Source organism: Bacillus sp. 204(2023) (assembly GCF_037027505.1).
GTDB lineage: Bacteria > Bacillota > Bacilli > Bacillales > Bacillaceae > Bacillus > Bacillus subtilis.
Genome location: NZ_JAXCHE010000001.1, coordinates 346030 through 460564, shown reverse-complemented (window position 1 = coordinate 460564; position 114535 = coordinate 346030). Strand labels below are relative to the sequence as shown.

Sequence of the window (114535 nt, the reverse complement as noted above, 5' to 3'; positions counted from 1 at the left end):
CCATTTATACCATGTACAATTTCACCATTTGCAATGATGCCGCCGCCAACTCCTGTGCCAAGCGTCACGAGAATGACGTCTTTTGCGCCATCACCCGCTCCCTTCCACATTTCCCCGAGCGCAGCAATATTCGCGTCATTTTCTATAACAGCTGGGATGCCGGTTTCTGTCTCCAGATGGTTTTTCAAAGCATAATTTTTCCACCCTAGATTTACTGTTTCATAAACCACTCCTGCCGCCATATCTACAGGGCCTGGTGCACCCATTCCGATGTATTTGATGATGTGCTTCGGTTTTTGCAGCTCATCCAGCTTGCTGTCGATTGTTTTTGCAATTGTGACAGTAATCGTGTCGCCGGTTTTATCAGTCGGAACTTCCCACTTATGCTGAATTTCGCCATATTGATTAATAAAAGCGAGTTTAATCGTCGTTCCTCCCAGGTCAATGCCCGCAAACCATATCTCGTCCATTTTTATCACCTTAGCCTTTATAAAAATCTCTTCCGTTTTTTGTTTGTTCCAATTCTTTTCGAAGGACAGCTGCCGCTCTGGCCCACTGCTCCTTTTCAATCATGTGGTTCATGTATAATTCCTTTAATTCATCCAGCATAAACTCAATTTCAAGCTCTCTGTCTCCAAAATAAACAATGTGGCCAAACGTTTTTAACAGCTGCTGCACATCATAAAATGTATTCATTTTCCTCACCATTTCTTGAACTTAACTATCATAAGCGTATTCATATGGAAGCGGTCAGTCAAGAAGAAAACGCTGACAAAAAAGCCAGCTTCCTTTCCATATTCCACCTTTATGATTCTTTATTGTTTTCAATTTGCCGCTGCAGCTCCTTATAGCGCTGCTCCTTCGGCTTCAGTTTCACAGCCGTCTGGATGGCCTTTTCTGCTTGTGCAAGCTCATTTTTTTCCGCATACAATAACGCTAAATTGTAATAGGAAGCATGGTCTTTAGGTTCTTTTTTCACTGCTCGTTCCAAAAGGGAAACCGCCTGATCATATTCGCCGATTTGAATATCAGAAACAGCAAGAATTTTCAAAAGATCGGCAGAGGCATCTTTTTGCGCTGCTTCTCCGTTCAGCAATTCTGTTATTTCTTCATACTTTCCTTCCTGATACAGCTCGCTTGCCTGCTGAATCAGCGCTGACTCCTGGTGTGAAGGCGAATGCAATCCGTAATATAAAAATCCAACAGCCAAAGCAATCAGCAAAACCGCTGACAACAATCTTTTTCCAAAGGCTCCGGCTTTAGGCAACCCCAGTGCTGCTGCAGCGAAAAAGCCGCCAATCAAGCCGCCGATATGTCCTGAATTATCAATATTCGAAACCGCAAAACCAAAGCCCAGATTGATGATAATAATGACAATAATATTGGTTCCTATAGTTCTTAAAAACATTTTTCGATTAGACAAAGCAACATACAGTAATGCACCTAAGCATCCGAATATGGCTCCTGATGCCCCTGCCGAAGGATACGGGCTGAACACAAAACTCGCAATCGAACCCGTAATGCCAGCAGCCAGATAAATCAGCAAAAATCTCCCCGATCCATACATCCGCTCAACCGCTGTACCAACCGACCATAAAGCCAGCGTATTAAAAGCTAAATGCGCTATGCCGATGTGAAGCACGATCGGTGTCAGAAGCCGCCACCATTCTCCTTGTGCAATCAGGCTGTTTTCTTTTGCTCCAAAAGCCACCAGTGTCTCCGTATTAGTGCTGCCTCCGTTTATTTCGAGCAAGAAAAACATCAGGATCTGAAGCGCAATAAATAAATATGTAAAAGTCGGTTTTCCGTTTTGAAAAACCGCCGCTTCAGTTTTTCTCTGTTCTTCTTGTTTCAGCACTAGCGAAAGGAAGCGTTCTCGCGCCATTTGCGCGTTTTCAAACGAAGCGTGTTCCTCTGAACAATCTTCTGTACGAAATGATGGAAAAACCGCTTGAAGATCATCTCGAAGCATCGTTCCTCTAACGATCGCCGGCTCAACTGACACAGTTCCCTTCTCAAAAGTTTTTTTTGCAATCTCTTCCCAGTCATCAACTGGGGCTTCCGTTGAAAAAAACACGTTCAGCAACTTCATCCTTCTGCCCAATTGATGTCTGACTCGTTCTACTCGTTCGGCCTGCTCTTCGATGTCTCTAACCATTTCTTGACGGAAATCAAGATCGTGCTTATAAAGACGAACTAGATCATGAGAGGACTTGTCCGGCGCTTCCAGCCATATTTCATCTGACTCACCGGCTTGTATGACGCCATACCCGCTATTCACCAGGTGCGCCGCAATTTTCCAATATGTATACTCCAGCAAAAACATGTTTACCGCTCCAATAGTTTTTTTTCATTATAACAGCTGGCGCTCCGAAACGCCTACTGAAAGCAAAAAATCCCGTTTTTCACGGGATTTTAGAAAGCTTGTTGTATAAACTTATTGCGGATAAATGGAATTCTTAAAAACAAATGGATAAAAGACCGCCTGATTCCTGGCTGGCTGAGTACAGTATTCATAAGACGGTAGCGATTTTGATAAAACATGACGGCAGAAACCGCGAAAATGGCATATATCAAAAGTTTTTTCATGATATCCCTCCTGCCAATAGGGTTTGTTATTCTGCCTTATTTATTCTCGAATAAGGGACAGGAAAGTTATGAAAAACAAGAAATAATCCGATCCTCTGTTATCAGCTTATGTACCGGGATGTCATGCGGCAGACGGGGTACGTGCCCAAACAACTGGCACTCCAAAAGCAAAGAGACTGTCTTCCCTTCATATTCACTTAAATAGCGATCATAATAGCCGCCTCCAAAGCCGATCCTAAACCCGTTAACATCAAAACAAACACCTGGAACGATCATCAAGTCAATTTGTGATGGGTTTACTTCTTTTGTTTTTTCAATTACCGGCTCGAGCAGTCCGGCGTACACGGTTTCGAGCTGATCATCAGTCTGATATGTGCAAAATTGCATTTTCTTCGTGTCCGGATAGCATTTGGGGATGCAAACTTGTTTCCCTTCTTCCCAAGCCTGCTCAATGACAGGACGCGTCGGTATCTCTAATCCTCTGGAGATGGTGACCGCAATGGTGCCGGCATTTTGCCACTCCGGCAGAGAAAACAAATACTTATACATACGTTCCGTTTTTTGAAGCAGATCATCACTTGATAAAGCAGACAGTGCCTGCATTGTCTTTTTTCTTAATTGTGATTTCATCTCTCATCCCCCTCGGAATAGAAAAAAAGCCAGAACCTTTTTCAAAGCTCTGGCTTTTTTCTTACACCTCAAACAGCAAAGCTGTTATTTTGTTTCACGGTGTAACGTAGATTTTTTATCACGTGGGCAATATTTTTTAAATTCAACGCGGTCTGGATTGTTGCGTTTGTTCTTTTTAGAAATATAGTTACGCTCACCACATTCAGTGCAAGCCAAAGTAATATTAACGCGCATTATTTTCCCTCCAAACTAAAATCATTTACTTATTCAGACTTATATATAATACCACTATAATGGACGGAATGCTAGGCTGTTTTTCAATGAATTGCTGAATTATTGAAGATACGCTCATAAAGCTGCAGATATGATGACATAATGAGTCGGGGGTGGTGGAGCTTGAACACTTGTTGTCTGCCAGCTTCTTTTATCCGGCGGGCTTTCTCCCGGTCTTTTAAAAAGCTGTCCAGCAGATCAGCCGCTTCCTGTACGAGCGTAAAATCAGCGATGATTGCCGTTTTGTCATGAACGGCATAATCACAAAAACCACCCGACTGAGAAACGACAGTCAGCACACCTTGTTCCATGCTTTCTTGCGCGGCAAGCCCAAACGGTTCATAAGTACTAGGGAAAACAGCCATTTCACATTGAGACAGTAACGTTCTGATGTCTTTCCTATTGAGAAACGGCAGGAACATGACGCGATCCTTCAGGTTATATGCCGCAGCCAATTTCTCATAGCAGGACAAAGACGGCCCCTCCCCAGCCAGCACTAGATAGAGGTCTGGCTGACGCTGCTTCAAGATGGCAAACACCTTTAACAGCTGCGAAAATCCTTTTTCCGGAACAAACCTTCCATATGAAAAGAGGAATCTTCTATTCATGCTTCTTGGGATTTTCCCCTTCTCTTCCTCCATAGATGCAGGGCTTGGGATAACGGTTAATTTTTTATATGCCGCCTTATCAAGAGACTGCTTCATAAATGTGCTTAATACGATCAATGCATCAGCGGATTCAATTAGGAGCCGTTCGGTCTTGAGCCTGTATGGGTGTGGGGCTTCTCGGCACACCTTCTTCCTTTCGCTTTCAAGACCGTGGATTGTCGCAGCAAGCGGAAGGCCAAGCCGTTGTTTCAAATACTGGGCGGCAGGGGCTGTTGTGTCATCATGAGCATGAATCAGATCAAAGCGTTCATTGTGTGATAACACATGGCGAACCATTGTAAAGTTAGCATCAGCTATGTAATCTTCAAACTTCGCATACGAAAACAGCTGCCCGCTCGGAGTACAAACCGTAATGTTAATATGAGGCTTTAAATAGGAAATGAGGCGGTTTAAATGGACACCGAGCCCGCTTTTCGGCTCATCGGGATGTTCGGGTGAAAGCATGAGAATGTTCACCGTTCTTTTTCCCCTCTCCCATAACAGGTGTATGCAGAAAATTGCGCTTCCCACCTGGTGTGCGCTTCTTCAATCTGAAAACTGTTTATATGACGAATCCCATTTTCATCAAGATAGATGTCGTCTGTACCGGCAAGCTTGAGAGAGACATTCATTGAATTCACAATTCTGTATTCAGCCCGATATACAGCATCACCAGCCGCCTGTCTAATCGTCCATTCGCCTTTATCATACGTTGTGCGTTTTGTCCTGACAGCTTCAATGTCTTTTCTTTTGATGACAATGCGCAATTCTTTTATCATATCCTGCGTTTTTTCGAAAAGGACCGCTTCAGCCAGCCGCATTGTTTCTTCTGAGATTTCCCAGCTAACGGTCAAGGTGTGGGCGTTTTGAATGATTATGTCGAATGTGTCCCTAAAAAAGGAAAGCTTATGTCGTATATTATAGGGAAATGGGTGTTTATCCATGGACTCCTAACATTCTCCTTTCCAATCGTTCACTTCGTGTTCCTATTAAACCATTACATAAAGAAGAAGCAAAGAAAGATTTCTCGACAAAATCTCGTTTTTTTCGCGAATTCCTTTAGAAACTATTGGTTTTATGGTATAAAAAAGAAGGATAAAAAAAGAATAGAAGGTGATGAAACGTGGAAATTGCTATTATTGCGTTGTTTATCGTCAGTATAGCGCTAATTGCATTCTCATATTCTCAAAGAGACCCGATGAAAGATGTAGAACAGGAGCTCGAAACACTGCAGCTTTCTGCGATGCAGGAAATTTACAAGCTCAAAAAGAAAATGACAGTGCTTGAGGAAGAATTACTGGAAACTAACCTTGTCATTCGCAAATCAAAGCAGAGCGACATCAATCAAAAAATCGCTAAACAAATACTTTCTAAATATAATAACGGTATGTCAGCTGAAGCGATTGCTAAAGCTGAGCATGTATCAGTGGAAGACGTGAATACGATTATCAAAGATAATGAGAAGGTGCTCGTATGACAAAACGGGGCATTCAGGCATTTGCTGGCGGCATCATTTTAGCGACAGCCGTTCTTGCAGCTGTTTTTTATCTGACTGACGAAGACCAAGCCGCTGCTGTAAAAGAAAATAAGACAGTAACCGAACAAGACGTGAACAATTATCTTGATTCTAAAAAATTGGTTTCTGTGAACCGTGATGAATATCAAAAACTTCTCGATTCAAAAGAGAAATCCTTAAACAATGACAGCGGCTCAGACACGAAATCAGACAAAGTCAAAACGTACAAGCTCACCATTAAAGACGGCATGAGCACTGCCGATGTATCTGCTATTCTTGAAAAAGAGGGCATTATCTCTTCGGCTCAAGACTTTAATGACTATGTCATTGATGCCGGCTATCACAAAGAAATTCGTGCCGGCGAGTTTAAAGTAAAATCAGACATGAGTTTCAAAAAGATCGTAAAAACGTTAACACGATAAAAAAACAGGCTGACTCAGCCTGTTTTTTTTCATCCAAACTTTCCTGAAATGTAATCGAGCGTTCTTTGGTCCTTCGGATTAGAGAATATTCTATTCGTATTGTCGCATTCAACAAGCTCGCCCATGTAGAAAAAGGCGGTTTGATCAGAAACCCTTGCTGCCTGCTGCATGTTATGCGTGACAATGACAATTGTATATTTATTTTTCAGCTCTAGAATGAGTTCTTCAATTTTTCTCGTTGAGATTGGATCTAGTGCAGATGTCGGTTCATCCATCAGCAAAATATCAGGATTGGTCGCAAGTGCTCTGGCGATGCAAAGACGCTGCTGCTGGCCCCCTGACAGCGAAAGAGCGGACGTATGCAATCGATCCTTCACCTCATCCCATAATGCCACGTCTTTTAATGACTTTTCCACAATTTCCTGAAGCTTCTTCTTATTTTTGGTGCCGTGGACTCTCGGTCCGTAAGCCACATTATCAAAAATAGATTGCGGAAACGGATTCCCTTTTTGGAATACCATGCCGATATTTTTTCGCAAATCCACGATGTCCACTTTATCCTTTAAAATGTTGCTGCCATTATAGTTCAGCTCACCTGCAAGCTTTACATTCGGCGTCATTTGAATCATTAAATTCAATGTCTTGATAAAGGTCGATTTCCCGCATCCGGATGGGCCGATAATCGCCGTAACCTCATTTTCATAAATGCTCAAATTGATATTTTTTAAAGCATGATGCTGTCCATACCATAAGTTCATTCCATTGACTTGATAGACTTCCTGTTTCATTACAGCTTCGGTAGCAATACTCATTGCCGCCCTCCTATCCGAATTTCCCGTTAATATAATCCTCTGTCTTTTGCTTTTTCGGACTCGTGAAAATCTGTTCGGTCTGTCCGTATTCTACAAGCTCGCCGTTTAAAAAGAATGCCGTCCGGTCAGAAACCCGCAGAGCCTGCTGCATATTGTGCGTGACAATAATAATTGAGTATTCTCTTTTCAATCCTGTAATTAATTCCTCTATTTTCGCATTTGAAATCGGATCAAGCGCTGAAGCTGGTTCATCAAGCAGAAGAACAGCCGGCTTCATCGCAAGCGTTCTCGCGATGCATAAACGCTGCTGCTGGCCGCCGGATAACGAGAGTGCGGATGAATGTAAACGATCCTTCACCTCATCCCAGAGGGCCGCTTTTGTTAAACTTTCTTCCACAATTTCATCTAAAACAGCTTTATTCCGCTCTCCGGCATATTTCAATGCATGTGTGATATTCGCATAGATCGATTTCGGAAATGGATTTGGTTTTTGAAAAACCATTCCGATTTCTCTTCTCAAGCTGACAACGTTAATATTGCCGCCCAATATATTTAATCCTTCATAAAGGATTTCACCTTCCGCTCTTGCAGATGGAATTAAATCGTTCATTCGGTTAATATTTCTCAAAAAAGTAGATTTTCCGCATCCCGACGGCCCAATTAAAGCAGTCACCGCATTTTTTTCAATATCCATGTTTACATGATGAACTGCTTGTTTATTTCCGTAAAAAATAGACAGATCTTTGACCTCAAGCACGTGGTTCTGCTTCGGAACAATAACAGCTCGCTCAGGTTTTTCTTTTACCATTTGTTCAGACATGTTTTTCGCCTCTTTCCGTTCTAATTTGCCGTAAGCTTTTTGTAGATCATCGTGCCAAGCCATCTCGCTGCGAGATTAAACACAAGAACAGAAATCACCAGCACGGCAGAACCACCGTTGGCAATCGCTTCAGCATCCGGAATCATTCCTTGTGTATTGACGTTCCAAATGTGGACCGCAAGTGTTTCAGCGGGCCTGAAAATATTAAGCGGTGATGTTTCAGAAAACGGGTTCCACTCCGTAAAATTAAGACGCGGTGTTGTCAGGCCTGCCGTAAATAATAATGCGGCCGCTTCCCCGAACACCCTTCCTGACGCTAAAATTGCTCCTGTGATGATAGAAGGAATCGCACTTGGAATTAAAACTGTTTTTACGGTATGCCAGCGTGATACACCTAAAGCGAGAGAGGCTTCCTTCAGATCTTTAGGGACTGAACGGATCGCGTCTTCTGTCACACGCACCATGACAGGAAGGTTAAAAACAGTTAACGCAAGCGCCCCGCCTATGATCGTATATCCCCAGCCTGTTAAGTTGACAAACATCAATAATCCAAACATCCCAATGACAATAGACGGAAGAGATGAAAGCACCTCTATACATGTTCTAATGAAGTCAGTCACTTTGTTATTAGGCGCGTATTCAGCCATGAAGACTCCGCCGCCCACACCGAGCGGGATTGTAATCAGCATTGTAATAAACAAAATATAAAAGGAGTTAAACAGCTGATCTCGTATGCCTCCTCCAGCTGCAATGGCGCTCGATTTTGTTGTAATAAATTGAAAACTGAGCTGAGAAACACCGTTTATAATAATATAGGAAAACAAACCTACTAAAATGGCAGCGATAATGGCTGCACACAAACCAAACATTCCGGTCGCCAGTTTATCTGTTATTTTGCGGTTCATTACACTTTCCTCCTAGATGACAAGTAGCGAATAAGCAGGATGAACAAGAATGACATCACCAGAAGCACAAGCCCCATTGACCACAGCGTATTGTTTTCAACACTTCCGTATGTGGTGTGGCCCATATTCAGCGTGATGATCGTTGTCAGCGTTCCCGCAGTGTCAAACAGGCTTTCCGGCAATACTCTTGTATTTCCAATGACCATCTGAACAGCCAAAGCTTCACCGAACGCCCGAGCCATGCCTAACACAACAGCTGTCATCAATGTTGGAAAAGCTGCAGGCACAAGTACTTTTCTGATCGTCTGCCATCTTGTCGCACCAAGCGCGTAAGAACCCTCTCGTAAACTCTTCGGAAGAGAAGCCATTGCATCAGCAGAAATCGATGTGATCGTCGGCAGAATCATGACGGAAAGGACAATCGTTCCCGCCAATAAACTGTGCCCTGTTCCGCTCGATTTGAACTGGGCGATAAACGGCACCAATACTGTAAGACCTATGAATCCATAAACAACAGATGGAATACCGACTAAAAGCTCAATCACCGGCTGCAGCACTTTCTTTCCCCAATTCGGGGCAATCTCTGTCATAAAAATCGCACCTGCAATGCCAAGCGGCGCAGCGATTAGAGCAGAAAGAATCGTTACTGCAAATGAGCCAAAAATAAATGGCAGCACTCCGTATTTCGGATCACTATCTGTAGGATTCCAATTTAAGCTCGTTAAGAATTCAATTGGGCTTACACCATTTACAAGAAAAGATTGCAGCCCCTTCACGCCGAGGAAAATGGTGATTGCAACAGATGCCGCAATCATAATCAGCGCACATGCTGTCACAATCATTCTTCCCCGAACTTCATCCAATTGCCGATTTTGCCTTGAGCTGATTAAACGCTCGCTCACAGACATATTTTCTCTATTGTTTATCATTGTTTTACACTCCTATGAATGTGTTAAGAGGAGAAACGGTTGTCCCCGCACTCCTCTTTTTATTAAGATCAGCTATGCTTCCCGTTGGCATCACGTGTCACTTTCATATCAGTAACTGGAATGTAGCCTTGGTCAGTAACAATGCTTTTTTGAATGTCTTCACTCTTTAGATAATCAAGAAATTCTTTAGCTAAACCTGTCGCTTCACCTTTTGTATAAGAATGCTGATAAGCCCAGATCGGATACTCGCCAGTTGTGACATTTTTCGCTTCAGGTTTTACACCATCAATTGATAGAGCAGTTACTTTGTCATCTGTTAAATATGAGAATGCAAGATATCCAATCGCTCCCGGAGTATCAGCAATGATTTTTTTCACCGTGTTGGAGGAATCTTCAGTAATGCCTTCTGCTGGTTCTTCTCCGTCAAGCGCATATTTTACAAATGTAGCACGTGTGCCGGAAGAATCAGGACGGTTTACAAGTGTAATCTTTTGGTCTTTGCCGCCGAGCTCTTTCCAGTTTTTAATTTTGCCAGTGAAGATTTTTTTCAATTCATCTTTTGAAATATCCTTCACACCAGCATCAGGGTTTACAGCTGCTGCCATACCAACTACAGCGACTTGATGATCGACAAGCGCTTTTGCATTGATGCCTTCTTTTTCTTCTGCAAAAACGTCTGAATTCCCGATCTGAACAGCTCCTTCAGAGACTTGAGAAAGCCCTGTTCCAGAACCGCCAGCTTGTACCTGTATGTCAGCATCAGGGTTTTCTTCCATAAATTTTTCCGCGGCTGCAAGTACTAGTGGCTGCATTGCCGATGAACCAGAAATGGTTAAAGAACCTGATGCCTTTTCTTCTCCTTTTGCAGAATCGCTATTCGATTTTTTACTTTCTCCTGCATTTCCGCATGCAGCTGCAATCATCATAAATGCAGCCATCAGAAGCATAAGCACCAATTTGTTTTTTTTCATTTCCTGAATTCCCCCTGCGTATATTGTGTAATTTGTCCTACACGTATAGAGTAAAGGTTCTATGTAAAAAGGGTTTGAACCGAATGTTAAGGTTTTGTAAATCAGTGCGTTTTTTTGTATAAAAAAAAACGCCCACATCATGTGAGCGTTTCTTTTTAGTTATCAGAAGACGTTGTGTTTTCTGCATTTTCTTCAATTTTGTCTTTATTCTTTTGCTGAGTATCTTCTTTGTCCTGCTTCGATTTCAGCTCAAAATATTTATCCATTACTTCCCTGCCGATTTCGTTTGTAATGGTATATTTAGCGCTGTAATCAATATAAGCCCAAGGGACTACTACAGAGATCGCAATCTCAGGATTATCAGCCGGTGCATAGGCAACAAGTGTCGTATTATAAGTCGCTGTTCCTGTTTTTGATTTATCAGGTCCATCATAGAACGATTGTGCTGTTCCTGTTTTACCGGCAGGCTGATATGACGCTGAAGCAAATTGGCTGGCAGCTGTCCCTTTTGTCATCACCCGTCTGAATCCGGCCTGAACCTCTTTAATATATTCACTCTTCATGTCGATTTTATTCAGCACTTCCGGCTGAACGGATTGTACGACAGCACCGATCCCTCTTTTAGCATCAGGTTCTCTGACTTCCTTTACAAGCTGAGGCTTTAAGCGATATCCGCCGTTTGCAATCGTTGATACGTATTGCGCAAGTTCCAGCGGTGTATATGTGTCGTATTGGCCAATCGCATAGTCAAGCAAGAATCCCGTCAATCTGTCTGTTCCTTTATAGCCTGTCATTTCATTCGGAAGATCAATTCCAGTTTTGACACCTAATCCAAATTGGCTGAAGTAATTACGGAACGTATCAAAGGCCGTCGTATCAATCGGTAAAGCTTGGTGCGGTTTATATTCACCTTTTCCGAGCGCGATCGCTGTTTTGAACATAAATACGTTGGAAGACTGCTCTAAGGCTCTTTGAATGTTAACAGGTCCTAAAGTAGTCCAAGATTTTTTACCATTTTTATCCTGACCGATATACAATGGTTCATCCTGAAAAACTGTATTCAGATTGATGGCTCCGGTTTGAAGGCCCGTCAAGACTGTTGCACCTTTGACTGCTGATCCCATGGCATAAGATGACGTCATTGTACCTAAAGCGTAATCATCAATTTTATATTTCCCATTTTCTTGTTTAATCTGCTTGCCCGCCATTGAAAGCACTTCACCGTTTCTTGGGTCCATCATGACAACGAATGCACGGTCTAACAATTGCGTGCTTGGTCTTGCTTTAGCAGATTTGAGGTTCTTCTCAATGATTTTTTCCACTTCTTTTTGCAAATCAATGTCAATCGTAAGCACGAGATCTTTACCGGCTTTGCCTTCAGATACCGTTTTTGTTCCCGTGACATTGCCGTTTGAATCTGTGATATTTTCGACTTTGGCTTTTTGGCCCTGCAGAAGGCTTTCATATTGGTATTCCAAATAGCTTTTTCCGACCCTGTCATTACGGCTGTAGCCAAGCGACAGATAATGGTCGAGCAAGTTGGACGGCAACCCTTCATTAGAGCTGGAAACACTTCCGAGCACTGAGCGAAGAAGGTTTTTATACGGATATTCACGTTCCCAATCGGACGTGACATCAACACCTGGCAGTTCGTCTAAATGTTCACTTACCACTGCCATTTCCTTCGCTGATACATCTTCGTTTTTGATATATTGAGGGGTCAATGCATAGCCCGAATCCATCTGTCTTTTGATAGCGAGGATCTGCATATCTTTATCCGTTAATTCATTCAGCTGCTTATCAGTAATCCGTTTTAGCTGAAGCTGGTATAAATCGTCATCGGATATTTTTTTGTCTTCAACCTGCTGTCTTTCTTTAGAGCTAATGAGCTTTTTCGCTTCTTTCGGTCTAGTCAAAATCCAATAATCTTTTTTATCCCGTTCTGTTACTTTTTTTGTATCGACTTTGATCATGTCAGACAGCTTTTTTGCGATCTTTAAGCGCTGTTCTTGCGTGGTCGATTTAGATCTCGTGTATGTGATTGCATTTAAAGCCTTATTTGTCACAATGGCATTAAAGTTTCGATCATAAATTTTCCCGCGTGGTACCGCTGAGCTGACTTCACTTTGTTCCTGCTTATTTGCTTGGTTTTTGTAATCATCGCCTTGCACGATCTGCTTGATGCCCAGTTCCACAATAATCCAGGTAAATATAACAAAGGCAGCTAAAAATAAAATATTCAGCCGGATCGGAAGCGACTTCTTTTTCTCTTTATGATTTTGCTTTTTTGGTTTATTTCTCCTCATAACATCACCTTTTCTATTTACAGAAAGAAAAGACACTCAAGTAAGAGTGCCAGTTTTCATTTTAAAGGTTTTTTCGACTTTTTTCTACAGATAACCCCTTTTTGGCAAAAAAATTATCTCTCGCCTTTTAAAAGGGTCGGTTCTGTTACCCGTTTTTGGCCGTCTTCTTCCATGGTTTCATTTTCCCCTTCTTTCTCCTTAAAACGGATATCCTTGACAAAGTAATAAATCAAAGGATGTCCTATACCCAATATCGCAAGTGACAAAGGAATTCCCACATCCTCTTTCAGAAGGGCCACAATCAGGAGAAAGCACAAAATGGAAACAATTCTGCCGGCGTTCAAGAACATTTCTCTAAGCACGATATATTCAATTCTTGCTTTTCTTGCATGCCTCGCGCGCCCTATCACATCATATGTAAGTGATACATATGGCACAAGCAACAGAGGATAGCCGATGGCAATGAAAACGCCGTACGTTAATAATGTCGAAAAGCTCATATGGAACAGAATCAAAAACAGCGCGCCATACAAAATAAGTCCGCCCAGCAAAATCGATTTTTTTCTCGCCTTTTTCTTAACCAGCCTGGATGCAAAGTAGTAGGCAAAGAAGGAAACAGCTGAATTGACAAGACCGAATGTACCGAGAGCAAGTTCGCTGTTTGTCTCAATAAATACAAACACACTGATTAAAAAGACAAAAATCCCTTCTCTCAAACCCTGAAAAAAATGCGCATTCGTGATTCTCCGCCAATTCATATTGCTATGGCGCTCTCCAAATACTTTGCTCAGCATAAAACGGCCCTTTGATTCTCTCCGTTTTAAGAAAAAGCTCATCACGACAGCCAGGGCAAATAAACTGAGAGAGAGACTGAAAATCACTGTATAACCCGTATTATTTTCAAGCCTTGAGATCACAAATCCGGCTACAATCGGGCCGATCATTCCTGCAGAGGAAGACAGAATGCCCATAAACCCGTTGAAAAAGTCTCGTGTATCCGGCTCTGTTATTTCAAAGGTCAGCACGTTAAACGCTAGCCAATAAAAGCCATAGCCCACTCCGAGCACCGCGCCGATTAGCACGAGGCGGCTGGCCGCCGTTTCTCCGGCTAAAAGCACACTTAAATAAAAGGCAGCTAAAAAAATGACGCCGAACCTTAAAATGAATACCCTGTCTATTTTTTTGGCTAACCGTCCAGCCAAATAAAAGGTTATCGGCTGCATTGTCACAATGGATAAATTATATATCGCCAAATCAATAAATTTCCCTGACTGCTTCCAAAGATACACATTAACAAATGTATTGGACAGTGCAATTCCCAGCGAGTAAAGCCCGCCAATGGTCAGCAGAAAGAGTAACCCTTTGTTTACGTCTACATCGCCTATCACTTTTTTTAGTTTGCTCATTACTGACTCCCCTTTACTATCCCTTAGTCTGTCTCACTCAAACCGAGATATGTAAAAAGAAGACATAAAAAAACAAGGTCCCATAATGAGGACCTTGTTTGTGCCATTATTTTGCTTCGCTGTATAGACGAGCCACTTCGTCCCAGTTTACAACATTCCAGAAAGCTGAAATGTAATCAGGACGGCGGTTTTGATAGTTAAGGTAATAAGCATGCTCCCAAACGTCAAGACCTAAGATAGGCGTTTTGCCTTCTGAAAGCGGAGAATCTTGGTTTGGCGTGCTTGTGATTTCAAGTTTACCGTTGTTCACAACAAGCCATGCCCAGCCAGAACCGAAGCGTCCAGCTGCTGCTGCTGCGAATTGCTCTTTGAATTTGTCAAAGCTTCCAAATACACTGTTGATCTCTTCAGCAAGCGCGCCAGTCGGTTCGCCTCCGCCGTTTGGAGATAAAAGTGTCCAGAATAATTTGTGGTTCGCGTGTCCGCCGCCGTTGTTGCGGACTGCAGTGCGGATGTTTTCAGGAACAGAATCAAGATCTGCAACAAGCTCTTCAACTGATTTGTTGGCAAGAGCAGTGTTTCCTTCAACCGCTTTGTTTAAATTTGTCACGTATGTGTTGTGGTGTTTCGTATGGTGAATAGTCATAGTTTCCTTGTCGATATGCGGTTCTAAAGCATCGTACGCATAAGGTAATTCTGGAAGTTCGTAAGCCATGATAATTCCTCCTTAGTATATATGTACTGAAATGCCGCTTCACAGCGAGCCTTTCTTCATTCAATGTAACAAAAGAATGCTTTGTAATCAATGAAAAAGCTCACGATTTGGCTCATTTCAGCGGACATATTTCACTTTAACCGATAATCTGCCCCATTAAACCTGCCGCCAGCATTTCTTATAGGACCGTCCATAAAAAGTATCCGATCATCAAAAGCTGTATGATGCCTTTTGCAATAACCCCTGTTAAAAAACCAATGAGTGAGCCGAGGCCAATTTTAAACGCTGACTTTAAGTCCTTCTGATGGACGATAAGTTCTGCGCAAACAGCCCCGATAAACGGCCCCAGTATGATCCCTGCAACCGGAATGACAAAAGGCCCGATTAATAAACCGATCGTGCTTCCCCATATGGCAGCTTTGCTTCCTCCGAACCTTTTTACTCCAAGCAGATTCGACACGTAATCTGCTGCGAATAATACTGCGGCAAAAACTGCCTCAACAAGCCAGAACATATAAGAATACGGACTGAAGGAAAATAAAAATCCGTACAATACAAATCCGGCAACAATAAATACTACGCTCGGAATAACAGGATACACCAGCCCGATAAAGGCAATGATAAAAACCGCTGCAATCAACAGCCAATACAACATATCCATAGCTTCCATCCTCCCATTTTACTCTGTCTTCTTCATGTCTTCCTTGTATTCACACGCATGCAACGATACAATAAGCAACATATATTAGTTTAGCTAGGAAGTGAAGATAGTGAATGTGTTTCAGCTTTTCATTAAAAGTACATACTCTCCCCGTGATATTGCAAAAACAAGATTTCAAGGAATCGGAAAAGCGATTCTTTATGTATTTTTGCTCTCTGTCCTGTTTGCAATCCCTACCGCTTATTATGTAAGTACAGGGACCGTAAAATCAATGAACGGCTTTAAAACTGTTTTAAACAAAGATTTCCCTGATTTCACAATTTCAAACGGCAAACTTCAAACGGATGAGAAAAAAGCCACGGAATCTCAAGCAAATGGTTTCGTTATCGTGTTCGATCCGACAGACTCCTATGGCACTGAACAAATTGAAGCAAAGCAAAACGCGATCGGCATCCTTCAGAACAAATTTGTTTTGGCCATTGACGGACAAGCCCAAGAAATGTCTTACTCAATGATGCCGTCAGAGTTACAGAAAAAAGATGTCATTGCAGGGTTAAACCAAAATAAAGCGATGATTGTAACTGTTCTCTCAGCTCTTATTTTTCTCGTAACAGCAGCGGGAAAATTTATTGAAGTATCGTTTTTAGCGCTTATCGGGTTAATCATTAAGAATTCGCAGAAAAAACATTTATCATATCATCAGCTCTGGAAGCTTTCTGCTTATTCCATCACCCTTTCAACTGTATTCTTTATAATCATGCGGGCATTAGAAGCAACCGTACCAAGTGAATTTTTGCTGAACTGGTTTGTCAATTTTGTCATCCTGTTTCTCGTTTTAAAAGAGATTCCGTCCAAAAAAGCTGCTGTATAAACCGAGGCTGCATTCGCAGTCTCTTTTCTTTTGTCATGAATCGAAATGGACAAGCATACTATGATATAAAATTTCGTATGCGGGAGGAAAAGCGATGAAGCGTCTCACCTTAGTATGCAGCATTGTTTTTATACTTTTTATTCTTTTTTATGACCTTAAAATTGGAACCATCCCCATTCAGGACCTCCCTGTCTATGAAGCATCAGCAAAAACGGCTGCACAAGAACCGGCATATAAAACGGTGAAGGTAAAGCCGGGTGATACGGTTATGTCGATAGTCGGATCAGCAGGTTCTCCGGATGACATTGTAAAAGATTTTGAAGCACTGAATCCAAATGTGAAAGCCAATGCCATTCAAGCGGGAACAGCGTATAAATTCCCGGTCTACCCTTAATTTAACGTTAATTTCTTGTCAGTTCGGCGAAGACACTGTTACAATGTAATTTGTAAAATAAATTCACATAAACCATACTAGAATTGTTATATCTAGAAGCGGCAACTACAATTAAGGAGCGATTGCAAGTGAGTGAAATCACACATCGTACAAAAACGCGTCCCGTCAAAGTGGGACCTTTAACAATAGGCGGCAACAATGAAGTTGTCATCCAAAGCATGACAACAACAAAAACACATGATGTAGAAGCAACGGTTGCGGAAATTAACCGTTTGGCTGAAGCCGGATGCCAAATCGTTCGGGTAGCATGTCCGGATGAACGGGCAGCAAACGCCATTGCGGATATTAAAAAGCGCATTTCCATTCCTCTCGTTGTTGACATACATTTCGATTATAAACTTGCGTTGAAAGCCATTGAAGGCGGCGCAGATAAAATCCGAATCAACCCCGGCAACATCGGCCGACGCGAAAAAGTTGAAGCGGTTGTTAAAGCGGCCAAAGACAAAGGCATTCCGATCAGAATCGGAGTAAACGCCGGTTCATTGGAAAAACGCATTTTAGAAAAATACGGTTATCCGACTGCCGATGGAATGGTAGAAAGCGCACTTCATCACATTAAAATTCTTGAGGATCTTGATTTTCACGATATTATTGTCAGCATGAAGGCCTCTGACGTGAACCTTGCAATCGAGGCTTATGAAAAAGCGGCGAAAGCGTTTGACTACCCGCTTCACCTCGGGATCACCGAGTCAGGAACGCTGTTTGCCGGCACAGTAAAGAGCGCAGCAGGACTCGGCGCCATTTTAAGCAAAGGCATCGGGAACACCATGCGCATTTCACTAAGCGCAGACCCTGTAGAAGAGGTAAAAGTAGCAAGGGAGCTTCTGAAATCTTTCGGCTTAGCCTCCAATGCTGCCACGCTCATCTCATGTCCGACTTGCGGCCGTATTGAGATTGATCTAATCAGCATTGCCAATGAAGTGGAAGAGTATATTTCTAAGATAAAAGCGCCGATTAAAGTTGCTGTTCTCGGCTGCGCTGTAAACGGACCTGGTGAAGCGAGAGAAGCTGATATCGGAATCGCCGGCGCACGCGGTGAAGGACTGCTGTTCCGGAAAGGGAAAATTGTCCGTAAGGTTCCAGAGGAAACGATGGTAGAAGAACTCAAAAAAGAAATTGACATTCTTGCTGAGGAACACTACGCAAAACTTGAAGCTGAAAAAGCAAAATTAAAAGAAGAAACACAAAAAGCTTGACGGGAACCCGTCAAGCTTTTTTGTGTTAGAAAAATGGAATAATAAATATTCCAAGCACTAATGAAACGACACCGATACCCATTGCCCAGGCTCCAATGCCTTGAGCACCTCTTCTTCTTGCGATATAGCCGACAATAATACCGGCAGCTCCCAATAAAACAGGCAGTACAAACAATGAAATGATGGACAAGGCTAAAGCGATGTACCCTATTCCCCGTCCTTCATTGACATTGCCGCCGCTGCGATCATTGTCTTGGTCATTGCTGCGGTCAGCAGCACGATAAGGCTCTGCAATTTCAGCAGCTGTTTCCTCAAAAAAACCGTCATTGTCGCGGGTAATATTTGTCCCTTCAGATCCATGATCAACATAGTAACTGTTGTTATCACGCTTTTCGTAATCGTTTGCCACCTTCAATTCCCCCTTCTGTTTTATTAAAGGAGCTTTTATAGTTTGATCCATTTTGTCTGATTCATGTTTGCTAAACTTTTCTGTTAATGTCAATTGTTTATGTTACACTTGAAGGGATGAAACTGAAGGAGTGTGGGCATGTTACGCTTAGGAATAGATATTGACGGCACAATCACGGCTCAGGATACATTCGTCCCTTATTTGAACCGTTCGTTTAATCTTTCCATTTCATTAAACGATATGACGGATTATGATTTAACAAAGCTGTTAAACATTACCCAGGAAGAATTTTGGGATTGGATGAATCAAAATGAAGCGATCATATATAAGGAAGCATTGCTTGCACAGCATGCGAAACAGTCACTTGATCTTCTCAAAGAGGAGCACAAGCTTATTTATATTACAGCGAGACGGACTCATTTAACTGATATTACCTATGAATGGTTTGACAGACAAAACATTCATTATGACCACATCGAACTCGTTGGCGGTCATCACAAAGTTGAAGCGGTCAAGAATCATAACATCGACCTGTTTTTTGAGGATCATCACGGCAACGCCATGATGATTGCGAAAGAAGCCGGGATACCGGTGATTTTGTTCAATTCCCCTTATAATCAGCTTCCGATTGATTCAAACATCATCAGAGTAAACAACTGGCTAGAAGCCGTTCAATGGATGAACAACAACAAGCATCACATAATACGCGTCAATAACTGAAAAAGGAGCCCAAACCGGGCCCCTTTTTCATATATACGCATTTTACGCAGTAGTGTTGTCTTGGTTTTCCGCTGTACAATCAGGGCATGTGCCGTAAATCTCAAATTTATGTCCGCTGACCTGATAGCCATCCAAATCATCACAAAGCTTGTCCATCGGACATGATTCAATTTCCTTTGTTTTGCCGCAGGCAAGACAAATAAAATGATGGTGGTGATGGGTGAATGAACACTTAAATCGGAAAAGCTTTTCACCGGACAGCTCAGTTGTTTCCAAAATCCCAAGTTCTTCATATAAAGAAAGATTTCTGTAGATTGTATCAAAGCTTAAGCCTGGATAATCATTATTCAGTGCAGACAGTACGTTTTTAGCGGTAAGATATCTGTCTGAATCAGCAAAAAGCTGCAGCATATCCTCCCGTTTGTTTGTATATTTATATCCGTTTTCTTTTAATAGGTTCAACGCTTCTTGTACGTTCATGAAGGGTCCCCCTTTTCGCTTTGCTTAAGAACGTATCACATGTATGAAAAAGAAAATGGCAGCTGTCTGTCCAGCAAGCCATTTTCTTTACTGCAGATAAAATTATACCCATAAAATGAATAAAAGTAAATGAAAGCCTAGTGGATTGCGTTTTTGAATTTTCCGCCTCTCGTTTCATGAGTATTCATAATTGTTATGAATGCATTTTGATCAACTTCAAACACGATCGATTTGAGCTTTGTCACTTCCAGCCTTGTGACAACCGCGTAAATTACGTCTTTTTCTTCGTCCGTATACCCGCCTTTCCCCTTCAGCTTCGTTGTGCCCCGACCGAGACGGTGCAAAATCGCGTCGGAAATCTCATCATACTGCTCAGACACAATAATGACAGCTTTTGTTTCATCAAGCCCTTGGATCACGGCATCAATCGTTTTCATCGCAATATAATAAGTCATGAAAGAGTACATCGCTTGCTCAGGACCGAACACAAAAACTGCCCAAATGAAAATGAACACATTGATGAACATAACGAACTCACCTACTGAAAACGGGAGTTTTTTGGTCAGCAAAATACCGAGAATTTCTGTACCATCCATTGAACCTCCGTTTCGAATAACAAGCCCGACGCCAAAGCCGAGTAAAAGACCTCCGAACACAGTAGCCAAAATAGGCTGGGTTGTAATGGCTTCTACATGGTGAAGTGAGGATTCAATAACGGCAAGCCCGACAATCCCTATAAATGTAGAGACTAGAAAGGTCTTACCGATATATTTATATCCGAAGATCATAAAAGGAATATTTAATATGACAACGAAAAAAGCGAAATTCAGAAAGGGGTTTGACATAAAGAGGTGGTCTAAAATAAGTGATACACCGATAATCCCGCCATCAATAAAATCATTGGGGATTAAAAATAATTCAATACTTACAGCCGCAGATGCAGCTCCTACCAGAATCATAAAGACCCTGAAAATAAAATGGGTAAATGTTTCTTTCTTATGTTGTTTTGTTGGGGTCATAAAATCTCCTTTCCTGCAATAACTATTTTAAATACATTATAAATCTATTTTACCATTAAACACTGACACATTTTACTGATTTGCCCATACATTAAGTCTGGAGGTGGAATGACCGATGATTTTATTTCAAAGAATTATTTTACAGCGGCTTAATCAGGCTACTGCTGATGATTTGATGAAGTACTCAAAACAATACGGAATCAGTTTAACAAGATCGCAGGCCGTTGAAGTAGCGAACCTGTTATACGGGAAAAATGTAAACATCTTTAATGAGAGTGAACGAATGCGGCTGCTGAAACAAGTAGAGACGATTACATCGAAAGAAACAGCTCAAACAGTTAATGAACTATTCAAACAATTTACAAGCTAAAAAATGGGGGTGTTATCCCCCATTTTTTATTGCTGTAAAATCTTTTCGAGCAATGTATCATCAAATTGTTTTTCTTTCAGCATTTCAATCTCAAAACGGTATGGCGGTTTTTTGTTCTTTTTATCTTCACCGACGTATGGTGTTTCAAGAATTTTTGGAATGTCTTTTAACTGCTCATGGTGAACAACATATTGCAGTGCGTCAAAACCTATTTCACCAAAGCCAATATTTTCATGGCGGTCTTTTCTCGCACCTTTGACATTTTTGCTGTCATTGATATGAAGCACTTTAATACGGTCAATGCCAATGATTTTATCGAACTCATTTAGCACTCCGTCAAAGTCTTCGACAATGTTATACCCGGCATCATGTGTATGGCACGTGTCAAAGCACACTGACAGCTGCTCATTGTGTGTAACGCCTTCGATAATCTGTGCAAGCTCCTCAAAGCTTCTGCCGCATTCTGATCCTTTTCCAGCCATTGTTTCTAATGCAATCTGGACATTTTGATTCGGATCAATCACTTCATTTAAGCCTTCAATAATTTTTTTGATGCCGGCTTCAGCTCCTGCCCCTACGTGAGCCCCAGGATGAAGGACAATTTGCTTCGCTCCGATGGCCGCTGTCCGTTCAATTTCTGAACGAAGAAAATCAACACCCAGCTCAAAAGTGGACGGATTTGTCGTGTTGCCAATATTAATAATATAAGGCGCGTGTACGATAATCTCGTCAATGCCGTTTTCTTGCATATGTGCCCGGCCTGCTTCTATATTTAAGTCTTCAATTTTCTTTCGGCGCGTATTTTGCGGTGCGCCTGTATAGATCATAAACGTATTCGCCCCATAAGAGACTGCTTCCTGGCTTGCAGCCAGAAGCATATGTTTTCCGCTCATAGAGACGTGTGAGCCTATTCTCAACAACAGGTTCCCCTACTTTCTTTTCTTAGATTGGTTTCTTCTCTGTTTTTTCTTGATTTTCTCCATCTCATAGCTCATTTTCTTTTTATACCCAGGCTTAACCTTCTTCGGCTTTTTCACGAGACGATGAGCAATTTCATCCGCTTCATTCGGCGTTTTTTTACGCTTTTTGCGGCGCTGACGGTCATCGCCTTTTTTCCATTCGCCCTTTTCAAGCTCTAAGTAATCAAATTCGATGCCCATTTTTTCAAGTCTTACTAATGCATCCTCATCAGTAAGCTCATAAATGGTCATCGCTTGTCCTGATGAGCCGGCACGAGCCGTTCTGCCCACACGGTGAACATAGAAATCGAGATCATCCGGCAGCTCATAGTTGATAACATGGCTGACACCTTTAATATCAATACCTCTTGCGGCAAGGTCAGTTGCAATGACATATGTGAATTCCAAATCATTGATCTGCTTCATGACTTTTTTCCGCTCACGTGGTGTTAATCCGCCGTGCAGCAAGCCGATTTTCATGCCTTTGCCAGTCAGATACTGGGCAATATGGTCAGCCGTATTTTTCGTGTTGGCAAACACAATCCCCAGGTATGGATTCAGATGCGACATGATGTCAAAAAGGAGCTTGTCCTTGTCACGATGTTTCGAAGGAATGAGGATATGCTCTATTTTCGCAGCAGTCACCTGTTTTGGCTCCACATGGGCGTATTTCGGATTTTCCATGTATTTCTTCAAAAATGGTTTCAGCTTTTCCGGTATGGTCGCTGAGAACACAAGCATTTGCAGATCCTCAGGCATGCGGGAACCGATGTAATCTACATCTGCAAGGAATCCCATGTCCAGCATTAAATCCGCTTCATCAATAACAAGAGATTCCGCTTTATGAACACTTAACGCCTGTTCTTTGATTAAGTCAGCAATCCGTCCGGGTGTACCCACAACAAGATGCGGCTGTATTTTCAATTTATCAATTGATTTTTGTTTATCAGTGCCTCCGATAAAACATTTCGAGCGAATCTGACTGCCTTCCTCACCCTGCGTGATTTTAAGCGCTTCCTGATAAATCTGGTTGGCTAGCTCTCTTGTCGGAGCCGTAATGACTACCTGAACGACATCCTTAGCAGGATCGATTTTGTTTAATAAAGGCAGTAAATAAGCGTGAGTCTTTCCAGTACCCGTCTGAGACTGGCCGATGACGCTTTCTTTTTTTAACACTGCAGGAATCAGCCTTTTCTGGATATCAGTCGGTTCGTAAAAACCAAGGCGATGTACTGCATCTATAATAAATGGTTTCAATTCATAAAGTTCAAATTTCGTTTCTTTCATTTTTCCCAGCTCCTTAAAGCGGCACATTATGTGTCCATCATCACATTATAACCGATTTTGCTTAAAAACACCACGTTTGCAAGGCGTTTGTTTTATTCAGTTATGTAAAGCAAATACCGCAGCCCATGCATATTCTAATAGCAGAGAGAGCTGAAAGGAGGTACAAGTATGTTTTCACCGCAGCAGCCAATGAGAAATTACCCACAGCCCGGACCGCTCCGCCCCATGCCAAATCAGCGAATGATGGGCAGAAGACCGCCTAATATGCGAGGACCTTCATTTGGAGCACAGCAGCAAGGTTTTCAGCAAGCCGGACAATTTCTTCCTCAGGCAAATGCCGGAGCAAGAAATGGTGCAGGTGCAGGCGGAGGCTTAAAAGGAATGCTGTCAAGGTTCCTAACCGGCGGAGGAGGCGCTGGCAGCGCCGGAGTTCCTGGAGTTCCAGGAGCAGGTGCAGCAGCGAGCGGAGGTGCTGGCCTGCAAGGCATTCAAAATATCGCCAATCCTGCATCATTATCCAGTATGCTTGGAAATGTGCAAAAGGTACTCGGCATGGCGCAGCAAGTCACCCCTATGATCCAGCAGTACGGCCCATTAGTCCGCAATCTGCCAGCAATGATGAAGCTGTACAGCCAATTAAGTAAAAGTGATGATACTGAGACAGAGGCCAATGAGGAAAGTGAAAAACAATCCGTTTCAGAAGAATCATCAGAAAAAGAGACTGAAACAAAAACCTCAGATGGGAACAAAAAATCAAAACCAAAAAGTTCTTCTCTCCCAAAAAAATCTAAAACAACTGACAATAAAGAACAAGAATCAAAAACATCTGCCCCGATGAAAAAGGAAGTTGCCTCTCCTGCTCCGAAAAGAACATCAGGCAGTTCAAAACCGAGATTATATATTTAACATTCTTTGATATCTGAAGTGAGATTGGCTATAATGAGATCAGAAGAATGCAAGAATAGAGCCGTTTGATTACGGCTTTTTATATTGCCTTTACTCACTTCAGTATTGGAGGACAACCGAAAATGGACGTAATTAAAATTTCACCGCGCGGCTATTGCTATGGTGTTGTTGATGCTATGGTCATTGCCAAAAATGCGTCACTAGATAAAAGCTTGCCAAGACCCATCTATATACTCGGGATGATTGTTCATAATAAACACGTCACTGATGCGTTTGAAGAGGAAGGGATTTTTACATTGGACGGCTCTAACCGTCTGGACATCTTAAAGCAGGTTGACAAAGGAACTGTCATTTTCACTGCGCACGGTGTTTCTCCCGAAGTCAGAAGAATCGCAGAAGAAAAAGGGTTAGTCGCAATTGATGCTACATGTCCGGATGTGACGAAAACTCATAATCTAATCTTAGAGATGAAAGAAAAAGGATATCACGTAATCTATATCGGCAAAAAAGGGCATCCAGAGCCTGAGGGAGCCGTTGGCGTAGCGCCAGAGATCGTTCACTTAGTTGAAACAGAAGAAGATGTAAAGAACCTTGATATCCAAGCAGAGAAGTTAATCGTGACGAATCAAACAACAATGTCTCAATGGGATGTCCACGACATTATGGAGCTTGTCAAAGAAAAATATCCTCATGTCGAATATCACCAAGAGATTTGCCTCGCTACTCAAGTGCGGCAGGAAGCTGTATCAGAGCAGGCAAAAAAAGCGGACTTAACAATCGTTGTCGGAGACCCGAAAAGCAACAACTCAAATAGGCTTGCTCAAGTGTCAGAGGAAATAGCCGGGACAAAAGCATACCGGATCGGCGACTTAAGCGAATTGAAGCTCGAATGGCTGAAAGGCGTTAATACCGTTGCAGTTACAGCGGGAGCTTCAACACCGACGCCGATCACAAAAGAAGTCATTCGCTTTTTGGAGCAGTTTGATCACGAAGATCCATCAACTTGGACAACTGAACATATTATACCGCTCAAAAAAATACTTCCAAAAGTAAAAGCAAAAAACTGAGGCTGTAAAAGCCTCAGTTTTTTTATAGAAATGTAAATGGATTTGTATCTGTTTCAGAAACAAAGATATTCACGTCAAACTTTTTATCATTACACATTGATGTCAGTTTTCTCGTGACGCCTTCTTTCATGATTTTTTCCGCATAGTGTCCCGGATCAACCACATTTAGGCCAAGCATCATCGCATCATGGGCCACATGGAAGTATAAATCCCCTGTGACGTAAACATCGGCTCCCTTTCGTTTTGCATGATGAATATACTTGTTTCCATCTCCACCAAGAACAGCTACCTTTTTCACCATGCTGTCAGCATCTCCCACCATTCTGACACCATTGACGTCAAGCTTGTCTTTCACAAATAAAGCGAATTCCTTGAGCGTCATCTCATTTTTAAGGGTTCCGACACGGCCGAGCCCTTTTTCGGCGGGAGTCTGTTCGACAGGATAGATATCGTAAGCAACTTCTTCATATGGATGGCTTTTTATCATTGCATTGATAACAGCCTTTTCGACGCTTTTAGGAAATACAGTCTCAAGCCTTACTTCATGAACAAGCTCAAGCTCTCCCACTTCACCGATAAAAGGCTTAGCTCCGTCTAATGGCTTAAAGCTGCCGATTCCTTCAGATGAAAACGCGCAATGGCTGTATTCACCGATATGGCCGGCCCCCGCATTTCCGAGCGCGGCTCTGACCTGCTCTTCATATTCCTTCGGCACGTAAACTGCCAGCTTTTTCAGAGGATCCGTATAAGTAGGTGCCAGCACTTCCGTCTCACTCAGCTCTAATGCTTCAGCAAGCAAATCATTCACGCCGCCGTCCGCAACGTCTAAATTTGTATGAGCTGCATAAACAGCAATATCATGCTTCAAACACTTTTCAATTAACCTTCCGGCAGGCTGATCTGTTGAAATATGCTTTAGCGGCCGGAAAATAGGAGGATGGTGTGCAATAATCAAGTCAACCTCTTTTTCAATCGCTTCATCGATAACGCTCTCTAACACATCAAGTGTAACCATCACATTTTTAATTGGTTTGTTTAAAGTGCCGATTTGCAGGCCGATTTTATCTCCTTCAACCGCATAGGCTTTCGGGGAAAATTGTTCAAACAGCTGGATGATCTGCTGCCCATTTACACTTTTAGCCATGATCGATTACCTCCTTTAACAGCTCCATTCGATCGGCGAGCTCCTTTAATTTTTGTTTGTTTTGCTCTGTATCTGCCGCTTGGCTGATCTGTTCATAGATGCTTTGAGTGTGCTGAAGCTCTTGTGTCCACTTTTTCAAAAAGACAGCATTTTTTTCTTTTGCCAAGAAAGGACCGACGAGCATCCCGGCTGATAAAGAAATACCGTCATAAGCCGCATCCCTGTCTCCCTCTTCTGCTACCAGCACCTCATAGCACTTTCCGTCCTCTTCAAGGATTACCTCATCTATCAGCGCATATCCTTCTTTATAAAGCCACTCCCTGATATGAACAGCATGAATATTCGGCTGTAAAATGAGCCGTTCCTTCCCCGTTAATTTGTCTTTGCCCGCTTCTAAAATGTGAGCGATCAAAGCCCCGCCCATTCCGGCAATCGTAATGGCATCAGCTTCACCTTTTTTAATCACTTCCAGTCCGTCTCCCTGCCTTACAGAAATGTGCGAGTTTAAGCCTGATTTTTCAACCTGCCGCTTTGCAGACAAAAACGGGCCGTCTGTTATTTCTCCGGCAATCGCTCCGCTGGCTTTATGATTCAGCACCGCATAACAAGGAAGGTATGCGTGATCAGAGCCGATATCGGCCATCACCGCTCCATTCGGTATGTACTCCGCTACTGTTTGCAATCGTTTAGATAATTTTAATTCGTTCACTTGTCATCACAACTTTTCTCAATCATTTTTTCCTTTACTATCATATAAAAAATCAGCCCGGAATCCAAGCTGAAGCAAATGATTTTGAAATTATTTCTTTTGATGCGGGTCTGCACGCGGCAGTCAAAAATAAAAGGCTGTCGAGAACATCTCGGCGGCCTGTGAATGTATAAAGAGAAAAATGGTTCTTTTATTTAATTTTTGACACCCACTCTGCCATATCATCCAGCTTATCGGCCGGAACAAGACCGGAAGGCATTCCATTACCGCCTTTTTCGATCTTTGTTTTAATTTCAGCGACATCTTTCTTATCCCCTACACCTTTTAAGCTAGGACCCGAAACACCTTCATAATTTTCACCGTGGCATGCGATGCAGTTTGCCTTGTAAATTTCTTCTGGTGAAGCGTTTGCATCTTTCTTTTCAGCAGATTTGCTTTCTCCTCCGCTCGCAATCTCCCGAGAGTCATCAAGTCCTTTTACTGATAAAAAGAAAGTTAGACCAATTCCTAAAACAGCGATCAGCAAAAATGGAATAAGCGGGTTCCATTTCATTTCCCTTCCCCCTTTTTGATCCTTCCCCCTATGTAAACACTTCTAATTCTAACTTATTTTTACAAAAAGTAAATGGATTGCTATACAAAAGTTTTTTATTCACACTTTATACAAAATTGAATAGAAACATGCCTAAATCTCTAATATCCTTTTTATTCTATTGTATAATGTATTGTATACGCTTACAATAGAAAATATGGAATTAGATTTTGAAATTTTTCACCACAATGTTCATTTGCAAATGACATCATTTTTCAGTAAAATAAAGGCATATTATCCATATATCTTTTTAAAAAAAGAAGAACGGATCTTCAAGACCCGTTCCATCTTATTCGAGGAAATCTTTCAAACGTTTACTTCTGCTAGGATGTCTTAGTTTCCGCAACGCTTTGGCTTCGATTTGTCGAATACGCTCTCTCGTTACTCCAAATACTTTGCCGACCTCTTCTAATGTTCTTGTACGCCCATCATCAAGACCGAATCGAAGACGCAATACATTTTCTTCACGATCAGTTAACGTATCAAGCACATCTTCCAGCTGCTCTTTCAATAGCTCGTATGCGGCGTGGTCAGAAGGTGAAGTTGCTTCTTGGTCTTCAATGAAATCACCAAGGTGCGAGTCATCCTCTTCACCGATCGGTGTTTCCAGAGATACCGGCTCTTGAGCAATCTTTAAGATTTCGCGTACTTTTTCAGGCGTTAAATCCATATCTTCCGCAATTTCTTCAGGTGTTGGTTCTCTGCCTAAGTCTTGCAGTAATTGACGCTGCACACGGATTAATTTATTAATGGTTTCAACCATATGAACGGGAATCCGGATCGTTCTCGCCTGATCGGCAATGGCGCGTGTAATCGCCTGTCTGATCCACCACGTAGCATACGTACTGAATTTATAACCTTTGCGATAATCAAATTTTTCAACGGCTTTCATCAGGCCCATGTTTCCTTCCTGGATCAGATCAAGGAACAGCATACCGCGTCCGACATAACGTTTTGCGATACTGACAACAAGCCGCAGGTTCGCTTCAGCCAATCTGCGTTTAGATTCTTCGTCACCTTCTTCAATCTTTTGAGCGTAGGCGATTTCTTCTTTTGCAGAAAGAAGGTTAACCCGACCGATTTCCTTTAAATACATACGAACTGGGTCATTGATTTTAACGCCAGGCGGTACACTTAGGTCATTAAGGTCAAATTCTTCTTCGGCTTTGGCAAGCTGCTGAATATTAGGATCTTCTGTTTCTTCATTCTCACTAATTAATTCAACACCTTGTTCACCTAAAAATTCATAATACTCATCCATTTGGTCTGATTCAATTTCAAAGCTGGACATACGCTCAGCAATTTCTTCATATGTCAAAACGCCACGTTTTTTACCAGACTCTGTTAATTGCTCTTTTACTTGGTCGAATGTTAATTCTGTCTCGTGGGTTTGTTTATCAGCCATTATGGATCCCTCCTTCCAAAGCTTGCAACGAATTCTATAAGCGGTATGATTCTTATTCGGTCCATTCAGGCGTTTTCTATGTGAACTGCCTTTAACAATGTGCGAATAATGAAATGACAATTCATGATGAGGTTAAGCGATCTATTTGCTCCTCCGCAAGGAATCATTGCCAATACATGCTCCTCATCAGTTCTCCAGTTATTTTAAAGATCGGTTCAATGTAACGATTTCTTGAGCCAGAGAAGCAGCTCTTAAAAAATCTTTTTGCCTTTCGGCTTCAGCTCTTTCCGCCTCTTTTTCTTTTATCATTGACCAATTTCTTTGATTCAACACTTTTTTTACATAATCTGATAACTCGGCTTCGCTAAGCTCTTGATTAACCTGAAGCATTAATATATCAGACAAGAGCTGACTTATATGATCATCCGTCACCCTGGCCATCAGATGCTGAGGCGTCAGCTCGGCTCCCTCTTCATAAAAAGCATAAAGATAGGCGGCTAATGCCCGGTGCTCATCAATATTAAATTGAAACCCTACCCGGTCAATCACTTTTTTGATGACGCTCCGATCTCGAAGCATATGAGCGAGTAACAGCCTTTCTGCATTTTCATACGCCGGACGCAAACGTTTTTGCCTTGCTTTTGTCGTCAGATGCGCTCGCCGCGTTTTTGTTTCACCGCTATTGTCAGCAGGTTTGTTTTGCTTGCTGAAAACAGACAGCTGCTCAGTTAAAGACTCCTGTGAAAGCGAAAACTCTGAAGCAAGCTGCTTTACATAGACTTCCTGCTCTAGAGACCCTGAAAGCGTGCTGATTTCTTTCAGTACGTCTTTAATGTAAGCCAGGCGGTCGCCTTCATCGGACAGGTTCTTTCCTTTTCGGAAATATTGCATTTTGAACGCCATTACGGTGACACTGGCGTCAATAATGTCGTTTTTAAATTTTTCCCCGCCGAATTTTTTGATGTAATCATCAGGGTCCAATCCGTCAGGAATCATTGCAACTCTGACTTTGCAGCCTTTTTTTTGCAGAAGCTCCGAAGCTTTTAAGGTGGCTTCATAACCGGCTTTATCAGAGTCATAGCAAAGAATGATTTCTTCGACGTTTCTTCTCAGGATCTTGACATGATCATCTGTAAGAGACGTTCCCATCGTGGCTATGCTTTCTTTTACACCCGAGCTTACAGCCGATATGACATCAGCAAACCCTTCAAATAAGACTGCTCTTTCCTGCTTTCTGATATGAAGGCGGGCCTTATAAAAATTGTAAAGCAGTTTACTTTTATGAAAGAGCGGGGTTTCAGGACTGTTCATATACTTAGGCTGCTGGCTGCCAAGAGCCCTGCCTGAGAAAGCAACAACAGCCCCGTGATGATCATGGATCGGAAACATGACACGGTTTCTGAACCGGTCGAAATATCCGCTTCCGTCTTCGCGTCTGATCAGGAGACCCGCTTTTTCCATTTGCGCCTCACTAAATCCCCTCTTTACAAGGAATTTCGTGATAAAGTCCCAAGAATCAAGAGCATAGCCAATCTGAAATTCATCAATCAGCTCTTTCGTAAAGCCCCTAGAAAGCAGATAATCCAGTGCCTCTTGACCTTCTTTTGTATTTATTAACAAATGATGGTAAAATTTCTTCAGGAGCTCATGTGCCTCAGCCATTTTTTGTTCTCCAGAAGACTCTGGCCGGGCTCCGGAATGGACTGTTATATCATCTGGAAAATCAATTTGGTATTTGTCAGCAAGGTGAGAAACCGACTCGGCAAATGAGTAGCCTTCCATCTGCCTTAAAAAAGAGAAAACATTGCCGCCCGCTCCGCAGCCAAAGCAATGAAAAATCTGTTTGTCGGGCGATACGGAAAACGAAGGTGTGCTTTCTCCATGAAAAGGACAGAGTCCAAAGTAGTTTCGGCCTTGCTTCTTTAATTGAACATAATCACCTATGACTTCAACGATATCTGCCGACTTTTGCACCTGATCCACAATTTCATCTGGTATCCGATTTCCCATCTTATAACACTCCGTCGTACATTATTCGATGCTTTAGTGCAAAATCCCTTCATCGTTCGACAGGATTTTTTGCAGCAGTGTAATAAATCGTTCTCGATCTTCTTTATTCAATTTTTTAGGCCCTTTGGCATATACGCCTTTTCTTCTTTGTTTGCCGGAAAAATGACGGCCCTCTAGAGCAAAATCAATCGTGTCTTCTTTGTAAAGACGACCTCTTTCCGACATAACGGAGACATTTCTGTTCAACAGCAGAGATGCTAATCCGATGTCCTGCGTCACAACAATATCTCCCGGTTTCACGTGATTTGCGATATATAAATCAGCAGCTTCTTTATGAGGATCAACATACTTCCATTTTTCTTCATTGCTTCTGGAAAGCTGATAATGTTCAAATGAAGCGACAAAAAGAACTTGAACTTCATACTCGGATGCTGTTTGTAAAATTTCATCTTTTACCGGACAAGCATCAGCATCGACAAAAATCGTCTTTTCTTGTTCATTAAGAAGAGTAATTCTCCATCCCTCCATTAAACTCCTGCATAAAAGCAAGCAAAATCGCACATCCTTTATTATTGTGGATGTATATGAATTTGTCGAAAAATTTCCGGGAGAAATTCTTGACATCTTACCCATAATAGTTTATTCGTATCACACGATCCTTAAACCTAAAATTAATCATTTTATCACAATTTTTTATTATAATACAAACTTCACAAAGATGCTATTGTTTTTCATTATTCCCTTTTGGCACAGCCAAAAACCCAGGATAGAGCGTCCTGAGTTATATGTTTTTTGTTTTGAGATGATGGATAATATTTGCTGTTTCCTCAACCGCTTTATTTGAAACATCAACAACTTGGCAGCCGATCCGATCCACAATCTTTTCGAAATACTCGAGTTCCTCTTTGATTCTGTTGATATTTGCATAAATCGCTTTATCATTAAGCCCGAGTGATTTTAAACGTTCTTTTCTGATATGATTCAGTTTATCAGGGCTAATCTTTAAACCGATGCATTTTTTCGGATCAACGTTAAAGAGTTCTTCCGGCGGATCAACCTCCGGTACAATCGGAACATTGGCAACCTTCAGGCGTTTGTGTGCGAGATATTGAGACAGCGGTGTTTTAGACGTTCTTGACACGCCGATCAAAACGATATCAGCTTTTAAAATTCCTCTTGGATCACGTCCATCATCGTATTTAACTGCAAACTCGATGGCCTCCACTTTTTTGAAATAATCTTCATCAAGCTGGCGCACCCGCCCCGGTTCGTATTTCGCTGTTAAACCGTAGGCTGTTTCCATTTTATCAATCAACGGGCCGATAATATCATAATATAAAACATTTGCTTTTTCCGCTTCGGCTATCAAATATTCTCTGATTTCCGGCACCACGAGTGTAAAACAGATAATGCCGCCGTCTGCCTTTGCAAGTGAAATTACTTCATTGATAGTGCCTATATCTTCAACATAAGGAATTCTTCTTACATGAGTATCATCCGCTGATCCGTTAAATTGGCTGAGTGCTGCTTTTACTACCAATTCAGCCGTTTCACCGACGGAATCCGATACAACATAGATGATGCGGTTATTCATATTATCCCCCCGTTAGTTTGCAATCTTATAGGATTTCATTTTCAGATAAACTGACAAGTATTTTGGTCATATTTGTTTTTGTCACTCTGCCGATCACTTCAAAGCCTTTATCGGTGTCTTTGATGACAGGCAGTGCATCAATTTGTTTTTCTATTAAGTGCTTTGCAATGTCCATCACATAATCCTCGCGTCTGCACACCGTAATGTTCGGCATCCTTGTCATGATGATGTGAACAGGGACCGATGTAAGCTCCTGCTGGCCAATGCTCGCTCTGAGCAAGTCTTTTCGTGAAAGCACCCCGACTAAAACAGCATCGCGGTCCACCACAAACAGAGTACCTACATCTTCTAAAAACATGGTGCAAATCGCATCGTACACAGAAACGTTTTCGTGAATCACTACGGGGATAGATTGAAAGTCTTTCACCTGAAGCTTTTTGAGTTTATCCGCCAAAAGCTGCGTGCCGGTTTTTCCCGTATAGAAATAACCGACTCTCGGGCGCGCCTCGAGGAATCCTGACATGGTGAGTATGGCTAAATCCGGGCGCAATGTCGCCCTGGTTAGGTTCAGCTTTTCTGCAATATGCTCCCCTGTAATCGGCCCGTTTTCTTTTACAATCTGCAAAATATGTTCTTGCCGTTTATTTAGTTCGATCGTACTCACCACCTTTTCACTTCATAGCTATGTAAAGAAATAATAATCCATATTATAACGTAAATATCTTGTAATCAAACAAAAAACTTATAAATGGGGAAAAGACGATTACCGATCACACAGCAACCGCCTTTTCTCTCTTTATTTTACAATAAGGGCATTCATATTCGCAAAGGACTTGATCTCATCCGCCAAGCTTACCATTTGCGCTAAACGATTTGCCTTTAATGACTCATTATCCGCTATAACCATTGTATGATCGAAGTAAGCATCGATCGGTTCTTTTAAGGCTGCAAGTGAAGCAAGCGCCGCCTCATAATCTTTTTTGCTGAAGTTTTCCTGCAGATTTTGCTTCGCTGTTTGGTAGGCATCAAACAGTTTTGCTTCGTATTCATTTTCAAACAGATCAGGCTGAATGTCTCCGCGGACTCCTTTTTTGCTGATAGAGATCACTCGGCCTAACGCTTCGGCTGTTTCCTTAAAGCCAGGTGCACCAAGCTTTTGCTCCAGTACTTGTGCTTTATGCAGCGCAGAGTACGGCTCAAGCTCAGAGCTTTCCAGCACGGCGTCAATGACATCATGTCTGATTTGTTCAGCATTCAAGACATATTTCAAGCGCTGAGTGAAGAAATCCAGCAGTTCATTTTCTTTATCGGTTTGAACGAAAGTAAGCAGCTCTTCAAATGAAATTCCCCAGTTGCGGTCAAGAAGAATCGCAACAATACCGCTTGCTTGGCGGCGCAGTCCGTAAGGGTCCTGGGAACCGGTCGGAATTACGCCGATAGAGAAGAATGAAGCGATTGTGTCAAGCTTATCCGCCATTGCTACAACAGCTCCGGTGAAAGTAGAAGGCGTTTCTCCGCCCGCTGATCTAGGCATATAATGTTCATTAACTGCCGCCGCCACAGCTTCATCTTCGCCAAGCATTCTCGCATACTTTTCGCCCATAATTCCTTGAAGTTCAGGGAATTCATATATCATATGCGTCACAAGGTCGAATTTAGAAATTTCAGCAGCCCGCTTCACATGTTTTAATGTATCTTCATCAGCCTGAAGACGAACGGCAAGTTTCTCTGCGATTGATGTGACTCTTCTAACCTTATCAGCAAGAGAACCAAGCTCTTCATGGAAAACGATATTTTCAAGCTTCTTCACATTTGCATCAATGTTTAGTTTCTGATCTTCTTTGTAGAAGAATGAAGCATCAGATAAACGTGCGCGCAGCACTTTTTCATTGCCTCGGGCCACATTTTCAATCGCGTGGCTGTTGCCGTTTCGGACTGTGATAAAGTGAGGCAGCAGGTCACCGTTTTTGTCTTTGACAGGGAAGTAGCGCTGATGCTCTTTCATTGTCGTGACAAGCACTTCTTCAGGAATTGACAGAAACTCGGATTCAAATGAACCGTAAAGAGCTGTCGGGTATTCTACCAAATGATTCACTTCATCAAGAAGGTCTTCGTCAACTGGAATGCTCCAATTGTTTTCAGCAGCCATTGCTTCCAGCTGAGATTGAATCATTTGCTTTCGGACGCTAGGGTCAGCAATAACATGCTGTCCTTTGAGCTGCTCTTCATAAGCTGAAGGTGATTCAATTGACACTTCATGTCCGAGGAAACGATGTCCCTGTGTTGTCCGTCCAGACTCAACGTTTGTGATCGAAAATGGAATGACATCCTGGCCAAATAATGCGACAATCCATTTGATCGGTCGGATATAACGCAAATCTTCATTTCCCCAGCGCATGTTTTTCGGGAAATGCAAGCTTGTAATTAAACCGCTCAGTTCCGGCAGAAGCGACTTCGTTTCTTGGCCGGCTTGGAATTTTTGCACGAATACATACTCTATGCCTTTTACTTCTTTAATGTACAGGTCTTCCACATTCGCGCCTTGGCCTTTTGAAAAGCCGATTGCCGCTTTTGTCCAGTTCCCGTCCGCATCAAGGGCAATTTTTTTCGCAGGCCCTTTTGCTTCTTCTTTTATATCATCCTGCTTTTCTGCGACATCCTTAACGAACACAGCAAGACGTCTCGGTGTATTGAAGAGTTTCACTTCACCGTGAGTAATATTTTTTTCTTTAAGCCAGCCTGTCAGCTTGTCGCCAAGCTGAACCATGCTTTCATTCAAAAAGCGCGCCGGCATTTCCTCTAATCCGATCTCTAAAAGTAAATCCTGTTTACTCATGAGAAGAACCCTCCCCTTTAAGCATTGGGAACCCTAGTTTTTCTCGTTCCTCATAATAGGTTTTTGCTACTTTTCTAGCTAAATTCCGCACTCTTGCGATATAGCCCGTCCGCTCGGTAACAGAGATCGCACCTTTGGCATCAAGCAGGTTGAAAGTGTGCGAGCATTTCAGCACATAGTCATATGCTGGATGAACAAGTCCGTTGTCCATTTGCTTGATCGCTTCTTTTTCATATGTGCTGAACAATTGGAACAGCATATCGACGTCTGATGTTTCAAACGTATAAACAGAATGCTCATATTCAGCCATCATGAATAAATCTTTTACTGTAAACCCTGACGTCCATTCCAAGTCAAACACGTTTTCTTTATCCTGGATATAAGACGCGAGACGCTCAATTCCATACGTAATCTCTACAGAAACGGGTTTACACTCTAATCCCCCGACCTGCTGGAAATACGTAAATTGAGTTATTTCCATTCCGTCAAGCCAAACTTCCCAGCCTAGACCCGCACAGCCTAAAGACGGATTCTCCCAGTTGTCTTCAACAAAGCGAATATCGTGCTCAAGCGGATCAATTCCAAGAGCACGCAAGGAATCTAAATACAGTTCTTGAATGTTATCAGGTGACGGTTTAATAATGACCTGGAACTGATGATGCTGATACAGTCTGTTCGGGTTCTCCCCGTAGCGGCCGTCTGCCGGACGTCTGGAAGGCTCTACATAAGCCACTTTCCACGGCTCAGGGCCGATACTGCGCAAAAATGTATACGGGCTCATCGTGCCGGCTCCTTTTTCTACATCGTAAGCCTGCATAAGCACACAGCCCTGACTGGACCAATGCTTTTGCAAGGTTAGAATCATGTCTTGAATATTCATTTCAAGCACCTCCACTTTTCTTTCATAAGTTGACTGCGGCAGCAACCAAAAAACTCCCGTCTCTATGCTTGCCAGCCGCAAACATAGGGACGAGAGTTCTCCCGCGGTTCCACCCTAGTTGCTGAGAACAAAATCCCAGCCTCTTTTTTTAAAATTGCTCAAGAATGCCTTTCGTTGCGTGCTCATCCTTAGCTTACACCGCCCTAAGGTCGCTTTCATGAGGTAAACGCAAGTACTTCTTTCTCTCACTGCAACATATTTTATAATAAATGATCATATAAAAAGATGGACCAAATGTCAACTTTTGTTTTCACCCATAAGATGTTTCATGCTTTCCATTTGATCTAAAAAGCGCTTTGATTTTAAATACAATCCCGAATATTCTTCGTAATATAAATCAATCACTTGCTTTAATTCAGCTTTTGTTTCCTCTTTTAAGGACACATTGCCGAGCCTCGACAGATCAAAATAGTAAAAGAGTCTTAACAGCCTTGCCGTTTGCGGTTTAATCGGTATCCTGTAAGGATCTTTTTCAAAACAGCGGTGGCATATAAAACCATTATCACGAACAGAAAAATGAAAGGTTCCGTCTTGGCTTTTACAATGTACACAATGATTCAGCTCAGGATACAGGCCCATGACACCGAGCATCTTCATTTGAACAATGAAGGTGATAACATCCGGATCTGTTCCTTCATTCAGCTGTTTTAATGATTCTAATATGAATTCAAATAAATAAGGATTTGGCTTTTTTTCTTCTGTGCCTCTGTCGACTAACTCAGCAATATAGGCAGCATATGCTGTTAAAAACAAGTCTTCCCTGATGCCTCTCATGCTGAGGATCATTTCCCCCTGCTGAAGCGTTCCGAGGCCCGATGTTTTTTGCATTAAGAAAGAACCATACAAAAAGGGCTGGCTGACTGCTGATAAACGGCTGTTCGGTTTTTTGGCGCCTCGTGCCATAACACCTATTTTTCCGTGTTCTCTTGTCAGTAATGTTACGATTTTATTCGTCTCTCCGTAATCATTTGTGCGAAGAACGATTCCTTCACATTTTGTCAGCATTTCCGCACCTTCCTCAAGCAGGAGCGGCCAAGAGGTTTATAAAATTGGATAATCAACTCGGGCTAGCTCATCTTCTAGTTCTTCGGGTCTTTCCATGTTCTCTTTTTCCAGTTCTTTAAAAAGAAGATACGTATCAACATTTCCTGTTTGAGAAAATACGTTCCAGGTAAAATTCAACACAAGAAACCCACCTTTCTGTAGTTAAACTAGCTTACCTAAACTCCAAATTCTTACCTTTATCTTGACCAGATGTCCTCCATTTCATGTTAAACAAAATTTGCTAATGTATCCCTGTTCCTGTGAGATAATGACACACACAGCTAGAGATTAATATTCGTCCTCTTTAAAGCCAAAATCGCGAAGCTGGGACATTTTATTACGCCAGTCCTTCTGCACTTTCACCCACAATTCAAGGTAGACACGGGAGCCCAAAAGTGCTTCAATATCCGCTCTCGCTCTTTTTCCAACCTCTTTTAGAAGGCTTCCTTTTTTACCGATCACGATGCCTTTCTGAGAATCCCGCTCGACCACAATCGTTGCCGCTACGTGCACAGAACCGTTGTCCTGCCCTTTGATGGATTCGATGGCCACCGCAATGCTGTGCGGGATTTCTTCTCTCGTCAAATGCAGCACCTTTTCCCTGATTAATTCAGAAATGATAAATCGCTCAGGGTGGTCAGTTACCTGGTCACTCGGATAGAATTGCGGCCCTTCCGGCAAATACGCTTCAATCTGAGCGAGCAAGGTTTCGATGTTATTTCCTTCTAAAGCAGAAATCGGAACAATTTCCTTAAAAGGATAACGTTTGCGGTATTCGTCAATTAGCAGAAGCAATTGATCGGGATGAATTTTATCGATTTTGTTTACGATTAAGAATACAGGCGTAGACATCGTCTGCAATTTCTCAATGATGAATTCGTCGCCCTTCCCGTAGCCTTCCTCAGCATTGATCATAAACAAGATCAAATCGACTTCTTTTAATGTATTTTGCGCCACTTTCATCATAAAGTCCCCAAGCTTATGCTTAGGTTTATGAATCCCTGGTGTGTCAATAAAAATGGTTTGTGATGTGCCTGTCGTCAGTACTCCTTGCACCTTGTTTCTCGTCGTTTGGGGCTTATCGCTCATGATCGCGATTTTTTGTCCAATGACTCTGTTCAAAAATGTAGATTTTCCTACGTTTGGTCTTCCAATAATGGATACAAATCCTGATTTAAAGCTTTCGTTCGTCATGTAAATCCTCCGATGAAAATGCGCCTGGCAATAATTCTTCCACAGTCATTTCTTTTATTTGTCCTTGTAAATTAGTCAGTACGACAATAACGTCTTTTGTGCAAAGCTCAGAAATCACCTGGCGGCAGGCTCCGCACGGAGATACTGGTCCAGGGGTGTCAGCCGCAACGGCCAGCATCTGAAACTCTGTATCCCCTTCAGAAACAGCTTTAAATAAAGCGGTACGCTCGGCGCAATTGCACATGCTGTATGCCGCGTTCTCAATATTGCAGCCTCTGTACACTTTTCCATCCTTGGTAAGAAGAGCGGCTCCTACTTGGAATTTGGAATACGGCGCATATGCCATATCACGCGCTTTTAAAGCTTCTGTTATTAATTCTTGTCTGTTCATGTGTACATTCCTCTCTTACCTATAATGGTACCGCTATCACTTTATATTTTACATAATCGCGCGCTTTTTTTCACGCCCATTTCTAAAAATGTAAAATAAATGTAAGAATTTTCAGCCATTACAGCTTTGGCAAAAAAATAAGTAAACCAATGATACACGAAATCACGGCAAAAACGCAAACAGCCCCGGCGGCAGCGTCCTTGGCCGCTTTAGCAAGAGGGTGATGTTTGTCAGTTATTAAATCAACCGTATGTTCAATGGCTGTATTTAAAAGCTCAAGCGAAAACATACCGCCTATCAAAAGGAATATAATCATCCACTCAATCATGCTGAGCTCTACAAGGAAGCCGCAAATGAGAACAGCGCAGGCGGCTGCGGCATGAAATTGGAAATTCCGCTCCGTCCGCGCTGTTTCCCAGATGCCCCGGCCTGCATGCACGAAGCTTTTGAAGAATCGCTTCAGCTCATTTCTATGATCTTTTGAGTCCATAAGCGTCCAGCAATTCCTTTTGCTTAGTAAACATCTCCTCTTCTTCCTCTTTCGTCATATGGTCATATCCTAAAAGGTGCAGAAATCCGTGTACAGCTAGAAATCCGAGCTCTCTTTTAAAAGAATGATTATACTCCTCTGCCTGCTCTCTTGTGCGATCGGCACTGATGATAATATCACCTAAAACCGGAGGCATTTCGGCGCCCACGATTTCGATCTCGCCTTCCCCCTCTTCCTCAAGAGCAAATGAGATGACATCTGTCGGAGCATCCTTTCCCCGGTATTCTTTGTTAATCTGATGTATGTCATCATTGGAAACAATCGTGACAGAAACTTCAGCCTGGTCTTGAACGCCTTCACGCTCAGCGGCAAATTGAAGCAGATTTTCTACTTCTTTGAGCATCTCTTCTGAGACGCTTCCTGTTTCATCAACGATATCAATCAGTAAACTCATCTATTTCACCTTCTTAGTAGCCTCCGGATATTCAATCCGGGAGTGGAAAATTCCTTTTAATGTTGCACAGAGCGTTTTTGCGATTGTATCCAGCTCTTTAAATGTCAAATCGCATTCACTGAACTGTCCGTCCTGAAGCTTATCGGATATAATACCCCGGACAAGCTTTTCAATTCGTTCAGGATTTGGATTGTGCATGGATCTGACGGCCGCTTCAACACTGTCGGCCACTGATATAATTGCGGCTTCCTTTGACTGCGGCTTCGGCCCCGGATAACGGAACTCTTCCTCTGTAATCTGGTCGCCTTTTTCCTTCGCTTTATAGTAAAAAAACTTTAAAAGCGAGGTTCCATGATGCTGCTCAGCAATATCGACAAGCTCTTTCGGAAATTTATAGCTTCTCAGCATATTCGCACCGTCTGTCGTATGCGAGATAATAATATTTTTACTCAACTGAGGTGACAGCTTGTCATGCGGATTGTCAATATTCATTTGGTTTTCAATAAAATATTGCGGGCGCTTTGTTTTTCCGAGATCGTGATAATATGCGCCGACTCTTGCAAGCAAACCATTAGCCCCAACCGCTTCACAGGCTGCCTCTGATAAATTGGCAACCATTACACTGTGATGATATGTACCTGGTGTTTCTGTCAGTATTTTGCGCAATAGCGGATGGTTAGGATTAGACAGCTCAAGCAGCCTCATGGTGGATAAAATGCCAAAGCCCGTCTCAAAAAACGGCATCAGGCCGATGATCAATACAGATGAAGCAAACCCCGACACAACCCCCATGAGCATTAACGTGCCGATTTCAAGACCCGACAACGCAGTGTTCTGGATCAATAATAAGGATAAAACGACAACCATATTAATAAACGCCACGAAAAGTCCGGTCTGCAAAATCTTTGATCTTGCATTGTGTTTTCCTAAAAATAATACACCTGAAATGCCGCTGATCAAATAATAAATCCCTATGACATAATTGAATGTTCCTGTCACACCCTGATTAAACATCATACTTCCGCAAATCGCAAGAATGATACTTCCCAAAATGGCAATGCGTTCATTCATCAGCAGTTTGATTAAGATGGCGCCGGCCGCAATGGGGACCAGATAGCCGATATTATTATACTCCATCTTCTGAAACAAACTGACAACCTCCATGATCACAAGCAAAAGTGTTGTGATAATCGAGAATAACAGAATGGATTGATTTTTAAACTTCAGATTTTGTTTCTGTTTTTCAAAATAATATACAAGTGTTGCAATGAAAAGTCCGATCATAATCAATAGCCCGCTGATCGGTTTAAAGAGATTTGAGTTATTTAATAACCCGGTCAGCTCAAGTTTCCTGTACACTTCCCGATCAATGAGGTCATTTTCTTCCACGAGCACTTGTCCCTGTTTGATTTGAACCTGCTGGACATTATCTGAAGCTTCCTGCCGTTTTGCCTCTGTTGCTTTCGGATCGAAGACGTAATTCGGAATAATAGCAAAACGCCCGATTTCTGTCGCAGCTCCCAAGTATTTAGACGGAATAGAATTGCTCTTTAGCTCTTTTTCTACCTTATCCTTTGCATCAGATAGTTTATCCGAAGGGATTTCACTGCTCATGACCGTATTTACTGCGGTAATGACCGTATCTCTGACAAAAGAAAAGTCTTCACTGTCTGCTTTCAGCAATGTCTTGATGGAATCCTCCGATATAGAATCATTCACATCTGATGTCAATTTGTCCTTTACAGATTTGACCATTGATTTTTCCGATGGTGATTTACTGCCTTCTTCTGATGATTTTTTCACTTCACTAATACTGTCGAATATTGATGACACAAGGTCAATCCGATTGTCTGTATATTCTTTTTTTAATGTATATTGATCTTCAACCGCGTCCTCAGCGGCTTGCTTTTTTTCCTCTGTGGCTTTTTGATCTTCTACGGTTGCCGGAGCGTAAATGGTCTTGTCGCTGACTGAAAACAGGTCTAAATCAAGTGTTTCCGGCTTAACATGTACAAAGAGCAAAGCAAACATAATGGCAGCCAGCAGAAGATACAGCAGTACATGCATGGAGCGGGCATTTTTAAAACTGCTCCATTTTTTCGAGCTGCTTTTGGTCTTAGCCTTCTTTTTCAACACAAGAACCTCCTCTTGAAACATCAAGCCCATAAGCAATCATAAAAATGACCCGATAACGCGCGATCGGGTCATTCAGCATTAATTTTGCTTATCGTATGCTTCAATAATTTTCGCAACAAGCGGATGTCTGACCACGTCTGTCTGGTCTAGCTCAATCATAGAAATGCCGTCTATTCCTTTCAGCATCTCCTTCGCTACTGCAAGTCCCGATTTGACGCCTTTCGGCAGATCAATTTGGCTAACGTCACCTGTAATGATCATTTTAGAGCCAAAACCCAGTCTCGTCAAAAACATTTTCATTTGAGCAGGCGTGGTATTCTGTGCTTCATCAAGTATAACATAAGCATCATCGAGCGTCCGTCCCCTCATATATGCGAGCGGAGCAATTTCAATGATGCCTCTTTCCATCAGACGTTCTGTATGATCTGCCCCAAGCACATCATGGAGAGCGTCATACAGCGGGCGCAAATAAGGATCTACTTTTTCTTTTAGGTCACCTGGGAGAAAACCAAGGCTTTCACCGGCTTCCACGGCAGGTCTTGTTAAAATGATTTTTTTGATATGTCCGTTTTTTAAAGCATGGACTGCTTTTACGACAGCCAGGTACGTTTTCCCCGTTCCCGCCGGACCAATGCCGAATACAAGGTCATTCCGCTTCATAGCGGCCACGTATTCCCGCTGTCCCATTGTTTTTACACGGATTGATTTGCCTTTTGCGTTTTTTGTAATTTCTTCTTCATACATGCTTTCAAAGTATTCAAGTTCATTCTTCTTTGCCATTTTGATGGCGTAAATCACATCACGTTCAGAGATCTCTATCCCCTTGCGAATTAAAGCGAGGAGCGATCCCAGCAGCCTGTCTGCAATCTGAAACGATTCATCATCGCCTGAAACATAAATCGTCTCGCCGCGCGTAATGATATTTACATTCAGATCTTTCTCCATCAATTTCAAAAAAGAATCTTGGTTCCCGAAGAGTGAAAGCGCCTCGTCCGGGTTTTTCAGTTTTTGATTCATCGCAAGTAAATGTTCTGTCATTCTTCAGTCTCCCTGACAATAGGTGTGGTTTGAACGATATCTTCTATAACTTGGTAGAGAATAATCAACTTTACTTTACCATTCTCAACAGTCTGGTGCAAAACTTTTTCATTTTTCACCTCGCCGTTTTCGCCTATTTTATCCTCTACATCCTGTTTACCCAATTTAGTGCCTTCTTGAACTGCTTCTTCTTTCGTATATTTTCGCAAAGCCTCTTCACTTTCTCTCGTTTGCTCTTTGACATAGGATACAGGGAGCTTAAACCCGAGAAAATGAAGCGAATGCTTTTCTTGTTCTGTTTTTGGATGCTTCAATTCCTCTTTTTTAAACGTCATCCCCCAGATCGGGATTGCCAAAGAACCAAAAGAAAGCTTGTGCTTTGTCCTTACTTTGCCCGTATAGACGTTAAATAATGTTTCAAGCGGGACTGTCACTTCTGATCTATACCAGGTTTCTCCGTAAATTTCTGCTTTTGAGGCGACTTCCTGTTGATGGTCTTCGCTGCCGATCAGTCCCGAAACAAGCAGCTGCCCCTTTTCAACATGATCGTGTATGGCGGCCATGGGCTGTCCTTTTTGCACAAACATTCTCGTAATGGTTGCTTTCTTTTTGGCGACAATATTGCGCGGGCTAACATACTTTTCTTTTTCGGGCTCATTTTTCTCCACAACTTTCATGTGAATGGTCGTCCCCTTCAGATCAACTCCGACCCAAGTGATATTGTCTATTCCATTGGTTAATGATTTCTGTATTTTTTCGGGCGACATCATTAAAAACTGCAGACGGCCCTTTTTGACGCCGATTTCATTAAGATGCTGCCTCATTTGATGTTCTGTTTCAGGCTTAGCGCCTGTCACATCAATTTTCCACACCATATTGGACAGCAAAAACAAAAGGATGAAAAAAATCGCAAAACCGATCGTAAACCCTATATTCAGCTTTGATTTTATCAACAGGAAGGGAAAACCCTTCCGATTGATAAATCGGGCTTTACATTTAAATTTACTTCTCACCCGCCGAAAGGCATGTACATCCTGAAGCTGTATATATAACGATACGGCTTCTTTCTTTTTTTTGACATGAAAGACCGGAATCCCCTGTCTTGTGCATTCATTAAGGAGCCGCTCAATCCCTCTTCCCGTCAATTCAAGCTGGACCTTACCCGAAAAAAAAGACAGCCATTTATTTTTCACAACATTTCCCCCTCGGCTTTATGACTCAACATATCGAACGACATCAATCGTACCCTCCAAAAGTATCTCTTCCGGAAGAATCGCCTTGATGACAAAATTTTCACCAGATATGATGCACTGGCCCTGCTTCAGCATCAGCCTCACTTCATTCTCACTGAAAAGCAAAAGACCTCTGTGGTTTTCTATGTAGATATGAAGTCTGCCAACCATTGTAATCCTCGGCAGATCCATCATAACGTCCGGGGGAATTTCCAATGCTCTTGTCAGCCAAGCTTTCATACGATTCTTTCTTTGCCCCATACAAAAAGAACCCCCTTTCATCTCATATGTATGATTTGAAAGGAGGTTCTAACACTTTAATTTTTACGGGCCGAGCGCATCGTACGGTGAGGTTTTTTCGCCCGTGGAGGCCCGAACACCTCTCCTAGAACGATCCCCTGTACGACGGTGTCTTTATTCACCTCAAGCATTTTTTGTTTTGTGTATACTGTTTTTTGTTTGGCAGCAGCAAGATCTTGTTCCAGCCCTTTCAGGTTTCTTGCTGTTTCCCTGCGTCTTTCTTCCGCTTCCCGTCTTGCCTGTTCCATACGGTTAGGGATAGGTGCAGGGGCATCTTCTTTTGACTGCTTCTTTTGAGGAGAAGCAGATTGGACGTGTTGAGGTTTTTTTCTTTTTTGGCTGCTTTGCTTTTCTTCTTTGCTCTTTTTGCCGAAAATCGCAGAAATGATTCCGATGATCGCTGCAATAATAAGCGGATTGGTCAGTAAATCTTCCATCAGCGTTCTCCCTTCTTAGAGAGATTATGATTTGCGGTCTTCATCCGAAGGGTCTTTCGTCAGCTTGCCGAATGAATCACGCATTTCTGTGTCAGCATCGATGTTCTTGATATTCATGTAATCCATGACGCCAATATTCCCTTCACGCAAAGCTTCTGCCATCGCAAGCGGCACTTCCGCCTCGGCTTCTACCACTTTCGCGCGCATTTCTTCTACGCGGGCACGCATTTCCTGTTCTTGAGCGACAGCCATCGCACGTCGTTCTTCCGCCTTTGCCTGCGCGATGTTTTTATCAGCCTCGGCCTGATCGGTTTGTAAAATTGCACCGATGTTTTTGCCGATATCTACATCTGCAATATCAATTGAGAGAATTTCAAACGCAGTTCCTGAGTCCAATCCTTTTCCAAGGACTGTCTGAGAAATCATGTCAGGGTTTTCAAGCACTTTTTTATGATTATTAGATGAACCGATTGTAGAAACGATCCCCTCACCTACACGAGCTACAATGGTTTCTTCCCCTGCTCCCCCAACGAGGCGCTCGATATTCGCTCTTACTGTGATTCTCGCTTTCGCTTTCACTTCAATCCCGTCCATTGCGACACCGGCAATAAACGGTGTTTCAATCACCTTAGGATTAACGCTCATTTGAACAGCTTCCAACACGTCCCGACCTGCAAGATCAATGGCAGCACAGCGCTCGAATGTGAGTTCAATGTTAGCTCGCTGAGCGGCGATAAGCGCGTTGACGACTCTGTCAACATTACCTCCAGCCAGATAGTGGCTTTCAAGCTGGTTTGTTCCAACATTAAGTCCCGCTTTATGCGCTTTAATCAGCGGGTTAACAACCCGATTCGGAATGACACGGCGAAGCCTCATCCCAACTAGAGTGAAAATGCTGATTTTCACTCCGGCTGCCAAAGCTGAAATCCAAAGCATTACAGGCACAAATGTAAAAAATACTGCCAAAACAATGATCGCTACTGCGACAATTGCCAGAATCATAAGTGTTGACGGATCCATATAACTTCTCCTCGTTTCTATTTAAAATTCTCTCACGACAATGCGTGAGCCTTCTACTTTAATCACTTTTACTTTTTTATCTTTTTCTGTAAACGATCCCTCCGAAACAACGTCAAGGCGTTCATCATCAATAATCACGGTACCGGAAGGACGCAGCGGTGTAAAGGTTATACCCACTTTTCCTATTAAGTCCGTGCGCGTTTGATTTGAAACGTAGCCGCTCTCCGTGTTTGTAGAATCATTTAATATCAATTTCTTAAAGAATTTCATACGTTTTCCCAACACCCTTGTCAGTAAAATAAACGCTGTAATCGAAACAGCTGAGGCGATCAAGAGAGAAACCGCCATGACAGTGAAGCTCCCCGCAGCTAAAAACAGGCTCGCAATAATCGCTCCCAAGCCCAGTAATCCAATGATTCCTCCGGGAAGAAAAATCTCAAGCAGAATGAGAATCACCCCTGCTATAAAGAGGAGAACCGTCTCATACCCGGCAAGGCCGGCTGCAAGATGCCCGTAAAAGAACAGCAATAACGCAATGAATCCAGCCGTTCCAGGGAGGCCGACACCCGGGGAAAAAAGCTCCACCGTCAGACCTAAAAAAGCGATTGTCAGCAGAATAGGGACAATGACCGGATTCGTCAGCCATCTTGCTGTCTTTTCCGCAAAGCTCTCCTTTGCATAGCTGATCTGCGCCTTTTCGAACCCAAGCTTCTTTACGAGCGTGGACAAATTGTCAGCAGTGCCTTCTGAATAGCCTACCTCAATTGCCTTGTCTGCGTTAAGTGTCAGCAGATCTCCCTTAGGCGCGCCGACTTCCTTGGCATCTATATCTGGGTCAGCCATTGCGAGCGCATATTTTGGATCGCGGTTATTTTTCACTGCGGCATCTTCCATCTCTGCCAGCCAAAGTGATTGAGCTTTTTGGTCAGCGGCATTGCCTTGGCCATCAACAATCGCGGCGGCTCCCATTTTTCCGCCAGGCGCCATATAAATGTGATCTGCTTGAAGTGCAATATATGCACCAGCAGACAACGCGCGTTTGTTGACATATGCAGTTACGGGGATCTCGCTTTCGGTTATCAAATCGGCCATATCAATAGCAGATTTGACCAATCCCCCCGGGGTATTGATATCAAGAATAATATGGTCTGCATGTGCATCCTTTGCGTCTTGTAACGAACGGGACAAAAACGAGGCGAGACCCTGTTCGACATTTTTTTCAACCGGAATCACATAAACAGTTTGTTTTTCTGCTTTTGCGTTCAGTTGTACGCCTAATAAAGAAAGCAATAATATACTCAAAAGAGCAGCACGGAATCCTTTGATTTGAAGCAAGGGCGGTGTATCCCTCCTTCCTTTTATAATAAGTGCCTTCTCTTCATACGTAACAAATGTATCAAAGGTTTCATTTTTTTATGTATAAAAAAAGACATCTCTCTTAGAAAGATGTCCTTTTCTTTGCCATTTAAGACAGTTGACTGCTCACAAGCTTATTAATTAAACTTCCGTCAGCTTTACCTTTTACTTTAGGCATAATTGCCCCCATCACTTTGCCCATGTCCGCTTTTGAGCTCGCACCGACCTCCGCGATGGTTTCATTTACGATTGTACGCAGCTCTTCTTCTGACAGCTGCTCAGGTAAATAAACTTCTAAAATGTCCAGCTCTTTTTGAACTTTATCTACTAAATCTAAACGATTAGCGTTTGAAAATTCCTGGAGGGAGTCTTTACGTTGCTTAAGTTCACGAGAAAGGACAGTGAGTTCCTCATCCTCGGTCAAACTGTCTTTCTTAAGCTTAATTGCTTCATTTTGAAGTGAAGCCTTAACCATTCGAACGACAGTCAGTTTGTCTTTCTCACGGTTTTTCATATACAGCTTCATATCCTGGTTGAGACGCTCAAGAAGACTCATAAATCCACCCTCTTTTAGAATTTGCGTTTTCTAGCAGCTTCAGACTTTTTCTTGCGCTTTACGCTAGGTTTTTCATAAAATTCACGCTTTCTTGCTTCTTGCAAAGTACCTGTCTTTGATACACTGCGTTTGAAGCGACGAAGAGCATCTTCAAGCGATTCGTTTTTTCTAACGACCGTTTTTGACATTCTCTTTCCCTCCCTCCGAATACACCAATCGACTACCTTTAAGTTACACATATAAACATGTACTTTGACATTATAATATAAGCCATCAGTCAGGTCAACTAAGTGAGTTCACTTTTCCGTCATGAGTGCGACTGCCTGTCTATATAATGAAAGAAAGGGGTTGGTGAATAGGATGTTAATTCTGATTAGCTTTACTGCTCTTATATTATTCTTTCTCACAGGCATGAACATGCTTCGAAAAGGCTTAATTTCTATGGCGTACTCAAAAATTGAAGATCGTTTGCTTTTATTTACAGACCATCCGTTAAAAGCGTTTCTTATCAGCATTGTATTTACGGGGATACTTCAGAGCAGTTCAGCCTTTATGGTCATTGTCATCGGCTTTGTAAGTGCGGGCGTTCTTTCTTTTAAGCGGACGATACCGATGATTCTGGGGACGAATGTTGGCTCTACTTTTACAACTGAATTTATTGCTATCAAAATGGATATTTTGATTTGGGTTCTTTTAATAGGAGGTTTTTTGTTTTTTCTGACTGGCAGGTATCCTTTGAAACAGCTGGGAACAAGCTTCCTCGGACTGGGCATCATCTTCTTTTGCATCAGCGGATTCAGCCACCTTGCCGGGCCGCTGACGAAGCTGAAAACGGGAGCCGACGTTCTATACCATGTTAACGATTCAAACTGGGCCGCTTTGCTCATCGGGATGGTGTTAACTGCCATCATTCACTCCAGTTCTGTCTGTATCGGCATTTTGATGAGTTTTATGAATGAAGGGATTATCGGACTGACACAGGCGATGAGCGTCGTACTCGGATCCAATATCGGGACATGCATTACAGCTGTCATGGCTGCTGTATCCGGCGGATATGCGGCGAAACAGACAGCGTATGCGCATGTGGTATTTAACGTGCTAGGGGTGGCTCTAGTATTGCCTTTTCTGACCGCAGCGACCGGCTTTGTAGAGCAGTTATCACCCGATCCTGCCCAAAGGATTGCTCATTTCAGCCTTTTATTTAATGTAGTAACAGCTCTTTTATTTCTTCCGCTTACAAACTTGTTTTACCGCTTGATTCACTTTCTTATTCCAGCTAAATAAAAAACCGGTACATTTTAATGCACCGATTTTTTAGGTTAAGAAGACAAACGCATGTGTTCAGTTATTTCATCCTCAACCACACGGACAAACTGTCCTTCGTTGTAAGGATAACCTGCTTTTAGGATTTTGACTTTTACGATTTTGCCGATCATATCTTCCGTACCTTTGAAAACAACCTTCATATAATTGTCTGTGTAACCGACAAACATATTTTCTTCTTCTGTTTCCTTAAACGCTTCCTCAGGGATAATCTCAAGCACTTCATTTTCATACTGAGAAGCGTATTCTTTTGCAAGCTGGTCAGAAAGAGCAATCAGGCGGTGCACACGTTCGTTTTTCACGTTTTCATCCACTTGGTCTTCCATTCGCGCAGCTGGTGTTCCTGTACGTTTACTGTAAGGGAAAACATGCAGCTCAGAGAATTTATGTTCTTTAATAAAGTTATAGGTTTCCATAAATTCTTCTTCTGTTTCTCCAGGGAATCCGACGATAACATCAGAAGTAACAGCTAAGCCTGGCAGTGCTTTTTGCAATTTATTTAAACGGTCTGCAAAGAATTCCATTGTATATTTGCGTCTCATCCGTTTAAGCACTGTGTTTGATCCGGATTGGATAGGAATATGCAAATGATTCACTATCTTATCTGAGCGGTCTAAGACCTCGATCACTTCGTCAGTGATTTGGCTGGCTTCGATTGAAGAAATTCTGATCCGTTTCACGCCTTCCACACGGGTGTCTAATTCGCTCAAAAGCTTCGCGAAGTTGTAATCTTTCATATCTTCGCCGTAGCCGCCTGTATGAATACCCGTAAGAACAATTTCCTTATATCCGGCATCGACAAGCTGCTGCGCTTGTTTAATGACTTCTTCAGGGTCGCGGGAGCGGAGCAGGCCTCTCGCCCACGGAATGATACAGAATGTGCAGAAATTATTGCAGCCCTCCTGTATTTTCAATGACGCTCTTGTCCGGTCCGTGAAAGCAGGCACATCAAGCTCTTCATATACTCTTGCTTTCATGATGTTGCTGACACCGTTAATCGGCTGGCGTTCTTCTCGATATTGGTCAATGTAGCCAAGCATTTTTTCACGGTCCTGTGTTCCGACTACAATGTCGACACCGGGGATCGCCATAATCTCAGCAGGTGAGGTTTGCGCATAGCAGCCTGTGACACAGATGACACCGTCAGGATTTTGACGAATGGCGCGTCTGATCACTTGGCGGCTTTTTTTATCTCCCGTATTTGTAACCGTACATGTATTAATGACATATACATCAGCTGTTTGTTCAAAGTCTCTTCTTTCATAGCCCGCTTCTTTGAAAAGCTGCCAGATTGCTTCTGTTTCATAATGGTTGACTTTACAGCCAAGCGTATGGAAAGCAACAGTTGCCATTACTGATCACCTCTTAATAACTCTGTTTGATAAGAAATCGCGCTCAACGCGTATAGCGGAGCGGTTTCTGTCCTTAAAATTCTCGGTCCAAGGCCGCACGTCACACCGTCTTGCTCTGTGAGCCGTTCAACCTCCGCTTCTGTTAAACCGCCTTCGGGACCAAATACGATCAATAGAGATGATCCTTTCGGAAGGCTGCTTACAATCGCGCTGAATGCGCTTATTTCCCCTTGCTTCGATGACTCCTCGTATGCAACGACACATTTATCGAAATCCTGCATCCTTTGAAGAAGCTGCTGAAAAGAATGGACATCCATTACTCGCGGCACTTCGTTACGGTACGATTGCTCAGCCGCTTCCTTTGCAATTTTCGTCCATCTTTCCCGCTTTTTCTTTGCCTTTTTGTCATCCAACTTGACAACAGAACGCGCGGCTTGGAAAGGAATAAAGGCATGAGCTCCGAGCTCAGTCCCCTTTTGGATAATCCATTCAAGCTTATCTCCTTTCGGAAGGCCGCTCGCAATATAGACCTTTATCGGAAGCTCTCTGTTTTCATTCGTCCATTCTATCACAAGGCAGGACACTTTATCTTTGGAAACAGATTGAAGTTCACATTTTGCCTCGAAGCCGTCTTGAGAGCAGCAGATAATCTGATCTCCCTCATTCATTCTCATCACGTTCACAATATGATGAACATCTTCGCCGGTAATCGAAAAAGCCGGCGCTTCCTCTATTTGCTGCTTCGTGAGCTCGATAAAATATCGTTGCATACGCTGTGACACCTACTAACTGTTATTTTTTCGCAATAATGCTGACCCAATCTTCCATTGAAAGGATTTCTACAATGGTAAAGCCAGCTTGTTCCAGTGCTTCTTTTACTTCTTGTTTTTTATGACCGATGATTCCTGACGTAATAAAGTGGCCGCCTTCTTTTAACAGGCTGTACGCTTGTGAAGTAAAGCGAAGAATGACTTCAGCCAAAATGTTGGCCACAATCACATCATGTTCCCCTTCAATCCCGTCTAACAAATTGTTTTGCTTCACTTGAGCAATATCACTGACTTTGTTCAGCTTGAGATTGAGGCGTGCACTTTCTACAGCCACGGGATCAAGATCGTAGGCATGAACCGATTCAGCCTCAAGCATTGCAGCCGCAATACTTAAAATTCCCGAACCAGTGCCGACATCAATCACCTTATCACCCTTTTGCACAAAGCGTTCAAGCGCCTGAATGCAGAGTACGGTTGTCGGATGTGTCCCTGTGCCGAAAGCCATTCCCGGGTCCATTTCAATAATCAGTTCATCAGTATGGACCGGCGTATATTCCTCCCACGTCGGCACAATTGTAAACTTTTCAGAAATTTTCACAGGATGATAATACTTTTTCCAGGCAGTCGCCCACTCTTCTTCATTTACTTCAGAAATAGTGATGTGGTTTCTGCCCAAATCAATATTGTAAAGAAGGAGATTATTAATCGTTTCTTTGATGCCGTCTACAGTTTCGCCCAGAAAACTGTTAACCGGCAGATATGCTTTGACAATGACACCCTCATCTGGGTAATCATTGGGGTCGAGCTGGTAGATTTCCCCGTACACATTCTCACGTTCTTTAATTAAATCAAGCGGGTCCTCTATCACAACCCCACTTGCACCAGCTTCATGCAATATATTTGAGATAGGTTCGACCGCTTCATGTGTTGTGTGAATGCTTAATTCGGACCATTTCAAAACTACCAACTCCTCATCCAATAATTAATCGCCTTTAAACGCGCGTTTTACCTTGTCAAAGAAACTCATTTCCTGTTCGTCAGGCAGGTTTCCGCTGACTTCGGCAAATTCGCGGATAATGTCTTTTTGTTTATCTGTCAGATTTGTCGGCGTAACGACGCGGACGACGATATGCTGGTCACCCTGTCCATAGCCTCTGACATTTTGAACGCCTTTGCCTCTTAATCTAAATTTCGTTCCTGTTTGTGTACCGGCCGGAATTTTCAATTTCACTTTTCCATGCAGCGTCGGCACTTCCACCTCATCTCCAAGAGCAGCCTGAGCAAACGTTAACGGCATTTCACAGTAAATATCATCGCCGTCACGCTCGAAGAACTCGTGTGCGCGTACATGGAACACGACAAATAAATCCCCGGCAGGGCCGCCGTTTATTCCTGGTTCACCCTGTCCCGAGAGACGAAGCTGCTGCCCGTCATCTACACCGGCTGGAATTGTCACATTGATTTTCTTGCGTTTTTTGATTTTTCCTTTGCCGCCGCAGTCCGCACATTTGTTTTTAATGATTTTGCCTGTACCTTCACAGTGGTGGCAGACCCGTCTGTTAACGACTTTTCCAAACGGTGTATTTTGCTCCACGTTTAACTGGCCGGAGCCTCCGCAGTGGGAGCATGTTTCTGGATTTGTTCCAGGTTTCGCACCTGAGCCTTTACATGTCTCGCACGTTTCCTCGCGGGGAATTTCGATGGTTGTTTCTTTACCGAAAGCCGCATCCTCAAACGACAGGGTCATCGTATACTGTAAATCAGCACCCTGGCGCGGAGCATTTGGATCTCTCCGTCTTGTGCCTCCGCCGAAAATACTTGAGAAAATATCATCGAAACCAAAACCGCCGAAATCGCCGCCGCCAAAACCTCCGCCGCCGAAGCCTTGGTTAGGATCAGTGTGACCAAATTGATCGTAATGCGCTCGTTTTTGGTCATCTGACAGCGTTTCGTACGCTTCTTTTACCTCTTTAAATTTTTCATCTGATCCGGCTTCTTTGTTAATATCAGGATGATATTTTTTTGACAGCTTCCGATAAGCTTTTTTAATTTCATCCTTTGAAGCGCTCTTACTTACTCCCAGCACTTCATAGTAATCACGCTTACTCATCTCGCTTCACTCTCCCGAATTTCTCACATAAATTAGATTGTATCATTTTGAATTATGATTTTTCAATTCCTTTTATCCCGGGCAAGAAAAAAAAGTCAAAGCCAAGAGATGCCTGACTTTGACTTTCTAATCATTGAATCAGATTATGAAATGTGTTCTTTTCGGTCAGCTCCGGAAGCGGGGCTGACACTAAAAAGAACTTATTTTTTGTTTTGGTCGTCGTTTACTTCTTCGTATTCAGCGTCGACAACGTTGTCATCTGCTTTGCCTTCAGCGTTTGCTCCGCCTTGAGCTTGCTGTGCTTTAGCAGCTTCTTCATAAAGCTTCATAGAAAGCTCTTGAACGATTGTTTGAAGCTCATCTTTTTTCGCTTTGATCTCTTCAAATTCGTTTTTCTCAATCGCTGCTTTTAAAGCGTCTTTGGCATCGTTGGCTTTTTTCACTTGTTCTTCGTCCACTTTGCCTTCAAGATCTTTTAATGTTTTCTCAGTTTGGAAAACAAGCTGATCTGCTTCGTTGCGGACTTCGATTTCTTCTTTTTTCTTCGCATCTGCGTCAGCATTTTCTTCCGCTTCTTTTACCATGCGTTCGATCTCTTCATCTGAAAGACCTGAAGAAGATTTGATTGTAATGTTTTGTTCTTTTCCTGTGCCTAAGTCTTTTGCTCTTACGTTTACGATACCGTTTTTGTCAATATCGAAAGAAACTTCGATTTGAGGCACGCCGCGAGGTGCTGGCGGGATATCAGTAAGCTGGAAGCGGCCGAGTGTTTTGTTGTCGGCAGACATTGGGCGCTCACCTTGAAGAACGTGGATATCAACAGCTGTTTGGTTATCAGCAGCAGTTGAGAACACTTGAGATTTGCTTGTCGGGATCGTCGTGTTGCGGTCGATCAGTTTTGTAAACACGCCGCCCATCGTTTCGATACCGAGAGAAAGCGGTGTAACGTCAAGAAGAACAACGTCTTTTACGTCACCTGTGATAACGCCGCCCTGAATCGCAGCACCAAGCGCTACAACTTCATCCGGGTTTACGCCTTTATGCGCTTCTTTTCCAGTTTCTTTTTTGATTGCTTCTTGTACGGCAGGGATACGAGTTGATCCGCCGACAAGGATGACTTTGTCGATTTCGCTTGCAGAAAGTCCTGCATCTTGAAGCGCTTGACGGACAGGACCCATTGTGCGCTCTACTAAATGAGAAGAAAGCTCTTCGAATTTAGCGCGAGTTAATGTAAGTTCAAGGTGAAGCGGTCCTGCTTCTCCAGCTGTGATAAACGGTAAAGAAATTTGCGTAGAAGATACGCCGGAAAGATCTTTTTTCGCTTTTTCAGCTGCGTCTTTCAAACGCTGAAGCGCCATTTTGTCTTTTGACAAATCAATGCCGTTTTCTTTTTTGAATTCAGACACAAGATGATCGATGATAACTTGGTCAAAATCGTCCCCGCCCAGACGGTTGTCGCCGGCAGTTGAACGAACTTCGAATACACCGTCGCCAAGCTCAAGGATGGAAACGTCGAATGTACCGCCGCCAAGGTCGTATACTAGGATCGTTTGATCTTCATCTGTTTTATCAAGTCCATATGCAAGCGCTGCTGCAGTTGGCTCGTTGATGATACGTTCTACTTCAAGACCTGCAATTTTACCAGCGTCTTTTGTTGCTTGGCGCTCAGCATCGTTAAAGTATGCAGGAACTGTGATAACTGCTTTTGATACTGTTTCGCCAAGATAGCTTTCAGCGTATGATTTGAGGTGTTGAAGGATGATAGCAGACACTTCTTGTGGAGTGTAATCCTTTCCTTCAATTTCAACTTTATAATCAGTACCCATATGACGTTTGACTGACATAATTGTGTTAGGGTTTGTAATAGATTGGCGTTTAGCCACTTCCCCTACTTGGCGTTCGCCGTTTTTGAATGCAACAACTGATGGCGTTGTGCGGTTTCCTTCAGCGTTAGCAATCACTTTAGGCTCGCCGCCTTCAAGCACTGCCACACATGAGTTTGTTGTTCCTAAGTCGATTCCGATAACTTTACTCACTTGAATAACCTCCTGCTATGTAATTATTGATTCACTTTGACCATGGAAGGGCGAATGACGCGATCCTTCAGCTTATAGCCTTTTTGCATTTCCTCAACAACAATGTTGGAGCCGTAATTTTCGTCTTCAGCCTGCATAACGGCTTGGTGCAGATTAGGATCAAATTCCTGCCCTACAGCTTCGATGGCTTCGACGCCTTCTTTTTTCAAGGCTTCTACGAGCTGACGGTGGACCATTTCCATTCCCTGGAGCAAACTTTTCGTCTGTTCATTGTCGGCTTCAACCTGAAGCGCTCGTTCAAAGCTGTCAAGAGCCGGCAGCAAATCAGTCACGATATTTTGAGAACGGTATTTTTGGGACGCTTCCATCTCTAAACGGCTGCGTCGTTTATAGTTTTCAAAGTCTGCTTGAACACGCAAAAGTTTGTTTTCTTTTTCCTCAAGCAAACCTTGCAATTCGTTAATTTGGTTTTGAAGAAGTTCGCTTTCATTTGTTTCTTCCTGCTGTTCATCAGCGGCAGCTTGTTCTTCAATGATTTCTTGCTCTTCTGTTTCGTTTTGTTCAACGGTTTGTTTTTCTTCTGACATTGTGTTCACCTCCCTCAAAGTGTAAGGAGAAGGACAGGTGCTGCCCTTCGATAAAATTTGCCAAAATTCCCTTATTCATCATACAGACTTGTTAATGCTTTTGACAAGTCCGAAGTCACATGCTGAAGCAGGCTGACAACCCTGGAATAATTCATGCGGGTCGGGCCGATAATCGCAATTGAGCCGATCTGCTTCTGGTCTACGGAATAAGAAGCCGTAATCAGACTGCAATTTTCCATCTCTTCATAGTCGTTTTCTTTTCCGATTTTAATCGAAATTCCCGTGTGCGGGGATTGAACCAGCTTTAAAACATCCTGTTCTTTCTCAATTAATGAAAGGAGCGACCGAACTCGGGTGATATCATGGAACTCCGGCTGGTTCAGCATATTGATTTTCCCGCCAAAAAACAACTTTTCAACGTGATTTGTGGAATGAAAGGTTGAACGAAGCGCGTCGAGTATATTGTCATAGTTCTTAATGTGCTGTCTTAGGTACATGACAACTTCCTTAAATATGCGCTCATTCAGTTCATCCATTGGAACGCCGCTTAAACGGTCGTTCAGTATATTGACCAGTTTTTCAATATCAGACAGATCCATTTTGGTCGGAAAGTTAATCGTTTTGTTTTCCACATGCCCCGTATTGGTAACGAGAATCGCTACCGCCATATCAGGCTGAATCGGAATGATTTGAATCTGTTTAAGGTAATTCTCACTCAGCTTCGGCCCGAGTACGATGGATGTGTAATTCGTCAGATCGGACAAAATTTGCGCTGATTTTTGAACTGTCTTCTCCAGCTCGAAAATTTTCTCTTTGAAGATCGAGTGGATTTGGTCCAGGTCGCTTTTCGTCAGTTTGACGGGTGACAGCAAATGGTCAACATAGTACCGATACCCTTTTTCTGACGGAACACGTCCTGAGGATGAATGGGTTTTTTCAATAAAGCCCAATTCCTCCAAGTCAGCCATCTCGTTTCTTATTGTTGCAGAGCTAAATGTGATTTCATCTTTTTTCGAAAGAGTTCTTGATCCCACCGGCTGTGCCGATTTAATAAAATCGTTGATTATAACCTGAAGGATCAGCAGCTGACGATTTGTTAACATCATCATCACCTCTGTTAGCACTCTCAATAAGCGAGTGCTAATTCTATAACAAAAGTATCAAACCACAAGAAAAATGTCAATTATAACTCACCCAAAAAAGCGCCAAAAACTTCATTGCCTAATAATTTCCCTTGATGAGTCAAATAAACGGCAGACTCCGAATTGTGAATCAGCCCTTTTTCAGCGAGGTCTTTTAATACGCTTGGGAAAAGTCCATCCAGGGAGCGGCCGTATTTTTCTGCGAATCGTTTTTTGCTGACACCGGCTGTTTTTCTCAAACCTAAAAACATTTCTTCCTCAATCTGTTCTTCTGTTGTCACTTCATGTGTATCTCTGTACGGAAAACCCTTTTCAGCTATCAGGTCAATGTAATGCTTAACAGGTCCGACGTTCACTGTTCGTGTGCCGCCAATATATCCGTGAGCGCCGGCTCCGAAACCGAAATATTGTTCGTTGCTCCAATACGTTAGATTGTGCTTAGATTCCATGCCTGCCTTAGCAAAGTTGCTGATTTCATATTGATGAATGCCGTGAGCTTCCATCTGGCTCATCACCATTTCATACATTTCAGCTTCCTGCTCCTGCGGCGGAAGATGAAGCCGCCCTTTTTGCATCAAATTATAAAATACCGTTTTCGGTTCTACAATAAGGGAGTAAACGGAATAATGCTCGGCGTCCAATGATAAAGCAGTGTTTATGGAATGTTCCAGATGCTTGAGGGTTTGCCCCGGAAGCCCGAACATGAGATCAAGACTGATATTCTCAAAACCGATTTCCCGCGCTCTTTCAAAAGAGGTGAATACATCTTTTTGCTTGTGCACTCGGCCGATTTTTTCTAACAGATCGTCTTCGAACGTTTGCACACCAAAGCTGAGGCGATTTACGCCTGCTTCTTTTAATATTTTTAATTTCTCTGCGGACAAGTCGTCCGGATTCGCTTCAACCGCAAATTCCGATAAGTCGCTTGAGGGCTTCAGCACGCGGTTGATCATATCCATCAGCTTTTTGAGCTGTTCCTCAGACAGGGAGGTTGGCGTGCCTCCTCCGACAAAGATTGTTTTAAGATCAGGTTGCCCAGTTTTTGCTATTGTATTTATCATTTCCTGTTCGAGTGCGTTTAAATACTCGTCGACTGGCTGACTTTGAATAAAATATTTATTGAAATCGCAGTAGTGGCAAATATGCTCACAAAATGGAATATGGATATAAGCTGATTTCAACGGATTCACCTTCTTTACAGAAAGAAGCCGCAGTACAAGACTGCGGCGGCTTCTATTGTTTTTTCGGACTGTCGTCCATTTTCAGAACTGCCATAAATGCTTCTTGCGGCACTTCAACTGAGCCGACCTGCTTCATCCGGCGTTTTCCTTCTTTTTGTTTTTCAAGAAGTTTCCGTTTACGCGAGATGTCCCCTCCGTAACATTTAGCCAATACGTTTTTACGCATTGCTTTTATGGTAGAGCGGGCCACGATTTTCTGGCCGATTGCGGCTTGTACCGGAACTTCAAACTGCTGGCGCGGAATGAGTTCTTTCAGTTTTTCAACGATCACTTTTCCGCGTTCATATGCGTAATCACGATGCACGATAAAGGAAAGGGCATCGATTTTTTCACCATTCAGCATAATGTCCATTTTCACAAGCTTCGACGGTTTGTAGCCGATCAGTTCATAATCAAAGGACGCATAGCCTTTAGTGCTTGATTTCAGCTGATCAAAAAACTCATATACGATTTCGGCTAATGGCATATCATAAATGATGCTGACACGGTTTGCGTCTAAATACTGCATATCAATAAAATTGCCGCGTTTTCCTTGGCAAAGCTCCATTACAGCGCCGACATAGTCATTCGGCACCATCATCGTCGCTTTTACGTATGGCTCCTCAACCCTTTCGATCTTTTGAGGATCCGGCATGTTGGACGGGTTGTCGACAACGACCTTTTCGCCGTCTGTCATATACACGTCATAGATAACGCTTGGCGCTGTTGTAATCAGGTCGATGTTGAACTCACGCTCAATTCGCTCCTGAATGATCTCCATGTGAAGCATGCCTAAAAATCCGCAGCGGAACCCGAATCCAAGCGCTTGCGAAGTTTCCGCTTCATATTGAAGGGAGGAATCATTCAGCTCAAGCTTTTCAAGAGCTTCCCTTAAATCATTATACTTCGCTGTATCAATCGGATACAAACCACAGTACACCATCGGGTTTAGCTTGCGGTATCCCGGCAGCGCTTCTTCTGCAGGATTGGCAGCGCTCGTTATTGTATCACCGACACGTGTGTCACCGACATTTTTGATTGAGGCAGTCAGGAAGCCTACATCACCGACCGTCAGTTCATTTGTCGGAGTTGCTTTCGGCGTGAACACGCCCACCTCTGTTACTTCGAATTCTTTGCCGGTTGCCATCATTTTGATTTTTTGTCCCGGCTTTACCGTTCCTTCAACGACTCTGATATAAGCCACGACACCGCGGTAGGCGTCATAAAGCGAGTCGAAGATCAGCGCTTTGAGCGGCGCCTCCGGATCTCCGGTCGGAGCTGGCACCTTTTCTACGATTTGTTCTAAAATCTCCTCAATCCCGATACCGGCTTTTGCTGAAGCAAGCACGGCTTCTGATGCGTCAAGGCCGATAACGTCTTCTACCTCTTGGCGCACACGTTCGGGCTCGGCGCTCGGAAGGTCGATTTTATTGATGACCGGAAGGATTTCAAGATCGTTGTCAAGCGCTAAGTAGACATTGGCGAGCGTCTGCGCTTCAATCCCCTGGGCTGCATCCACGACAAGAATCGCTCCCTCGCAGGCAGCAAGGCTTCGGGATACTTCATACGTGAAGTCGACGTGTCCCGGCGTATCGATTAGATGAAAGATATATTCTTCTCCGTCTTTTGCTTTATATTTAAGCTGAACAGAGTTTAATTTAATGGTTATGCCCCGCTCACGTTCAAGATCCATAGAATCGAGCAATTGTTCTTTCATTTCTCGTTGAGTGATTGCCGACGTTTTTTCTAAAATACGATCCGCTAAGGTCGATTTTCCGTGGTCAATATGGGCAATGATAGAGAAATTCCGTATTCTCGATTGCCTCTCTAAACGCTTTTCTTTATCTGTCACAATCTATCACTCCTACTATTAAACGCAAAATACACTAGCTTAGATTATATCAATAGGATTGTAAAGATTCAATGTAAAACAAGAAAGAGAAAAGTTCCCTATCATATCTGGGCTGCTTTTCTCTTTCACGTACTTATTGATTCATATCCCGTATCCATTCATACATTGACTGGGCAGTATTGGTTACGGTGTTCGAAAGCGCTTGTCCGGCTTTTGAAAACATATTGAACGTCTCCACCTTTTCCAGCTCTTTTTGTTTTTCTTCTAAATCTTTTGCCGTGACTGTTTCTCCTAGGATAGAGGCTTCTTTTTCATTATCATCTCCGTCGGTGAGCGTAAACGCCCCCTTCAGTGATGGGTCATGATAGCCTTTCATACTCAGCATCCCGTTGTTTGCCTGCTGCATGCCGAACAGAACGCCTAAAAACATGATCGTGACAAGCAGTAAGCATTTTCCAAAGTATGCAATCAAATCAACCACCTATTTCTTATTGTTTTTTCGTCTCCCCGCTCGCTGCGTTGACCTTTTCAGCATCCCAGTACATTTCGCTGAATACGTCCGCGGCCGCGTTAGCCGCACGCTGCAGCTCTTCGAGATTATTATCTACTCCGCCAAACTCGAGCAAAAGCGCTCTATCGGTTAAATCCTGATTGTAAACACCATTATCGCCTGGCGAGCCTTTGGAAAAGACACCTGTGCTAAGTCCGGGGTATTTTTTCTCCATCAGTTTATGAAGCTCACTTGCAATTTTATAGTTTTCTTCGAAGTTTTTGCTTTTTTTCCCGACGACAAAGGCTACCCTGGCATAGCTTTTTCCTTTAATCGTTGCAGTTGTGTCTTTTTTGCGCCGAGAGTCTCTGTGGATGTCAATGATATATTGCAGATTTTTGTTTAAAGCGAGGGCGTCTTTCACGACCGGCCTTGATTCATCATAGGACCTGGCATAGTTTAAGCCTTTTTTATTCAATTTTGACTGTATATCGGTTTTATTCACTGTGGCTCCGATTCCCTGGGATTCAAGCGCTTGTCCGAACATATCTCCTACAAGCGTGACGTTGGCTTTAGAATGGCGCGCCATGTCAGGATCGGTCTCGCCTTTTAATAGAGGGAGATACGATTCCGTATTGTGCGTGTGATAGATAAACACGACCTTTTTATCACCTGTTGTTTGTTTGGGCGGATCTTTTTGCGCATTATCTGATTGCGACTGCTGTTTTTCAATCTCTGCCAAATTCGCTTCCCTTTCTTCCTCCATCACCTTAGACGGCGGCGGCGATTCCGCAGGCATATTCGTATAATCCGTCCCTTGTCCAGCTAATAAAATCTCGGTATCAAATTGTGCAAACCCTGGCAGCTCCCGACCGAGAAAGCTCCGCGGATCTTCGAGGTTAATGCTCGTCGCCAGCTTTAAAGAAAGACGAGAAAGATGAAATGAGCTGTCTGTTTGAGAGAGGTCAGAAGCGAAATAATGGTTTTCCATCCGCAGCAAATGTGCAAATACGTCACCCGGCAATTCTTCAGCAATCCCATAAAAAGAGTCAGACGACGGCCTAAGTTCCGGCCGGAGAGACGTCAGCACACCGGATAGAACAAAAATCACGATAAGGCTTACGATAAATAGAAAAATGGCTTTTACCGCTTTCCCTCCATTTACCGCAACAACAATCTGTCTGTTTCTGCGTTTATTTCTCATTGAATCCCTCCAGCGCTTGTCTAGTAATTACTCTATGAACAAGCTAGAGGAAGTAGAACTGTTTAGTGATTGTAGGAGCCTTTGTTTTCTTGTGACACTTTTTCATGAAGCGCTGTGTTTAGTCCGTTCGCTAAAACATTTGCCATATCGTCGATAAATGAATCGACTTCCTTCGGCGTAACCATTAAGTTGTGCCCTAAAGGCGAAAGCACCTCGTGAATGAGCTGCCGTTTTTCATCTTCTTGAAGGGTTCCGACAATCCCTAGGAACGATTGGCGCTGCTTTTGATCGGGAAGATCTTCTTCAGTGAGCACTTTCTTTTTCCCAAACGTCATGCCTGCCGGAACAAGCGATCTTGATGGCCTGTTATCCTTCATTTCTCTGCCAAAATGTTTTAATATGTAGTCCACCGTGTCGCTGGCAATTGTCACGGCATCAACTACTGTCGGAACACCGATAGCAATCACTGGAACACCAAGCGTGTCTTTGCTTAAATCTTTTCGTTTATTCCCCACTCCAGATCCCGGGTGAATGCCTGTATCCGATATTTGAATGGTTGTGTTGACCCTTTCCACCGCCCGCGCCGCCAACGCATCAATGGCGATGACAAAATCAGGCTTCGATTGCTCAATCACACCTTTAATAATGTCACTTGTTTCGATTCCTGTTATCCCCATGACACCCGGTGCAAATGCACTGACAGGCCTGTAACCCTCCTGTACGTTTTCCGGCTGAAGCTTAAACAAGTGCCTTGTTACCAACAGATTTTCTACTGCCATCGGTCCAAGCGCGTCAGGTGTCACGTTCCAGTTCCCGAGCCCAACGATCAAACAGCTCGCATCTTTTGAGATATTAAGGTTTTCAAGAAAAGCTGAGAATTCCTCCGCAAAGACAGCAGAGACCTTCTCCTGCATTTCTGAATCATTCTCCCTGATTCCCTGTGCTTCAAGCGTTAAATAGCGCCCTTCTTTTTTTCCCGAAAGCTCTGCGCCTTCCTTTGTAACATCAACTGTGCGGATTTTAATGCCGCCGTGATCACGCTCTTTTTCAATAAAGCCTTTAATTTCTTTTGTCGGCACAGCCTGCTGATTGGCCATTGCTTCCTTCGTTTCCACTGCCAAATCGGTCCGTATCAAATACTGATTCACATCCAGCTCACTCTTTTTCATACAGGGGCCTCCTTCACATTAAGTACCTATATTGTTGCCATTTGCTGAATGAATCATGCTAAAAAGAGAACCTTCAATGAAAAATACTTTACATTTATATTGCAATCTAAAGGTGTGTTTGATAGAATACAATTTGTTCTATTGTGAAGAAGATTTAACCTTAAGACACTGTGCTACAGGTTGTATCTTAGGAGGTGAAACACATGCCAAACATTAAATCAGCGATTAAACGTACAAAAACAAACAACGAACGCCGCGTTCATAACGCGACAATCAAATCTGCTATGCGTACTGCAATCAAACAAGTTGAAGCTTCTGTTGCCAACAACGAAGCTGACAAAGCGAAAACTGCTCTTACTGAAGCAGCTAAACGTATTGATAAAGCAGTGAAAACAGGTCTTGTACACAAAAATACCGCAGCTCGATACAAATCAAGACTAGCGAAAAAAGTGAACGGACTTTCTGCATAATATAAAAACGATCCTCAATAATGGGGATCGTTTTTTTCATTTCTTTTTAACAGCTGTAAAAGGAACAGTTCGAGCAGGAGCTGCTTGTCCTTTTTCCCGGTTTTCATCTCATAGTCCATGACGGCAAGCTGTTCAATAATTGAACGGAGCTCCTCCTCTGAAAAAAGCCTTGCTTGATCCATCGCCAGCTTTACCCGAAATGGGTGAACTTTTAGATTAGAAGCGATTTGTTTTTGTCCGTATCCCTGTTCCGCGAAGTACTTTGTCTGCAGAATCAGCCGGAACTGGTTCGAAATAAGCGCCATAATTTTGATCGGTTCTTCATTTTGTTTTAGCAAATCATAAAAAATTTGCAGACTCTCTGTTCGTTTTCTGTTGACGATTTTATTGATCAGCTCAAAAATATTTTGTTCAAGGCTTCTAGCAACAAGCATTTTCACATCATCCAGCGTAATTTCTTCACGATCTCCAATAAACGTGCAGAGCTTTTGAATCTCCTGAAAAATCGATGACAGATGCCCGTTCACAAGCAGAACCAAATGCTCCGCCGCTTCCGTGCCGATTGTTTTCTGCTCTGTTTTTGCAAGGTTGACAGTAAAGTCTGTCGTTTCCTTTGCGTTTAATTCCTTCGCCTCCATCATAAACGCGTGCTTCTTTAACGCTTTCGTCAGCTTTTTCCGCTCATCAAGCTTTTCATACGGAGCAAGCAGGACAAAGACTGTGTAAGGAGCAGGTGATTGTATATATGATTCAAGCGCACTGACGTTGTGCTCAATTTTTTCTTTTTTCTTTTCACCTGTTAAAAAATATGGATTTTTCACAATGACAAGACGCCGCTCTCCCATAAACGGAAACGTTTCAGCATCTGCAATTGCTTGATCCAGCGGGTCCTCTTCCAGATCAAAAACGGACAGATTGAAATCCTTTGTCTCCTGATCAACGACCGTCTGTCTGATCCTGCTGACGGTTTCTTGCAGCAGATATGTCTCTTTTCCGTATAAACAATAAACTGGATGGACATCTCCTTTTTTCAGGCTTTTCCACACATCAAATACCATTGTTGTACGACTTCCTCTCTTTCATCATCCCCTTCTATCCTAAATTGAGTTTGCAAAATAGTAAAGAGGAAGCCTGACTGCTGCTTCCCCATTTATATTAAACGCCTGTTCGCAAGCCCCCGGGACAGCTTGTAAAAAGGCGATAATCACCAGAACAGAAAACGTTACCTTAGCTTCTAGATTTTTCAAAACAATTCCATTATACTTAAGTCAGTCAGGAGGGATAAAGTTGAATGATTTTGAAAAAAACGTTCAAAGCAAACGAAATGATGCTGTAGATTCAGCTGTTGGTTTTGTTGTGTCCTTCGGATTTTTCGCCTTCTTGTTTGTCATGGCAACGGTTATTCACCTAGTTGGTTCATAACAGCGACTGCCCGGGCTGCTGATTTCTCGGCAGTCTTTTTTAGTTCGTCTCTGTTATATCTGATGTATCATATGGAGGATAGACAGAAAAGGTTCCAACTCTGTTTTTGTATCTATATTGGATCGTTCCGTTTTGATCTGTTCGCAGCACGCGGATAGAATGTCTCTGTAATAGTTGCAGAACTTCTTGATGAGGATGATGGTACCGATTGTTTTTCCCAGCTGAGATAATGGCCGTTTCCGGCTGAAGCTGTTGGATGAATTCTTCACCGGTAGAGCCTTTGCTCCCATGGTGCCCCACCTTTAAGACATCTGCTTTCATATTTGGAAACACGTTCATCACCTCCTGTTCCCCTTCTTTCTCCAGATCACCCGTCAAGATCCAGCTCATACCGCCCGTCTCCATCCACAGAACGAGAGAGGAATTATTTTTGCTTGCCGGATCAGGTGCTCCAGGTGACAGTACATGGAACTGCAAATCCTTTATTTGCAATACATCGCCTCGCTTCACCTCTTCAATTGTCACTCCCTCTTCTCTGGCTGTCTGCAGCACTTTCTCATCTTTAGGTTCAGAAACGAACCCTTTCGGAATCACGAGGCGCTTTATTTTATGATGCTTCAGCAGAGTCTCCGCCTCTCCGATATGATCTTGGTCAGCGTGCGTCAGAATTAAAGCGTCAAGCTGTTTGATTCCCTTAGCAGTTAAAAACGGAATCAGCACCTTTTCCCCCAGTGAAAACGGATGCTGTTTTTCGCGCCAAGGCTCTGACGAGTAAGACAAAGTGCCGCCGGTATCAATTAAGACACGCCCCCGCTGATGCGGAGCACCTACAAACATGCTGTCACCCTGTCCAATATCTATCATATCCACTTCTCCTTCGGAACTAAGACACGGATATATAAAGAGCAGAAACAGCACCGTGCAGCAAATGCCTCCGGTTACCATCAACTGCGACAAGGAGCGTTTTTCAATCGCCATAAGCAATAGGATGATCGTGACCGTGAATAAAAAAAGCAAAACAGGTGCAGGATGTGCGATCATAATCGTGAACACTTCAACATCTGCAATGTTTGTGATTAGCCTATTGGTCCAGCTTATCAATAAATCAAACCAGCTGAAAAACAATCTCCCAAACGAAGCGGAAAGACTTAATAGAAGAACACCTGCTACAGCTCCCGGCAAAATACAGAAGGTATAAAATGGTACCATCAACATATTCATCGGTACGCTGATGATAGAAAACTGATGAAAATGATATAGGAGAATCGGAAGCGAGCCCAGCTGAGCGATGAGTGATACAATTGTCAGCTGCCCCAAGGAGGTTTTAACCTGCTGAAAAATAGAAGAGGATAGAATTAAAGAAAAACTGACGGCGAACGATAGCTGAAAACCGGCTTCAAAGAGATGATAAGGATTGAAGAGCAGAAGGACGATGTATGAAAGACAAATTGCAGTTGCAGAGTGGACACGCCATTTGACAAGGCTTCCAGCTAAGTAAACACCCGACATGAGAGCGGCGCGTAGCACTGAAGGAGCAGCACCGGTCAACATCACATAGAGCGGCAGAAATAACAGCAACAGAATTGACGCCTTTTCTCTAGTTATACCAAGGCGAATCATGATATAAAACAAACCTGCTGTCAAAATCCCCACGTGGAGTCCTGATATTGCCAAGAGATGGACAACACCAAGATTTTGATACGCGGTAAGCACTTCATCCTCCACATAAAATCTGTCACCAACTGTAAGTGCCTGTACAATCCCTGCCGAATCAGGAGGCAAAAGGCTGTTTGTGAATGATATGATATGTTTTCTCAAGCTGAGCACCTTGTACTTAAAATTTTCAGGTTCGCTGCAGTTTTGGATAGACGTGACAGAGTAGTTCCAATGAATATGCTGCCGATAAAGATACTCGTTATAATCAAATGCACCCGGCACAGTTGCGTGATTCGGTTCTTCCAATGTACCAGTCAACTCACATGACATTCCTGGTTCTATGTATAACAGCTGTTCTTTTTCACCAGCAGACTGAATGCGATACGCAGCAGCCCATTTTTCCTTATCAGGTGTCTTAACCATCATAGACATACGGTCGCCGTCAATTTTGGGAATAGTGTCAATCACTGCCTTGAATTGATAGGTTCCCTGCCGATAGGAAGAGACATTCTGAGAATCTGTGACTGCATACAGTACAAAAAACAATATAAAAGAGAAGAAACAAACAATAATAAGAAAAGCGTGCCTCGTTTTGATTAAAATGATGAGGAGAAAGAGGATGAAAAGAAAAATAGCGGGGAAATAAGCGGCGGCAGTAATTCCAGCCGTTGCCGAAGCTGCCGCCATAGGCAATAACAAACGCGAATTACGCATTCATCACACGTAGCTCGTGAAAAGTGTATTCGCCTGTTCATGTATCTTTTTCAATTCTTCCTCCGCTAAACCGGCATCGGCCAATTTCCCTATAAGACCCGCTACAAATGAAAGCTTTTCTCTGTTTTTCAGATCAACGATCATTTCATCGAGTTCAACCTGTTCAACAGTTACACCCGCCTGTTCAAATAATTCCTGCGCATACGGATGTGTTTTGTAATCCTCAGCATAATAAACTGTTTTGATACCAGCTTGAATAATAGATTTGCAGCATTGAATGCACGGATAATGCGTCACATAAATCTCAGCTCCATCAGTCGGCACCCCAAACTTAGAGCATTGAAGAATCGCATTCATTTCAGCGTGAATGGTTCTTGCGCAATGATCATCTATCATTAAGCATCCTTCATCTGCACAATGTACGCCGCCCGCGATTGACCCGTTGTAGCCTCCTGCTATCATGCGTTTGTCTCTGACTATAGTAGCGCCGACAGATAATCTCGGACATGTGCTGCGCAGCGCCAATAAATGGCTTTGAGCCATAAAGTATTGATTCCATGAAATTCGTTCCACGTTGTTCCCTCCAAATGTTGTGTTGCCTGACCTATAGTTTACCTATCATAATGCATGACCGTCAAATCACTTTACTGTAATGGAAGACTTTATTTTCTCAAATGACTTTTCACCTATTCCTGAAACCTTAGTGATATCTTCAATTGTTTGGAAACGCCCTTTTTCTTCCCGGTATGCAATAATAGCTTCAGCTTTGGATGGCCCCACCCCTGAGATGCCTTGTAACTCCTCTAAGGTTGCTGTATTGATATTCACCAGCGCTCCCTTCCCTCCATCGCTTTGGACAGACCCTCCGCCACCTTGCTGCACTGCTGTTTCCTCTCCCTTTTTCGGGATGTACACCACTGTCCCGTCCTGCAGAATCTCCGCCAAATTTACTTGCGCTTCGTCTGCTTGTTCACTGGTCCCGCCCGCTTTCTCAATTGCCTGAGATACTCTGTCCCCTGTTCGCATTTCATAAACGCCAGGATGCTGAACAGCACCTTTGATGTCTATCACAATTGTTTCGCTTGACTCGTCGTTGTTTGCTTCCTGCTTTACCACTGTATTTTCTGTCTCTGTTGGTACAGCTTGCTTCACCGGCTCTTTATTTTTCCCTGTGGCCAGAACGATCATAATCGCTGTGAAAACAGCCGCAGAAGCCGCTAAAATAATTGCTTTCTTATGCTGATTCAACCAATTCATCGTGCATGTTCCCCGCTTTCGTCATATTTTATTTTCATAACACATATGGTTTAGAGGATAATAGCTCAAAGGAGGGGAAACCATTGAAGATAGGCTTTATCGGCACAGGAAATATGGGTACGATCCTTATCGAATCATTTATTGAATCAAAAGCGGCCGATCCCTCAAACATAACAATCACAAACCGCACAATTGAAAAAGCGTTGCACATAAAAAAACGCTACAACAGCATAAACGTTACCGAAAGTCTCGAAAAGCTCGTTTCTGAAAATGAGATGATTTTTATTTGTGTTAAGCCGCTTGATATATATCCTTTACTGGCAAGAGCGCTACCTTATTTAAGAAAAGATCATATTCTCATTTCAATTACAAGCCCCGTTCAAACCGAACAGTTCGAACAATATGTGCCGTGTCAAGTGGCGCGAGTGATCCCAAGTATTACGAACAGAGCGCTGGCAGGTGTTTCTCTCGTCACGTTCGGCACAAGCTGCGGCGAATCTGCAAAAACGAAAATCAATAAGCTGATGCAGCATATCTCTCATCCGCTGCAAATTGAAAGTGACATCACAAGGGTTGCATCAGACATCGTAAGCTGCGGCCCCGCTTTTATGAGCTATCTGATTCAGCGGTTTATAGATGCAGCTGTCACGGAAACATCAGTATCTAAACAGGACGCGATTTTGATGTGTAAGGAAATGCTTGTCGGAATGGGAAAACTGTTAGAAACCGAATTGTATACCTTGCCTGCATTACAGGAAAAGGTTTGCGTTAAAGGCGGTGTAACAGGAGAAGGCATTAAAGCGCTGGAAAGCGGTGTGCAGGATATGTTTCACCGGGTATTTCAAAATACTCATATGAAGTACGAGGAGGATATTTCCGCAGTGAAAAAGCAGTTTCATGTGTAGACGAGTATGTCATACTTTTGTCTGTACTGCAAAAGCATAAAAAAGCATTTTAAAAAACCATCGTTTTAGGAAACGATGGTTTTTGGTTTCTGCGCCTTGAAAAATAGGCGTTCTGATTGTGCTGATGGCTCGGAATCCGTAAAATCAGCTGTCACGTGATGGAGCTGAAAGCCGCAGTTCTTCAGCATTTCTTCGTATTCATCCACTGGGAACGTTCTTTGCTCGTGTGTCTCATCAAAGCGGTCATATGCTTCTCCGTTCCACACAAAAAACGACATATCATGAATGACAGAAAGCTCTTCACTTCCAGCAAAGCTCTGCCAAATATAGCTGATATCTTCGTCCTGGTCAGCAAATGTGCTATCCGGAAAGACTTCCGCAATTTTATAAGATGAATGAACATCAAACAGCAAAATGCCTTCAGGCTTTAATACCCGAAATACACTTTTAAAGGTTTCGATCACATCATTTTTTGTTTTTAAATAATTTAATGAGTCACAGCATATCACAACAGCGTCAAACTGACCGTCAAAGCCGGTAATCTCTCTCATATCCTGCTGAAGAAATAAAATAGGCTGGCTACTCGATACCTTTTGCTGGGCGAAAGAAAGCATCTCTTCGCTGAGATCGATGCCTGTAACCTCGAAGCCTTTTTCGGCAAGCCGGATGGAGATTTCCCCCGTGCCGCATGCCAGATCGAGGATACGGCCTTTTTCCGGGAGAGATGCTTCAATCCATTTTGTCCATTGATCGTAAGGCGCGTGTGACATTAACTCGTCATACACGCTTGCAAAGCCTTGATAAATCATTGATTCATTCCAAGGTCAAGATCTGCGAGCGGAGCGTCTCCCCACAGCTTTTCAAGGTTGTAGTAGCTTCTTTCGTCCTTATGAAAGACATGGACAATCACATCGCCTAGATCAACGAGAACCCATCTTGCTTCATCAAAGCCTTCCATCTTTTTGACTTGAATGCCGTTTTCATCAGCCTGATCCTTGATTTCACGGGCAATCGCCTGTACCTGTTTATCTGAATTTCCGTGGCAGATCAGAAAATAATCAGCAACCAGAGAAATACCTTCCATATCCAGTGCTAAAATATCCTCTGCCCGTTTATCATCGCAAGCCGCAGCTGCGATCTTTAAAATGGACTTTTGGTTCATTCACAAATTCCTCCTGTTCAGCTGCCAGACACAAGCCAGTTATACGTTAAAAATGTGTCTGGAAAAACCGGTTGATTTTTTTTCATAAGAAAAACCATTGTATTTTTAATGGACTGAATCAGCGCTTGATTCAAATCTGTCTCAGCAAGCTTACGCACCTCATCGACACCGGGAAATGCCCGGTTTGGCTCAATGTAATCGGCAACGTAAATGACTTTTTCTAAAAGTGTCATGCCGGGGCGCCCTGAGGTATGATACCTAATGGCGTCAAGAATGTCTTCATCTTGAACCCCTGCCTCTCTTTGGACCAAATAAGCGCCGACCGGAGCGTGCCAGAGCTCCGGATTATGATCCAATAAATGCGCAGGCATTTTTTCTCGCGCAATAATTTGTTTCATTTCTTCTTTCGGGCGGAATTTGGCGTAATCATGAAAGATTGCCGCTGTTTCCGCTTTTTTAGAATCGGCTCCAAAACGCTCCGCAAGTTCGATCGCCGTGTTCATCACGCCAACCGTATGGATATATCGGTGTTCGGTCAATTGCTGCTTCACGCATGCAAGTGCCTCCTCACGATTCATATAAACCATTCTCCTCTACATACTTCTTCACTTTATCAGGGATTAAGTAGTCAGTGGGCTTCTTGCTTTTAAACCGTTCCCTTATCATAGTTGATGATACCTCAAATTCCGGAACGTCTGCAAAGAGAAGCGGATAAGGGGTTTCAACATGAAAACCGGGGCGCTTTACTCCAATAAATTGAATGAGGTTCAGCAGCTCGTCCAGCTTATACCATTTCGGCAAATATTCAATCATATCAGCACCGATAATAAAGAACAGCTGATCATTTGGATAACGCTGCTTCAGTAAAGAAACGGTATCAAAGGTATATGACGGCCCTTCTCTTTCCATTTCAACAAGCTCCAGCTTAAAGGACGGATTAGATTGAATTGCAAGCTTTAGCATTTCCACGCGATGAAAGCTGTCGGTATAGTCTTCGTCCTGTTTATGCGGCGGAATTTGATTAGGCATAAACCAAATTTCATCAAGCCCCGCCTGGTACAGCACCTCATTCGCCATTAAGAGGTGACCATTATGCGGAGGGTCAAACGTGCCTCCGAAAATTCCGATTTTCTTCATTTCAACCACCTTTAAGGAAGCTCGATTTGTTTATTTTCCTTTGATTCCTTATATAACACAATCGTATTGCCGATTGTCTGCACCAATTGAGAGCGGCTTCCTTTTACAAGAGCTTCCGCTACATCGTTTTTATCCTCTTCGCAATTCTGAAGCACGCTGACTTTAATCAGCTCTCTCGCTTCAAGCGCCTCAGCAATTTGTTTAATCATGTTGTCGTTTACTCCGCCTTTACCTACTTGAAAAATCGGCGTTAAATGATGCGCTTTTGAACGCAAAAAACGTTTTTGTTTACCTGTTAACATTCTGTTCCTCCTAATTTTCCTATTACAATAGATCTCATTTTTTCAATATCAGGCTCTTGTCCAGTCCACAATTGGAAAGACAATGCTGCCTGTTCAACAAACATGCCCACACCGTCGAGTGTTTTCAAGCCTTTTTGGCTTGCTTCCTTTAAAAGGGCCGTCTGTATTGGATTATACACGATATCACATACGACGGCACTGCTCGCGGCACGCTGTAATGAAAGCGGCACATCGTCCACGTTCGGATACATGCCCACAGACGTTGTATGGATGATAACATCATACTGCTCAAGACGTTCTTCTGCTTCTTTTATGCTTAATACTTCTTTATTGTGAAACGAGGGAGTAGCTTCTGTAAGCCGCTTTGCTTTTTCTAACGTCCGGTTGCAAATGTCAAATTTTTTCGGGGTATTTCGGACAATTGTTGTAAAAATGGCTCTCGCCGCTCCGCCAGCGCCGATCATTAAGAATGACAGTTCAGAGATAGGCTTGTCTAATACCTTCATTAATGACTTCACGAAGCCTTCCCCATCGGTATTGTATCCGACAAGCTTATCTCCCTCTCTTCTGACCGTGTTTACGGCACCGATCACTTTTGCACTCTCATCAATATGATCCAGATAATCCATAATGGAAACCTTGTGCGGAACAGTCACATTAATTCCTTGTACGCCTAGAGCTCTTATTCCTTTTACCGCATCCTCCAGATCATTCTCTTCTACCTTGAAGGCATGATAATGTCCGTCAAGCCCGAGGTCTTTCAATGATGCGTTATGAATATCAGGTGACATAGAATGGCCAATCGGATTTCCGATAACCCCGTACAGCTTTTTCATACTCCTCTCCCCTTTTCTTAAATTAATGAACGCCGAACAAATACATGAACGCCTTTTGGCGCGTATGCAGTTACCTTTTTATCGGCGTCATGGACAGTAACCCAGCCTAACCCAGAGAAAACAATATCTGTCTTTTTGTCTTTTATCGTAAACGTATGGGCGACCAATTCCGGAAACTCATTCATTTCATCTTTACCCGGAGGTGTGAGCAATTCCCCTGCATGCTTTTCATAAAGCGCGTCTGCATTTTCAAGTTTTGTTCTATGAATCATCAGCTCATTCGGCATATAGCAAATAAAAGGAGATCTTTCCCCAGACACATAATCAAACCTTGCAAGTCCGCCAAAATACAGTGTTTGCTGATCATTAAGCTGGAATGTGCGAGGCTTCAGCTCCTTTTTAGGAGATAATATTTTCAGATCCTTTTTATTGACATAATGCGCCATTTGATGGTTGTTGATAATTCCCGGTGTATCATAAAGCGATGAACCGTCATCCAGCGGGATTTCAATCGCATCAAGGGTTGTGCCAGGAAATTGGGATGTTGTAATAATATCTTCTTCACCTGACACTTCTTTAATAATCCGGTTAATAAAGGTTGACTTTCCTACATTTGTACATCCGACAACATAGACGTCTTTTCCGTTGCGGTAATGCTCAATCGCGTCAATTACTTCTCTGATTCCCTGGCCGCGTCCCGCACTGACCAAAAATACGTCAACCGGTTTTAAGCCAAGCTCTTTCGCTTCACGCTTCATCCATTGGATCAGACGCTCTCTTTTCAGTGACTTAGGCAAAATATCCGCTTTATTGCCAACTAATAAGATAGGGTTTCCCCCCACCAAGCGCTGCAGCCCATTAATCCAGCTGCCGTTAAAATCAAAAATATCAACAATTTTTACGACAAGAGAGTCCGTTTCTCCAATACCGTGAAGAATGTTTAAAAAATCATCATCAGTTAAGGAGACATCTTGTATTTCATTATAGTTTTTCAGTCTGAAGCAACGCTGGCAAATCACATTTTCTTTCGTAAGCGATGCAGGCGGCGCGTACCCCAAACCTGTTTTGTCCTCGGTTTGGATCGTAACTCCGCACCCGATACAAACAACCTTTTCCATTTCTTACTCCTCCCACTGAATGTGCCCTTTTCGTTTGAGAGCACTCAGTATTCTGCGTTCGACCTGGCGGTTAAAGCGCGTAATGAATCCGTCAGAGGAAGCGACTGGCACGACCAAAATCGTATGGTAGCCGTTTCGGTTTCCCCCGAGTACATCGGTCAGCAGTTGGTCTCCGATGACAACGCAGTCCTCTTTTTTTAGCTCCATATTGCGCACCGCTCTATTAAAGGCTTTACCCATCGGTTTTCTTGCTTTATAGATGAATGGGATTCCAAGCGGTTCTGAGAAAAGTTTCACTCTTCTTTCATTATTATTAGAGACAATTGTCACTTTAATGCCGTGTTCCTTCATTTCTTCAAACCACTCGATCAATCGCGGCGTCGCGTTCGGTCTGTCCCATTCAACAAGCGTATTATCCAGGTCAGTAATAATTCCTTTTACATTTCGTTCCTTTAATTTCTCAGGTGTAATATGAAAAATATTTTTTACAAACTCGTCAGGTAAAAAAAACTTTTTTAACAAAACCCGCACCCTTCCCTTTTTCTTTCTCTCAAAATGATTGTCGAAAAAAATCGAACTTGCGCCTAAAGAAAAACTGAGCAAAAAAATTTCGACAAAAATTGGGTTTCTTCACCAGGTGTGGATAAATTTACACACACTATCCACTCTTATTACATCACTCTTTAGACAAATTATAAACACGATACTCACAAGTTATCCACTTTTTGGTGTGGATAACAGAACGATTGTTCTTATATGCATTTCATGGTAGATTAAAGATAACTTCAACCTCAGATGAACGCAACTTATCATTGTATGCGTTAAAATCATGAATGATTCCAACTTTTAAGGAGGTGCCTCTCCCATTAATTGGGTTCCTAGCATGAGAAAACTGTCTGATGAATTACTAATAGAATCTTATTTCAAAGCCACCGAAATGAATTTAAACCGTGACTTTATCGAGTTAATTGAAAACGAAATAAAAAGAAGATCGCTCGGACATATTATTTCCGTATCTTCTTAATAGGAATTTGTCTATTTTTTCCGGGCGTATTTCCTTTTTTTACTCAGATGACTGATATTATATCACTTTGGCTGTGCGCTTTACTACTATTTTCAGCAAAAAACACCCCTAAAAAGAGGTGTTTTAAAGGGCCGGTTATTATGCTAACCAGTATATGCCGCCCACAACCAGGAGAACAACAACTAAAACAACAATAAAAGCGTATCCATATGCTCTGCCTGCGCCATACATGTGAAGCGCCTCCTTAATAAGGTTTGATAACAGCCTATGTAGGAGAAATAAATCGGACTAGGCGGTTGTCCGGCTCAACGCTGCAGAATCTGCCCATCTTGTATTCCTTCATATACAATCCTTGCCCCTTTAGGTGTCATATGATTTCCAGAAGGATCTATAAGACCAGATTGGATAAGCGCTTCATCAGTTGCTTTTCCGCCGTCTGCTTCTATAAAATGCTTCCAGTTATCTACAAGAGGGACATCCAGGCGCTTCGACACATCTCTTGTAATATCGTTATATGAGTTGTGCCATTTCCTTGCTCCGCCTTTTGGTTCAAAAGCAGCTGCTTGATATCTGGAATAGTAAAACAGATGATGCTTCCCATTACCTTCTATAATTGGGATACACGTCATTAAGATTGGCTTGATCCCGTGTTTTCTGCTTTCTTCAATAAAATAAATTAGATTTTCTCTAAAACGCTGCTTCGACACTCTCGGTTTCCCCTCAGTCAGTATGGCAGCGTCATTGGTGCCGAACATAATAAACAAATACTTCGGTTTTTGATCCAGCACATCTGTCTGAAATCGGAGACGGGCATCCTCTGTCGTCTGTCCGCCGATTCCCGCATTGAGTATATCAAGGTTACCGCGCTCAGCTGTTTTTAATATATTGACCCACTGCTGTGCTTTTGGATAATCGCGATAATCCCAGTTAGAGCCACGCGTATTGCTGTCACCAAATGCTACAACGTCTTCGTATCCCCTTCCCTCGCATCCTGCTGTAACGAACAGCAGAAGGAAAAGGATGATAAAATGTTTCATCTTTACACCCCCAAAAGCCTCACCTTAATGTTATACCTCTGTTTCTCTTCGTTCAATGAAGAGTTTTTCGCTATCACTGTTTTTTCCTATAGTTAACGTGTCCCTCTCAGTGAATATCATTCTGCTTTCATTGCGGCGCAGCTGATGATTTTTTAAAATTCCCTTCTTTCCAATCTGAAAAACACACAAACCAAAGAAAAGAAAATAACCTGAATCCGCACCGGAAACAGGTTATCCGTTAAATCCTGCATTTACTTTAACTTCGATTTAAGCCTGGCCTTTGTTTTTGGCCCATAAATCCCGTCTGCAGTTAATCCGTTCATCAGCTGAAAACGCTTGACGGCATTCGCTGTTTTCGGTCCGTAAACTCCATCTATGCCATTGTTTTTGGCTCCCTTATCAGGGTAAAAGTGAAGTGCAGCTAAAGCCTTTTGCAGCTGGAGAATGTTTGTGCCCTTTCGATAAGGCGAAGTGAGCTTTATAACCCCAGACGGCAGAGGATATGATGGTGAAGTTTCTTTTTGAGGTGTATCCGAGGAAGAAATTCCGTTTATAAAAGAGTTCCAGTGGTCCAAGAGTTTCCGCGGACATTCTTTCCCGGACCATTTTTTGTGGGGAACAACACGATTTAACGGAATATTGTTTTCCTTCATCAGCTTTCTGATCAGCCACTGGGCATTTGATGTTGCTTTTTCAAAATCGCCGTCAGCATTTTCGCAGATTTCAATCCCGATCGATTTGCGGTTTCCTGTCCCGTTTGTACCGTCTCCCGCATGCCAGCCGTTTTCATCTATCGGGAGATGCTGATAAATGACTGAATCGTCAACTGTAAAATGCCAGCTTTCGGATGTGCTCGGGTTTTTCACAAAATTGGCGTGCATTTTCGCATCAGCGCCTTTTGCTGTATTCGCTGTATTATGCACCGTAATATAAGCAGGCGTCATCGCATAGCCAGGACGATTATCATTTGATACCGGTATAAAATCCTTTTTTATGGTTACCATTTCTATCCCTCCCTATTATTAAGAATGCAGAAAACAGAGAGATGGACAGCCTTTTTTATGAGGTAAAAAAGAATTGTGTTCTTAACCTGGTTTTCAGTTGAACCGCTGAAATGGCACCAGTTATACTAATTTAGATGACGGAGGTTTTGGCTCCTGACATCACCTAAGTTGGGAGTGACCATAGACATGTTAAAAAAAGTAATAGGTATACTTGTGATTATCGCTATCATTGCAGTCGGTTTTTTTCAGAAAGAAGCTTGGCTTGATGCAATCAAAGCAGGAGGGATGTTTTCCGTTTTATTTAGTATGCTGCTGATTGCTGTCGATGTTTTTTTCCCAATAGTGCCGTTTGCTTTGGTTGCTGCTTTAAATGGCGCAGTGTTCGGGACTGCAAATGGAATTTGGATTACACTGACCGGCTCAATGCTTGGTACAATATTGCTGTTTTTTCTCGCCAGGTACAGTTTTAGAGATTGGGCCAGAAAAAAAGTTCAGGCCTACCCTGCCATACAAAGCTACGAGGCTTCCTTCAACAAAAACGCTTTTACCGCTGTTTTATTAGGAAGGCTGATACCTGTCATACCTTCCCTTATAATGAATGTGATCTGCGGGCTGAGCCAGGTTCGCTGGCATGTTTTTTTCTTTGCGTCTTTAATAGGGAAAATCCCCAATATTGTTGTTGTCACTATTGCAGGTGCCAATTTCACCAGCAATAAATTATTGTCTATCAGCATTTACGGTGCATATATTCTGATCATCATGCTGGTCATTTATAAAAAGTTCCCTCATCTTCTGAAGGTGCCAAAAAAATAAGGAGGCTTGTTGGCCCCCTTACTTTTTTTCTGTCGCATGGCCTCCAAATTCATTTCGAAGCGCAGCAACCACCTTTCCTGTAAACGTATCGTCTGTTAAAGAACGGTATCTCATCATTAGTGACATGGCGATGACGGGCGTTGCCGTCTGCAGATCAAGCGCGGTTTCCACCGTCCATTTTCCTTCACCTGAGGAATGCATAATGCCCTTGATCTGATCCAGTTTCGCATCCTTAGAGAAAGCTCGCTCAGTCAGTCCCATAAGCCAAGAACGAATGACAGAACCATGATTCCACACTCTGGCAACCTTCTCATAGTCAAAATCAAATTGGCTGTTTTCAAGCACTTCAAATCCTTCACCAATCGCGGCCATCATTCCATACTCAATTCCATTATGGATCATTTTTAAAAAATGTCCGCTTCCCGCTTCACCAGCGTATAGATAACCATTTTCGACGGCAGTATCACGAAAAAGCGGTTCCACAATCTCCCATGCTTCATGATCGCCCCCCACCATAAAACAGGTTCCATGCCGTGCGCCTTCCATTCCGCCCGACGTTCCGGCATCGAGATAATGGATACCCGCTTCTTTCATTTGATTGTAGCGGCGAATTGATTCTTTATAATGAGAGTTTCCAGCTTCGATAATCATATCGCCTTTACTTAATAAAGGTGATACATCACGCAAAACAGCATCGACAATGCCATGCGGTACCATAACCCATAGGATACGCGGCGGGTCTAATAAAGAAATTAACTCTTTAAGATTCGTTGTCCCCTCAGCCCCGTATGCTTTCAGTTCATCAACAGCCGCTTGATTTACATCATATCCAACCGCTTGATGATTGCGGTCAATGAATTGCTTTCCTATGTTTATGCCCATTTTCCCTAAGCCGATTAATCCGATTTTCATATCTGTTCCTCCTGATTGTCTAAAAAGCCTTTACTCTTTATGTTCCCTTTGGATTGTATTGTGATACGCAGAAAACAAATGGGGCTTACATCGTCTGCGCATGTAAATTTTATTTTTCATGACCGACGGCGCCTGCCAGTTCTATTACTGAATCTCTTTATATCCATAATTATCGCTTTATCCTTGATTTACCATCAGTTTAAGTTAAAATATGGGAAGGTATTCGATTTTTTTAGTAAAAAGAAGGTGACATGTTGCAGAATCAATCTCATACTCTTATTGGAGTTACGAAAACCGCTGTATTCTTTTTATACGCTGCACTTGCAATCATCGGTTTTGCAATCGGGTATTTTATCCCGCAGATTGCGAAATGGGCATTATCCCTCCCCTGGATCCCTCTTGAAGGACCGCTTCGGCTCATTACCTCTTTTCAGGGATCTACAGCTGCATTTATCACTGCTCTTCTCGGTATGTGTGCGGGGATTTGGTTCGCTCATTCTGTTATTGCAATGCTGCTGTCTGTCAAAATTACAGATCACACAGTGGAATTCATCAAAGGAAAAAAAGTGCAAACAATTCATTCCGATGACATCGCTCTTGTATTTATGGATCACAAACGGCTTGTCCTCCTGGGAACAGCCGGATATGAATTGGTACGGGAAGAAATTGATGAAAAACCAGTAAACGTTGAGAAGGCCTTTAGACAGCATCATTACGAATGGGCAACAGATGGTGATCCGTTTAAAGATCAATTTCGCCGATGGATTCCTGATGCACCAGACCTATCGCAAGGCGCCCATGCCTTATTAAAAGCTCGTCACAAAGCGCTGCAGGACGAAGAAAAAGACGATATTGAAGAATTCCGTCTCGAACTGGCACAGCTGGGCATCGTTGTACGGGACGAAGGCACACGCCAATATTGGCGAAAAGCAGAAACCTATCCCCCGAAAATTCAGCTCGGCGAAGGATTGTAACAACAGAGGCTCAAGAAAGAGCCTCTTCTTTACTACTGCACAATAAACAGCACTCTGGTACCGTCAGGATAGCTGCTCATTTGATTCCCTACCCACGAGCCGGCGCCGCGATTATCAGAAGGCGTCACATATCGGACATCAGCCCCTGCGCCGCCTTCCTCGCAGACCGCCATCGGCCACTCATCCCGGTCATAGCCCGGCTTGGTCGGGATTCCCTTTAAAGATTCCTCCCGCCTTTTGTCTGCTCCATCTCTGTCAATGGTACAAATATCTGGATGTCCCTCTGCAATTGCATCTCTAATATGACTGCCGGTTTCCGGATAACGAGACAGCGGAAAATATAACACTTTGTCATACGAAGATGCGCCTTGGATCTGTTGCGGAACCATTAAACAAAGAAGAACTGCTGCAGCAAGAAACAGGCCTGCCATCCATTTTTTCATTCCCATCCCCCCATACCTTTGTTCATTTCAATGTATGGGCGCTTGATGAAGATTATTTTTAACATTTGAAGTTCGTATGCTGCTTACAAAAGCCGGACTCCCCCGCGAGAAATTTCCCGGTACAGACACAGACAGCCTCCCGGTCACATACATTTACATATAGGCTTTTGCCTACATACTTTTGTGGAGGTGACGATGGTGACAGGTGTTTTCGCAGCGCTCGGCTTTGTTGTTAAAGAGCTTGTCTTTTTAGTATCTTACGTGAAAAACAATGCCTTTCCACAACCGCTCTCAAGCAGCGAGGAAAAAAAATACTTAGAGCTCATGGCTAAAGGGGATGAACATGCCAGAAACATGCTGATTGAGCATAATCTTCGCTTGGTCGCCCATATTGTGAAAAAGTTCGAAAATACAGGTGAGGATGCAGAGGACTTAATCTCCATCGGAACGATCGGGCTTATTAAAGGAATTGAAAGCTATTCCGCTGGAAAAGGGACAAAGCTGGCGACGTATGCTGCGAGGTGTATTGAAAATGAAATCCTCATGCATTTGCGCGCATTGAAAAAAACAAAAAAAGACGTCTCCCTTCACGATCCGATCGGGCAGGATAAGGAAGGGAATGAAATAAGCCTGATTGACGTTTTGAAATCAGAAAACGAAGATGTGATTGATACGATCCAGCTCAATATGGAGCTTGAAAAAGTGAAACAATACATTGACATTTTAGATGACCGTGAGAAGGAAGTGATAGTCGGGCGGTTTGGGCTTGATTTGAAGAAAGAAAAAACGCAGCGTGAGATTGCCAAAGAGCTCGGGATCTCGCGCAGCTATGTATCGCGGATTGAAAAGAGGGCGCTGATGAAGATGTTTCATGAGTTTTATCGGGCTGAGAAGGAAAAGCGGAAGAAGGCGAGGGGGAAATAATGCAGAAGAGGCCGGATCTCATATTCCGGCTTTCTCTATTTGAAAGATATGAAAATCATTTTTTTCATCGCTGATAAGCTCTCTGAGAAAGACGGTCTGATCGTAACAAATGACTTGACTTATAAGTCCTTTGCCTGCATCCTCCCTCAAGCGATTCAAAGCCGGACGTTCTAAAAACTCCTCAGAAAATCCTTCATCGGCATACTTCAGCACATCCTTAGTCCCTGCTTTCTTTATACAGGCCTCGATCTGGCTGTCGATGCTCGATCCCTTGATCGCTTGTTCCTCGGTATATTGCTATCACCCTAGATCTCCTTCCTATAAAGTTTTATTAAATAATGATAGCAATCGTTCATGCATTTGTCAGCTTGCGGTCCCTCGATGATTATCACCTTCATTAAATGCATCACCCCTTGGGTAATGCAATGTAATACCTGTTTGTCCTAATGAGATGATTTTCAATGAGTATGAAAACAAATAAAAAAACCGATGGTTTGAACCATCGATCTGTTTTCTATATTACTGGGCCCTCAATATAGTAAATCTAGCTCATTGGTTATGAAAGCTTATTTTCATTAAACACTCTATATTCATTTGTTATCATTTCTATACGTTTATATCAATTATGGTAAAAAATGGTTACAAAAACCCAATAAACGTCCATCCTAACTTTTTCATCTTATTTATTAAGAATTTTAACCTCTTCCTTGTAAAATAAAGAAGCGATTTTCATCTCCAGACAGTTAATGCTATTTCATCGGGACATGTCTGTTAAAGTAGCCAATAAATACATTCAGATATCCACTTACAACCACGATTCAATTTGATCCACTACAGATTTCTGAGCTGACATTAAACAGATAGACTGATAAAAATCTGTACCAGTTCCCTTTCACAATTAGGACATTTCGGCGGCGTATCGGCATAATGCGAACTAATTTATTAATGTTCAACAACAGAATTTCGTCTATTGGCAATAAAGAATCCACAAATCATGGCAAGAATGGCCATCGCCCACCAGAACGTTGAGATCGCCTGATCATGATCGATGATAATCAAACGAATGACAGCTGTGATGCCAATATAAATGAAGTAGCGAAGCGGAAAATGAAAGTCTGATTTGAAGTATTTGATAATCAAAGCAATGAACTCAAAGTACATGAAGAATATAAGCAGTTCTCCAAGCATCTCATAATAGCTGTCCACTTTGTTGAACAGTGACTTGTATACGAATAGCACAATGTACCAAGTCTCGCTGATCAGAAGTGCGCTTAAGGCTAACGCCAGAAAGAACAGACAGACGTTGAGAAGCGCTTGTAACAGGTAAGGCACCTTTTTGAATTTGTTAGAAAATCTCATCATGTTGTCTCCTATTTCAATATATTCGTGGTTTTTATTCTCAGCCTACATCTTGGTGTTCCAAAATCGTAGCACAATGTAGTACTTAGAATTCTTTTGTATACTTTGAAACTGTCCCTGCATGCGGGACATCATTCGCGCAATGCTTCTTTCACCGAGTCCGTTGCTTTCCGGTGTTATCTCTGCAAGTTTAATCGTATTGCTAACATGGATCTCAAATATCTCTTGATCCGATACAAACGTGATGCTGATTTCTTCTTCCGGATCTGCGTATTTCAATAAGTTTGACATCACATTATCAAATACACGACCAAGCTCCTCCAAATTCACGTTAATATAGGTTTCCGGCAGCTCGCCTGAAATATGGACCCGAAAATGCCCCTGATGAAGGATAGCAATCTGATCTGATATTAGATCGTAGATCACTTCTTTCACTGCAACGGTCTCCAGATCGGCCTCATATTCCTTGTCCAGCAGGAAATACGCAAACAGGTTGTCAGACAAGCTTTTTAATTGCAGTGCTTTACCATAAGCATTGGCTACATACCGATCTTTGCTGGCACCCGCTTCGCCTCCCTCTTTTTTGGCAAACTCCAGATTCATGATCAGCGACGTCAGCGGTGTGCGCATATCGTGCGACATTTCGGTAACCAGGCTGCGGCTCTCAGCTTGCAATTCCTCGATAGCTTTAAGTTTATCCAGGAAAGCTTTCCGCAGATCCTCAATGCTCTTTGCAATCATCGCTAATTCATCATGCCCTTTTATCGTCATCTCGTAGTCCAGTTCGCCCCCTTCAAGAATATGAATCTCTTGGTGAATCGTTTTAAGGTAGCGAAGACTTTGGCGAATTCCGAAGAGAACAATAATTAAAAAGATGAGGGTTGCCCCGAACAAATCCAATGCAAAAGCCAGATCATAATATCGGGAAGAGTAGAAACCGTCGATAATGACTCGTCCTTCACCATCGCTAAACTTGACAGGATGTGAATGATTTTGAGCGTACTGAGTCAGCTTTTCCTTTCCATAATCCGATTCGGAATAAATAGAATCATATTGCAGCTCCTGATCCTTGAATATGGTGAGGTTAATGTAATTTTCTTTTTTGACCCACTCGCCAAACGCTTTTCTATCTGATGTAGACAACTCATTTTCTGAAACGTACTTGCTGAATTTTTGAATGTATCTTGCTGACTCCTTGTGATAATACTCTTCCGAACTCAGATATCCCTCGATCAGATTATCTGTGATCTTTTGCAACGTCAGAAAGATCACACCACTCACAATCGCAGCAACCATTATCAGCAAAGCCAGTTTTTTGGTTAGCGTAAATTTAAGATGCGCCAAATCGATATCCTCTTCCCCATTCAGTTTTTATATAAACCGGACGTGCCGGATCATCCTCAATTTTGGAGCGCAGCTTCCGAATATGCACCATCACCGTATTGTTGGAACAGTAAAAGTAAGGCTGTCCCCACACACTCTCATATATATTTTGGGCAGAAAATATTTTGTTTCGTTTGCTCATCAGAAGTTTCAGGATACGATACTCCAGATCTGACAACTTGATTTGCTTCTCCTCTTTCCACACCTCATTAAATTCTTCGCTCACTCTTAGTTTACCCCCGATAAGAAATGTTTCTTCCTGTTCCTTCTTTTCCTGATAGATAGTATATCTGCGTAATTGAGCAATCACTCTAGCGTGAAGTTCCTCTTCCGAGAATGGTTTAGTCATATAATCATCGCCGCCGGCGAGTAATCCCTCAGTTTTATCGAGTGTACTCGATCTGGCCGTCAGAAACAGAATCGGGACGTTAGAGGATTTCCTGATGTGCTGACATGTTTCAATTCCCGAAATGCCTGGCATCATAATATCCAAAATAACCAAATCAAGCGAGTCATTCACAAGTTGCAATGCTCGCTTTCCATCCTTGGCTCTTAGCACCTCGTAACCTGCACGTGTAAGGGATTCCTCCAAAAGATCACCAATATCCTCATCATCCTCTACAACTAATATTCGATGGGCCATGTCTCTCTCACCTCATAATTCTTGTTGTTACTTCTCGTGTGTCCTTACTATATATCGTTCATAGTAATAAGTACGTTATAAGATACTACGTAAATCTTAACAATTTATGAAAGCTGATGATCGCCACAAATTTGTCACATTTTTTAAAAAAATGATGACTCTTCATAAATTGTTAAGATTCGGTCATTATATTTATCCATTGTAAGGCTCAAGTTTTTCAGATCCGCACTACACATTGCCGTGATAAATGGGAAAGGAGTATTGATATGATTGTACAAAAAGAAGGACGCGGGCAACCGGTGAGTCTGCGGGAACGGGTTCATTTTCTGGACATCGTACGAGGATTTGCCTTGCTTGGCATTATTATTGTCAATTATTTTCTGATCGTAGATTCAGTAAAGGGATTCGAAATGGCCTCCAATGACGTACTGCATAAGCTGGTTTCCTGGTTTGCCGAAGGGAAATTCGTTACGTTATTCTCCTTCCTGTTCGGAGTCGGGTTTATGATCTTTATGGATCGAGCCGCGCAGAAGGTAGAAAGTCCCAACAAGCTGTTTGCCCGCAGGTTATCTATCCTGTTGGGATTTGGCATTTTGCACATCACATTTGTTTGGGTCGGTGACATATTGGCCTTTTACGCCGTAAGTGGCTTCCTGTTACTCGCCTTCTATAAACGCACGGCCAAAACGGTGCTTAGATGGATTATCGCACTTATCGTGCTTCAATTCCTGACTCCTGTTTTCACAATGTTGTACAATGTCATCAATACTGCAGGGTCAAAAAACCCGAATTTTTCAGAGTTTACTTTGTTTAGCCACAGCAGCCTTACCTACATGGAATCCATCAGCACTAGGTGGACAGATATGGTCACGATGGCTGCCGGCTCTTTCTCTATGATCTATTCCATGTTTCTCATGTTTCTGCTGGGCGTGTACTTTGTTAAGATGGAATTTTTCAAAAACATGGAAGTGAAAAAGCCTATATGGAAGCGTATCTGGATCATTAGCACAATCGCTTTTCTAATAACACAAAGCAGTATATTACTAGACATGTTTAATCTTACTGAGAATATGCTGTGGAAGGACATTTCCTCTGTCTTGGGTCAAAATGGCGGCTTAACCGGAAGTATGTTTTATATGAGCACTTTTGCAATGCTGTTTCTATACGTTCCTCAGCTGCGAGGCCCTATGATGATATTCACCAAAGTCGGACGGATGTCATTGACCTGTTATCTGCTTCACTCTATCATTGGAACAGTTCTGTTCCTCAGGTACGGATTCGGGCTTGCGGATCATATTCAATCCGCCGGCACGTTCATGTTCAGTCTGGCCGTGTACTTCGTGCTTATGAGCTTTAGTACATTGTGGTTGAAACGGTTTAGGTACGGTCCGATGGAATTAGTATGGCGCAAGCTGACGTACGGAAAAGTAAACGGGAGTCCCAAAGCAACTCCGCTGCATTCGGAAAAATCTATTCAGAAATAAGCATGACTTCAAATTAGTGTTGTTGAATGAAGCGGGCATTAAACCGATTTGACATATGGACTAGATATTTTTATATCATTTAGGCTTCTTTGGGCTAATAAATCCACCAGAGTTTACCCAATGTGCATTGCTCATGATCGAACCTAAATTGAATCTTTTACGCATGTTCATAGTCAAAGGCGCCCCATTCGACTATTTTTGTAACTTTTCGCAGGAAAATTCGAGAATGATGACAAATCCCGCCTACGACACTTAATACGGTAGTGAACAATTGTAAATTAGGGTTACATGCAGCTTGTTTTCCAATGAAACAAAGAAAAAGAATCATACAAAAAGACAGGAGAAAGCTTTTGAAGTATTTTAAAGCCAAATTTACCGCGGAAGAAAGAGCGACGGAATCACATTTTGTGAAAAGACCTCGCAGAGCATCTCGAATGTTTTACTGAACGACTGAACTCTATATTTTAGCAACTGAGGGAGTGAACAATCATGAAAACTAAAAATGAACCAAAAGTTATTCTGGAACTAGCAAAGGAATCTGATCTGCCAGAATTCCAAAAAAAATTACAAGAAGCCTTTGCGATCGCCGTAATTGAAACGTTCGGTGATTGCGAAGATGGGCCGATTCCATCGGACAATGATGTTCAGGAGTCTTTCAATGCTCCCGGAGCAGTGGTATATCATATTCTTCAGGATGGTAAGAATGTCGGTGGTGCAGTAGTACGTATCAACAGCCAAACAAATCATAATTCGCTAGATTTATTTTATGTATCTCCAGAATATCACAGCCAAGGGATTGGTCTTTCTGCTTGGAAAGCCATTGAAGCACAGTATCCGGATACTGTGCTTTGGGAAACCGTGACACCTTATTTCGAAAAGCGAAATATCAACTTCTATGTGAATAAGTGTGGATTCCATATCGTAGAGTTCTACAATGAACATCACTCTGATCCGCATATGCATCGCAATGGACGCGAAGATGACAAGCCCCTGCCGGATGATGATGACTTTTTCAGATTTGTAAAGATTATGAAAAAAAAGGACTAAACAATTGAACACGGCAAGATGCCGCAGAGAGTTGCTGGTAACTTTTTTATATTTCATTATCAGAGGAAGGTAATAATGATGTTTAAAAGGTGTTTCGATCCCTGTCTCATAAACAGGGGTCAAAACACCTTTGAATCATCGGTTTCTTTTCTGACATATACCACGCCCACTAGTCCCTCAACATAGTAAAAACATATCATGAGTTACAAAAGCTTTTATTCAAAGCATATGTTTACTTTATTTATACTTATTTTCATCATTTTTCAGAATTCTGGACACAAATCGGGTACCTATTAGAGACCAAGGAACTCTACATTTCATTAAGAAATACGTACTCATTGCCCTGCTTTAATTAATTTTAAGCCCTCGCACTATGCCCCCCTGAATTAAGTATTCGATGTAACTTTGAAATTAATTTTATGAAAATCTGTCACAAACCCTTATTTTCATAACACATCATTTGTTTCAGCTTCCCTCGCGAATACCGGATTAATGCTCGGCTTTAAGATAGTCAACCAATCTCTCCGCACTGTTCTTAACGTCTTCTTTTGAAAGATGAAGTGTCCCATATTGTGTAAACGCAGGAAGAAAACGCATTCCTATATAGTTAGCAGTGACTTGAAACGGTCTGATAAGCTCGCTGATCGTGATATTATATTCTCCGCCTGCTTGATAATCAGATTCCTGTGCGCCTAAGGAGATAGCTAAGAGTAGTTCTTTTCCATGCAATTTAGTTCCTCCAGTTCCATAAGCCCAGCCATGTGTTAACACATCATCTTCCCATTGTTTGAGTAACGCGGGACTGCTGTACCAATACATTGGGAACTGAAAAACGATACGCTCATGATCTAACAGGAGCTGCTGCTCTTTTTCTACATCAATGATAAAATTAGGGTATTCACCGTACAGGTCATGAACCGTAATGTCTTTCTCTTGCTTTAAACGATTCATCCAGGTTTTGTTGACAACAGACGTTTCCAAATTAGGGTGTATAACGATAACTAATGTTTTCATTAGACTGATTATCCTTTCTTTACCAATTAGTTATTATTGCTTTTAAGATAATGAATTGATTCTCATTTTAAAATAGCAACTTTATTTTACACCTATTTTATCCTTTTTCATGAATTCAGGGCAACTAATTGGGCACCAAAATCAATGATGAATTAAGACATTGTTTTGTAGAAATCCGATATAACAGAATAATCCCTTATTTAGAAAATTTCCACCTTTCCCCTCAATCCTTACCAATTCAAACTCATTAAGGAGATACTTTATCACCAACTTTAAATAATAATGGAATAAGTGCTAATAAAATAATTCCTACAACCAACGTAGATATTATTAACTCCTTCCATACAATCAAATTCTTTAAAAACATTTGATAAATAACTAATGAGTTTACTGGAATGTTAAGCAATAAGCCCGTAAGAAGTCCAGGTGCATACTTTTTCATTACAACAGTTGCGATAAGATGTGGAAAAATAGCGTTGATAACCATAGAACCTAGAAAGCCAATGAAAATCCATTTTGCAATATCTGATTCTGGCATATATAAAAAACCAAATGCAGATAAATAAGCCAACATAGTTATAACAATGACAGCAAAATGAAATTCATTTGAAGTTACTGGCTTTTGAAACTTTGAAGATTGTTGTGACCACTCAGGTAACCAAATAGCTTCCTCAATATTATGCAGTGTAATAGCAAAACAAAAAAATGCTACGAAATAAACCACCTATCATTTCCTCCTCGGTGCCACGTCTCTTAAAGGAATCAACCAATATGGTTTAGCAACATTATATTACATATGAGGGTGAACTGATATGGTGTTAAAAGACAGAAGAAGCTGTCTAAGTAGTTGCTTCTTTTTTATGTGCAATAACGTGTTGTTGGTGTCATGTCTATTAAAATAGACAATTCCTGTTAGACACACTTTTATAAAATTGAACTTAAACCTTGTGTCCTAAAAAATAATCAGTTAAACTGATTATATGTTTTGCTGATTAATTGGAGGTGCAAACTTAATTGGAGAGATGGAATCAATCTTATGGTTTTTTACTCGGAAAAGTTCTTCAACGATTGGAAAGTAAATTTGCTGAAGGGCTTAATCCATATGAGATTAATGCTAGACAATACGGAGTTCTATTGTTTATCAAAGGAAACCCTTACTCATCACAAAAAGATATTTCTGAAAATCTGCAAATAGATCGGACTACTATGGTAGGTCATATCGACCACCTCGAAACTTTAGGATTTGTTGAGAGAACAAAAAATCCTAATGACAGAAGATCCTATAGCCTTAAAATTACCGAAAAGGGTAACGATGTATTGGATTCGCGTTGGGAGTTCTTAATGAAGACGGAATTAGAAGTATTAGATCCTTTAAATCAACAAGAAAGACAATTATTTAAAGATTTTCTTATTAAAATTTGGAAGTCACTATAAAAAACAGGAGGTTACATAATATGCATGCTCTCGATTATTTTAATGCACGTCTCGAAGCAACGATAAGCCCTATGGATTATTTAAAAGCGAAGCAAATGAGTCCCGAGAAATACTTCTTAATCGATGTCAGAAACGGCCCAACTCATGTAAGGAGTGTAACAATTAAGGATTGTAATGTTATTCCTGAACAAGAACTGCAATCTCGTTTAAATGAAATACCAAAGGATAAAGAAATTATTGTTTACTGTTGGGATGTCTGGTGCAATACAGCTGCCAAAGTTGCTAAGTTTTTATTAGAAAATGGATATAAAGTCAAAGAATTGACCGGTGGTATTGCAGCATGGAAAGAAATGAACTTTCCTGTCACAAACTCAGATCAAGGCAATAATATACCTGATAATTGTGGGTGTTGACTTAGTGCAAGATAAAAGATACTGGATTGGGGTTGCTTCTCGAGATCATGTAATGAGAGCTGTCCAAGGTGGTTTTGCTCAACTTTGTCATGGCAAAGAGGCACCTTTAAAAAAGATGAATACTGGTGATTGGATTATTTATTACTCCCCCAAGATGAATTTTAAGGAAAGCACCCCACATCAAAAATTTACTGCTTTAGGCAAAGTAGTAGATAATCATATTTTTCAGTTTGAAATGAGAGATGACTTCAAACCTTTCCGGAGAAAAATAAGTTTTATTCATTGCACAGAAACACCGATTCGCCCATTAATCCCAAAGCTTTCTTTCATTAAAGACGAGCAGCGTTGGGGGTATTCTTTTCGATTTGGACATTTTGAGATAAGTGAAAAAGATTTTAAGCTAATTGCAAAAAAAATGGTCGATGCTTAAGGAGATTAGACTATTCTAATCTCCTTAAAACTTTCTTATATATCTTTGACTTGTCACTATTTGCATCCCGATTCAACAAGTTTTAAAATTAACGATTTATCACAGGAAGAAAAGATTCAAACTCTAAGCTATTCCGAACCCACCATTAGAAGCACTGTCTTCAGCTACTAAGTGCTTTTTTAATGAGCTAATTAGCAAAAACACTTAAATCCCCATTGAGAGATTTTCCATGAGAACCAAAAAGTTATTGCGGTCTCACCGAAAATTCGGTGCCCTATTGCCTTTTTCTCTCCCAAAAAATAAGGTTAGGCCTTAAGGATTTATAAGGAGATACTGTATTTGATTCCATTGTTTCTGATGATATCAAATAAAAAAACCTCCATTTTAGAAGGAGGTTTAGAAGTAATATTATCAAGTTTGAAAACGATCAGAGGCAATATGAAATGTGTTTTGAGTTTGATCTTCTGTTAAGTTGGATCCGAAACCACACACTAAAACAAGTGACAAACCCAGGATTAGGCATACCTTCTTTTTAAAAGTCATACAGGCATTCTCCCCTTTGAATTTGTGTTTGAGTCTCAAGCATTTTCTGATGATATACATAGGATGTTTCAAATTCTTTTGAGTTTGCGTAAGCAGCTGCGGTCTCACAGGCAATGTCTTCAATATATGAATAGTTCTTATTTTTTTCTAAGTATTCTATTGTTTGATTAACACCTTGTTGGTCCACTGCATCGACATAAAGAGCTTTTAAATATCCCTGTAATTTTGCGAAAAGCTCATCACCTTGATAAAGAGCTGCTGACAAACCTTTCTTACTTACTTGGATAGCCTCATTCATTTTTCCTTGTTTAAAAAGGATTTTTGCATAAGAAAATAAAGAATGTGGCAAGTTTGTGAGCTTTTCTTTTTCTGTAATCTCCACTGCTTGCTTTATGTATACTTCCGCCTGCTCGTAATCACCACTGTCAGCAAAATTAGTGCCTAAATTATATAGTGCAGAACTAATCAACCTTTTGTTATTCAATTCCCTAGATAACTCTAATGCCTTTTCAAGATGCGGCTGACTTTTTTCGTAATGTTTAAAATCAGTATAATTCCCTGAGATAACAAACATACATTGAACTTTTCGCACCTTATAAAGTTCATATTGATTATAAATATCCAATGCTTGTTTAACGTGATGCATAGACACATGACTTTGCTTCATACCATAATATGCTTCAGCTAACTTAAAATGAAACTCTGCCCTTTCGATCTCATCTGGGACATGTATAAGCTGCTTTTCGGCTTCTCTATAATAGTAGATAGCTTTCATGTATTGCTTCTTATCAAACTCGTACATCCCTCTGAAAAATAGAGAATAATACGATAACAGGCCAGATATGCCTTTATTTGAAGTCTCAATTTTTTCAAGAAGTTCCTCAATAGTTGGTCTTATACGTGTTGTTACGGGTTCCAAATAATCTAACATGAGCTGATGACGGAATTTCATTAGGGAGAAGTAAATGAGTAAATACTCATCTTCCTCCATCCGTTGGATTTCTTGCTCGACCTCTGCCTTTAAAATCTCTGCATCCGGGACACTAAATTGACGTATCATTTTATACCATTCATTGATCTTTACGCCAACTTCTGACGATGATAAAACCGGATTCACAGGACCCCTCCTTTTATGTTTTTTATGTAATATTCTAACATTTCCAAAAAGTGTTCGGACCGCAAAAAAACCGCAAACTTTTTATTCGCTATCTTTGATATGAACAATCAAGTTAATTTTAGGATCGTTTCTTCTTTCTTCCATGGTAATATTTTGTTATATGGTTAAATGAGAGGGTATGATTATGAAAGTCTTTGAAGCTAAAACACTTATGTCTGAAGCTACAGACCGCGCCAAAGAATATAAAGAACTAAGGACGCAAATGGTCAACTTGAGAAAAGCTTTACAAAGCGTTGCTGAACTGGACGACAGCGAATTCTCAGGTAAAGGTGCTAATAACATTAAAGCATTCTATCACGATCATGTTGGTGTCACTGATCAATGGATCGACTACATTGATATGAAAATCGCATTTTTTAATAGCATTGCCGGAGCTGTAGAGGACAAAGGTCTCTCTGATGCTTATATTGAAGAGTCTTTTTTAGAACATGAACTGGCTAACGCCCATAAAAAATCAAAGTCCATCATGTCTGAACAGAAAAAAGCCATGAAAGATATCTTAAATGACATTAATGACATCCTTCCGCTTGACCTGTTTTCAACAGAAACCTTCAAGGATGAGCTTACGGATGCCAATGACAAACGCAAAAAAACAATTGAAAAACTAGGTGACCTTGACGAAGATTTACTGACAGAATATGCTATGTCGGAACCAAATGAACAATTCATCAAGTCAGATTTCCAAAAGCTCCAAGAAGCAACTGGCAAAGGCAAAAACGCTACGCCCATCCACTACAACGCCAAGGCATACCGTGAAAGCGACATACATAAGAAAAAAGGCGATATTGAGAAGCGAACGGAAGCTTATTTGACGATTAAGAAGAAAGAAGAAAAAGAACGGGAAATCAAAGAATTACAGAAAAAGCTCAATACGTTGGTTGATGATCCTGACGAGTATCTAAAAGTTGCTAAAGAGATTGGATACGACAACCTCACCACTGAACAACAGGAGTATGTTAAATCCCTCGAGTTTTGGGATAATCCTCTTCGAGCGACCAAGGATATTTTGAAAGAACAGATTGACGGTGTATATGAAGGTTTATTAGCCGGTATAGATGATACAGAGAAGACGGTTAAAGAATATTTAGCCCCTATAGATGCAGCGGGTAAAAAATATCTAGGTCCAGTATATGAATACTATAAAGGCAAACAAATGGCATATTATGATTTTTCGAAGGAAACTGGTGAAGGACTTTTAGGAATTGCAAAATTCGGGATCGATCTCGGTTTAGATCCAAAAGGAACGATAAAGTCCGTTTTTGAATTCGACTATAAAAAAGCCTGGGATTCTACTTGGGATGAGATAAAAGAAAGCTGGGACAAAAACTTTGTACACGGAGATATGTATTCACAATCGCACTACACCACATATTTCACTTTGAATGTAGCCAGCCTATTCATATCAGGCGGCGGTGGTGCTGTTACAAAGAGTGGATCCGTCGTTTCAAAGGTCGGGAAAGTCGCAGATAAGGGAATCAGCAAGTCGGGTAAAAAAGGGGTAAACAGTGCCGGAAATGTTGGTAAATCTGCATCAAAAAAAGTAGTAAAAGACACCAAAGACTTTGGGAAACTTTTAAAAAAAGGTTTAGAGTCAATACCAAATCCTTTTGCTAAAGAACTTCTGTTAGCTAGTGATGTTCCTATAAATTTCTAAACTTACAAAAATCTGGACAAGATACAATTCAACAAATTAAAAAGTCTTTTGATGTTGATCATGGTTCTAAGGGGAATGCTAATAGTAGTAAGATAACCAGTGAAGCTAAATCCGTATCGAATATGAAAGAATTTTTTAATGATGGATTTGGAAAAACTATAAAAAACAATGTTACAAAAACAAAAAATCAATTCCAAGGCCAATCAATCTATGAAGTTAATAAAAAATTGGATAATCCGTATCTGAAAAAAGGCGATAGATTTTATTTAGATAATTTGCACAAGGATCATTTAGAAGTTTTCGATAAAAGAGGAAATTTAAGAGTAGTGTTGAATTTGGATGGAACATTGAACGAAGTTAAGACTAAGAATGCCATTGGAAGAAAATTAAAATAGGTGGTTAAGATAGATGAAAAATATTGATAAAATCTTTAGTGCTTTAAAAGAATTAAATGAAAAATATAATAGTACATTAATTTCAACAGAAGAACTTTTAGAAGAAGAGGAAAACATTAAAGAACTTCCGCAAATAGATGAAAGAATGAATAAAATTTTAGCTAATTTAAGTCAAATTGAAGATAAAGAAAAACTAACTACTGAATTACTACAGTTACATTTAGTAATAGGTGATATAGAATGGCAGTTTGACCAAATACATGAGATGGTTAGACAGGTAATCGAAAATATTGAGGATTAATATTATAAAAAAGGCCTCTTGAAAAGAGAGCTTTTTTATTTCATTAACGCTTCAATTTTCTCTCTAGTCCTAGGTCCATAAATTCCATCAGCAGATAGGCCATGCATTAGCTGGAATCGTCTAACTGCATCTGCTGTTTTCGGACCGTATACGCCGTCAATACCATTATTCTTCGCTCCTTTATCCGGGTAGAAGTATAGTGCTGCCAGTGCTTTTTGAATCTGTGTTACCTTTTCCCCTCTCATCATTGGACTCTTCACTTTGAAAATACCGGATGGGAGCTGATAGGATGATTTTTTGCTGCTGGAGTTTGTTGTTTTCTTTTTAGCTACACTTGCTTTGCTTGAGCTTGTTTTTCCGCCCAACTTTTTCAGTTCTGCTTCAATTGCAGTCTTAACTTGAATCTATCTTCCCTCTGACAAAATGCGGTGCGGGCAATACTTACCATTCCAGTCTTGATGTTTGCGGACTCGATCAATACCCCATCCACGTTCTTTAAGTAGCTGCGCCACAAACTTAATAGCGAGCTTTTCCGCTGCCTTATATCGTGCCCCTCCTGACTTACTATAACAAATTTCGACACCAATCGACTTTCGATTCCCTGTGCCGTTTGTTCCATCTCCTGTGTGCCAAGCGTTACGATTTGTTGGAATTCCTTGAATAACTTGTTTATCATCTACTGCAAAGTGAAAACCTGTTGAGCTAGAGTTATTCTTCATGTAAGAGATTTCATTGGCTGCTGAAGCATCATTCGCAGTGTTGTGAATAGTGATATATTCAGCTTTCATTGGATTAGGACATTTCAATCCATACTTTGATTTAGAGACTAAATTCTTTACAACTTTAATGGCCATATATCCTCTCTCCCTCTGTCTGTGTAATAAAAAAAGCCACTGGCTTAGCCAGCAGCTTTGTCTGCGTTATCCTTACTCTGTTCTTTTTCGTTCTCAATTGTTTGTAATCGATCTGTTATTGTTGAAGGAATTTTAACACCGATCTGTGCTAAGTTTTCAGTTATTGACAAGCCTTCATTAGTTGTGAACAAAGGTGATGATAAATGATTAAACAAGTAAACCCACATTTTAAAGAATTTCTCTTTGATTGGAATCAAAAGTTTCAGTTTCTTGTGGGTGGTTATGGATCATCCAAAAGCTATCATGTGGCACTCAAAATTGTTCTGAAATTGCTTAAAGAAAAACGAACTGCACTTGTCTTTTAACTTCTTACTCCCGCCGCCGCTCTCTTCCCACAAACGAAAAGCTTTGTCTCTGCGTGGATCTCGTGGTCTTGGCATTACATCTTACCCACCTCCGGACCTCATGTTTGAGTTTGTGTTTGTTTTAATAGTTTTTGCTGATGTATCTGCTATTACACCTTTAGACAAAATATTCATTTTCTCTTATTTAGACTTAAATCTATGTCGAAAATTATTGTTTGACATATCTTATACTAACTCCACTAAAAGAGGTGATAACATGTCAAATGGTTACAATAGCTCCTTCGTGTTAGTTGTGGTGTTGTTCATCCTGTTAATCATTGTGGGTGCTTCATTCCTTTATTAGTCTTGAAATATTTTAATCTACTATTAAAGGAGGTAACTATATGGGAAACACAAATGGTTATGGTAGCACCTTCGCATTAATCGTAGTGCTATTCATTCTATTAATCATTGTTGGTGCTGCATTCCTTTATTAGTCTTTAGGCACTTTAATCCAAAGCGGCCTTTTGAATTTCACCTCCCTGTACGAAGACGCCATAAGAAGTTTTTATGGCGTTTTGCTATGTTATTAACTTTATCAATGCTGATAAAATTTCAAAACCAGGTAAATGCCTCCTTTTGGATTGAATTGCTTTGGAAAGTAATTTCTAAAGTGAAAGGCACTCAAATCATTACGTTGACTAAATTGCATATTCTGAGTATTAAAAAGTACAAAAAAAGATACCTTTAAGGTATCTAGTTATAAAGTATTAAAAGAAGCCATTGACATAAAAATAGAGTTTAAGTGTCTATTGTCCTTATCTAGATCAACAACTTCCTCGCGGCACTGCTCATAAAATTTAGTTCCAATTCCGGTTAACTTCCTTATTACGTGTTCATTCATTTCATGTTTTAACATATTTACCACGGAGTATTTTATTAGACCATTTAAATCACTTCTATCTATACTATTCTTTAAGAAGTTAGCCGTATCAGCTGTAGTCTTTTTTAAATGCTCTCCCTCAAATTCAATAAGTAAAAAATTGTTATCTTTTTTAAAAGTAAGTTCATTTACTAATTTTAAATATTTTTCAAATTGATCTCTGAAATTATTGGGTAAAGGCACAGAATAATCATTTATCTTTAAATTGTTATATTTAAGGTCTAGATTATTTTTTTTCAAGTTGCAAATTAATTCATAGCGTACCCCAGTTAATATTATCAATTTAATGATTATTGCTGATCTAAATTTATTAAAATATCTTTTCTCTTCAAAAGCATTTATATATATATCATCTGAATTTAATGTTTCATCACATTGCTTAATGAGATCATTAACCTCTTCTTCGAGTAATGTATTAAAACCTCTACTGTCTTTTAATATAGAGTTGTTTGAGATAAATTCATTCATTTTATATCTATATGATGAATGATTGCTAGCTGACAAATTTAACTCTCTTTCAAAGTCGAGATTCTTGATACAATGTTCAGATTGGAGATACAGAAAAAATTTTTTTATAACAACACTATACATATAAGCAGTTTCTTTTTTCAAAATTTTTTTCTTGCTCTGTGTTCGATTTTCAATATTAAATTTTAAAGAATCAATTATCCTTTCTGTTCTAACACCTTGAAGAAAATCTATAATTGTATCATCAGTGACTTTTAAGTGTCTCAGGTAATCTTTAAAAGCCTTCAAATGAGTGAAATATGTATAAGGTACACTTTCAAGAAAAGACTCAAATATTTGTTCCATTTTACTCATCTCCCATCTTATTATCGACGAAAAACAATAATGATGGAACCATCTGCAAAATTTGTCGAACGAAACTGTTGAATAAAATCAAATTTGTCGGGGATATTAATTTGAACGAAATACTGCTGCTGTTTTATCACCCGATTCACTATGTAAGACCTCCCGATCGAGTTAATCCTCGCTTATCGTTGGGAGGTTTTATTCGTTGTATAAAATTGGTGGTGACGCAGTAATAACCTGCCGCGCCGACCCGCCTCCCATTTTACACCTCCGATTTTTTCGGATTCAACAAGCGCTCAAAGTGGCAATCTTGGCATAATTGGCTGATCAACTCGTCTTTCATTTTGCGTACAGTTTCCCTTGAAATGCCAAGGTGAAGGCTAATAGCACGGTAACTCATCCCCTCCATCATGCAATCATAAATGACTTATGCTGCTCCCCTTTGATTTTTTCTGCCCCCAACTCAACTGCATAAGACGTTTGAAAAGACGTTCCTCTCGCATATCCATTTGACGAAGCTCTGCCTGACTCTTCCCGGGACTTCCTTTTGGTATAGCAGCGTCTAATCCATATTGGGCAACTCCCCAATTTTTCATAGGAATTGCTGAACCATAAAACACTCTCTGTAACCGTTGAACTTCTTTCACCATCCAGTGATAGCTATTGATTAGATTTTCAATGTCTTTTGGATTCATGAAACGTCCTCCTTTTTAAACAATAAACCGGACACTAAACAAACAGTGTAATGCTGTAAGTTTAGTGTCCGCAGGCTTTCCGTCTTGGACAATATTTCCTCAACAGGACCCAGACTGCACCCTCATTTCGGGCAGCAGGCATTCGGGAGGATTCTATATTTAAACTAAGTTCACAAAATATTAACAAAAAATCCCTTGGTTATTTTTTCATATTATGTAATAATACAGTTGTACTAAAAAACAAAGGGAGTGTTTAAAATGAAATTGAAAAAAGTTTTAACTGGTTCTGCATTGTCCCTTGCTTTACTCGTTTCTGCAGCTCCTGCTTTTGCTGCGACTCCTAGTGTAGATAGCACTAGTCAGAAGGCAGTAACTCCTCAAGCTGAGATAAAAACTATATATCTCACAGCTAACACACGTGGAGAACTTGCCAATGTAACGGTATTTGCTGGTGTTAAATACTATTTAAAAGATGCCTGGCAGAACAGTGACGGCACATGGACTGGCTTATATCAAGGTTGGTATTAAGTATCTGAGAGATAAGAGGAAAATCCTCTTATCTCTTTTTTTGGACAACCCCTTTTCCCTTTCTAAATTTGGGTAATCACGCCAGGGTGCTGTAACGATAAGAAATGCTCGTTCACAATTAGTTAACATTTATTTACAAGGGTATTTTTTACATGCAGCGAAACCTTTAAGTGTATCAAAAAACTAAAGGAGTGGTAACATGAAATTTAGAAAAGTATTAACTGGTTCTGCTTTATCACTTGCTCTACTTGTTTCTGCAGCTCCTGCCTTTGCCGCAAGCCCTACTGATACTCATTCTGGAGAAATTACAACGAAGGAAGTTTCTGCTTTAGATACCTTGGTTATTTATGGAACAGCTTCTGATCCAGATCCAGCACAAACAATTATTCATAAAGGTATAACATATTATTTAGACAGTGTTACTTTTTATCCTGATGGAACTTATATCGCATACTATTCAAGTTAACTATGAGGGGGCTCACAGCCTCCTCTCCCCCTAGTATAGTTACTCCAATCCATTCGATTGTTTATCTAACTTTGTAACCTATCTCCTAATCAACCCGCGCAAAACTGCCCTTTACAGTTTGAATCACTGTTTTCCCGTGCTCCGGAGCATCTTAGATATGGGCTGTACCTTGATTTCCATATAAAACAATGATTTGAACTCTCCCTGGGTCAATCTTCTGCTGAATAGTTAAGTCTTTTTTGATGTTTATTTCTCTTGGATTGTACACTCAAAGGTCCCCCCCTGTGTTTTGATAGAAGTACCAGTTCATATCGAGAACACTGAGGCTAAGCGCTTCGGTGTGTTTTATTTTTAGGCAGAAACCTCTTTTAACATGATTTCCACCCTCGGCTCTTCGCTATAAAACTTACTGACTTTCAGATCCACAACCTGACTATCATCTTTGTATATCAGATGATTCAGGGCATCTTTTACACCCTTTACATAGTTATCAACATCAGGCTTTGTAGTCGGCCGCAGAAGACCCTTTTCAGCTTTTTCTTTCTTCTTTTTTGAGTTTGAAACTGATTTTGGCATTTGTCTGTACACTTTGACATCCATTTGAGACAGGACCAGTAATAATTGTTTCTGGGCGATGCTGAGACGCAACCAATGCCACATACTGTTTGAAATACTTTGTTTTTGCTGGATCTCGCATATGCACCTTCCCATTTCGTATTGATCCACGCGGCCGTCCTTGTGCGACTGGCTCACCATAAACAGTGAACTTAATGCAATCCAACTGTTCTTTACCTCCCGTCAAGCTGTTCACATAGCTGAATTTCTTTTTTGATTCTCGGTGCGGAGAGTAAAATTGCCAGCAGAAACACGACTGCTTTAAGCACTCAGCATCGGCTCCATTTGCTTTATTTTTTCATCAAGTAAACGGATAGTTGGCGTAAGATCTTTACCTTTATTTCGATCTGAAGGTCTAAACATATAAAGTCCACCAGTTGCTTTTACATTCATTTTCTCCTTCATTCCCAATCACCTAACCTATGATTTAATTGCATTCGATCGCCTTTAATAATCACTATGTAATCACGGCACATCTGGTGAATCTGTGAACCAAGAGCCTCGTCTATATCCAAAATCTCATCGACTGTTAACTCAGAAGAAATCAGCAAGGGCTTATGATTCAAATAACGATAATTTAAGACTGACTGGATTTGTTCAACCTGCCAATCGGTTGCCCTTGGCTGACTGTTTATTGGTTTGAATAAGTCATCAATGAATAGGACTTCGACCTTTCTCATGACATCGAGTTTTACAACTAAGTTGTCAAGTTATGCCAGCAATACTTATGATAATCTTCTGGAATCATGGTACTTGCAAGGAAAGAAAAAAGTGCTCCTAAATCCGTTTAAATCTAAACACAAAAGAACCGCGACTGGCGGTTCTTTTAGTGTATATTCCTATTTGACTTCATTATTATTGAACAGGTACCATAATCAAAATCAATATCTTTCTTGTCTAAATCTCCCTCAAAATTTTTAGCATAAGTCATTGTTAAATGTACGCTTTTATCTATCCACCAAGTTCCATCATCAGTATTTGTATCCCAAGTAACATCTATATCTCTGCCGAAATTCTCAAAAAATACCAAATTCCCAACAGCTACTGTTTTTCCGTGGATTTTGTAATATATTAGAACAATTTTCTTATCCAATAAACCTGTTCCGTGTTTTACGATTGTTAAACTATAAGGCTTATTAGGACATTGCTCTTCAAGTATAACTTCAGGATTTAAAAATAAAACATAACAAATGAATAGAATTGGTACAATCGTTAACCTTTTTAATACTTTTTTATTGATATTTAACCTCTTCAACATAGTCCTCCCTTTTTAACAATCCATTTCATTTGGGATACACCCCCATCATTGAAGGTATTTCCTATGAAAAATGATTTTGAAGCTCATAGGAACCCTTACATGACAGGGTTTTTGTTGTTTTTTCATTGTCTATCAAGATCTAAATCAAAAAAAGCTATAAAAAATAAGGAGTGATACATATTATACATGACTAATATGTATCACTCCTTTAGTTTTTGTTCAATAATCGCCACCGATAGTGGGATAAGAAATAGCAAAAGAACTTGCTATTTCTCAAATACATCCACCAAATTTTCAATGTTAGTTTGTTTTTCATACATACTAATAAAAAATAAAACCTTGTTATAACTTTACAAGACAAACTGAATTGATTATAGTCTAATTAGACTAAAATATTGATGTAAAGAAGTGAAAAATGAGATGATAAAGTCTTTTTTAATGTTGGGGCAGTCGAATATGGCGGGCCGTGGATTTTTGAATGAAGTAGACCCTATCTATAATGAAAAAATAAAAATGCTGCGCAATGGACAGTGGCAGATGATGACAGAGCCGATTAATTACGACCGTCCGGTTTCCGGCGTTGGCCTGGCGGCATCTTTTGCAGATGCATGGTCGAAAGCTCATCCCGATGAAGAAATTGGCTTGATCCCTTGTGCGGAAGGTGGCAGTTCATTGAATGACTGGCATCCGGAAGGCATCCTTTTTCAGCATGCTTTGTCCGAAGCCCGCTTCGCCCTCCGATCCAGTCAAATTTGTGGAATCCTTTGGCACCAAGGTGAGAGTGACAGTTATCGTTCGCTACATGAAACTTATTACGAGAAATTAACTCTTATCATCGAGACGCTAAGAAACGAGTTGGAAATTGATGAGGTACCGTTGATTATTGGAGGGCTTGGTGACTTTCTTGGGAAGACCGGTTTTGGACAGCACGCGACTGAATTTCGACAGGTTAATGAACAATTGCTTCGTTTCGCCAACGAAAAACAGAATTGTTATTTTGTTACTGCAGCAGGTTTGACTGCGAATCCTGATGGCATTCATTTAGACGCAGCTTCACAACGCAAATTAGGTTACCGCTATTTCGAGGCTTTTTCGAAAAAGCACCATATCTTGAAACCCATTTCGGGAGAGGAGCAATCACTGAAAGTGAATGGTGACTATTCTAAAACAGAACAGATTTACCTTCATAGTATGGATTTGGCTTCGGGTAAAATTACGTACGCGGAATTTGAGGCGCGGATGGCGAAGGTGATGAAACCATGATTCCCTTACTTATCCTTGGCTTGCTAATCCAAAACCCCGGAGCTCACGGCTATGAACTTCTGGCCTTAATGGAAAAACGTCATTACAAATACATTGTTAACTTCACGAAAGGTTCATTTTATTACAATCTGCAGCAACTTGAAGAAAAGTGCTTAATTGAACAGATTCAGCAGAAACCTTCAACCAGCGGGCGTGAAATCCGTAACTACAAAGTCACAGATTCGGGAAGGGCAGAATTCGAAAAATTAATGATCAAATACGGCACCAAATCGGAATATGTGAACCTGCAATTTTATGGGGCGTTACTCTTTGCCGATGAATTCGACAAAAATAAATTACTGAATCTGATCCAATCACAAATCGATCAGACTAAAACTCGAATCGAGCTCCTTGATGAATACCTGTCCATCACTCAAGAAATTCCCGGCACAATCGATTACTTTCGCCGTATGAACGAAAATTCCCGTTCACATCACTTGGTTAATTTAGAGTGGTTTGAAAAATTGAAAACAGAAATAGAATCAACTATTGCAGAATAAAAAAATGCAAAGTTAAATATAAGAACATTAGTTACCTAAATATAAAACCTGTGTCGTAGATATCTAGTAACATCTTTGATACAGGTTTTATACTCCTTCTTTAATTAAACCAGTCAGAGGGTTGTCAACACTTGCCCCCAACAAGAGCAAGCGAATCTGCTGCGTGTTCTTCTTTTTCAATCACTAGCCGTTAGTTTAATTAGAATTCAAAAAATCCAAGACACGGTCAACTCTTTCATTGACTGAGCAATCGCCTTCAATTTTTAACACTGGACAAGATAAATCTTCCATCCAATGTTCATGCAAAGTTTTACTTCTAACTTCCATTCCAGCATTATCATATAAAGAAGCCCACTCTAAAAATGCTTTTGATTGTTCATATTTACTGCCTCCGGCTAACACTTCATTTCCATAACGCTGAAATTCCCTATGCCTTAATCTCTCAAGCCGTATTTCTTGTGGAATCCATAAGAAGACGACAAGGTCAAAATAACTTTTTAGATTATCGCCCCAGCCACACACTGCACCAGAAAGAATCCATTTCTCATTTATTGTTAAGTCTTTTTCAAGCAACTTTCTTCTTTCAGGAATTTCTCTTTTTTTAGTGAATTTATCTAACCAATAGTAATTATCAGTATCAAGATGCGTATGAGGCAAACACTTTGACAATGCAGCACCCAATGTTGAAGTTCCAACACCAGAGGCTCCCAATATGTGAATATTTTTTTTCATACTTCCCCCTCCTTATTAAGCAACCAAACTCCCTGTTTGTTGCATAAGGTACCTACTATTATTTTGACATAAATCCCTAAAGACCTTTACTTTTCTAGAGAAATCCAGATGCGTGTTATTCATATCCCATCTCATTAGACGCATTTTCCTATGAAAAAAGTCTTGATTTCCCTATAATATTTAGACGAATCCAATTTTTAGATTGTCGTCTTTAAGGAGGTTTTTTATCTTGAGGTATACAAACAGTCATTTAGAGGATTGGATTGAAAACTTATACAGAAAGATTGATATTACAGAACCTGAACAAATTAATTTTGAACGGATTGCTGAGTCATTAGATATCAGGCTTTCGTTTAAACCTGTTACAAGCTTCGCACTTAAACACAGCGGAATTTATAACATATGCTTGGACAGCCGAAAAAGCCGAGTTGATCAATGGTATGATTTTGCTCATGAATTTTGCCATATATATATAGACATGAAGGCGATAAAAAAACAATGCCTGCAACTTGGACTGATTATTTGGAGTGGCAGTCGAATTATTTTACATATCACTTTTGCATTCCAACTTTCATGTTGCGTAATATCAATCTTCCGTACATACATTCACATGCAATTGAAAATGTAGCTTGGTTATTTAAGGTATCCCCTTCATTCGCAAAGAAACGTTTAAGCATTTATTACAGGAAACTGACTCAACATTTATTTAGTCAAACTGTTACGGGAAATTTATGCACCCCCCTTTTGTAATGAATAATGAAATCATGCATTTGCGCGCATTGAAAAAAACCAAAAAAGACGTCTCCCTTCACGATCCGATCGGGCAGGATAAGAAAGGGAATGAAATAAGCCTGATTGACGTTTTGAAATCAGAAAACGAAGACCTGATAGATACGATCCAGCTCAATATGGAGCTTGAAAAAGTGAAAAAATACATTGACATTTTAGATGACCGTGAGAAGGAAGTGATTGTCGTGCGGTTTGGACTTGATTTGAAGAAGGAAAAACGCAACGAGAGATTGCCAAAGAACTCGGTATCTCACGCAGCTATGTATCGCGGATTAAAAAGCGGGCGCTGATGAAGATGTTTCATGAGTTTTATCGGGCAGAGAAGGAAAAGCGGAAGAATATGAAAATCATTTTTTCATCGCTGATAAACTCCCTACCTCAAGCATTCAAAGCCGGACGTTCTAAAAGCTCCACAGAAAATCCTTCATCGGCATACTTCAGCACATCCTTAGTCCCTGCTTTCTTTATGCAGGCCTCGATCTGGCTGTCGATGCTCGATCCCTCGATCGCTTGTTCCTCGGTATATTGCTATCACCCTGGATAATGATAGCAATCGTTCATGCATTTGTCAGCTTGCGGTCCCTCGATGATTATTACCTTCATAAATATAATTTTTATCATCTTCAAGTTCTTGTTTCTTAAGCTCTTCTCTATATTTTCTTTGAACCTCTTTCATCTTTTCATTCATTTTCATGATTAAATCCCTTTGAAGTCCATTTTATTCTCCTTGCCCTTTTCACTAGACATTTTAATAATTTATAGATAATTACAGGTTGTCATTGCTTTTTACTCAATGGTGCAGGTTTGAAGTTCGGCTGTGGGCTCGCTTTTAGTAAACCAGTTTATATTCTTTTTGGGCACACAACAGAAACAATTTTCCCATATGAAAATCTCGTAATCTTACACCTCTTTAACTTGAAGAAGGATTTTTGCATATGTATTTTCATACCCGTCAACTACCATCTCATCCAGCATATATTCCTCATATGCATTTTCCCCTATTTGCATTCCATTTCTTTCAATGAACTCAATGATTCTCCGGTATGCCTCTTCAGTATTTCCGCCTATTTCATATCCAACTGCATACAGGCCTTTTGGTCGTACATGATAATTTATGTTCTCTGCCCCATCTTTTACTTTTATATAAAAGTAACTGTAATTGTAGAAGTCTTTTTCTAAGATTTGTTCCCGTGCAAAGATTCCGCCTATCGGATATCCTTCATCTAATTCATATTGCTGAACTTCATGAATGAGTTCTGAAATGGCTGCCACATATTTTCGTTCTGGTAAGTTTAATGTTTTTCGGCTTAACATGAATGTTTCTTCATTTAAATATTCAAAAGAAATTGAGGAAAAATCAGTCTCAAGTGCTTGTTCTGTAAGCGTCACTTTTGTTTGTAAGATCGTTTGCAACTGCTTAAGCTCATTTATTTTTTTATCAATCTCAATAGACTTTTCTTTTAGAACATGCAGGATCTTGTCTGGTGTTTTTCCTTTTATTAGACACTTTATTTCTTTTAATGGAACCCCAAGCTCTTTAAATAGACTGATGACTTGAAAAATCTCAAATTGATGATAGGAATAATATCTATACCCATTTTCTTTTTTTATTTCCGGCGAGAAAAGACCAATCTCATCATAATGAAATAAGGTTTGTTTTTTTACACGGCAGAGCTTCGAAAACTCCCCTGTTGTGAAATACTTCTTAACATCTTCGCTCATAAAAACCTCCTTGACTATACGGTAACCATATACCTTATGATTATTGTACTTGAAAAGAGCTTCAAGCGAAAAGGATAGGTAAAAAGGGTTCAATTGAGTTAAAGGGGAATTCAGATGAAAAAATCAATAAATGAGCAAAAAACGATATTCATTATACTATTAAGCAACATCTTCGTAGTATTTCTTGGTATCGGTTTAATCATTCCAGTTATGCCTTCTTTTATGAAAATCATGCATTTATCCGGCAGCACAATGGGTTATCTTGTTGCGGCTTTTGCCATTTCTCAGTTAATTACTTCACCTTTTGCAGGTAGGTGGGTTGACCGTTTCGGGAGAAAAAAAATGATTATTCTCGGGTTGCTTATATTCAGTTTATCTGAGTTGATTTTCGGATTAGGGACCCATGTTTCAATATTTTATTTCTCGAGGATATTGGGTGGTGTAAGCGCGGCTTTTATCATGCCCGCGGTAACAGCATATGTAGCTGATATTACAACCCTAAAGGAAAGGTCAAAGGCTATGGGGTATGTTTCTGCTGCAATTAGCACAGGCTTTATTATTGGGCCTGGTGCGGGAGGATTTATTGCCGGCTTTGGCATCCGCATGCCGTTTTTCTTCGCCTCCGCCATCGCGTTAATAGCAGCTGTCACTTCCGTTTTTATACTAAAAGAGTCATTGTCGATAGAAGAACGCCATCAACTCTCATCTCATACAAAGGAATCAAATTTCATTAAAGACTTGAAGAGATCCATTCATCCTGTCTATTTCATTGCATTTATTATCGTCTTTGTAATGGCTTTTGGTTTATCAGCTTATGAAACGGTATTCAGCTTGTTTTCTGATCATAAATTTGGATTCACACCAAAAGATATCGCAACCATTATTACGATAAGTTCCATTGTTGCGGTAGTTATTCAAGTTTTACTATTCGGGAAATTGGTCAACAAACTTGGAGAGAAAAGAATGATTCAGCTGTGCTTAATAACCGGAGCGATCTTGGCTTTCGTGTCTACTGTTATGTCAGGATTTTTAACTGTTTTGCTTGTAACTTGTTTTATTTTTCTGGCATTCGATTTGCTACGCCCGGCCTTAACCGCTCATTTATCCAATATGGCCGGTAACCAGCAGGGTTTCGTAGCAGGCATGAACTCCACATACACCAGCCTGGGAAATATATTTGGACCTGCTCTAGGCGGTATACTATTTGATCTTAACATTCATTATCCTTTCCTTTTTGCAGGTTTCGTTATGATTGTCGGCCTTGGTCTTACAATGGTTTGGAAAGAAAAAAAGAATGATGCTACTGCTTTGAATTAATTCATTTTCTATAAAGTCAAGTCATTTGGATGCAGGGAATGCCTCTGGTTAGGCACAATTAGAAAAGGTACTTAATTTGATAGGCTACATGTTGCTTGACGTGAATATAGTTTAAGCTGAGTTTTAGCAATATCAGGATTTCATCTGCAATCACCTTAAGCCGCAGCCTAACCGGGATAAGAAAAAAGGAGAATGTAGTATGAGTATAAACATAAAAGCAGTAACTGATGATAATCGTGCTGCAATTCTTGATCTGCATGTCAACCAGAATCAATTATCATATATTGAATCTACAAAAGTATGTTTAGAAGATGCAAAAGAATGTCACTATTATAAACCTGTCGGGCTTTACTATGATGGAGATCTAGTCGGTTTTGCAATGTATGGATTGTTTCCCGAGTATGATGAAGATAATAAAAACGGACGAGTCTGGCTTGACCGATTTTTTATTGACGAACGCTATCAGGGAAAAGGATTAGGGAAGAAAATGCTTAAAGCCCTCATTCAGCACCTTGCTGCGCTATATAAATGCAAAAGAATTTATTTAAGTATATTTGAAAATAATATTCATGCTATACGCCTTTATCAAAGGTTTGGTTTTCAATTTAATGGTGAACTCGACTTTAATGGTGAGAAGGTAATGGTAAAAGAGCTATAGATATCCAAGCCTCCTTGTTTGCTGAGAAACGTTTGAACTTCGATAATGATTACCTACTTAAACTGCAAGATCATTGTTTAAAAAAGCCTGGATGAAAATTTCATCTCAGGCTTTAAGCATCTTATTAGTCAAAATCTCATGTGTTTTATCCAGATGTTATTCTTTTTTCCGGACAATTTCTAAATAATTAATATGCCGGCCAACTGTTTTGTGCACTTTAAAAATATACCCATCGGCTTCTATAACGGACCCAACTCCAGCGTCTATTTGTTGAGTCATAAACCAGCCGCCTATTGTATCCACTTCGTCACTTTCTAACGCCGTTCCCAATAAATCATTTACATCTTCAATGAGCACTTTCGAATCTAAGATATAGTGATTATCATTTACTTTTCTAATATTAGGCACTTCATCTTTATCAAATTCATCTCTGATTTCCCCAACAATTTCTTCAAGAATATCTTCAGCAGTGACTAAACCTGAAGTGCCGCCATATTCATCCACAAGAATAGCGATATGTGTTCGCTCTTTTTGCATTTTTACCAATAAATCATGAATTGGAACGGATTCAATAACATGGATAACAGGGTTGATATGATTTTCTAACTTGAAATCCTCTTTTATCTTCTGGTCTGTGTCAATATAAGCTGATAAGAACTCTTTAGCATTGATAAAACCAATGATTGAATCTTTATCTCCATTTAGGACTGGGTACCTTGTATAGCTCTCTGTCTTAATGGCCTTAACAATAGTTTCATAAGAATCCTCACTAGAAATCGCTACGATCTCTCTTCTCGGAATCATAATTTCTTTGGCAATTCTTTCATCAAATTCAAAAATATTATTTACATATTTCAACTCATTTTTATTGATTTCACCGCTCTTATAGCTTTCAGACAGTAAGATGCGCAGTTCTTCTTCAGAATGAGCAAGTTCATGTTCTGATGCAGGTTTCAAACCGAAGAGTCCTACTATAAACCGGGCTGAACCATTTAAAAACCATATAAAAGGGAACAGGATGCGGTAAAACCAAATAATTGGCTTTGCAGTCAAAAGAGTGATGGTTTCCGCTTTTTGGATAGCGAGTGTTTTAGGAGCAAGTTCTCCAACTACAACGTGCAAAAAAGTCGCCATCACAAAAGCAATCACTAAGATCAATACATGTGAGACTGTTTCACTTACATGAAAATGAGCAAATAAGGGGTGCAAAATCACTTCAAAAGTCGATTCTCCAACCCAGCCAATTCCCAACGCTGTAACCGTGATCCCTAATTGACAAGCTGACAAATACTCGTCCAAATGAGTAATGACCTTTTTGGCTGATACGGCACCTTTTTTTTCCTCTAATATGAGTTGGTCAATTTTTGATGACCTGATCTTTACTATCGCAAATTCAGTCGCAACAAAAAATGCTGTTAAGACAATTAAAATAGTAAAGATGATAAGGTTAATGGTTGTCAATGATTTGCCTTACTTAGTAAGGCGTACACCTCCGATATAAATATTTATTTTCTAACCTTTTTTTCTGAATAAACAAAAAACAGTATATATAACATTATAAGTTCAAAAGAACCTAAAATCAACTCTGAATGATGTAAATAATCATCTTTTCCGTATGGAGAGTGGTTCCCATAGTATTCAACTAGCGATTGGTGACGTTTTAAGACTTAAAATAGAAAGCAAAATAAAAACACACCTGAATTTTCTGGTGTGTTTCAATAATACCCAACCGTCTTGATTTATTTAATGTCTTTATTAAGGTTTTCTTTTAAAATTTGAATCAATTCCGCCTGTTGCTTTATATTTTTGCGGCCATTTCTATTAATTGCAGCAAGTTCACAGACAATTCCAGCTGAAATGAAAAACAATAGACCTTCAAACATTTTAAATCCCCCACCGTCTAAGTGATAGTCAAATGTGTTTTTTCTTTTTGCAATACCTGCTTATAATCTTCCTTACGCTGACATATGTTATTTAAAATGAGTCCAATAATGACAAACAGTGTTCCTACTATATCAAAAGCAGTTATGTTATATCCTTTGATCACCATGATTAACAATGTAGTGATGGGGACAAAGTTAATAAATAAAATCCCGTTAATGGATGATAGGATTTTAATGCCATAGTTCCAACTAAGGAGGGCTATGATACCTGGTAAAGTAATCATAAATAAAAAATCATACTTAATTGCTGCAATCACTTTAATACTCGGTACCGACACGTAACCTTGCGCGGTAAGTATAGCTGTCATGATTCCTGTTATAGCTGTGCCGAATAAACATGTCAATGTTGAATAACGAAGTGTGGACCACTCTTGGAATAACTGTCCCCCCATTGTGTAGACAACCCATCCTAAAACACCAATGAATATAAAGAGTAGCGAAAATAGATGATCCCCTAATGAAAAAAAGAAACTTATATTACCTTTGGTTATGACCATCGAAGCCCCCAAAAAGGCAATCAATATACTGACCATTGTGTATTTTTTAGGTTTCACATGTTTATATCCCCATAGAATAACAATTGAAAGCATCGGCATGAGTGCCTCGGCAATGGATGCTGTCATAATTCCAGACTTCCCCATCAACCTTTGACCTAAAAAAATAAGAACATTGTATACAGTAAACGCCATCACCCCAAATAAAATGATCCATTTTGCTTTACCCTCTAAATGAAATGATTTTTTTCCTTCTCTCACCAATAATAAAATCACTAACATAATCGTTACCACACCGTAGCGAATAAATGAAAAATAAAACGGATCAATAAATTCTAATGCATGATCCGCAACTGGAAACATCGCGCCCCAAGACATACTTGCTACTAAACATGTAAGGGCACCAATGAATAATTGACCTTTTTTCATTGAATTCCCCTCCTTTTCTTTAAAATTACAATGAGAATTATAAAAAGAAGTAAGCATCAAGTAAAATGAACAAAAGTGATGAAAAACATCATTGATAATGATACTTTAATGAAGGGGGGATCTTCATGGAACTGCGAGACTTACAAATTTTCAAATGCGTAGCCCACCACAAGAGTATTACCGGTGCTGCAAAAGAGTTAAATTATGTACAATCTAATGTAACTGCGCGGATTAAGCAATTAGAGAATGAGCTCAAAACACCTCTTTTCAATCGCCATAAAAAAGGGGTTTCACTAAGCCCAGAGGGCCGAAAAATGATTGAATACGTTAACAAAATTTTGAAAGATGTTGAAGAACTGGAGCAAGTCTTTCTAGATACTGATATACCGTCTGGAATATTAAAAATCGGTACAGTGGAAACAGTGAGGATACTGCCGACCATCATAGCTTCCTATTATAAAAAGTATCCTAATGTGGATTTATCATTGCAGGCTGGTCTAACAGAGGAACTTATTAAAAAGGTCATGAATCACGAATTAGACGGAGCTTTTATTTCAGGCCCTTTGAAACATTCTATTCTGGAACAGTATGATGTTTATACTGAAAAACTTACTCTTGTAACCAGTAACAAAACGTTTAATATAGAGGATTTTTCAACGACTCCGATTCTTGTTTTTAATCAGGGGTGCGGGTATCGGTCTAGGCTTGAACAATGGCTCAAAGATGAAGGTGTGCTCCCAAACAGAATGATGGAATTTAACATCCTGGAGACAATCTTAAATAGTGTTGCACTTGGACTCGGTATAACAGTGGTACCGGAATCTGCTGTTATGCATCTAGCTGCACAAGGTAAGGTTTATTGTCACCCATTACCTGAGAAAGATAGCTGTATCTCAACAATCTTTATACGCCATAAAGATGCGTACCTGACAAATTCAATGCGCAGCCTCCTTAAGACCATTGTTGAACATAAAAATATGAGTATGTCCTAAAGTGCTTTTTCTATTTCTATGTTCTAACTTCTTAAATAAAAGAGAAGGCGCATCTCCACTTCGCTACCCTTATTCACACAAAAAATAGAGCAGTAAACATGTGAGTTACTGCTCTGCTTCGTTTATCCACCGTTCATTTGTTTTACAATGTATTCAGCATCATTTCCTACGCCTTGAAGCAACGCTGAACCTCGCCTATGCTGCCAAGGCAAACCTATAAAGTACAATCCCTCTACAGGTGAAACACCTCTATGATGTATGATTCGACCTTTTTTATTCAAAACACCTTTTATATTTATCCATTTAAGGGGATTCCTAAAACCAGTAGCCCAAATAATATTGTTTACTTCTAATGTAGATGAATCTTTAAAAATGATTTCATTTTGCTTTGCGGCAATGACTCTTTTTTTTAAGATGATCTCCTTCTGTTTTATTGCATGTTTTAATTCATGCCCAAATATTGGGTCACCTTTCTTTTGAATGAATTTGCCTACTATTGATGTATGACTTGCATGTAAAACTCCTAATTTATCAAACCACCAAAAGATGCTTCTTTTTCCGATCATTAAAGGGAAATACACTAGTTTATTACTACAGGCTAAATATGTAACTCTTTCTTTGGATAATTCAACAGCTATTTGAGCACCACTATTCCCACCACCAACTACTAGTACATTTCCATATGCCAATTGTTTTGAATTCTTATATTGTGATGAGTGTAGTTGATTAATATCATCAGCTAAATCCTTTGATATTGATGGAATATTGGGGGTATGAAAAGGCCCTGTAGCAATGACAAGATTCTTCGTTTGATATTCTTCCCGATTTGTTTTTATTAAGAAATAATTCTTTATTTTTAGGACACTTATTACTTCTGTCCGTAATTGGATTGGAATTTCAAATTTTTTAACATACTTCTTTAGATAAGCAACAATTTCATTTTTTGTAGGAAATCCATGTTTTTCTCCTTCAAGATGCATTCCAGGCAAAGAGCTATACATTCGAGAAGTAAATAAAACTAATGAGTCATACCGATCTTTCCAGCTCTCCCCCACCTCATGACTTTTATCCAAAATGATAAAGTTTTGATCGGACTGCTTAAGATAATATCCTATTGAGATCCCTGCTTGACCAGCCCCGATTACTATAGTGTCGTACACATTATCACCCCGCCAATTTCAAATTGTCAGTAGACAGCATCTGCAAAATGCTAGTTGATCTCCTCACTATAAAGTTAGATAAAAAATTTAATGGTGATGGTGGTCACGCGGCTTCTCTATTTTGGGCTGACAAAGGATCGCATTGTCATGATTATGTGCTTCTGTTTCCATTTGAATGGTTACATGCGTAATGCCTTTATGCTCAAGTTCATGTTCAATTTTGCGTAAAATATTTTCACTTTCTGAAATGGTCAGTTGATCGTCAACAACTGCATGGCAAGAAAGAGCATTCAATCCGCTTGTGATAGACCATATGTGTAAATCATGAATGTTTTGAATTCCCTCTGTCCCTTCAATTGTACGAATGATATCAGAGACATCGATATTTTCTGGAGTTCCTTCCATTAAGATGTGAATGGAATCTTTAGTCACATTGTAACCGCTTCTTAGAACAAGAATAGCCACAATGATACTAGCCAACGGATCTGCCCAGCCCCATCCAAAGAAGATGATAAGTATGGCAGCTAAAATGGCACCTACAGAGCCGAGCATATCGCTTATTACATGTAAATAAGCTCCTCTTATATTCAGATTATTCTTTGTATCTCCGCCACTCATCATAATCCAAGCGACCAATAGATTCACAACTAACCCGATGATACTAATTGTAAGCATGCCGGTTGTTGCTACTTCTGGTGGATTAGAGAAGCGTTCGATTGCTTCATAAATGATATAAAGAGAAATAAGAATTAATGCAGCACCGTTTATCACAGCTGCAAGAACCTCAAATCGTTTATAGCCGAATGTCTTATTGTGATTTGCCTTTTTTTCAGCTAATGTAAAAGCAATCAGGGCAACCATTAATGAAATTGAATCACTCAGCATATGGCCTGCATCAGATAAAAGCGCCAGACTATTTGTTAAAAATCCACCTATAGCTTCTATTATCATATAACCTGTAATCATGATAAAAGAGATCAATAAAACCTTTTTATTTGCTCCTTCATTATGATTGTGACCCATAAAAAACTCCTCCTTAACTAAAGTTTTTGATACATATGTATTTATTATTTCAAATCTGTTATGAAGCATTCTAACATGATGCAGGTAATATTTATATA

The 114535-nt window shown here is 41.1% G+C and carries 125 protein-coding genes, 15 pseudogenes and 1 other annotated feature (1 of these 141 cut by a window edge); of the genes and pseudogenes, 36 read left to right on the top strand and 104 right to left on the bottom strand.

Annotated features, from left to right (window positions below; translation table 11 throughout):
- The 8 genes from glcK to WA279_RS02445 all read right to left on the bottom strand — a co-directional run.
- Positions 1–470: the 5' portion of a glucose kinase GlcK gene (gene glcK, locus WA279_RS02480; protein ID WP_003230132.1), read on the bottom strand. It extends 496 nt beyond the left edge of the window; 470 of the gene's 966 nt are visible here — the first part of the coding sequence; it begins with the start codon at positions 468–470; its stop codon lies beyond the left edge, outside the window.
- Between the two features lie 10 nt (positions 471–480).
- Positions 481–696 carry a YqgQ family protein gene (locus tag WA279_RS02475; protein ID WP_004399107.1) on the bottom strand — a complete coding sequence of 72 codons (216 nt, stop codon included), beginning with the start codon at positions 694–696 and terminating at the stop codon, positions 481–483.
- 109 nt (positions 697–805) lie between these two features.
- On the bottom strand, positions 806–2326 hold the full coding sequence (gene yqgP, locus WA279_RS02470; protein WP_336154153.1) for a rhomboid protease YqgP: 1521 nt from the start codon (positions 2324–2326) through the stop codon (positions 806–808).
- An 89-nt stretch (positions 2327–2415) separates the two neighbouring features.
- Positions 2416–2589, bottom strand: coding sequence for a hypothetical protein (locus WA279_RS02465; RefSeq protein ID WP_003230126.1), 174 nt, complete (start codon positions 2587–2589; stop codon positions 2416–2418).
- Between the two features lie 66 nt (positions 2590–2655).
- Entirely contained in the window at positions 2656–3219 is a 564-nt protein-coding gene (locus WA279_RS02460; protein ID WP_336154152.1) for a 5-formyltetrahydrofolate cyclo-ligase, read from the bottom strand.
- Positions 3220–3303: 84 nt separating this feature from the next.
- On the bottom strand, positions 3304–3453 hold the full coding sequence (rpmG, locus tag WA279_RS02455; RefSeq protein WP_003153056.1) for a 50S ribosomal protein L33: 150 nt from the start codon (positions 3451–3453) through the stop codon (positions 3304–3306).
- A gap of 83 nt (positions 3454–3536) precedes the next feature.
- Positions 3537–4616: a glycosyltransferase family 4 protein gene (locus tag WA279_RS02450; protein ID WP_336154150.1), complete on the bottom strand. Its 1080-nt coding sequence runs from the start codon at positions 4614–4616 to the stop codon at positions 3537–3539.
- On the bottom strand, positions 4613–5083 hold the full coding sequence (locus WA279_RS02445; protein ID WP_009967744.1) for a hypothetical protein: 471 nt from the start codon (positions 5081–5083) through the stop codon (positions 4613–4615). Before WA279_RS02445 ends, WA279_RS02450 begins: the two co-directional genes overlap by 4 nt.
- A gap of 179 nt (positions 5084–5262) precedes the next feature.
- Here WA279_RS02445 and WA279_RS02440 point away from each other — a divergent pair, with 179 nt between their 5' ends.
- Positions 5263–5616 carry a hypothetical protein gene (locus WA279_RS02440; RefSeq protein ID WP_014477348.1) on the top strand — a complete coding sequence of 118 codons (354 nt, stop codon included), beginning with the start codon at positions 5263–5265 and terminating at the stop codon, positions 5614–5616.
- Positions 5613–6077, top strand: coding sequence for an endolytic transglycosylase MltG (locus WA279_RS02435; RefSeq protein ID WP_024571927.1), 465 nt, complete (start codon positions 5613–5615; stop codon positions 6075–6077). The genes WA279_RS02440 and WA279_RS02435 overlap by 4 nt, the downstream gene beginning before the upstream one ends.
- A 29-nt stretch (positions 6078–6106) precedes the next feature.
- Here the strand turns inward: WA279_RS02435 and pstB (WA279_RS02430) are convergent, their stop codons facing one another.
- The 9 genes from pstB (WA279_RS02430) to WA279_RS02390 form a co-directional block, all read right to left on the bottom strand.
- The gene (pstB, locus tag WA279_RS02430; protein ID WP_336154148.1) at positions 6107–6889 is read right to left on the bottom strand and encodes a phosphate ABC transporter ATP-binding protein PstB; all 783 of its coding nucleotides are present in this window, start codon (positions 6887–6889) and stop codon (positions 6107–6109) included.
- A gap of 10 nt (positions 6890–6899) precedes the next feature.
- Complete coding sequence (gene pstB, locus WA279_RS02425; protein WP_015384102.1) at positions 6900–7709, bottom strand: phosphate ABC transporter ATP-binding protein PstB; 810 nt, start codon at positions 7707–7709, stop codon at positions 6900–6902.
- Positions 7710–7729: 20 nt separating this feature from the next.
- Positions 7730–8614 carry a phosphate ABC transporter permease PstA gene (gene pstA / locus WA279_RS02420; RefSeq protein WP_003230103.1) on the bottom strand — a complete coding sequence of 295 codons (885 nt, stop codon included), beginning with the start codon at positions 8612–8614 and terminating at the stop codon, positions 7730–7732.
- A complete protein-coding gene (gene pstC / locus WA279_RS02415; RefSeq protein WP_014477352.1) occupies positions 8614–9543 on the bottom strand; it encodes a phosphate ABC transporter permease subunit PstC in 930 nt (309 codons plus the stop codon). The genes pstA and pstC overlap by 1 nt, the downstream gene beginning before the upstream one ends.
- Positions 9544–9611: 68 nt before the next feature.
- The gene (locus tag WA279_RS02410; protein ID WP_336154146.1) at positions 9612–10514 is read right to left on the bottom strand and encodes a phosphate ABC transporter substrate-binding protein; all 903 of its coding nucleotides are present in this window, start codon (positions 10512–10514) and stop codon (positions 9612–9614) included.
- A 155-nt stretch (positions 10515–10669) separates the two neighbouring features.
- Positions 10670–12820, bottom strand: coding sequence for a penicillin-binding protein 2A (pbpA, locus tag WA279_RS02405; RefSeq protein ID WP_017696170.1), 2151 nt, complete (start codon positions 12818–12820; stop codon positions 10670–10672).
- Between the two features lie 113 nt (positions 12821–12933).
- On the bottom strand, positions 12934–14226 hold the full coding sequence (locus WA279_RS02400) for an MFS transporter (protein ID WP_335388697.1): 1293 nt from the start codon (positions 14224–14226) through the stop codon (positions 12934–12936).
- A gap of 106 nt (positions 14227–14332) precedes the next feature.
- Positions 14333–14941: a superoxide dismutase SodA gene (sodA, locus tag WA279_RS02395; protein WP_004398583.1), complete on the bottom strand. Its 609-nt coding sequence runs from the start codon at positions 14939–14941 to the stop codon at positions 14333–14335.
- Between the two features lie 178 nt (positions 14942–15119).
- Positions 15120–15602, bottom strand: a complete 483-nt coding sequence (locus tag WA279_RS02390) for a DUF456 domain-containing protein (protein WP_004398518.1) — start codon at positions 15600–15602, stop codon at positions 15120–15122.
- A gap of 109 nt (positions 15603–15711) precedes the next feature.
- Between WA279_RS02390 and WA279_RS02385 the strand changes: the two genes are divergently transcribed.
- From WA279_RS02385 to ispG, 3 genes are all read left to right on the top strand, one after another.
- Positions 15712–16473 carry a DUF1189 domain-containing protein gene (locus WA279_RS02385; protein ID WP_336154141.1) on the top strand — a complete coding sequence of 254 codons (762 nt, stop codon included), beginning with the start codon at positions 15712–15714 and terminating at the stop codon, positions 16471–16473.
- A 94-nt stretch (positions 16474–16567) separates the two neighbouring features.
- Positions 16568–16867 carry a LysM peptidoglycan-binding domain-containing protein gene (locus WA279_RS02380; protein ID WP_014477356.1) on the top strand — a complete coding sequence of 100 codons (300 nt, stop codon included), beginning with the start codon at positions 16568–16570 and terminating at the stop codon, positions 16865–16867.
- A 122-nt stretch (positions 16868–16989) separates the two neighbouring features.
- On the top strand, positions 16990–18123 hold the full coding sequence (ispG, locus tag WA279_RS02375; RefSeq protein ID WP_010886567.1) for a flavodoxin-dependent (E)-4-hydroxy-3-methylbut-2-enyl-diphosphate synthase: 1134 nt from the start codon (positions 16990–16992) through the stop codon (positions 18121–18123).
- 25 nt (positions 18124–18148) lie between these two features.
- Here the strand turns inward: ispG and WA279_RS02370 are convergent, their stop codons facing one another.
- Positions 18149–18538, bottom strand: coding sequence for a DUF308 domain-containing protein (locus WA279_RS02370; protein ID WP_336154138.1), 390 nt, complete (start codon positions 18536–18538; stop codon positions 18149–18151).
- A gap of 132 nt (positions 18539–18670) precedes the next feature.
- Here WA279_RS02370 and WA279_RS02365 point away from each other — a divergent pair, with 132 nt between their 5' ends.
- The gene (locus tag WA279_RS02365; RefSeq protein ID WP_336154136.1) at positions 18671–19252 is read left to right on the top strand and encodes a hypothetical protein; all 582 of its coding nucleotides are present in this window, start codon (positions 18671–18673) and stop codon (positions 19250–19252) included.
- A gap of 42 nt (positions 19253–19294) precedes the next feature.
- Here WA279_RS02365 and zur read toward each other — a convergent pair whose 3' ends face one another.
- Together zur and WA279_RS02355 are read right to left on the bottom strand one after the other, a co-directional pair.
- Positions 19295–19732: a zinc uptake transcriptional repressor Zur gene (zur, locus tag WA279_RS02360; protein WP_070547543.1), complete on the bottom strand. Its 438-nt coding sequence runs from the start codon at positions 19730–19732 to the stop codon at positions 19295–19297.
- Positions 19733–19869: 137 nt separating this feature from the next.
- Complete coding sequence (locus tag WA279_RS02355) at positions 19870–20751, bottom strand: YitT family protein (RefSeq protein WP_003230077.1); 882 nt, start codon at positions 20749–20751, stop codon at positions 19870–19872.
- Positions 20752–20866: 115 nt separating this feature from the next.
- Between WA279_RS02355 and WA279_RS02350 the strand changes: the two genes are divergently transcribed.
- Positions 20867–21121 (top strand): DUF2624 domain-containing protein, encoded by a 255-nt coding sequence (locus WA279_RS02350; RefSeq protein WP_335388701.1) that lies wholly within the window; start codon positions 20867–20869, stop codon positions 21119–21121.
- A gap of 26 nt (positions 21122–21147) precedes the next feature.
- On the opposite strand, the gene WA279_RS02345 is transcribed toward WA279_RS02350, so the two are convergent.
- Together WA279_RS02345 and cshB are read right to left on the bottom strand one after the other, a co-directional pair.
- Positions 21148–22041 carry a deoxyribonuclease IV gene (locus WA279_RS02345; protein ID WP_009967756.1) on the bottom strand — a complete coding sequence of 298 codons (894 nt, stop codon included), beginning with the start codon at positions 22039–22041 and terminating at the stop codon, positions 21148–21150.
- Between the two features lie 9 nt (positions 22042–22050).
- The gene (gene cshB / locus WA279_RS02340) at positions 22051–23367 is read right to left on the bottom strand and encodes a DEAD-box ATP-dependent RNA helicase CshB (RefSeq protein ID WP_015483443.1); all 1317 of its coding nucleotides are present in this window, start codon (positions 23365–23367) and stop codon (positions 22051–22053) included.
- Positions 23368–23535: 168 nt separating this feature from the next.
- Here cshB and vrrA point away from each other — a divergent pair, with 168 nt between their 5' ends.
- Both vrrA and WA279_RS02330 read left to right on the top strand, forming a co-directional pair.
- Positions 23536–24273, top strand: a complete 738-nt coding sequence (gene vrrA / locus WA279_RS02335) for a VrrA/YqfQ family protein (RefSeq protein ID WP_336154133.1) — start codon at positions 23536–23538, stop codon at positions 24271–24273.
- Between the two features lie 122 nt (positions 24274–24395).
- Positions 24396–25340, top strand: coding sequence for a 4-hydroxy-3-methylbut-2-enyl diphosphate reductase (locus WA279_RS02330; protein ID WP_336154131.1), 945 nt, complete (start codon positions 24396–24398; stop codon positions 25338–25340).
- A 22-nt stretch (positions 25341–25362) separates the two neighbouring features.
- Here WA279_RS02330 and WA279_RS02325 read toward each other — a convergent pair whose 3' ends face one another.
- The 25 genes from WA279_RS02325 to rpsU form a co-directional block, all read right to left on the bottom strand.
- Complete coding sequence (locus WA279_RS02325) at positions 25363–26484, bottom strand: Nif3-like dinuclear metal center hexameric protein (RefSeq protein WP_038829714.1); 1122 nt, start codon at positions 26482–26484, stop codon at positions 25363–25365.
- The gene (trmK, locus tag WA279_RS02320; protein ID WP_038829713.1) at positions 26477–27127 is read right to left on the bottom strand and encodes a tRNA (adenine(22)-N(1))-methyltransferase TrmK; all 651 of its coding nucleotides are present in this window, start codon (positions 27125–27127) and stop codon (positions 26477–26479) included. Before trmK ends, WA279_RS02325 begins: the two co-directional genes overlap by 8 nt.
- Positions 27128–27383: 256 nt before the next feature.
- Positions 27384–27746: a cytochrome c550 gene (cccA, locus tag WA279_RS02315; protein ID WP_003230068.1), complete on the bottom strand. Its 363-nt coding sequence runs from the start codon at positions 27744–27746 to the stop codon at positions 27384–27386.
- A gap of 328 nt (positions 27747–28074) precedes the next feature.
- Complete coding sequence (gene rpoD / locus WA279_RS02310) at positions 28075–29190, bottom strand: RNA polymerase sigma factor RpoD (RefSeq protein ID WP_003226225.1); 1116 nt, start codon at positions 29188–29190, stop codon at positions 28075–28077.
- A gap of 198 nt (positions 29191–29388) precedes the next feature.
- Complete coding sequence (gene dnaG, locus WA279_RS02305; RefSeq protein ID WP_014480290.1) at positions 29389–31200, bottom strand: DNA primase; 1812 nt, start codon at positions 31198–31200, stop codon at positions 29389–29391.
- A gap of 33 nt (positions 31201–31233) precedes the next feature.
- A complete protein-coding gene (locus WA279_RS02300) occupies positions 31234–31728 on the bottom strand; it encodes a YaiI/YqxD family protein (RefSeq protein ID WP_003230065.1) in 495 nt (164 codons plus the stop codon).
- Positions 31729–31981: 253 nt separating this feature from the next.
- Entirely contained in the window at positions 31982–32794 is an 813-nt protein-coding gene (locus tag WA279_RS02295; protein ID WP_003230064.1) for a pyruvate, water dikinase regulatory protein, read from the bottom strand.
- 25 nt (positions 32795–32819) lie between these two features.
- Positions 32820–33458 (bottom strand): transcriptional regulator CcpN, encoded by a 639-nt coding sequence (gene ccpN / locus WA279_RS02290; protein WP_003237058.1) that lies wholly within the window; start codon positions 33456–33458, stop codon positions 32820–32822.
- Positions 33459–33590: 132 nt separating this feature from the next.
- Complete coding sequence (gene glyS / locus WA279_RS02285) at positions 33591–35630, bottom strand: glycine--tRNA ligase subunit beta (RefSeq protein ID WP_038829712.1); 2040 nt, start codon at positions 35628–35630, stop codon at positions 33591–33593.
- A complete protein-coding gene (gene glyQ, locus WA279_RS02280; protein ID WP_003226213.1) occupies positions 35623–36510 on the bottom strand; it encodes a glycine--tRNA ligase subunit alpha in 888 nt (295 codons plus the stop codon). The genes glyS and glyQ overlap by 8 nt, the downstream gene beginning before the upstream one ends.
- An 82-nt stretch (positions 36511–36592) precedes the next feature.
- Positions 36593–36768 (bottom strand) — a binding site (T-box leader).
- Between the two features lie 39 nt (positions 36769–36807).
- Positions 36808–37575 (bottom strand): DNA repair protein RecO, encoded by a 768-nt coding sequence (gene recO / locus WA279_RS02275; protein WP_014477369.1) that lies wholly within the window; start codon positions 37573–37575, stop codon positions 36808–36810.
- 36 nt (positions 37576–37611) lie between these two features.
- Positions 37612–37755 (bottom strand): YqzL family protein, encoded by a 144-nt coding sequence (locus tag WA279_RS02270; protein WP_336154126.1) that lies wholly within the window; start codon positions 37753–37755, stop codon positions 37612–37614.
- 147 nt (positions 37756–37902) lie between these two features.
- Positions 37903–38808 (bottom strand): GTPase Era, encoded by a 906-nt coding sequence (era, locus tag WA279_RS02265; RefSeq protein ID WP_003230051.1) that lies wholly within the window; start codon positions 38806–38808, stop codon positions 37903–37905.
- Entirely contained in the window at positions 38789–39199 is a 411-nt protein-coding gene (locus tag WA279_RS02260) for a cytidine deaminase (protein WP_003230049.1), read from the bottom strand. Before WA279_RS02260 ends, era begins: the two co-directional genes overlap by 20 nt.
- A gap of 118 nt (positions 39200–39317) precedes the next feature.
- On the bottom strand, positions 39318–39689 hold the full coding sequence (locus tag WA279_RS02255; RefSeq protein WP_015384119.1) for a diacylglycerol kinase family protein: 372 nt from the start codon (positions 39687–39689) through the stop codon (positions 39318–39320).
- Positions 39670–40143, bottom strand: a complete 474-nt coding sequence (ybeY, locus tag WA279_RS02250; protein WP_003230039.1) for an rRNA maturation RNase YbeY — start codon at positions 40141–40143, stop codon at positions 39670–39672. The genes WA279_RS02255 and ybeY overlap by 20 nt, the downstream gene beginning before the upstream one ends.
- Positions 40144–42279 carry a cyclic-di-AMP phosphodiesterase PgpH gene (gene pgpH / locus WA279_RS02245; RefSeq protein ID WP_010886570.1) on the bottom strand — a complete coding sequence of 712 codons (2136 nt, stop codon included), beginning with the start codon at positions 42277–42279 and terminating at the stop codon, positions 40144–40146.
- A gap of 78 nt (positions 42280–42357) precedes the next feature.
- The gene (locus tag WA279_RS02240) at positions 42358–43317 is read right to left on the bottom strand and encodes a PhoH family protein (RefSeq protein ID WP_014477373.1); all 960 of its coding nucleotides are present in this window, start codon (positions 43315–43317) and stop codon (positions 42358–42360) included.
- The gene (gene yqfD / locus WA279_RS02235) at positions 43314–44510 is read right to left on the bottom strand and encodes a sporulation protein YqfD (protein ID WP_336154121.1); all 1197 of its coding nucleotides are present in this window, start codon (positions 44508–44510) and stop codon (positions 43314–43316) included. The genes WA279_RS02240 and yqfD overlap by 4 nt, the downstream gene beginning before the upstream one ends.
- A gap of 18 nt (positions 44511–44528) precedes the next feature.
- Entirely contained in the window at positions 44529–44810 is a 282-nt protein-coding gene (gene yqfC / locus WA279_RS02230; RefSeq protein ID WP_122060480.1) for a sporulation protein YqfC, read from the bottom strand.
- Positions 44811–44866: 56 nt separating this feature from the next.
- Complete coding sequence (locus tag WA279_RS02225; protein WP_336154117.1) at positions 44867–45286, bottom strand: hypothetical protein; 420 nt, start codon at positions 45284–45286, stop codon at positions 44867–44869.
- Positions 45287–45310: 24 nt separating this feature from the next.
- Complete coding sequence (gene floA / locus WA279_RS02220) at positions 45311–46306, bottom strand: flotillin-like protein FloA (RefSeq protein ID WP_251187919.1); 996 nt, start codon at positions 46304–46306, stop codon at positions 45311–45313.
- 21 nt (positions 46307–46327) lie between these two features.
- Complete coding sequence (locus WA279_RS02215; protein WP_336154115.1) at positions 46328–47641, bottom strand: NfeD family protein; 1314 nt, start codon at positions 47639–47641, stop codon at positions 46328–46330.
- A gap of 130 nt (positions 47642–47771) precedes the next feature.
- Complete coding sequence (locus tag WA279_RS02210) at positions 47772–48218, bottom strand: GatB/YqeY domain-containing protein (RefSeq protein ID WP_003230022.1); 447 nt, start codon at positions 48216–48218, stop codon at positions 47772–47774.
- A gap of 14 nt (positions 48219–48232) precedes the next feature.
- Positions 48233–48406 carry a 30S ribosomal protein S21 gene (gene rpsU, locus WA279_RS02205; protein WP_003152957.1) on the bottom strand — a complete coding sequence of 58 codons (174 nt, stop codon included), beginning with the start codon at positions 48404–48406 and terminating at the stop codon, positions 48233–48235.
- Positions 48407–48578: 172 nt separating this feature from the next.
- Here rpsU and WA279_RS02200 point away from each other — a divergent pair, with 172 nt between their 5' ends.
- The gene (locus tag WA279_RS02200; RefSeq protein WP_336154113.1) at positions 48579–49502 is read left to right on the top strand and encodes a Na/Pi symporter; all 924 of its coding nucleotides are present in this window, start codon (positions 48579–48581) and stop codon (positions 49500–49502) included.
- A 35-nt stretch (positions 49503–49537) separates the two neighbouring features.
- On the opposite strand, the gene mtaB is transcribed toward WA279_RS02200, so the two are convergent.
- The 12 genes from mtaB to gpr form a co-directional block, all read right to left on the bottom strand.
- On the bottom strand, positions 49538–50893 hold the full coding sequence (gene mtaB / locus WA279_RS02195) for a tRNA (N(6)-L-threonylcarbamoyladenosine(37)-C(2))-methylthiotransferase MtaB (protein WP_336154110.1): 1356 nt from the start codon (positions 50891–50893) through the stop codon (positions 49538–49540).
- On the bottom strand, positions 50893–51663 hold the full coding sequence (locus WA279_RS02190; protein ID WP_015384126.1) for a 16S rRNA (uracil(1498)-N(3))-methyltransferase: 771 nt from the start codon (positions 51661–51663) through the stop codon (positions 50893–50895). The genes mtaB and WA279_RS02190 overlap by 1 nt, the downstream gene beginning before the upstream one ends.
- A gap of 22 nt (positions 51664–51685) precedes the next feature.
- Entirely contained in the window at positions 51686–52621 is a 936-nt protein-coding gene (prmA, locus tag WA279_RS02185) for a 50S ribosomal protein L11 methyltransferase (RefSeq protein ID WP_004398884.1), read from the bottom strand.
- Positions 52622–52645: 24 nt separating this feature from the next.
- Entirely contained in the window at positions 52646–53773 is a 1128-nt protein-coding gene (gene dnaJ / locus WA279_RS02180; protein WP_003230010.1) for a molecular chaperone DnaJ, read from the bottom strand.
- A 200-nt stretch (positions 53774–53973) separates the two neighbouring features.
- On the bottom strand, positions 53974–55809 hold the full coding sequence (dnaK, locus tag WA279_RS02175; protein WP_014477380.1) for a molecular chaperone DnaK: 1836 nt from the start codon (positions 55807–55809) through the stop codon (positions 53974–53976).
- A 23-nt stretch (positions 55810–55832) separates the two neighbouring features.
- Positions 55833–56396, bottom strand: a complete 564-nt coding sequence (gene grpE / locus WA279_RS02170; protein WP_003230005.1) for a nucleotide exchange factor GrpE — start codon at positions 56394–56396, stop codon at positions 55833–55835.
- A gap of 71 nt (positions 56397–56467) precedes the next feature.
- The gene (hrcA, locus tag WA279_RS02165; RefSeq protein WP_003246126.1) at positions 56468–57499 is read right to left on the bottom strand and encodes a heat-inducible transcriptional repressor HrcA; all 1032 of its coding nucleotides are present in this window, start codon (positions 57497–57499) and stop codon (positions 56468–56470) included.
- A gap of 80 nt (positions 57500–57579) precedes the next feature.
- The gene (gene hemW, locus WA279_RS02160; protein WP_336154105.1) at positions 57580–58719 is read right to left on the bottom strand and encodes a radical SAM family heme chaperone HemW; all 1140 of its coding nucleotides are present in this window, start codon (positions 58717–58719) and stop codon (positions 57580–57582) included.
- A 52-nt stretch (positions 58720–58771) separates the two neighbouring features.
- Positions 58772–60610: a translation elongation factor 4 gene (gene lepA, locus WA279_RS02155; protein WP_003229999.1), complete on the bottom strand. Its 1839-nt coding sequence runs from the start codon at positions 60608–60610 to the stop codon at positions 58772–58774.
- A 133-nt stretch (positions 60611–60743) separates the two neighbouring features.
- Positions 60744–61082, bottom strand: coding sequence for a YqxA family protein (locus tag WA279_RS02150; protein WP_063335451.1), 339 nt, complete (start codon positions 61080–61082; stop codon positions 60744–60746).
- Between the two features lie 16 nt (positions 61083–61098).
- Positions 61099–62304 carry a spore autolysin SpoIIP gene (spoIIP, locus tag WA279_RS02145; protein WP_336154101.1) on the bottom strand — a complete coding sequence of 402 codons (1206 nt, stop codon included), beginning with the start codon at positions 62302–62304 and terminating at the stop codon, positions 61099–61101.
- 62 nt (positions 62305–62366) lie between these two features.
- Positions 62367–63473 (bottom strand): GPR endopeptidase, encoded by a 1107-nt coding sequence (gene gpr / locus WA279_RS02140; RefSeq protein WP_014480309.1) that lies wholly within the window; start codon positions 63471–63473, stop codon positions 62367–62369.
- Between the two features lie 203 nt (positions 63474–63676).
- On the opposite strand from gpr, the gene rpsT reads away from it, so the two are divergent.
- Positions 63677–63943, top strand: a complete 267-nt coding sequence (gene rpsT / locus WA279_RS02135) for a 30S ribosomal protein S20 (protein ID WP_003229989.1) — start codon at positions 63677–63679, stop codon at positions 63941–63943.
- A gap of 14 nt (positions 63944–63957) precedes the next feature.
- On the opposite strand, the gene holA is transcribed toward rpsT, so the two are convergent.
- Both holA and WA279_RS02125 read right to left on the bottom strand, forming a co-directional pair.
- Positions 63958–65001: a DNA polymerase III subunit delta gene (gene holA / locus WA279_RS02130; protein WP_029317888.1), complete on the bottom strand. Its 1044-nt coding sequence runs from the start codon at positions 64999–65001 to the stop codon at positions 63958–63960.
- A gap of 39 nt (positions 65002–65040) precedes the next feature.
- Positions 65041–65190: a hypothetical protein gene (locus WA279_RS02125; RefSeq protein WP_003229985.1), complete on the bottom strand. Its 150-nt coding sequence runs from the start codon at positions 65188–65190 to the stop codon at positions 65041–65043.
- Positions 65191–65230: 40 nt separating this feature from the next.
- Here WA279_RS02125 and WA279_RS02120 point away from each other — a divergent pair, with 40 nt between their 5' ends.
- On the top strand, positions 65231–65365 hold the full coding sequence (locus WA279_RS02120) for a YqzM family protein (RefSeq protein ID WP_003229983.1): 135 nt from the start codon (positions 65231–65233) through the stop codon (positions 65363–65365).
- 39 nt (positions 65366–65404) lie between these two features.
- On the opposite strand, the gene WA279_RS02115 is transcribed toward WA279_RS02120, so the two are convergent.
- The 3 genes from WA279_RS02115 to comEA form a co-directional block, all read right to left on the bottom strand.
- Entirely contained in the window at positions 65405–67735 is a 2331-nt protein-coding gene (locus tag WA279_RS02115) for a DNA internalization-related competence protein ComEC/Rec2 (protein ID WP_336154097.1), read from the bottom strand.
- 3 nt (positions 67736–67738) lie between these two features.
- Positions 67739–68308 (bottom strand): ComE operon protein 2, encoded by a 570-nt coding sequence (locus WA279_RS02110; RefSeq protein WP_003229978.1) that lies wholly within the window; start codon positions 68306–68308, stop codon positions 67739–67741.
- A gap of 66 nt (positions 68309–68374) precedes the next feature.
- Positions 68375–68992 carry a competence protein ComEA gene (comEA, locus tag WA279_RS02105; RefSeq protein ID WP_336154096.1) on the bottom strand — a complete coding sequence of 206 codons (618 nt, stop codon included), beginning with the start codon at positions 68990–68992 and terminating at the stop codon, positions 68375–68377.
- An 83-nt stretch (positions 68993–69075) separates the two neighbouring features.
- Between comEA and comER the strand changes: the two genes are divergently transcribed.
- Positions 69076–69897 carry a late competence protein ComER gene (comER, locus tag WA279_RS02100; RefSeq protein WP_336154095.1) on the top strand — a complete coding sequence of 274 codons (822 nt, stop codon included), beginning with the start codon at positions 69076–69078 and terminating at the stop codon, positions 69895–69897.
- A gap of 65 nt (positions 69898–69962) precedes the next feature.
- Here comER and WA279_RS02095 read toward each other — a convergent pair whose 3' ends face one another.
- From WA279_RS02095 to WA279_RS02060, 8 genes are read right to left on the bottom strand one after another with little or no spacing between them, the layout of a single operon-like run.
- On the bottom strand, positions 69963–70706 hold the full coding sequence (locus tag WA279_RS02095) for a class I SAM-dependent DNA methyltransferase (RefSeq protein WP_336154094.1): 744 nt from the start codon (positions 70704–70706) through the stop codon (positions 69963–69965).
- The gene (rsfS, locus tag WA279_RS02090) at positions 70703–71059 is read right to left on the bottom strand and encodes a ribosome silencing factor (RefSeq protein ID WP_014480315.1); all 357 of its coding nucleotides are present in this window, start codon (positions 71057–71059) and stop codon (positions 70703–70705) included. The genes WA279_RS02095 and rsfS overlap by 4 nt, the downstream gene beginning before the upstream one ends.
- A 17-nt stretch (positions 71060–71076) precedes the next feature.
- Positions 71077–71637, bottom strand: coding sequence for a bis(5'-nucleosyl)-tetraphosphatase (symmetrical) YqeK (gene yqeK / locus WA279_RS02085; protein WP_014480316.1), 561 nt, complete (start codon positions 71635–71637; stop codon positions 71077–71079).
- Positions 71627–72196, bottom strand: coding sequence for a nicotinate-nucleotide adenylyltransferase (locus tag WA279_RS02080; RefSeq protein ID WP_014477393.1), 570 nt, complete (start codon positions 72194–72196; stop codon positions 71627–71629). The genes yqeK and WA279_RS02080 overlap by 11 nt, the downstream gene beginning before the upstream one ends.
- Positions 72197–72207: 11 nt before the next feature.
- Positions 72208–72498, bottom strand: coding sequence for a ribosome assembly RNA-binding protein YhbY (yhbY, locus tag WA279_RS02075; RefSeq protein WP_003226133.1), 291 nt, complete (start codon positions 72496–72498; stop codon positions 72208–72210).
- The gene (gene aroE, locus WA279_RS02070; protein WP_041850031.1) at positions 72492–73334 is read right to left on the bottom strand and encodes a shikimate dehydrogenase; all 843 of its coding nucleotides are present in this window, start codon (positions 73332–73334) and stop codon (positions 72492–72494) included. Before aroE ends, yhbY begins: the two co-directional genes overlap by 7 nt.
- A gap of 17 nt (positions 73335–73351) precedes the next feature.
- The gene (gene yqeH / locus WA279_RS02065) at positions 73352–74452 is read right to left on the bottom strand and encodes a ribosome biogenesis GTPase YqeH (protein WP_047182902.1); all 1101 of its coding nucleotides are present in this window, start codon (positions 74450–74452) and stop codon (positions 73352–73354) included.
- Between the two features lie 3 nt (positions 74453–74455).
- Complete coding sequence (locus WA279_RS02060) at positions 74456–74974, bottom strand: YqeG family HAD IIIA-type phosphatase (protein ID WP_003226126.1); 519 nt, start codon at positions 74972–74974, stop codon at positions 74456–74458.
- Between the two features lie 361 nt (positions 74975–75335).
- On the opposite strand from WA279_RS02060, the gene WA279_RS02055 reads away from it, so the two are divergent.
- Positions 75336–75476: a sporulation histidine kinase inhibitor Sda gene (locus tag WA279_RS02055; RefSeq protein WP_003226124.1), complete on the top strand. Its 141-nt coding sequence runs from the start codon at positions 75336–75338 to the stop codon at positions 75474–75476.
- 305 nt (positions 75477–75781) lie between these two features.
- Here WA279_RS02055 and WA279_RS02050 read toward each other — a convergent pair whose 3' ends face one another.
- Complete coding sequence (locus tag WA279_RS02050; protein WP_047182903.1) at positions 75782–76513, bottom strand: SGNH/GDSL hydrolase family protein; 732 nt, start codon at positions 76511–76513, stop codon at positions 75782–75784.
- Positions 76514–76764: 251 nt separating this feature from the next.
- Complete coding sequence (gene cwlH, locus WA279_RS02045; protein WP_047182904.1) at positions 76765–77517, bottom strand: N-acetylmuramoyl-L-alanine amidase CwlH; 753 nt, start codon at positions 77515–77517, stop codon at positions 76765–76767.
- Between the two features lie 186 nt (positions 77518–77703).
- Here cwlH and WA279_RS02040 point away from each other — a divergent pair, with 186 nt between their 5' ends.
- Positions 77704–78330, top strand: coding sequence for a TVP38/TMEM64 family protein (locus tag WA279_RS02040; RefSeq protein ID WP_336154092.1), 627 nt, complete (start codon positions 77704–77706; stop codon positions 78328–78330).
- An 18-nt stretch (positions 78331–78348) separates the two neighbouring features.
- On the opposite strand, the gene gnd is transcribed toward WA279_RS02040, so the two are convergent.
- Entirely contained in the window at positions 78349–79242 is an 894-nt protein-coding gene (gnd, locus tag WA279_RS02035; protein ID WP_336154090.1) for a phosphogluconate dehydrogenase (NAD(+)-dependent, decarboxylating), read from the bottom strand.
- 251 nt (positions 79243–79493) lie between these two features.
- On the opposite strand from gnd, the gene WA279_RS02030 reads away from it, so the two are divergent.
- Positions 79494–80216 (top strand): YqeB family protein, encoded by a 723-nt coding sequence (locus WA279_RS02030; protein ID WP_336154089.1) that lies wholly within the window; start codon positions 79494–79496, stop codon positions 80214–80216.
- A 32-nt stretch (positions 80217–80248) separates the two neighbouring features.
- Here WA279_RS02030 and nucB read toward each other — a convergent pair whose 3' ends face one another.
- Positions 80249–80659 (bottom strand): sporulation-specific Dnase NucB, encoded by a 411-nt coding sequence (gene nucB / locus WA279_RS02025; RefSeq protein ID WP_009967785.1) that lies wholly within the window; start codon positions 80657–80659, stop codon positions 80249–80251.
- Between the two features lie 195 nt (positions 80660–80854).
- On the opposite strand from nucB, the gene sigK reads away from it, so the two are divergent.
- Positions 80855–81583, top strand: a complete 729-nt coding sequence (sigK, locus tag WA279_RS02020) for an RNA polymerase sporulation sigma factor SigK (RefSeq protein WP_336154088.1) — start codon at positions 80855–80857, stop codon at positions 81581–81583.
- Positions 81584–81652: 69 nt separating this feature from the next.
- On the opposite strand, the pseudogene WA279_RS02015 reads toward sigK, so the two are convergent.
- The 5 genes and pseudogenes from WA279_RS02015 to yrkP all read right to left on the bottom strand — a co-directional run.
- Positions 81653–81859, bottom strand: a pseudogene (locus WA279_RS02015) (recombinase family protein); the annotation flags it as partial.
- Positions 81817–81981, bottom strand: a pseudogene (locus tag WA279_RS02010) (hypothetical protein). The pseudogenes WA279_RS02015 and WA279_RS02010, both read right to left, overlap by 43 nt.
- 544 nt (positions 81982–82525) lie before the next feature.
- Positions 82526–82942, bottom strand: a complete 417-nt coding sequence (psiE, locus tag WA279_RS02005; RefSeq protein WP_003246154.1) for a phosphate-starvation-inducible protein PsiE — start codon at positions 82940–82942, stop codon at positions 82526–82528.
- A gap of 45 nt (positions 82943–82987) precedes the next feature.
- Positions 82988–84286, bottom strand: coding sequence for a two-component system sensor histidine kinase YrkQ (gene yrkQ, locus WA279_RS02000; protein WP_336154086.1), 1299 nt, complete (start codon positions 84284–84286; stop codon positions 82988–82990).
- Complete coding sequence (yrkP, locus tag WA279_RS01995) at positions 84273–84968, bottom strand: two-component response regulator YrkP (protein WP_336154084.1); 696 nt, start codon at positions 84966–84968, stop codon at positions 84273–84275. The genes yrkQ and yrkP overlap by 14 nt, the downstream gene beginning before the upstream one ends.
- Before the next feature lie 266 nt (positions 84969–85234).
- On the opposite strand from yrkP, the gene WA279_RS01990 reads away from it, so the two are divergent.
- Entirely contained in the window at positions 85235–86452 is a 1218-nt protein-coding gene (locus WA279_RS01990; protein WP_336154082.1) for a DUF418 domain-containing protein, read from the top strand.
- Between the two features lie 489 nt (positions 86453–86941).
- Entirely contained in the window at positions 86942–87499 is a 558-nt protein-coding gene (locus tag WA279_RS01985) for a GNAT family N-acetyltransferase (RefSeq protein ID WP_144531241.1), read from the top strand.
- Between the two features lie 489 nt (positions 87500–87988).
- On the opposite strand, the gene WA279_RS01980 is transcribed toward WA279_RS01985, so the two are convergent.
- A complete protein-coding gene (locus tag WA279_RS01980) occupies positions 87989–88513 on the bottom strand; it encodes an NAD(P)H-dependent oxidoreductase (protein ID WP_003246192.1) in 525 nt (174 codons plus the stop codon).
- 247 nt (positions 88514–88760) lie between these two features.
- Positions 88761–89237: an HXXEE domain-containing protein gene (locus WA279_RS01975; protein ID WP_004398792.1), complete on the bottom strand. Its 477-nt coding sequence runs from the start codon at positions 89235–89237 to the stop codon at positions 88761–88763.
- 290 nt (positions 89238–89527) lie between these two features.
- Between WA279_RS01975 and WA279_RS01970 the strand changes: the two genes are divergently transcribed.
- From WA279_RS01970 to WA279_RS01960, 3 genes are read left to right on the top strand one after another with little or no spacing between them, the layout of a single operon-like run.
- Positions 89528–89947 (top strand): MarR family winged helix-turn-helix transcriptional regulator, encoded by a 420-nt coding sequence (locus WA279_RS01970; RefSeq protein WP_019260036.1) that lies wholly within the window; start codon positions 89528–89530, stop codon positions 89945–89947.
- A gap of 20 nt (positions 89948–89967) precedes the next feature.
- The gene (locus WA279_RS01965; protein ID WP_251187903.1) at positions 89968–90360 is read left to right on the top strand and encodes a rhodanese-like domain-containing protein; all 393 of its coding nucleotides are present in this window, start codon (positions 89968–89970) and stop codon (positions 90358–90360) included.
- 4 nt (positions 90361–90364) lie between these two features.
- Positions 90365–90790, top strand: a complete 426-nt coding sequence (locus WA279_RS01960; RefSeq protein WP_336154078.1) for an EVE domain-containing protein — start codon at positions 90365–90367, stop codon at positions 90788–90790.
- A gap of 532 nt (positions 90791–91322) precedes the next feature.
- Here WA279_RS01960 and WA279_RS01955 read toward each other — a convergent pair.
- Positions 91323–92450, bottom strand: coding sequence for a Rap family tetratricopeptide repeat protein (locus WA279_RS01955; RefSeq protein ID WP_014477416.1), 1128 nt, complete (start codon positions 92448–92450; stop codon positions 91323–91325).
- 184 nt (positions 92451–92634) lie between these two features.
- Here WA279_RS01955 and WA279_RS01950 point away from each other — a divergent pair.
- Positions 92635–94559, top strand: a pseudogene (locus WA279_RS01950) (ribonuclease YeeF family protein).
- 13 nt (positions 94560–94572) lie between these two features.
- Complete coding sequence (locus WA279_RS01945) at positions 94573–94860, top strand: hypothetical protein (RefSeq protein ID WP_336154077.1); 288 nt, start codon at positions 94573–94575, stop codon at positions 94858–94860.
- Positions 94861–94895: 35 nt separating this feature from the next.
- Here the strand turns inward: WA279_RS01945 and WA279_RS01940 are convergent.
- Together WA279_RS01940 and WA279_RS01935 are read right to left on the bottom strand one after the other, a co-directional pair.
- Positions 94896–95714, bottom strand: a pseudogene (locus WA279_RS01940) (peptidoglycan recognition protein family protein).
- A gap of 44 nt (positions 95715–95758) precedes the next feature.
- A pseudogene (locus WA279_RS01935) lies at positions 95759–95902 on the bottom strand (phage holin family protein); the annotation flags it as partial.
- 15 nt (positions 95903–95917) lie between these two features.
- On the opposite strand from WA279_RS01935, the pseudogene WA279_RS01930 reads away from it, so the two are divergent.
- Positions 95918–96073: pseudogene (locus WA279_RS01930) on the top strand (phage terminase large subunit); the annotation flags it as partial.
- Here WA279_RS01930 and WA279_RS20850 read toward each other — a convergent pair.
- Complete coding sequence (locus WA279_RS20850) at positions 96002–96154, bottom strand: phage terminase small subunit-related protein (protein ID WP_251187899.1); 153 nt, start codon at positions 96152–96154, stop codon at positions 96002–96004. The pseudogene WA279_RS01930 and the gene WA279_RS20850 sit on opposite strands and share 72 nt — an antisense overlap.
- A gap of 181 nt (positions 96155–96335) precedes the next feature.
- On the opposite strand from WA279_RS20850, the gene WA279_RS01920 reads away from it, so the two are divergent.
- Together WA279_RS01920 and WA279_RS01915 are read left to right on the top strand one after the other, a co-directional pair.
- The gene (locus WA279_RS01920; protein ID WP_073991391.1) at positions 96336–96422 is read left to right on the top strand and encodes a YjcZ family sporulation protein; all 87 of its coding nucleotides are present in this window, start codon (positions 96336–96338) and stop codon (positions 96420–96422) included.
- Positions 96423–96462: 40 nt separating this feature from the next.
- Positions 96463–96555, top strand: a complete 93-nt coding sequence (locus tag WA279_RS01915) for a YjcZ family sporulation protein (RefSeq protein WP_029318114.1) — start codon at positions 96463–96465, stop codon at positions 96553–96555.
- 263 nt (positions 96556–96818) lie between these two features.
- On the opposite strand, the gene WA279_RS01910 is transcribed toward WA279_RS01915, so the two are convergent.
- Both WA279_RS01910 and WA279_RS01905 read right to left on the bottom strand, forming a co-directional pair.
- Positions 96819–97814: a tyrosine-type recombinase/integrase gene (locus WA279_RS01910; protein WP_336154073.1), complete on the bottom strand. Its 996-nt coding sequence runs from the start codon at positions 97812–97814 to the stop codon at positions 96819–96821.
- A 262-nt stretch (positions 97815–98076) separates the two neighbouring features.
- A pseudogene (locus WA279_RS01905) lies at positions 98077–98509 on the bottom strand (sigma-70 family RNA polymerase sigma factor).
- Between the two features lie 258 nt (positions 98510–98767).
- On the opposite strand from WA279_RS01905, the gene WA279_RS01900 reads away from it, so the two are divergent.
- Together WA279_RS01900 and WA279_RS01895 are read left to right on the top strand one after the other, a co-directional pair.
- Entirely contained in the window at positions 98768–99037 is a 270-nt protein-coding gene (locus WA279_RS01900) for an LCI fold-containing protein (protein ID WP_327829538.1), read from the top strand.
- A 199-nt stretch (positions 99038–99236) separates the two neighbouring features.
- The gene (locus WA279_RS01895; RefSeq protein ID WP_106020145.1) at positions 99237–99503 is read left to right on the top strand and encodes a transcriptional regulator; all 267 of its coding nucleotides are present in this window, start codon (positions 99237–99239) and stop codon (positions 99501–99503) included.
- Between the two features lie 85 nt (positions 99504–99588).
- Here WA279_RS01895 and WA279_RS01890 read toward each other — a convergent pair.
- The 5 genes and pseudogenes from WA279_RS01890 to WA279_RS01870 form a co-directional block, all read right to left on the bottom strand.
- Positions 99589–99771 (bottom strand): annotated as a pseudogene (locus WA279_RS01890) (XtrA/YqaO family protein).
- Positions 99772–99854: 83 nt separating this feature from the next.
- Positions 99855–100284, bottom strand: a pseudogene (locus tag WA279_RS01885) (RusA family crossover junction endodeoxyribonuclease).
- A 95-nt stretch (positions 100285–100379) separates the two neighbouring features.
- On the bottom strand, positions 100380–100529 hold the full coding sequence (locus WA279_RS01880) for a hypothetical protein (protein WP_336154070.1): 150 nt from the start codon (positions 100527–100529) through the stop codon (positions 100380–100382).
- A pseudogene (locus tag WA279_RS01875) lies at positions 100520–100825 on the bottom strand (ATP-binding protein); the annotation flags it as partial. The gene WA279_RS01880 and the pseudogene WA279_RS01875, both read right to left, overlap by 10 nt.
- Before the next feature lie 119 nt (positions 100826–100944).
- Complete coding sequence (locus tag WA279_RS01870) at positions 100945–101373, bottom strand: hypothetical protein (protein ID WP_336154069.1); 429 nt, start codon at positions 101371–101373, stop codon at positions 100945–100947.
- A gap of 423 nt (positions 101374–101796) precedes the next feature.
- Between WA279_RS01870 and WA279_RS01865 the strand changes: the two genes are divergently transcribed.
- Together WA279_RS01865 and WA279_RS01860 are read left to right on the top strand one after the other, a co-directional pair.
- Positions 101797–102639, top strand: coding sequence for a sialate O-acetylesterase (locus WA279_RS01865; RefSeq protein ID WP_336154067.1), 843 nt, complete (start codon positions 101797–101799; stop codon positions 102637–102639).
- Complete coding sequence (locus WA279_RS01860) at positions 102636–103178, top strand: PadR family transcriptional regulator (protein WP_336154065.1); 543 nt, start codon at positions 102636–102638, stop codon at positions 103176–103178. Before WA279_RS01865 ends, WA279_RS01860 begins: the two co-directional genes overlap by 4 nt.
- 195 nt (positions 103179–103373) lie before the next feature.
- Here WA279_RS01860 and WA279_RS01855 read toward each other — a convergent pair whose 3' ends face one another.
- Entirely contained in the window at positions 103374–103910 is a 537-nt protein-coding gene (locus WA279_RS01855; protein WP_327829544.1) for an ATP-binding protein, read from the bottom strand.
- Between the two features lie 229 nt (positions 103911–104139).
- Between WA279_RS01855 and WA279_RS01850 the strand changes: the two are divergent.
- Together WA279_RS01850 and WA279_RS01845 are read left to right on the top strand one after the other, a co-directional pair.
- Positions 104140–104660 (top strand): annotated as a pseudogene (locus tag WA279_RS01850) (ImmA/IrrE family metallo-endopeptidase).
- Positions 104661–104668: 8 nt separating this feature from the next.
- Positions 104669–105045, top strand: a pseudogene (locus WA279_RS01845) (sigma-70 family RNA polymerase sigma factor); the annotation flags it as partial.
- Positions 105046–105083: 38 nt separating this feature from the next.
- Here the strand turns inward: WA279_RS01845 and WA279_RS01840 are convergent.
- From WA279_RS01840 to bltR, 4 genes and pseudogenes are all read right to left on the bottom strand, one after another.
- Positions 105084–105206, bottom strand: a pseudogene (locus WA279_RS01840) (recombinase family protein); the annotation flags it as partial.
- A pseudogene (locus WA279_RS01835) lies at positions 105164–105302 on the bottom strand (hypothetical protein). The pseudogenes WA279_RS01835 and WA279_RS01840, both read right to left, overlap by 43 nt.
- Positions 105298–105393: pseudogene (locus WA279_RS01830) on the bottom strand (hypothetical protein); the annotation flags it as partial. The pseudogenes WA279_RS01835 and WA279_RS01830, both read right to left, overlap by 5 nt.
- A gap of 206 nt (positions 105394–105599) precedes the next feature.
- Positions 105600–106421 (bottom strand): multidrug efflux transcriptional regulator BltR, encoded by an 822-nt coding sequence (bltR, locus tag WA279_RS01825; RefSeq protein ID WP_014480349.1) that lies wholly within the window; start codon positions 106419–106421, stop codon positions 105600–105602.
- A gap of 114 nt (positions 106422–106535) precedes the next feature.
- Here bltR and blt point away from each other — a divergent pair, with 114 nt between their 5' ends.
- Together blt and bltD are read left to right on the top strand one after the other, a co-directional pair.
- Complete coding sequence (gene blt / locus WA279_RS01820) at positions 106536–107738, top strand: multidrug efflux MFS transporter Blt (protein WP_336154062.1); 1203 nt, start codon at positions 106536–106538, stop codon at positions 107736–107738.
- A gap of 199 nt (positions 107739–107937) precedes the next feature.
- Positions 107938–108396 carry a spermine/spermidine acetyltransferase gene (gene bltD / locus WA279_RS01815; protein WP_336154059.1) on the top strand — a complete coding sequence of 153 codons (459 nt, stop codon included), beginning with the start codon at positions 107938–107940 and terminating at the stop codon, positions 108394–108396.
- A 156-nt stretch (positions 108397–108552) separates the two neighbouring features.
- Here bltD and WA279_RS01810 read toward each other — a convergent pair whose 3' ends face one another.
- From WA279_RS01810 to WA279_RS01800, 3 genes are all read right to left on the bottom strand, one after another.
- Complete coding sequence (locus WA279_RS01810) at positions 108553–109857, bottom strand: hemolysin family protein (RefSeq protein ID WP_336154058.1); 1305 nt, start codon at positions 109855–109857, stop codon at positions 108553–108555.
- A gap of 278 nt (positions 109858–110135) precedes the next feature.
- A complete protein-coding gene (locus WA279_RS01805) occupies positions 110136–110279 on the bottom strand; it encodes a YrzO family protein (protein ID WP_014477437.1) in 144 nt (47 codons plus the stop codon).
- 17 nt (positions 110280–110296) lie between these two features.
- Positions 110297–111262 carry a DMT family transporter gene (locus tag WA279_RS01800; RefSeq protein ID WP_336154056.1) on the bottom strand — a complete coding sequence of 322 codons (966 nt, stop codon included), beginning with the start codon at positions 111260–111262 and terminating at the stop codon, positions 110297–110299.
- A gap of 125 nt (positions 111263–111387) precedes the next feature.
- Here WA279_RS01800 and czcR point away from each other — a divergent pair, with 125 nt between their 5' ends.
- Positions 111388–112254, top strand: a complete 867-nt coding sequence (czcR, locus tag WA279_RS01795) for a LysR family transcriptional regulator CzcR (protein WP_015384170.1) — start codon at positions 111388–111390, stop codon at positions 112252–112254.
- A 122-nt stretch (positions 112255–112376) separates the two neighbouring features.
- Here the strand turns inward: czcR and WA279_RS01790 are convergent, their stop codons facing one another.
- Both WA279_RS01790 and czcD read right to left on the bottom strand, forming a co-directional pair.
- Positions 112377–113414, bottom strand: coding sequence for a flavin-containing monooxygenase (locus tag WA279_RS01790; RefSeq protein ID WP_336154054.1), 1038 nt, complete (start codon positions 113412–113414; stop codon positions 112377–112379).
- Between the two features lie 87 nt (positions 113415–113501).
- A complete protein-coding gene (gene czcD / locus WA279_RS01785; RefSeq protein ID WP_336154053.1) occupies positions 113502–114437 on the bottom strand; it encodes a CDF family zinc transporter CzcD in 936 nt (311 codons plus the stop codon).
- Positions 114438–114535: the final 98 nt, after the last annotated feature.

Bases quoted from the DNA above. Each gene is read 5' to 3' on its own strand.
- WA279_RS02200 (WP_336154113.1), top strand. From the start codon at position 48,579: ATGTTAATTCTGATTAGCTTTACTGCTCTTATATTATTCTTTCTCACA.
- WA279_RS02465 (WP_003230126.1), bottom strand. From the start codon at position 2,589: ATGAAAAAACTTTTGATATATGCCATTTTCGCGGTTTCTGCCGTCATG.
- WA279_RS02400 (WP_335388697.1), bottom strand. From the start codon at position 14,226: ATGAGCAAACTAAAAAAAGTGATAGGCGATGTAGACGTAAACAAAGGG.
- WA279_RS02095 (WP_336154094.1), bottom strand. From the start codon at position 70,706: ATGATTTATCAAGGCTTTGCAAGCGTGTATGACGAGTTAATGTCACAC.
- recO (WP_014477369.1), bottom strand. From the start codon at position 37,575: ATGCTGACAAAATGTGAAGGAATCGTTCTTCGCACAAATGATTACGGA.
- vrrA (WP_336154133.1), top strand. From the start codon at position 23,536: ATGTTTTCACCGCAGCAGCCAATGAGAAATTACCCACAGCCCGGACCG.
- WA279_RS02190 (WP_015384126.1), bottom strand. From the start codon at position 51,663: ATGCAACGATATTTTATCGAGCTCACGAAGCAGCAAATAGAGGAAGCG.
- WA279_RS01985 (WP_144531241.1), top strand. From the start codon at position 86,942: ATGAAAACTAAAAATGAACCAAAAGTTATTCTGGAACTAGCAAAGGAA.
- WA279_RS02355 (WP_003230077.1), bottom strand. From the start codon at position 20,751: ATGACCCCAACAAAACAACATAAGAAAGAAACATTTACCCATTTTATT.
- czcR (WP_015384170.1), top strand. From the start codon at position 111,388: ATGGAACTGCGAGACTTACAAATTTTCAAATGCGTAGCCCACCACAAG.
- pstB (WP_336154148.1), bottom strand. From the start codon at position 6,889: ATGAGTATTGCTACCGAAGCTGTAATGAAACAGGAAGTCTATCAAGTC.
- cccA (WP_003230068.1), bottom strand. From the start codon at position 27,746: ATGAAATGGAACCCGCTTATTCCATTTTTGCTGATCGCTGTTTTAGGA.
- WA279_RS20850 (WP_251187899.1), bottom strand. From the start codon at position 96,154: ATGCCAAGACCACGAGATCCACGCAGAGACAAAGCTTTTCGTTTGTGG.
- WA279_RS02255 (WP_015384119.1), bottom strand. From the start codon at position 39,689: ATGGACTCAAAAGATCATAGAAATGAGCTGAAGCGATTCTTCAAAAGC.
- grpE (WP_003230005.1), bottom strand. From the start codon at position 56,396: ATGTCAGAAGAAAAACAAACCGTTGAACAAAACGAAACAGAAGAGCAA.
- yqgP (WP_336154153.1), bottom strand. From the start codon at position 2,326: ATGTTTTTGCTGGAGTATACATATTGGAAAATTGCGGCGCACCTGGTG.
- WA279_RS01920 (WP_073991391.1), top strand. From the start codon at position 96,336: ATGTCAAATGGTTACAATAGCTCCTTCGTGTTAGTTGTGGTGTTGTTC.
- gpr (WP_014480309.1), bottom strand. From the start codon at position 63,473: ATGAAAAAGAGTGAGCTGGATGTGAATCAGTATTTGATACGGACCGAT.
- trmK (WP_038829713.1), bottom strand. From the start codon at position 27,127: ATGGCCGATATCGGCTCTGATCACGCATACCTTCCTTGTTATGCGGTG.
- hrcA (WP_003246126.1), bottom strand. From the start codon at position 57,499: ATGTTAACAAATCGTCAGCTGCTGATCCTTCAGGTTATAATCAACGAT.
- WA279_RS01945 (WP_336154077.1), top strand. From the start codon at position 94,573: ATGAAAAATATTGATAAAATCTTTAGTGCTTTAAAAGAATTAAATGAA.
- yrkP (WP_336154084.1), bottom strand. From the start codon at position 84,968: ATGGCCCATCGAATATTAGTTGTAGAGGATGATGAGGATATTGGTGAT.
- bltR (WP_014480349.1), bottom strand. From the start codon at position 106,421: ATGAGCGAAGATGTTAAGAAGTATTTCACAACAGGGGAGTTTTCGAAG.
- yhbY (WP_003226133.1), bottom strand. From the start codon at position 72,498: ATGTTAACAGGTAAACAAAAACGTTTTTTGCGTTCAAAAGCGCATCAT.
- ybeY (WP_003230039.1), bottom strand. From the start codon at position 40,143: ATGAGTTTACTGATTGATATCGTTGATGAAACAGGAAGCGTCTCAGAA.
- WA279_RS01915 (WP_029318114.1), top strand. From the start codon at position 96,463: ATGGGAAACACAAATGGTTATGGTAGCACCTTCGCATTAATCGTAGTG.
- blt (WP_336154062.1), top strand. From the start codon at position 106,536: ATGAAAAAATCAATAAATGAGCAAAAAACGATATTCATTATACTATTA.
- spoIIP (WP_336154101.1), bottom strand. From the start codon at position 62,304: ATGAGAAATAAACGCAGAAACAGACAGATTGTTGTTGCGGTAAATGGA.
- floA (WP_251187919.1), bottom strand. From the start codon at position 46,306: ATGGATCCGTCAACACTTATGATTCTGGCAATTGTCGCAGTAGCGATC.
- WA279_RS02210 (WP_003230022.1), bottom strand. From the start codon at position 48,218: ATGAGTCTTCTTGAGCGTCTCAACCAGGATATGAAGCTGTATATGAAA.
- WA279_RS01980 (WP_003246192.1), bottom strand. From the start codon at position 88,513: ATGAAAACATTAGTTATCGTTATACACCCTAATTTGGAAACGTCTGTT.
- WA279_RS01805 (WP_014477437.1), bottom strand. From the start codon at position 110,279: ATGTTTGAAGGTCTATTGTTTTTCATTTCAGCTGGAATTGTCTGTGAA.
- WA279_RS02080 (WP_014477393.1), bottom strand. From the start codon at position 72,196: ATGAAGAAAATCGGAATTTTCGGAGGCACGTTTGACCCTCCGCATAAT.
- WA279_RS02445 (WP_009967744.1), bottom strand. From the start codon at position 5,083: ATGGATAAACACCCATTTCCCTATAATATACGACATAAGCTTTCCTTT.
- pstC (WP_014477352.1), bottom strand. From the start codon at position 9,543: ATGATAAACAATAGAGAAAATATGTCTGTGAGCGAGCGTTTAATCAGC.
- WA279_RS01800 (WP_336154056.1), bottom strand. From the start codon at position 111,262: ATGAAAAAAGGTCAATTATTCATTGGTGCCCTTACATGTTTAGTAGCA.
- WA279_RS02325 (WP_038829714.1), bottom strand. From the start codon at position 26,484: ATGGCTAAAAGTGTAAATGGGCAGCAGATCATCCAGCTGTTTGAACAA.
- aroE (WP_041850031.1), bottom strand. From the start codon at position 73,334: ATGAAAAAGCTGTACGGGGTTATCGGAAATCCGATTGGCCATTCTATG.
- rpsT (WP_003229989.1), top strand. From the start codon at position 63,677: ATGCCAAACATTAAATCAGCGATTAAACGTACAAAAACAAACAACGAA.
- WA279_RS02435 (WP_024571927.1), top strand. From the start codon at position 5,613: ATGACAAAACGGGGCATTCAGGCATTTGCTGGCGGCATCATTTTAGCG.
- WA279_RS02115 (WP_336154097.1), bottom strand. From the start codon at position 67,735: ATGCGTAATTCGCGTTTGTTATTGCCTATGGCGGCAGCTTCGGCAACG.
- WA279_RS01910 (WP_336154073.1), bottom strand. From the start codon at position 97,814: ATGGAACAAATATTTGAGTCTTTTCTTGAAAGTGTACCTTATACATAT.
- WA279_RS02055 (WP_003226124.1), top strand. From the start codon at position 75,336: ATGAGAAAACTGTCTGATGAATTACTAATAGAATCTTATTTCAAAGCC.
- nucB (WP_009967785.1), bottom strand. From the start codon at position 80,659: ATGAAAAAATGGATGGCAGGCCTGTTTCTTGCTGCAGCAGTTCTTCTT.
- WA279_RS01895 (WP_106020145.1), top strand. From the start codon at position 99,237: ATGAAATTTAGAAAAGTATTAACTGGTTCTGCTTTATCACTTGCTCTA.
- WA279_RS02460 (WP_336154152.1), bottom strand. From the start codon at position 3,219: ATGAAATCACAATTAAGAAAAAAGACAATGCAGGCACTGTCTGCTTTA.
- WA279_RS02225 (WP_336154117.1), bottom strand. From the start codon at position 45,286: ATGGAAGATTTACTGACCAATCCGCTTATTATTGCAGCGATCATCGGA.
- pbpA (WP_017696170.1), bottom strand. From the start codon at position 12,820: ATGAGGAGAAATAAACCAAAAAAGCAAAATCATAAAGAGAAAAAGAAG.
- sodA (WP_004398583.1), bottom strand. From the start codon at position 14,941: ATGGCTTACGAACTTCCAGAATTACCTTATGCGTACGATGCTTTAGAA.
- WA279_RS01865 (WP_336154067.1), top strand. From the start codon at position 101,797: ATGATAAAGTCTTTTTTAATGTTGGGGCAGTCGAATATGGCGGGCCGT.
- WA279_RS01860 (WP_336154065.1), top strand. From the start codon at position 102,636: ATGATTCCCTTACTTATCCTTGGCTTGCTAATCCAAAACCCCGGAGCT.
- WA279_RS02410 (WP_336154146.1), bottom strand. From the start codon at position 10,514: ATGAAAAAAAACAAATTGGTGCTTATGCTTCTGATGGCTGCATTTATG.
- cwlH (WP_047182904.1), bottom strand. From the start codon at position 77,517: ATGGTAACCATAAAAAAGGATTTTATACCGGTATCAAATGATAATCGT.
- WA279_RS02260 (WP_003230049.1), bottom strand. From the start codon at position 39,199: ATGAACAGACAAGAATTAATAACAGAAGCTTTAAAAGCGCGTGATATG.
- comEA (WP_336154096.1), bottom strand. From the start codon at position 68,992: ATGAATTGGTTGAATCAGCATAAGAAAGCAATTATTTTAGCGGCTTCT.
- WA279_RS02040 (WP_336154092.1), top strand. From the start codon at position 77,704: ATGTTAAAAAAAGTAATAGGTATACTTGTGATTATCGCTATCATTGCA.
- glyS (WP_038829712.1), bottom strand. From the start codon at position 35,630: ATGAGTAAACAGGATTTACTTTTAGAGATCGGATTAGAGGAAATGCCG.
- rpmG (WP_003153056.1), bottom strand. From the start codon at position 3,453: ATGCGCGTTAATATTACTTTGGCTTGCACTGAATGTGGTGAGCGTAAC.
- rpsU (WP_003152957.1), bottom strand. From the start codon at position 48,406: ATGTCAAAAACGGTCGTTAGAAAAAACGAATCGCTTGAAGATGCTCTT.
- pstB (WP_015384102.1), bottom strand. From the start codon at position 7,709: ATGTCTGAACAAATGGTAAAAGAAAAACCTGAGCGAGCTGTTATTGTT.
- WA279_RS02350 (WP_335388701.1), top strand. From the start codon at position 20,867: ATGATTTTATTTCAAAGAATTATTTTACAGCGGCTTAATCAGGCTACT.
- WA279_RS02240 (WP_014477373.1), bottom strand. From the start codon at position 43,317: ATGACAGAACATTTACTTGCGATGAATCAAAAACTGAAAAACCCGGAC.
- era (WP_003230051.1), bottom strand. From the start codon at position 38,808: ATGACGAACGAAAGCTTTAAATCAGGATTTGTATCCATTATTGGAAGA.
- WA279_RS02390 (WP_004398518.1), bottom strand. From the start codon at position 15,602: ATGGATATGTTGTATTGGCTGTTGATTGCAGCGGTTTTTATCATTGCC.
- WA279_RS02030 (WP_336154089.1), top strand. From the start codon at position 79,494: ATGTTGCAGAATCAATCTCATACTCTTATTGGAGTTACGAAAACCGCT.
- glyQ (WP_003226213.1), bottom strand. From the start codon at position 36,510: ATGAATATTCAAGACATGATTCTAACCTTGCAAAAGCATTGGTCCAGT.
- mtaB (WP_336154110.1), bottom strand. From the start codon at position 50,893: ATGGCAACTGTTGCTTTCCATACGCTTGGCTGTAAAGTCAACCATTAT.
- holA (WP_029317888.1), bottom strand. From the start codon at position 65,001: ATGGTATTTGATGTGTGGAAAAGCCTGAAAAAAGGAGATGTCCATCCA.
- rsfS (WP_014480315.1), bottom strand. From the start codon at position 71,059: ATGAACCAAAAGTCCATTTTAAAGATCGCAGCTGCGGCTTGCGATGAT.
- zur (WP_070547543.1), bottom strand. From the start codon at position 19,732: ATGAACGTACAAGAAGCGTTGAACCTATTAAAAGAAAACGGATATAAA.
- WA279_RS01855 (WP_327829544.1), bottom strand. From the start codon at position 103,910: ATGAAAAAAAATATTCACATATTGGGAGCCTCTGGTGTTGGAACTTCA.
- WA279_RS02050 (WP_047182903.1), bottom strand. From the start codon at position 76,513: ATGAAACATTTTATCATCCTTTTCCTTCTGCTGTTCGTTACAGCAGGA.
- bltD (WP_336154059.1), top strand. From the start codon at position 107,938: ATGAGTATAAACATAAAAGCAGTAACTGATGATAATCGTGCTGCAATT.
- WA279_RS02475 (WP_004399107.1), bottom strand. From the start codon at position 696: ATGAATACATTTTATGATGTGCAGCAGCTGTTAAAAACGTTTGGCCAC.
- WA279_RS02380 (WP_014477356.1), top strand. From the start codon at position 16,568: ATGAAGCGTCTCACCTTAGTATGCAGCATTGTTTTTATACTTTTTATT.
- WA279_RS02330 (WP_336154131.1), top strand. From the start codon at position 24,396: ATGGACGTAATTAAAATTTCACCGCGCGGCTATTGCTATGGTGTTGTT.
- gnd (WP_336154090.1), bottom strand. From the start codon at position 79,242: ATGAAAATCGGATTAATCGGCTTAGGGAAAATGGGCATAAACATAGGA.
- dnaJ (WP_003230010.1), bottom strand. From the start codon at position 53,773: ATGAGTAAGCGTGATTACTATGAAGTGCTGGGAGTAAGTAAGAGCGCT.
- psiE (WP_003246154.1), bottom strand. From the start codon at position 82,942: ATGAGATTTTCTAACAAATTCAAAAAGGTGCCTTACCTGTTACAAGCG.
- sigK (WP_336154088.1), top strand. From the start codon at position 80,855: ATGGTGACAGGTGTTTTCGCAGCGCTCGGCTTTGTTGTTAAAGAGCTT.
- dnaG (WP_014480290.1), bottom strand. From the start codon at position 31,200: ATGGGAAATCGGATACCAGATGAAATTGTGGATCAGGTGCAAAAGTCG.
- yqeH (WP_047182902.1), bottom strand. From the start codon at position 74,452: ATGGAAAAGGTTGTTTGTATCGGGTGCGGAGTTACGATCCAAACCGAG.
- WA279_RS01965 (WP_251187903.1), top strand. From the start codon at position 89,968: ATGCATGCTCTCGATTATTTTAATGCACGTCTCGAAGCAACGATAAGC.
- czcD (WP_336154053.1), bottom strand. From the start codon at position 114,437: ATGGGTCACAATCATAATGAAGGAGCAAATAAAAAGGTTTTATTGATC.
- WA279_RS02365 (WP_336154136.1), top strand. From the start codon at position 18,671: ATGTTACGCTTAGGAATAGATATTGACGGCACAATCACGGCTCAGGAT.
- WA279_RS02295 (WP_003230064.1), bottom strand. From the start codon at position 32,794: ATGAATAACCGCATCATCTATGTTGTATCGGATTCCGTCGGTGAAACG.
- WA279_RS02300 (WP_003230065.1), bottom strand. From the start codon at position 31,728: ATGGAGGGATGGAGAATTACTCTTCTTAATGAACAAGAAAAGACGATT.
- yqfC (WP_122060480.1), bottom strand. From the start codon at position 44,810: ATGGGGCAAAGAAAGAATCGTATGAAAGCTTGGCTGACAAGAGCATTG.
- cshB (WP_015483443.1), bottom strand. From the start codon at position 23,367: ATGAAAGAAACGAAATTTGAACTTTATGAATTGAAACCATTTATTATA.
- WA279_RS01900 (WP_327829538.1), top strand. From the start codon at position 98,768: ATGAAATTGAAAAAAGTTTTAACTGGTTCTGCATTGTCCCTTGCTTTA.
- WA279_RS01990 (WP_336154082.1), top strand. From the start codon at position 85,235: ATGATTGTACAAAAAGAAGGACGCGGGCAACCGGTGAGTCTGCGGGAA.
- yqeK (WP_014480316.1), bottom strand. From the start codon at position 71,637: ATGAATCGTGAGGAGGCACTTGCATGCGTGAAGCAGCAATTGACCGAA.
- pstA (WP_003230103.1), bottom strand. From the start codon at position 8,614: ATGAACCGCAAAATAACAGATAAACTGGCGACCGGAATGTTTGGTTTG.
- rpoD (WP_003226225.1), bottom strand. From the start codon at position 29,190: ATGGCTGATAAACAAACCCACGAGACAGAATTAACATTCGACCAAGTA.